We start from the raw sequence: 115343 nt of genomic DNA, 5'->3' as shown, positions 1-115343 counted from the left end.
TGGATGCTGGCGCAGATATCTGGCAGGTTGTTCTGCACGAAATCCGGCTCTGCGGCGGTGTTCTTCTTCACGAAGTTGAGGATAGAGGTTTTGATGCCGCTGAAGGAGAAATCGTAGCCGTCCATGTTCACGATGGGGAAAGCAAACCGGTTTGGGTTTCCGGTGGCGGCCAGTTTGTCCAGCATGGGTCCGCCGGGATACGGCAGGCCCAGGAGTTTGGCCGATTTATCAAAAGCTTCGCCCACGGCGTCATCGGTTGTTTGGCCCAGTACTTCCATGTCCAGGTGGCTGCGCACGAGCACAATCTGGGTGTGGCCGCCGCTCACGGTGAGGCAGAGGAACGGTAAGTGGGGTTGGGGATCATCAATGAAATGGGCCAGAATGTGGGCCTGCATGTGGTTCACTTCAATGAGCGGCAGATTTAGCCCCAACGCGAAGGATTTGGCGAACGAACAGCCTACCAGTAAGGCACCTAAAAGTCCGGGGCCGCGGGTAAAAGCCACCGCATCTAATTGGCTTTTTGCTATATTTGCTCTTTGAAGCGCCTGCGAAACCACCGGAATGATGTTCTGCTGGTGGGCCCGCGAGGCTAACTCTGGCACCACGCCGCCGTATTGCTCATGGATTGCCTGCGTGGCTACAATGTTGGACAACACGCGGCCGTTTTGAATGACAGAAGCCGATGTTTCATCACAAGACGATTCTATTGCTAAAATTGTAGGGTTCATATTCCGTTGGAGACGCACGACCAAGAAGAGACGCAAGAAAAAAAGAAAAACTACCCGCAAGTTATAGCAAAAGCTCTGTTAAAAATAATTCTGGGCGTGCTAATACTGGTGGTTTTGCTGGTGGGTGGCCTCACCCTGGCCCTACGTTTTCCGGCCGTTCAGACCAAAGTAGCCCAAAAAGCCGCGAGCATTCTATCTGAAACCATTCACCACCAGGTCACCATTGGCCGGGTAGACATTGCGTTCTTTAAGAGCGTGGTGCTCACCAACGTGCGGGTGCTGGACCGCCAGAAAAAGACGCTTTTCTACATCGGCGAAGCCGATGCCGATATCAGTTTCTTCCAACTTTTCAAAGCTGACCAGTGGCGTATTCCCTGGTTCGGGGACCGGGAAATTTCTGTTCCTACGGTTAAATTCAAGCCAGACCGGCTGCACATTGCTTCCCTGGCCCTTACGAAACCTGAGGCCAACCTGATCCAGTACAAAGGGGCAGACACCCTGAACATGAGCACGTTCATCAGGGCGCTGTCTAACCTGATCACCAAAGATACCACCAAGGCGAAAACTCCCTTCGATTTTAAAATTGACGAGATTGTTCTCAAAGACGGGCATTTCCGTTACCAGAATTACAACAAGCCGCTGGCGGAGTACGGGTTCGATTACCAGCACATGGACCTGGAACAGATTAACGGCCGTTTTTCGGAAATCAGCTTCAAAGGAGACACCATCCAGACGGTGGTCACCAGCCTCACCACCATTGACAAACGGTCACAGACCTATTTAAAGGACCTGGACACGCGCATGACCTTCGCTCCTACTTTCTGGGAATGGGACAAATTGAACCTGCGCGTGAACGACAGCCATCTGGCCAACTATGTGCGCTTTGATTACCGGGTCTTCTGGAATTTCAAGGAGTTCAATGACAGCATGAACGTGACGGCCAGCTTTGACAGCACCTACGTCACCTCAGATGATATTGCCCTTTTTGCCCCGGTTTTGAAAGACTGGAACGAAAAGGTACTGCTCTCCGGCAAGGTGAAGGGCAAGGTCAACAATTTCAGGGCGCAGGAAATTGACGTACGCTACGGGCAGTACACCCATATTACCGGCGATATTTCGGCCGATGGCCTACCCAATTTCAAGAACACCTTCGCTGATTTGCACCTGGGGCCAAGTAGCATCAACGCCCGGGACATTAAGAAATTTCTGCCGAAGAACGCTTATGACATGGCTGCCCGGGCCGGAACGGTAAAGCTGGAGGGTGAGTTCACCGGCTTCTACAATGACTTTGTAGCCAACGGCGCTTTCCAGAGTGCGCTGGGAAACGTGGTGTCTGACATCAACCTGAAGTTCGATAAAAATAACATTGACCGCTCAGCGTACCGAGGTTACTTGAATACCAGTGGCTTTGACGTGGGTGGCTTGATAGACGACCGAAGTGTCATTAAAAGAGTGGCTATCAACGGAAAAGTGCAGGGCAGCGGCTTCAGCCTGGCTTCGGCCCGCCTGAACGTAGATGCCACCATCAAAGCCATTGACATTAACAACTACAATTACCGTAACATTGTAGTTAACGCAGACCTCAGCCGCCAGACCTTTAACGGTGATCTCAGCATCAATGACCCTCACCTCAAGATGTCGGCGGCGGGGCAGATTAATCTGCAGAACAACCGCCAGGTATTTGACCTGAAAACCAACATACGAACTGCTGACCTGCGGGCCCTAGGGTTTACCAAACAAGGCATTGTCCTTTCCACCACTGCAGATGTAGATTTCACAGGCATTAAACTGGATGAGATTGCCGGGCTCGCGCAATTCAAGAACACCACCCTAGCCTATGACGGCCGAAAAGTAGCCATTGATTCCTTAACAGTAGAGTCGCATTTTCATGACGGCATACGGGAACTGCACGTAGGTTCTGAGGTGCTGGCCTTGCAGGCGGGCGGCAATTTCCTGTATTCCGCCTTCTTCCGGGACCTGCAGACGCTGTATGAAGAGTACCGCCTGAACCTGGAGAACGACCCGATCAAAATTGCAAACTACTACCGCCGTAAATCATCTGCCCCGCCCGCCGATTATGAAGTAGACCTGGATGTGCACCTGCGGGACATTAACCCGGTGCTGCACGCGTTTGCCCCGGCCATTTCCGTCTCCAACTTCTCTACCCTGGAAGGCACTTTTAGAAGCGGGCCCACCACCATGCTCTCCCTCATTAGCCAGATAGACACCCTGCTGTACGGCAAAAACGAGTTCTACCGCAACAACGTTGAGATAACGTCTTCCAAGCTTTGGAACACGCCAGACGTGCTGGCCAACGCCATTATTACTTCTGAGCGTCAGAAATTGGGCAATGCTGGTGACACCGAGCAATTGTACGTGGAAGGCGTCTGGAACGAGCGGCTCATCAGTTTTTCCAGCAACATAGCCCAGACCGGCACCACCAACCGCGCCAACATCAGCGGGAACGTTTCCTTTGAGCAGGACCAGATTCAGGTGGTCTTTAACCGTTCCAACATCAATGTGCTGGATAAAGTCTGGACCATTTCGCCCAACAACACCATTGTGATTGATGGCGGGGCCGTCCGGTTTGAAAACGTCACCTTGTCCTACGGGCCGCAGAGCGTGAACATTTTCGGGGTCCTTTCCAGAAATCCGCAGGATTTGCTCACCGTGAACCTTTCCAACTTCCGGCTAGAGAACCTGAACCCGCTGTTACCAGACAAGATTGACGGCCGCCTGAACGCCGAACTGCAACTGCGCGACCTCTACAATGAGGTGCACCTGTCCTCTACCCTGGCGGTAGACACGTTTATGCTGGGGAATCAGTTAATCGGTAATGTGGCGGGCACCACTAACTGGGATAACCGTTTCCGGCGGATGAACGTGGACCTGGGCATCAGCCGAGACAGCAAAAAAGTATTGTCGCTCACCGGCACGTATAACCCCAGCGGCGGCAAAGAGGAACTGGATTTGCTGGCCGTGCTGGATGATGCCCAACTCAAGATTGTGGAACCGGTGCTGAAAACCATCATGTCTGACCTGGGCGGCACCATGGATGGGCGCGTACGCATTTCGGGCCGTTTATCGGGTCCTATCCTGAAAGGCTCCGTAATGGTCACGGAGGGTTCCTTTGTGTTCAATTACCTTAACACGAGGTACACGTTCTCTGACCGGGTTTTCTTCTCAGAGAATGACATCTCTTTCCAAAATGTGCGCATCCGGGATATTTACAACAACACGGCCATTCTCAACGGCGGTATTTTCCATGATGGGTTCCAGAACATGGTGCTGGATTTACGCGCCCGGTTCAATAAGTTCATGGTCCTGAACACCACCCGCGCCGACAACCCCTTGTACTACGGAACCGCTTTCGCCACCGGCGAAGTAACGGCACTGGGCTCTACCTCCAACCTGCAAGTGAACATTTCGGCTAGAAGCGAGAACAACACCACCATTGCTATCCCGCTGGACAATGCCACCTCGCTGGAACGGCAGAACTTTATTTCTTTCGTAAACAATAACCCCGCCAAGCAAGACAGTGCCCAGACCACTACCCCACTGGTGAAGAAAGGGGTTGACCTCAGCGGCATTCGCCTGAACTTTGACCTGGACGTGAATGAGAACGCCTACATTGAATTGATTTTTGACGAGCGCACTGGCGATATTATCAGAGGAAAAGGCCGAGGAAACATCAGGATGGTGATTGATACGCGGGGCGAATTTGCCATGTACGGGAACTACGAGATTGTGCAGGGACGCTACAATTTCACTATGCTGGGCCTCATCAACAAAGAATTCAACGTGCGCCCCGGCGGCACCATCACCTGGAACGGCGACCCGCTGGAAGGCCTCATGAAAATCACGGCCACGTACACGCAACGGGTTTCATTGGCTCCTATCTTAGCCGATTTAAGTGAACAGCAGCAGCAGTCGGCGGCGGCCCGCTCGCGCTATCCGGTAACGGCGGTGATGGACCTGGACGGGCCGGTCACCACACCTCAAATCAGGCTGAACCTGGAATTCAATGACACGCCCAGTCTGCTGGAAGACCAGATTACCCGCTACCTGAACAACATCCGGAACGATGAACAGGAACTGAACCGCCAGGTCTTCTCCCTGCTCGCGTTCAAACGCTTATCGGCGCAGGACGAGTTACAGGTGGGCTTGGGTGTGGGCGATTTGGGCAGCAGCGTAGGCGAATTGTTCTCCAACCAGCTCAGCTATTGGCTCTCGCAAATTGACACCAACCTGGAAGTGGACATTGGGGTAAGCGGCTACGGAAACCAGGTGCTGGACGATGTGCAGTTGCGCCTAAGCTATACCTTCTTAGAAGGCCGCCTGAAAGTAACCCGCGAAGGCAGCGTGAACAACAACCGCATTGGCAACAACCGCTCCACCGCCGCGGGCGACTGGTCTGTGGAGTATTACCTGACCGCCAGCGGCCAGCTACGGCTACGCGCCACCTATGAAACCACGCCCCGTGACTTTGAAGCCAACGCCACGGCCAGCCGCCAAACCGTAAGTATTCTGCACCAGGCCAACTTTGACACCTTCGGGGAGTTGTTCCGGCGCAGAAGACTAAGCAAACGCGCCCAACGCGCCGCCGAAAGAGAGCGCATGCTCCGGTTAGAAGACGACGCTCCTACACCTATTCAGGAGCTTTAACTTCATTTACCGGCTGTTTTAGCTAAAATAGCTTAGGAACTGTATACTGGAAAGTAGAGGCAATTCAAACGTACCAAAGTAGCCTCCACCTACACTGAAAAGTATTTTCACCATTTGCCGTTCACCAACCACTTCTACGCCGTTCAGTTTCAGGGCAGTTTTGAGAAAAGAGCCTATAAAGGATTGTTGGTGATACGGAGAGAGGGTTAATTTCCCTTGCATGCGTACCTCGTTACAGGGTAACGAGGCTACATTAATGGACTGTAGCGACGTTACCCTGTAACGTCGTACGCATTCCTGCTTAGCCCAGACGGCTATGGCGTTATTACCAACTTAGGACGGTATCTCTGTCCTAGGAAGCCTTGTTTTCCTGAGCCATGATTCAAGTCTGCCACTTTCATCTCATAGGCAGTGAAGTTTACAAAGCAGTTACCCGAAGTCTCAAGACTTGCGGCCTATCTAAAGCGCTTATCTCCAAACAATTCGCTCACAACTTTGAGACCAAATATGTAGAGAGAAACTCAGGCTACTCGTCTAAATTCAATTCTTAAATGGTTCATTTTCAAAGATTTATATTTTATCCAATCAAAAGCAGAAAAATACAACCACTTAAATAACCTTACAAAGGTTGCACATTATTAGAAAGTTTACATTAAAATATTCAAACCCGTTTTAAATACTTCAAAACGTTCAATAACTTTGTCTTTTCAACTTAAGCCGCGAAGGGTTGCTTGCTTAAGTAAATACTATTGACAGAGACTTTTATTTGAGAACACTTTTTACGCTCCTTCTGGGTTTATGGACGTTTACCGCTTCTGCACAAACAGGAATCCAAGTCCCGCAACTGGCGGGTTTTGACGCTACTATTCAGCAATTCATTAAGAAATGGGAAGTCACGGGGGCTTCGGTGGCCGTGAGCAAGGAGGGCAAACTGGTGTATGCCCGCGGTTTCGGCTACGCCGATGTAGCCCGTACCAAGCCCTTACAACCGCACAGCCTGATGCGGGTGGCCAGTGTATCCAAAATTGTGACGGCGGTGGCCATCATGAAACTGGTACAAGACGGTGAACTCAGTCTGTCCCACAAGGTTTTCGGCCCGAACGGGTATCTCCCCAATCCTTATTATTCCGCCGGAACATCAGATCCTCGGCTGAAAGACATTACAATCCAGCACTTGCTGGAGCACACGGCGGGCTGGGACCGCGCCATTGGTTGCGACGGCTATGCCAATTGCGACCCCATTGACTTCCCGGTGCATGTGACCAAAGCCATGAACGCCCGCAACCCCGTGGCCGACTCCACCCTAATCCGTTTTCTGATGGTTAAAGGCCTGGACTTCACCCCGGGTACCCGCTCCGCCTATTCTAACATTGGGTATCTGGTGCTGGGAAAAGTGTTGGAAGCCGTGACAAAGCAACCGTACGAGCGCTGGGTAGAGGAGAATATCCTTCAACCCAGCGGGGTGCTGGAAGCGCATTTAGGCCGAAACTTGCTGGTTAACAAACAGGAACGCGAAAGCGAGTACCTGAGCAACTACCGCATGGCGTCGTGCTACGGCACCAAAGAGCAAGTACCGGCGGCATACGGCGGGTTCAATCTGGAGGCCATGAACGCACACGGCGGCTGGATTTTCTCGGCCCGCGACCTGGTGCGCCTGTTGTTGTCAGTAGACGGCTTCGCCACGCAGCCCGATTTACTGGACCAGAATACCCTGGCTTCCATGGTAGAGCCCTCTGCCACGCACCCCTGGCGGGCGAAAGGTTGGCAGGTGAACCTGAACAACAATTGGTGGCAAAGTGGCTGTCTGGACGGCACCGCCAGTTACCTGGTACGCACCAGCGGAGGCTACACCTGGGCCATCTTGCTGAACACCTACCAGTCAGCCGACCAGTTCTGGAAAGAATTGGACGAACTAGGCTGGAAATGCCTGGACACCGCCGTTAACTGGCCCACGCATGACCTTTTCCCGCCCAGCCAGAATGCCGCGCGCCTCAACGCCGTTCCGTTAGACTCCCTTACCACCCAAATGAAATGGATGAACGGCAACGGAGACCACCGACTGGTTCTGGTAAAAGCCGATGCCCCCATCACTGCCTTTCCGCTGGATGGCATGTCCTACACGGCCAGCGAAACCTACGGAGAAGGCTCTAAACTAGCTGACGGCACCTTTGTAGTCTCCAACGGAACAAACTCGTCTGCTTCGGTTCGTGGCTTAGACCCAGACCGTAAATATTACGTGAGAGTGGTGGAGTACAACCAAAGTGCCGCCACCGCAAATCTGCCCGTGTACACCCTGGAAGGCAACCCCACGCTCCGCTTACACCAAAACAGCCAGGCCCGTGAATTAAGCACCGCCTCAGCGCCGGAATTGGTGCTGTATCCCAATCCCGCCACCACCGAAGTACGGGTGCAGGGCATCCAGAATCCTGTCACCTATGTGCTCCAAAATGTGCAGGGAGCCAACTTACAAACAGGCATGCTCTACCCCAACCAATCCATCTCCACCGCACAACTCCCCCCCGGCCTCTACCTCCTCCGGCTTCGCGACCAAGTACAGGACATTCTACGCCGCTTTGTTAAGCAATAACTCATTAAAAGGCAATCACAAAGTACAAAAAAGCAATCGCACAGCACATTCAACTAAAATATCTACACAGCCAAAGCACCCACCCACACCTACACCAACTCCATTATCGCTTCGCTACTTTTCCCAGTTCCAGTCTTTCCCGAGCGCGCCTCGCTTTTGGCCCTGGAAAAGCAAAATTATGCGCAAAGGACTATGCAGGCCGAAAGGGCAGTGCGCGAGGGAAAGACGGGGCCTCTCGGCCGTGAGCGCTTACCGTCAACGATGAAACAACAAAGCACTTGCACTCACGCACAAAGCCGTCCAGCCAAGGGCACAGCAAACTGCGTGAACCAGAGCTTCTTGCTAGAAGGACAGCCATTTAGGTTGTTAGTGATAACACCAACAACGGCGAAAAACCCAGCATAAGTGCCTCGCATCAACCCGCCACTATGCCAGCAACAGACAAACGGCATGCACCAACCACTCCCATAAAACCAATTCAACACCTAACAAAACTCCAAACAGACAAGACAGCCACAAAGTAACACTCCCCCTCTTCCAACCATCAGGTTTAAAGGCTCTTTTTCAGAAATAAGGTTAAAAACACCTACTCCTCCGTTCTTCTTCTAAATTATTACTATTTTTGCCCGCACACATACCTATGGCTGCTAAACCGCTCAAACATACCCGCAAGAAGAAGCTCGGCAATTACCCGCATACCATGGTGATCTTCAGTATCACGTTGGCTTTGTTTGTAATTGGCTCTTTTGGGCTGCTGCTTATTTTTGCCAGCAAACTCTCCAATCTGGTAAAACAGAACATTGAGGTACAGGTGTACCTTGACCGTGAGCTCTCTCCCCTAGAATTAGACAAGCTGAAAAAGACGCTGGGCCGAAAGGAATACATCGCCTATGAAGAAAGCCAGCCTATGGTCACCTTCATGTCCAAAGAACAGGGCGCAAAGGAATTCATTGACGAAAGCGGCGAAGACTTTCTCACGTTCTTAGGCGAGAACCCGCTCCGCGATGCTTTTATCATACGCGTCAATCCGGAGTTTGCCACCTCTGACCAACTGAAGAAGATTCAGCAAGACCTCCAGAACACCACGGGCGTGTACGAGGTAGATTACGTGGAAAGCCTTATTGACTCCATCAACCACAACCTGCGGAAGGTGAGCATTGTGCTGTTGGGCTTCGCGGCCATTCTGGTGCTGGTGGTGATCATTCTCATCAACAACACCATTAAACTGGCGCTGTACTCCCAGCGGTTCCTGATCAGGAGCATGCAGTTGGTAGGAGCCACTTCCTTTTTCATTCAACGGCCGTTCCTTAACCGGGCTACGTTTCAGGGGTTGGTGAGCGGCGCGTTGGCTTCCCTCCTGCTGTATGGTTTGCTGCAGTACGCTTATCATGAAATGACCGAGCTATATCTGCTCCGTGATGAAAAACTCATGCTTATTCTCATGGCCGCTTTGCTGATCTTAGGTGGGGTATTGGGCTTTTTCAGTTCGTACCGGGCAGTAAAAAAATACCTTCGGGCTTCTCTAGACGATTTATATTAAAGACATCTCCTTCATGGAAAACAAGAATCAGCCGCAATTCTCCTTTGGGCGCCGCAATTACCAGATCATGTTGGTTGGGTTAGTAGTGATGGGCATCGGGTTTATTTTGATGTCCATGGACACCGAGCCATACGGTTACGGTTTCCTGGGGCTTACTTTAGGGCCTATTATATTGGTGATTGGTTTCATCATTCAATTCTTCGCCATTCTGGCAAAACCGCGCAAAAACGTTTAGATGAATATCTGGCAAGCCATCATCCTGGCCATAGTGGAAGGATTGACGGAATTCTTACCGGTTTCTTCTACCGGGCACATGGTCATTGCGTCTAGCCTCATGGGCATCAATGCCTTTGAGTTTACCAAGATGTTCACGGTGACCATTCAGTTTGGGGCCATTCTATCAGTAGTGGTGCTGTACTGGAAGCGGTTCATTAACTCTATTGATTTCTATAAAAAGCTTTTGGTCGCCGTCATTCCGGCTCTGGCTATTGGCTTTGTGCTCAAAGACGTGGTAGATGCCATGCTGGAGCGCGTAGAGGTAGTGGCTATTAGTCTGCTGCTGGGCGGTATTCTGCTTATTTTCGTTGACCGCTGGTTTAAGGATAAGGAAAATCCGGTCACCACACCCAGCTACAAGAATGCCTTTATCATTGGGTTGTTCCAGTGTATTGCCATGATTCCGGGAGTTTCGCGCTCCGCTTCTTCCATCATCGGTGGTCTTACCCAGAACATGACCCGCAAATCTGCCGCGGAGTTTTCCTTTTTCATGGCGGTTCCCACCATGCTGGCCGCTGCTACCTATGCTGTTCTCACCGACTTGCTGCATCTGGAGATTTCAGACGTGGTTAAGTTTAATCTGCCTAAGATTCAGCAGGGCTTTGCGTCCATCACCCCACAGGAGTGGCAGGTGCTGCTCATTGGAAACATAGTGGCGTTTGTGGTAGCCATGGCCGCTATCAAGTTCTTTGTAGGCTTCTTAACCAAATATGGGTTCAAACTGTTTGGCTATTACCGCATAGTGGTGGGATTGATTATTCTCCTGTTAATGGCCATGGGAGTTGAAATACAGCTAATATAATGCAAGAAACTCCTTATGATTTTGAGGCCGGGGCCATTCTCTTAATGGACAAGCCCCTTACCTGGACGTCTTTTGACGTGGTGAAGAAAACCAAGTTTGCCCTCCGCATCAAGAAAATCGGTCATGCCGGTACGTTAGATCCTTTGGCCAGCGGTCTCCTGATTCTGTGTACCGGTAAATTCACCAAACGCATTGAAGAGATTCAGGCGCAGGAAAAAGAGTACACCGGCACGTTTGTATTAGGACATACCACGCCCTCCTTTGATCTGGAGACCGAAATTGACAGCACCTCTCCTACGGAGCATTTGACCGAGGAAATGCTGCGCGAAGCGGCTGACTCTTTCTTAGGGGAGATTGACCAGACCCCGCCCATTTATTCAGCGGTGAAGGTAAACGGGGAAAGGGCCTACGCATTGGCCCGCCGGGGCGAAGACGCCGAAATCAAATCCAAGCGCATCACCATTAAGCAATTTGAGCTCACTTCTATTGCGGGCAACCAAGTAGAGTTCAAGGTAGTATGCTCCAAAGGAACCTATATACGTAGCTTGGCGCGCGATTTCGGGCAGAAGTTGGGCTGTGGCGCGTATCTCTCCAAGTTGGTGCGTATCCGCATTGGGGAATACCGGCTGGAAGACGCCATGAGCTTAGAGCAGTTACAGGAACTCCGCGAAAAACAATTGGCGCACCATGATCGTCATCCGGGAGCTTAGTCTATTTCCTTCTCTTTCGCATGCCGTGGTTACCTCCGGCACGTTTGACGGGGTGCACGTGGGCCACCAGAAAATCCTTTCCAGGTTAATTGAAACCGCCCGTCAGCATAATGGGCAGAGTGTGGTCATTACCTACTGGCCCCACCCGCGCACCGTCCTCAACCCCAATGATGATTCTCTACGCCTGCTTTCCACCATTGAGGAACGTATTGCCGCGCTCAGAGCCTTTGGGGTTGATTATCTGTTGCTGCTTCCGTTTACGAAGGAATTCGCCCAGTTCTCCTCAGAAGAATACATCCAGCAAATCCTTATTCAGACCATTCAGACCAAAAAGCTGGTGATTGGCTACGACCACCGGTTCGGGAAAAACCGCGAGGGTGGCTTTGACTACCTCCAAGAAAATGCCCAACGTTACGGCTTTGCTGTGGAGGAAATTCCCCGTCAGGACATTGACGCCGTGGGGGTGAGTTCCAGCAAGATTAGAACCGCCCTGGAACGCGGCGACGTTTCTACGGCCGCCCGCTACCTGGGCAGACCCTATTCTCTCACCGGAACCGTGGTGAAAGGCAAACAACTGGGCCGTACCATTGGGTACCCCACTGCCAACGTAGAACCCCAGGAGAAACTGAAGTTGGTACCTGCCCAAGGCATTTACGCCGTGACGGTGCAAACGCCTCAGGGGCATTTTAAGGGAATGCTGAGCATCGGCACCAATCCTACCGTGCAGGGCACCCACCAAACCATTGAGGTGAACATTTTTGATTTCGAAGCCGATTTGTACGGGCAGGAAATCACACTCTTCTTTGTCTCCTACCTGCGCCCTGAAGAGAACTTTGATGGCCTGGAGGCCCTTACCCAACAACTGCACCAAGACAAACGCGCCGCCTTACAAGTGTTAGGATAAATCTGGTAAATCCGTAACTTCACCACTGGCTTACACGATAAAGGCAGTAGGGAAGAAAGCTGGTTCTGGTTTATCACTTAACCCACTTGTGCTATGTTCAGAAGCATTCTAGCCGTTCTAGGCGGAGCCGCTATTGGGGTATTTACCATCAGTCTGGTGGAATACATGAGCCTGCAGCTCTACCCTTTGCCCGCGCAATTTAACCTCAACGACAAGGTAGCCGCCACCGCCGCGTTCTCTAACCTACCCACGGCGGCGTTGCTGCTGGTACTGTTTGGTTATGCGCTGGGTTCGTTTTTTGGCGGCATGGTGGCGGCCCGTTTTGCGCTTTCCAGACGGGTGGTCCATGCCTTGGCGGTAGGTCTTTTATTACTGGTGGCGGGTATTGCCAATCTGCTTGCGTATCCGCACCCGCTTTGGTTTGTGGTGGTTTCCCTGGTGCTTTACCTACCCATGGCCTACTTTGGCGGAATGATGTCGGCGCGCCGCATTCCTTGACGCGCCGTTTCAAGCTTCTTTTTCTGAAAACAGCTTATAAACCTGCTACTGCCCTTTTTTACTGATTTTCCTTCCACTATTTCTAACAAGACTATGATCAATAAAGTGGTACAAGATGCCGCCTCGGCGTGCCAGGACATTCCAGATAGCGCCACCCTCATGCTGGGCGGCTTCGGGCTTTGCGGCATTCCCGAGAACTCCATCCAAGAGATTTTGCGCAAAGGCATCAAAAACCTGACCTGCATTTCCAACAACGCCGGGGTAGATGATTTCGGGATTGGGCTCATGCTGCAACAGCGCCAGGTAAAGAAGATGATCTCCAGCTACGTGGGCGAAAACGCCGAGTTTGAGCGCCAACTGCTTTCCGGCGAACTGGAAGTAGAACTGATTCCGCAGGGTACTTTGGCCGAACGAATCCGCGCGGGCGGAGCGGGCATTCCGGCTTTCTTCACGCCAGCCGGCTACGGCACCGAAGTTGGTGAAGGCAAAGAGAGCCGCGAGTTCCACGGCAAGATGTACCTCATGGAAACCTGGCTTAAAGCCGATTTCGCCTTGGTGAAAGCCTGGAAAGGCGATACCGCCGGCAACCTCATCTACAAAGGAACCGCCCGCAACTTCAACCCCATGATGGCCACCGCCGGTAAAATCACCATCGCCGAGGTAGAGGAACTGGTTCCCGAAGGCGAACTGGACCCCAACCAAATCCATACCCCCGGCATCTACGTGCAACGCATCTTCCAAGGCAAAGATTACGAAAAACGCATTGAGCAACGCACTACGCGTTAATGTGCTAATTTTTTAATGTGCTAAGGTGCTATCTTTTTATGTAGAGTAGTACTACTAGCATTTTCGTACTTAGAAAATACTCAATTATGGAAAGAGGCTCCATTGGGAAAGGGAATGCGGTGGTGGCAAAATCATTTGATTTTGCATTATCCATCATTCAGTTTGCTGAAGGTTTGGAAGAAAGCCGCAAATATGTAGTTGCCAAACAACTGCTGAAAAGCGGTACTTCCATTGGAGCCAATATTTGGAAAGCCCAACATGCCGAAAGCAGAGCAGACTTTATTCATAAACTCAAAATTGCCGCCAAAGAAGCAGACGAGACTGAATATTGGCTTTTACTCTGCAAACACAGCGCGCCTTACCCCGACCCGGAAGATAGGCCAGAAAAGCTGTTGGAACTCCAGAAATTACTTTCCAAAATCATTTACTCTTCTAAAAACACTTAGCACATCTGCACTCCTAATTAGTACATCATCCCAATAGCATATTAGCACATTAAAAAATCAGCACATTATGTTAGATAAACACGGCATTGCCAAACGCATAGCGAAAGAATTACAGGAAGGCTATTATGTGAACCTCGGGATTGGGATACCTACCTTGGTAGCCAATTACATACCCGAAGGAATGAACGTGGTCTTGCAGAGCGAAAACGGGCTGCTGGGTATGGGCCCCTTCCCTACCGAGGAAGAAGTAGACCCAGACTTAATCAACGCCGGAAAGCAGACGGTGACCACCTTGCCCGGATCGGCGCTGTTCAGTTCCGCGGAGAGTTTTGCCATGATCAGGGGTGAACACGTGCACCTCACCATTCTGGGCGCCATGGAAGTCTCGGAGCGGGGCGACATTGCCAACTGGAAAATTCCCGGTAAGATGGTGAAAGGCATGGGTGGCGCCATGGACTTGGTTGCTTCGGCCAAGAACATCATTGTGGCCATGCAGCACACCTCCAAAGACGGCCAATCCAAACTGCTTAAAAACTGCAGTCTGCCCATTACCGGTTTGCAGTGCGTGAAAAAGATTGTGACTGATTTAGCCGTGCTGGAGGTAACCGAAGAAGGATTCAGGCTACTGGAACGCGCACCCGGCGTTACGGTAGAACAAATACAAGCGGCCACCGAAGGAAAATTAATAGTAGAAGGTGAAATCCCGGAAATTAATGTGTAACTAATTTTGTTACAGAACGGCTGCGACCCAATGGAACAGAAGCTTAGGGACATTTTTGAACCGTTTTCAGGAAAAGAAGCGCGAAACGCCGTATACCTCTAGCACCCTTGGGCTGGTTAGCCTTGTAAAGCTTTTGTAAATTGAAGAAATGCCCTTCTGATTGGCAGATTAGATTCACCTTCGGCCGAAGGCATTTTTTAACCTGATTTTACCAAACATGAGTGAAAATACCGAGCACAAATTAATTCTTCGTCAGCTTACCACTTCTGATTACAAAGAAGTAAAACAAATCATGGAGCTGGTATACACCACCATTGGAGGTTCCTGGACCCAGCGTGAGTTTGCTTCCCTTTTAAAGCGTTTCCCAGACGGGCAGCTTTGTATTGAGGACAAAGGCCGGGTGGTAGCCGCGGCCCTCAGCATCATTGTCAATTACCCAGAGTACGGCGATAAGCACACTTATGAGCAAATAACCGGCGGTGGTAAATTTGACACCCATGACGATGATGGCGACACGCTCTATGGCGTAGATGTGTTTGTCCACCCAGAATACCGCAACCTGCGCCTGGGCCGTCGTTTGTACGATGCCCGGAAGGAACTTTGCGAGAACCTGAACCTGCGTGGCATCATCTTGGGCGGTCGTATTCCTGGTTACAAGGAGCACTCAGATAAAATGACGCCCGGCAAGTACATAGAGCAAGTCCGGAATAAGGAAATCTATGACCCTATCCTCACGTTTCAGCTCAGTAATGGCTTCCACGTCCGGAAAATTATTAGAGGGTACATGCCGCAGGACAAAGAATCCAAGGCCTATGCGTCTTTGTTAGAATGGATCAACGTCTATTATGAGGAAAAGGAAACGCTGGTAGGCGGTACCAAACGGGTTGTTAGGATTGGGGTTATCCAGTGGCAGATGCGCCAGATGACTTCCCTGGAAGACTTTGAGCAGCAGGTAGAGTTCTTCGTGGATACGGTGAGTTCCTACAAAGCGGACCTGGTTATGTTTCCTGAGTTCTTTAACGCTCCGCTCATGGCTTTGTCCGACGAGAAATCGCCTTCGGCGGCTATCCGGAAACTAGCCGAGTACACTGATGGCATCCGGGAACGCTTGATTCACCTGGCGCTGTCTTACAACATCAACATCATTGCTGGCAGTATGCCAGAATACATTGACAATAAACTGCACAATGTCAGCTATCTCTGCCGCCGCGATGGAACGTATGACAAACAGTACAAATTGCACGTAACGCCAGACGAGTCGCAGTACTGGGGCATGCGCGGCGGTAACAAGCTGAACATCTTTGAAACCGATTTCGGGAAAGTGGGGCTTCTTATCTGCTATGACGTAGAATTCCCAGAACTGGCCCGTATGCTGTCTGACCAGGATATGAAAATCCTGTTCGTACCGTACCAGACCGATACCAAGAACGCCTACCTGCGCGTGCGTCATTGCGCCCAGGCCCGGGCTATTGAGAACGAATGCTACGTGGCTATTACGGGTAGCGTGGGCAACTTGCCACGGGTAGAGAACATGGACATCCAGTACTCTCAATCGGCGGTATTCTCCCCTTCAGACGTGGCTTTCCCGCATGATGCCATCATTGCAGAAGCTACTCCGAACACGGAGATGACGCTTATCGCAGATTTGGATTTGGACCTGTTAAAAGACCTGAATACCACGGGTAGCGTTCGGAACCTAAGAGACCGCCGTAAGGACTTATACAACCTGAGCTGGCTGCATCAGAAAGAAGACGATTTAACTGAGATTTAATTAAAATAGCGTATAAACAGAAAGGCCGGTAAAATACCGGCCTTTCTGTTTATACGCTATTTTCTTCAGCACTAACTCAAAATGCTGAATCGGAACACTCGCTCGCCTCTGGCGAGTGTGAGCTACCTTCGGCCTCTGGCCGATACAGGGAATATTTTTATGTATGCTTAGCGGCGGGACGCCGCAGGTAGCTCACACTCGCCAGAGGCGAGCGAGTGAAATCACAAATTCCTACGCTACTTTCCTTAGTCACAGAGTACGTCTGGTACGGCGGGATTCTAACCTAAGAACCATTATCAAAGCCAGAATAAAACCGAACAGTGCACCAAAAGCAAGATACCACTTCAGTTTTGGCCCGGTAGGGTGAAGTAAAGGCGCAAATCCTACTGCTACCTGCACGGTTTCCAGATTCCTTAGTTCGGCTTCCAGCTCGGCCTGAGTTTCAAATAAGGCGGCACTTTGTTTGTAGAGATTGGTAGGGTCTAGGGGTTCTCCGTAGACAAAACCGTTCGCTGGGCCCCTCAGAGCTATGGCGGTGCGCTTGATGCTGTCAATGGAAGCTATGTCTACTTTCAGTTTGTTTATCATGGCCCGAAGTTGCTCCTTTCTGGCTTGGGTGCTGCGGGTGAAAAAAGGATTACGGGCAAAGTAGCCCGTTAAGGCATCCTGTAAAGGGACAAAGAACTTACTGTCATACAACTCCACCTCCACTTTGAAAGGCGCACCCAACAGAACGCTGTCTGTTTCGGCTACCGTTAGAAACGAATCTATCCCCACATACCGAAGCGATTTCATTTTGGAAGCGTCTTCTACGCTGATATTAAGATCTGCCGCCACCACCTGGCTGTTTCCGTCTTTGACCAGATTAGACAACCGGATGACCTGATGTTCAAAATAATCATTCCTGATTTCACCGGGGGCCAGTGTCATGGTGGATCTGTAAAACGGACGTTTCATATTGAAGGCTAGGTACCCTAACCCAATACCTACCAACGTGAGAAAGAGCACCAAGGGCCACCGGCGCAGGAGCAGTAGGAAGACGTTTTCAACTTTGTTTTGTACCCGACGGTAGATGGAGACCAGTTTCCGGAAAACTACTCTCAGGTCAATTTCATCGGGTATTCTTTCCTCTCTCAGAGATGGTTTGTCCATGGGGCACCTTCGTTGTACTAAAGCCCTCAAAAATAGAAAAACTTTGTAAGATGTAACCGAAAAGCTTGTCTGCTGCGGTGGCTCAGCTAGTTGGCGCTTGTCTTGATTAAAGACTACCTTTGCACGTACCCTTTACCCAAAGCCTGTCCTTTGTTTAAAATCTCCCAAAAAGGCAAAGCGTTGATTGGCAGCAAGATCCTGAAGAATTTAGTCTCCTTAGGTTCTTTGCAGTTACTTAACTTCCTTATTCCGCTGGTGCTCTCGCCTTATCTGGTACGCATCATCGGGCTGGAAAATTTCGGCCGGGTAACTGTGGCGCAGGCTATTATCACCTACTTCAACAACGTCACGGATTATGGTTTCTATTTTACGGCTACCAAAGAAATCTCTCAAAACCGAAGCGACAAGAAGATAATTGGCGCACTGTACAACGAGGTGCTCACAACTAAGTGTTTTCTGCTGGCTCTAAGTTTATTGCTTTTGCTAGGATTCGTAGCTCTTTTCAGCACGCCAGAAACTAACCCGTACCTCTATTTCTTGTCGTTCACGCTGGTGATTGGGCAGACCGCTTTTCCGGTCTGGTTGTTTCATGGTCTGGAAGACATGAAGTATATCAGTATCGTAAATTCCGTCTCAAAAGTGCTTGCGGTGATTCTGATTTTTCTGTTTGTAAGAGAGACAGAAGATTATATTTACATCAACTTCTTTCTGGGTTTGGGGACCATGTTAGCGGCAGCCTATAGCCTGTTCCTCATCAAAAGAAAATACGGTTTGGTTTTCCGGTTCGCTAGGTTCAATAAAGTGCTACATCATCTAAAGGATGGGAAAGACATCTTCATTTCCAACTTAGCCGTTAACCTTTATTCCAATTCTAATATCCTCATCTTAGGGCTTTTTGCTTCCATTGAAATAGTAGGGTTTTACAGTGTGGCCGAGAAGATATTAACCACGGTACGGCAAATGCTAAGCGTTTATTTCCAGGCAATTTACCCTACTATGTGCAACCTGGTTTCTAAAACAAAGAAGGAAATCCTTGCCTTTACCCTGAGTCTCCACTTACCTTTTGCGGGCTGCATTCTTTTGCTGGGTTGCGGGATCTATTACTTTTCAGAAGAACTGACTACCTACTTTTCCGGAACTTCTTCGCCTGAGATCAGTCACCTGATCAGGCTTTTAAGTTTTGTGCCGTTTATCATAGCGTTGAATATTCCTTCTAACCAGTTTCTGCTGGCTTACGGCTTTAAGGAAAGCTATAGAACCACCCTTTTGTTGGGAACTTTCCTTAATTTACTTCTAAATTCTGTGTTGAGCTATTTCCATCTTGCCGAAGGCACTTGTATTGCCATTCTTCTTACCGAAAGCTTTATTACCATTGGGTTGGTGACGGTCTTAGAAAGAAAGAATCCTGTTTATAGCCTGCTATTCTCAAAACAGGTCATAAATTCAAATTAACTAATAGCACTTTAGTGTAGCGCATTGAAACCCATGCATGATCATCCTGTACACCGTCCTTGGGTCAGTATCATTATCTTGAATTACAATGGCTATCAAGACACCATAGAGTGTTTAGAAAGTCTGTTTAATTTAGAATACGAATGTTTTTCCATTGTTGTAGTTGATAACCATTCCCCAGACCACTCTCTTGACTACATTAAAAGTTGGCTACTGGAGAGCGATTTCGCTGGGTTAAATGTAAAGAATAAAGTAGGAAAAGTAGATACCTTTCACCAGCACATAAATTATGAAAAAGGGAAATATTGGACTTCAATTGAATCTAAAAGAGCTTTTATCACCACCATTCAAGTAAACGAAAACCTGGGCTTCGCCGGTGGAAATAACGTGGGAATTGATTTCGCCCGCCATTACTTCTCCCCTGATTTTGTCTGGCTGCTGAACAATGACACCGTAGTGGCCCCCGATAGCCTATTTGAATTGGTGCATAAAGCGCAGGCGCAACTGAGCCAGGGCCACAAGATGGGGATTTGGGGCTCCAAACTCCTGTCTTACCACCAGCCAGACACCATTCAAGCCATAGGAGGAAAACTGAATTTAACTACTTTTACGACCAGTCATATTGCCGAAGGGCTAAAAGACACCCCGGAGAACGAGGTAGAACACCCAGATCTGGATTATGTGGTAGGAGCCTCGCTCTTTGTTAGCAGGAAGTTTTTGGAAGAGGTAGGGCTCCTAAGCGAAGATTATTTTCTGTACTTTGAAGAACTGGATTGGGCCAAAAGAGGGCAAAAAGCCGGGTTCTCGCTGGGGTACGTTTCAACTAGCAAGGTTTACCACAAAGAAGGCAGTTCTATTGGGTCTAGTTCAGAAGGCAAGAAGAAAAGCGATTTGGCAGATTATCACGGCATCAGAAGCAAAATCATTTTCTTCCGGAAGTTTTACCCAGAAAAATCCCTGCAACTGTACACCTTGGTAATGGCCTCTGTCTTATTGCGGATAGGCAGAGGACAATTCAAGAGAGCTTTCAGGGTACTTAGCCTCCTACGCCAAACCAAATGAAGATGACGTTTAACCCCAGGATTTCCCTCTCTTATACGCTGCTGGTATCCTTTATTTTCGTCCTTCTCTTTAGTGGTTTCCTGAAGAATTTTCTTTCTTTTTCTACTTTAAGCCTGGGAGCCGTAGCAGTAGACCTATTGGTGCTTTTGCAGTTGATCTATACGCTCCTGGTGCTGGTGTTTTATTATTCCTCTTCCAGGAAAATAGACAAAGAATACCTGGTATTTGCTGTCTTTTGGCTGGTTCTTTTACTGCTTACCTTGGGAAAGATCTCCTTTGTAGATGCCAATCCATGGCGAGAAAGAGTCCTGGGCCTACGAAACAATCTCTTCTATAGCTTCCCTGTTCTGTATATTCCTTTATTACTTCAAAAGGAAAAATACATTGCCAAAAGCATTCGTGTTCTGTTAACTACCGGACTGACTTTATGCCTTTACGGTATCTTCCAATACATTTTTGCTTCCCAACTTCCCCTTTCTTTTCTGGCGTTAAAAGGCGAAGGCACTTTTAGCTTTTACGAGCAGGAAATTACCCGGCCAACCGCCCTTTTAGGAAATACCATCATCTTCGCCAGCTTTACTCTTTTCTTGTTCAGCCTGTCCTTTATTAAGTACATTACCCAAAGAAAAAAGAGGTATTTACTTTTTTTAGCCATTATTATCACGGTAAATGTGATGACTTTTACCAGGGCTACTTTAGCAGGATTTGTCTTGTCTGGTGGTATTATTCTGACCTTGTATTACGGACGGTTTACCTTACTTTACACCATCAAACTTCTCACGTTAATCATTGCTTTCTTATCAATCATACTGCTGGTAGGCTATCATTACAAAGACACGTTTCTAGTGCGGAGGATGACCGGGCGCGAAATGAGCACCATGTCTTCTGATAAAGGTCATTTCAGTATGATTGACAACTCTATCACTTATCTGAAAGCACACTACTTGGCCGGTTCCGGCATTGGATCCCAAGGACCCAGCGGAGATCCTGAAAAGATAATTATTACCGATGGCTACTGGTTTCAGTTGTTTCTGGAGAATGGCATGCTCTTAGGGCTGCTGTATCTGGCCTTTTATTTTCTCTGTTTCTTCTATGCCCTGCAGGCGTTTCTTAAAACCCACAACCTGTTGCTAAGACAATTATGCCTTACCTTTATAGGAGTAAGTATCTATTATTATGCAGCTTCTTTCATTAATTCGGCGTTTATTGGCCGGGTGAATTTTATCTTGTACTGGATGCTGTTTGGCTTTATCATGGCGCAGCGACTCCTCTTAAAGAAACAAACAGATGCCGTCTCTGGTCATTGATGCCCGCATGATTCAGGCGTCGGGGATTGGGGTTTACCTGCGGCAACTCATCCCTTTTTTAACAGAGCATTTTGCCGTGTCTCTTTTAGGAAAAGCCGAAGAGTTGAAGGAAGCCCAATTGAGTTCTACCATAAAGATTATTCCGGTGAACGCTTCTATTTACTCGATCTCTGAACAGGTAGCGCTTTCCCTTAAGATTCCGGCCTGTGACATTTTCTGGTCACCGCAATACAACATACCGCTTTTACCTATCAGGGCTAGAAAGAGAGTGGTCACCATTCATGACACGTACCATCTGGCCTTTAAGCATACATTATCCTTCGCCCAAAGGGCGTACGCGACCGTTCTTTTGAATGCTGCCGTCAGGCTATCAGATAAAGTGGTGACGGTCTCCCATTTTTCTAAAAAGGAAATCATAACCTACACCAAGTGCCGGGAGAATAAGCTGAACGTCATTTACAATGGGGTGAATTCAAGTCTGTTTCAGCCTTCTTTTTCAGGAAACGAGGCTGAAACGCTGCACCGCGCTCTTCCTGAACTACCGGAGAAATACATTCTGTACGTGGGCAATGTAAAACCCCACAAAAATCTGATGACGTTGCTCAGAGCGTATGTACAGTTACCCCAGCAACTGAGGGCCGCGTACGGGATGGTGATTGTGGGGAAAAAAGAAGGATTTATTACGCCAGATCAGGACGTATTTCATTTCCTGCGGCAGGAGCCTTCCCTCCAAAACCAGGTTCATTTCACGGGGTTTGTGCCCGATCCGCTATTGCCATTCCTCTATAAATGCGCATCTTTGTTCGTGTTTCCATCGCGGTACGAGGGCTTCGGCTTGCCGCCGCTGGAGGCAATGGCATCGGGTTGTCCGGTTCTGGCATCTGCAAAGGCCAGTATTCCTGAGGTTTGCGGAAAGGCGGCGTTGTATTTCAACCCCGAGGAAGCGGCAGAACTGGCGCATCAGATGGAGAAGGTTCTGTCTGCTGGACAGATCAGGAACGAGTTGATTGCGGCGGGACTTGAGCAGAGCAAATTGTTCACGTGGGAGGCTGCCCGGCACCAGCACCTAGAACTGTTCCAGCAACTTATAAAGGGAGTATAATTTGCCGCGGTTCTAAGCTGTTTTCCTAAAAACAGGCATAAAACGCAGGCAAGCAAAATCAGTTAGTAGAGCGCAGTGAGAGTAGCAATTGTACATGAATGGTTTGTAGACTACTCGGGGTCAGAAAAGGTGGTGGAACAGCTCTTGCAGGTTTTTCCCGAAGCCAATCTGTTCGCGGTCATCGAGTTCATGCCAGCACATCTCCGCAAACACATTCTTCACAAACCGGTCACCACTACCTTCATCCAGAAGCTTCCTTTTGCGCAGAAGCATTACCGCAATTACCTGTTTCTGATGCCGTTGGCCATTGAGCAACTGGACGTAAGCGAGTACGATGTGGTCATTACCAGCAGCCACGCCGTGGCGAAAGGAGTTTTAACCCACGCCAACCAACTGCACGTCTGCTACTGCCATTCGCCCGCCCGCTACGCCTGGGATTTGTACCATCAATATTTGAAGGAAAGTGGGCTGAACAAAGGTCTGAAAGGCCTGCTGGCGAAACTGATTCTGCACCGTTTCAGATACTGGGACCTCTCTACCGTGCACCAGGTAGACTTTTTCATCGCCAACTCCCGCTACATTGCAAGGCGCATCAAGAAGAACTACAACCGCGAATCTACGGTCATTTATCCGCCGGTAGACGTGGCGAACTTCAGCCTCTCTACCGCAAAGGAAAGTTTTTACCTCACCGCTTCGCGCCTGGTGCCCTACAAACGGATTGACCTGATTGTGGAAGCGTTCAACGACCTGCCAGACAAACAACTTATTGTGATTGGCGAAGGACCGGACTTTGAGAAGATAAAAGCCGTGGCTGCTCCCAACGTTATGCTGTTAGGTTACCAGCCGTTTGAGGTGCTCAAAGATTACATGCAACGGGCTAAAGCATTTGTTTTTGCCGCGGAAGAAGACTTCGGCATTACGCCCGTAGAAGCCCAAGCCTGCGGAACGCCCGTCATTGCCTTCGGGAAAGGCGGCGCGCTGGAAACCATCACTCCCCAAACCGGCGTCTTCTTTCCCGAGCAAGAAAAAAACGCTCTTTTGGCCGCCGTACAACAGTTTGAAACCAGTGGTCTGCCCTATTCTCCCCAAGCCATTAGAGCGTCTGCGGAAAGATTCAACCAACAGCGGTTCAGGGAAGAAATACGGCAATTTGTTTTAGAGAAATACCATGCGCTTCAGCAAAATTTCTAGCGAAAAGCCTAGCTTTTGGGGCGATGCTTACGGGTCTCTTCTCTGTCTGTACGCTTTTTTACTTCCCCTCAGGTCTAACCTGAAGACCGGTCTTTTCCTTCTTTTGGCGGGTGCGTTTTTGTGGCAAACCGTCCAGAAAAAGAACCTGGATCTTTCCATCTTTAAGCGCAATTCGTATCGGGTAATTACCGCGTACCTGGCGCTCTGCTTGTTTTCCCTGCTTTACTCTTTTAACCAGAATGGCACGCTGCAATTCATTGTTTTACAGGCTACCATTTTCCTGCTTCCGCTTCTGGTTTACCGGCAACTTTCAGAAAAACAGGTCCAAAATACGCTTCTGTTTTTTTGTTTCAGTTGCTTTGTTTTGGCCGTGTACGCGAGCATAATAACCGCTATTCAGTACGTGAAGGTGATTCCGGCGCACTCCCATTCTTTCCAGACACTGGACTGGACTTTTTTCTCGTATTATATTCCGCAGAACATCCATTTCCATGCGCCTTATTTCAGTTTGTATATTGGTACTTGCTTAATCATCCACTCCTATTTTCTGCACCAAGTTTCCATTTCTAAGCAGAAAAAGCTCTTTCTTATTCACGTATTCGGCTGGGTAATTTTCTTTTCTTTTCTGGCGCTTTTATCTTCTAGAACAGCCCTGGTGGCCACGCTGGCTGTACTTGCAATGGGCGTGGTTTACCTGGCTTTAAAAGCTGGAAGATACCTGCTGGTGGTAGCCGTTGTCGCTTTTACGGTAGGCACTGGCTTTCTACTCTTTGAGAAAGTAACCTATTTGAAAACCAAATTCAGTCAAAGTGCGGGCGTTGCGGAACGGAAAATGATGTGGCTTTCTGCGCTGGAGGTTATTAAAGATCACCCGCTGGCAGGTGTTGGCCCCGGCGACACCCGAGAGGTCCTGGTAGAAAGTTACCGCCAGCACAACTTTCCCCAGGGCGTAGAAGCCCGGTTTGACGCGCATAATCAGTTTCTTATGTATGGAGTATCTCTGGGGTTGGCAGGTGTTCTGGTTTTTCTGCTGCTCTTGTTCTTCCTCCTGAAAGAAGCTTACCAGCAGAAAAGCTTCATCCTTTTCGCGTTTGTAGTAGTTTTTGCTATTTGCTGCCTGACAGAATCTTTGCTTCAGCGCCGAGACGGCACCCTGCTGTTTTCGTTTATTGTCTCCCTCCTGCTTTTTGCGCCTAAAACCAACCGGTTTCCAGCCTAATTTCATAAAACAGGGAGTATCCTCTGAGGACTAGCCGTGTGGTAAGCTTCTGTATTCTTTCTTTAAGGAAAGCTCGCTTCGTTTTAGAGGTTTGTTGGCAAAACAAGCTCAAAAAGGGTGGCATATTCTAATTCGCATCCCTCCACTTGGCCTTTCATAAACATCTGCTATCTTGTCCTAAACATACATGTGAGCATTACGGCATGCAAAATTGTACGACGGGGAAAAGAGCATTCTGTTTCCCTTCGTATATAGTGCCGATAAGCGTAGGTGGTACGTTTATATGATAGTTAGCGGTAATGCATAAAAAGAAATACTTACAAATTAATGGGGTTATTTTACAAAGCATCTGACAAAGAACTTCTGACAGTACGGAATCAAATAATTACTGAAAGCGCAATTCCTTTTTTACAGAAGCTTGGATTTAAGAAATCACCTTTTTCAACCGCTTGGTTCGGCAGAAATAACCATGGTGATTTTAATTATGAATTATGTCGGTTAATTAATGGAGAACTACAAATTGTAGATTTGTATGTGGCAAGGGGCGACAAGTATATAAAAGTCCATTTAAATATCTTCAATTTAAGCCCTGAATTAGATTCAATTGACAAGTTAAATGGTTTAGATGGGATTCAGTTTCACATTCCACCTAACAGTATTAGCAATATGCATTGGCGCTTAGATGATATAAAAGGGATTCCTCTTTTTAAACTTAATTATATGTCTGGTCATAAAATAGGAAGCTATTGGACAAAAAGCGGATTAATTAAAGCAAAGGAAAAGCTCAGAAAAACAATCATCCATGATATAGCCAACTTTGAATATTTTCACAAACGCTGGCATGAAAAATTCTCCCCATTAAACACGACTTGGGAAGGGATGAAAATAGAAAATAATAAAAGCACTACCGCTAACATTGGTAGCTGTTGCACAACTCTTGGCTGAAGAATAAGTTTCATACTCCTGTCTGTTTATTTTTCCAGTCCTTTTGGGTTTTAGCCGCTAAACCAGGTCAATAGAAGCAGCTGCCGAAGGTCTGGGCAGGGCCATGACGGCTGATTGGCTGCTTTTCGGTGTAAAGCGCAGCAGTTTCTGCAGGTTGTAGGCCGCAGCGGCCAGCAGCATTCCCTTGTGGGCCTGTTGGATGCCTCTGGTGTTGATTTTCCGCAGGCCCATATAGTTGATGAGCGTGCCCAGCACCGGCTCCACGGTGGCCTGCCTGAGGCTCTTCATCCTTCGCCCATAGCGACTCTTTACCCTGGCAATCACCCGCTCATATTCTTCCCGGTAGTAAGTGATCTCCACCTTCTTTTCGTAGCTTTTGCCAATGCAGCTTTCGTGCATGGGGCAGTTTTTGCAGTCTTTGCGGGTGGTGAAGTAGATCTTCTTTTTGATGCTGTTTTTCGGCTCCACCTTTACTTTTCTGAAGGTAGCTTTCTTGCCCTGCGGGCAGCGCCAGCAGTCCTCTTCTCTGTCATAGGTGAACCCCTCGGGCCCGCCTTTGTAGGTGCCGTGCGGGGGAATGAAAGCGGTGAAGTGCTGCTGTTCGAGCAGCGCATAATTCTCTCCCGATGAGTAGCCCGCATCTGCTAATAGAGTGTTGCAGCTTAAAGCTAAGCTCTCAAGTCTTTGGGTGAGGCCTTGCAGTAACCCGGGCAAACACTGATTGTCTTTTTTATCAGCCAGATCGGCCTGCACGTGCGTGATGGTGTGATGGGCAGCATCCACGGAAAGCTGGGCTAAATAGCAGAGCTTACGTGCTTTCCCTGGCTTGACGGCAATGCGGGCATCGGGGTCCACGGGGGAGTAGTGGGTCTTATTGGAGGTGTACTTGCTGTTTTTGTTGTGGGCGCCCGGCCGCTGGTCCTGCTGCAAACTCCAGGTACGGTTACGGGTCTTTATCCCCTGCAGCTCATCGGAGGAGGCGGTAATCGTCTGCTGCGCTAAAGAAGCTTTGTTTACAGCCGCTTTTCTGTCGGCCCGGCTGATGGCGCGGACCTGCTCCAGGTGGGAATCCAGATCCTGCTGCGGCACTTTTAGCTCTAAAGAATCCATAGAAGCATTGGCTTTGATAAGGGCAGAGTCTACTACCTGGGTGTGGCCGGCTACCATGCCCGCTTCCACGCACAAACAGAGCACGCGGGTAAAGACCTGCTCGAACAGCGCCTGGGGCAAAAGCTGGCGGGTACGCGAGAGGGTGGAGTGCCAGGGCAAGGGCTCATCCAGTTGGTAATCCAAAAAGTAAAGCAAGTCTAGGCGCAGGCCGCAGTGCTCGATCAGCCTGCGGTCAGAGATGATGTTCTCCAGGTAACCCACCAGGCAGAGCTTGAAGAACACCGCCGGGTCGATGGAGTGCTGCCCGCAATGGCCGTAGTAGGGTTCGGTCAGCCCGTAGAGGAACGAGAGGTCCAGCCGGTCCTTGAGCCGCCGGTAGAAGTTGTGCTCCGGCACGTGCGCCGAGAGCGAGAAGCGCAGCTCCTTCTCGTCGGCAAAGTGCTTCCTGCCCTGCATCGGTAAAAAGAGTTGGTGGAACATCCTTTTACGTGTATCTTCAGACAGTTGTGCAACAAGCACATTGTGCATAAGCCATGCCACGGCCTTGCACGTCTTTTACACGAGGCCGTTGGCACACATTTATAATATGAACTCTATTGACATAATTACATATAGTGCATTGGCCTTCTCATTTATAGTGGGAGCAATAACCTTTTCCCTTCAAACCGACTTAGGAAATCCTCTATTCTTCAAGAGGTGCTTAATTGCTTCAATCATTTCTTTTGCAATAGGAATTATACTTGAACTAATAAATACACTTAACTTTGAAGAAGGAACGATAATTATATTAATGTCAATCTCTGTTATCTACCTCGGTTATTTTTATTTGTTTAGAGAGATTTTCAGAGTTTGTATAGGATTCTATCCAGTTATTACCTCACATTTTTCTCACGGGAGACCTATAGACGGTTACTGGATGAAGTACCCAAAGAATAGAAAAATTATGTGGGAAGATTTTCTTTTCAGCTTTGCACAAGGACTTATCCCGATATTTACAATATTAGCATTGCTATTTTTTAATTAATGTTAATAAAATACGCGTGCCAACAACACCTAAACGTCAGCTTCGCCGTCGTTTAGCCCAGTACGTTGGGTGGTTTTATAAATATGAAATCATTATTCAATAAGCTATTCTCCAAATCACGAAACTCAATCCCAAAAGAATGGATGGGAGTATGGATAGACAAAACTGGGAGAACGATTGATTTAGCAGAAGATGAATTTAAGAATTTAACCGTTTCGGTTAAGGATAATGCAGGAAATTACTATTTGATTGAATTGCTTGATAATAGCAAAAAGGAAACAAGAAATCTACAGGGAAGATTTACCACTGATGGAAAAGATAATTCATACCTTGAACTTGAAGCAGGGGAAAATGGACTTGGACCAACTTATCAGCTTAACTTTATTACAGTATCAGGATGCCACCAAACTAGACTTGCCAAAGATACCGACTACATCGACAAATTAAGAATAAGGCCAAATGTAGGATTGGGGCTTTATGCTGATTGGGATGATGATTTGGGTGTTCCTTGGGCTTTTCCGTTAGAGGACTATAAAAAGAAAAATGTCCCCACCTAACGTCTAGTATAAGAATCATGCTACGGCCGACGGCCTTGCACGCCTCATGAACGAGGGCGGTTGCTAAGGTTGTATCCAGTAAAGTCATCCTTAAAAAACGCGTTCTAACATGGCAGCAGAAAGGCTATTGAAACAGATTGACTTCATCAAAGAGATAGACAAGGTCAAGTATATTCAGCGGAAAACAAGGTTGTTCAACAGTGACAGGAACGAGAACGATGCGGAACATAGCTGGCATTTGGCTTTAATGGCCATCGTCTTGGCCGAATATGCCAATGAGCCTATAGATATTTTCAAGGTGGTCAAGATGGTGTTGATCCATGATATTGTTGAGATTGACGCCGGTGACACGTTTCTCTATGACACCGCAAAAAGCCATTCCAATACAGAAGAAGAACGGTTAGCGGCAAACCGAATCTTCGGCATGCTGCCTCTAGAACAGGCCAATGAGTTCATTGCGCTTTGGGAGGAATTTGAGGCAGGCGAGACCAACGAGGCAAAATTCGCTAGAGCCATGGACCGGTTAGAACCTTTGCTTCAGAACACCTCCAACAACGGAGGAACCTGGAACGAATTCGGGGTAGATTACCAGAAAGTGTACGAAAAGAAGCGGGTCATCAAGGATGGGTCCACCACCATATGGAATTACGCCGAGGAACTCATCAATGATAGCGTGGAGAAAGGCATCCTGAAGAAATAACCAAAGCCATGGACACAGCCAAAAACAAGGACAACGCAACGACCCGCCCCGACCTGAATGCCACCCGGTACTACCATGGCACCAAGGCCGACCTGAAGCCCGGAGACTTGATCAGTCCCGGCTTTAGGTCAAACTACGGCAACAGGAAGAAAGCGACCTATGTGTACCTAACCGCCACCCTGGAGGCAGCCACTTGGGGCGCTGAACTTGCCCTTGGCGATGGTCCCGGCAGAATCTACCTGGTGGAACCCACCGGCCCCCTAGAAGACGACCCTAATCTGACCGACAAGAAGTTCCCCGGCAACCCCACCAAATCCTACCGCACCCTACATCCGCTTCGGGTCACGGGCGAAATGCTGGACTGGCAGGGCCATTCCGAAGAGCAACTCAACACCATGAAAGAGCACCTGGCACGTCTCAAACAACTCGGGATTGAGGCGATAGAGGACTAAGCAAGATTTGCACCCCACAAAAAATACCCCATCAGGCCCATGGAAGATAAAAAGGAGCTATCACCCGCGCAACAGGCAGAATTGCTTAGCATGTTACAGGCCCGTTTTGAGAAAAACAGGCACCGTCACCCAGAAGTAGATTGGGAACAGGTACAAGCAAAGCTACAAGCGAACCCCGGAAAACTTTGGTCCTTGCAGGAAATGGAAAGAACCGGCGGCGAGCCCGATGTAGTAGGCCAGGATCCCACCACCGGCGAATTCCTCTTCTATGACTGTTCCACTGAAAGCCCCAAAGGTCGCCGAAGCATCTGTTATGACCTGGAAGGCCTGGAATCCAGAAAAGAGCATAGGCCAGAAAATAACGCCCTGGACATGGCGGCGGCCATGGGCATTGAGCTTTTAACCGAAGAACAATACCGGCACTTGCAGAAACTAGGGAAGTTTGATCTGAAAACATCCAGCTGGCTCCAAACACCGGCGGCTATCAGAAAACTAGGCGGCGCCCTCTTCGGTGATTGCCGGTACAACCATGTTTTCGTGTACCATAACGGGGCGCAATCGTACTATGCCGCCAGAGCGTTCAGAGGAGTTTTAAGGGTCTGACGCAAAAAAGCATAGCCCGCTCTTCACCCTGAGCACCTTCTTCTGAGTTTGGCAAAAGCTGGCAAATGCCGCTTACAAGAATCTCACGCAAGAAGCAGAAAGCTTCCCCAAAACCAATTTGTCCATTTTTAAGGCCAATTTTCTAGAATCAGGCTTAAAACGGACCTGGGAACCTCGGCACAGGGCAGCCTGATTCTTTTCTGAATTTGCTATCTTCGCGGCATGAGCAAAGACAAACCATCCATCCCCAAGGGCACCCGTGATTTCGGGCCGGCCACGGTGGTGAAACGCAACTATATCTTCTCCATCATCAAGCGCACGTTTGAGAAATTCGGGTTTCTGCCGCTGGAAACCCCCGCCATGGAAAACCTGTCGGTCCTGACCGGCAAGTACGGCGACGAAGGAGACCAACTGATTTTCAAAATCCTGAACTCCGGCGATTTCCTAAGCAAGGTTTCTGCCCCAGATTTGGAAAAAGGCCATAAAACGCTTACCCCCAGAATCTCAGAGAAAGCCCTGCGCTATGACCTCACGGTGCCTTTCGCCCGATTTGTGGTCATGAACCGCAACGAGATTGCCTTCCCCTTTAAACGCTACCAAATCCAGCCCGTCTGGCGCGCCGATCGTCCGCAGCGGGGCCGCTACCGCGAGTTCTACCAGTGCGATGCCGACGTGGTAGGCACCAATTCCCTGCTCTGTGAAGCCGAAATCATTCTTATGATAGACGAGGTGCTGAGCACGCTAGGGCTGGACGATTTCACCATCAAGTTCAACCACCGCGGGCTGCTGGCGGGCATTGCCGAAGCCATTGGCGCCAAAGGCCGCGAAGTAGATTTATGCGTGGCCATTGACAAACTAGACAAGATTGGGCAAGACGCGGTCAATGAAGAACTTCGGCAGAAAGGCATTGAAGAAGAGTCTTTGGTGAAACTGCAGCCCATTCTGGGCTTATCGGGTGAAATCTCAGAATTACTACCAAAACTGGATGAACTGTTGCAAGACTCAGAAGAAGGGCAGCGTGGATTAAAGGACATCCGCAGCATGTTGTCTTTCTTAGAAAGCTTTACCGTGCGCAAAGCCAAGGTGCAGCTAGACGTGACCCTCGCGCGCGGACTTTCCTACTACACCGGTTGCATTTTTGAGGTGAAAGTGAACAACGCCCAGATGGGCAGCATCAGCGGCGGTGGCCGGTATGATAACCTGACGGGCATGTTCGGGTTGCCGGGCGTGTCGGGGGTGGGGTTCTCGTTCGGCGTAGACCGCATCTTTGATGTGCTGGAAGAACTCAACCTTTTTCCGCAGGACAGCCAAACCATTACGCAGGTGCTTATCTCCAATTTTGACGAGGCCGCCATGCGCTACTCCCTGCCCGTGCTGCAAACGCTTCGCGAGGCCGGAATCTCCACGGAATTATACCCCGAGGCCGCCAAACTTAAAAAACAGATGGCCTACGCCGACCAGAAAAGTATTCCGTACGTGCTCCTGATTGGTTCTGAGGAAATGGAAAGCGGTTTGCTCAACCTGCGCAACATGCGAACCGGCGTACAGGAACGCCTGACCGTGCAAGACATTCTGGGCGTGTTACAAGCTAACCCAACCCACTAATGGCAGGGCAGCATCTGATTTCCCTGGGCCCGCTCTCCCTCCCGGAGATCAAGAAAATTCTGCAAACCAAAGCTACCCTGGCCCTTTCTGAGGAGGTGGAGCAACGGATTCTGAGAGCGCACGCGTACCTGCACCAGCACCTGCAAGCCGCTCCCGGTCCGGTGTACGGCATCAACACCGGGTTCGGGGCGCTGTGCAACACCACCATCTCCACAGAGAACCTGGAAGCACTTCAGCGCAACCTGGTCATGTCACACGCCTGCGGCACTGGTGAAGAAGTGCCCGCCGAGGTGGTAAAATTGATGCTCTTGCTCAAGGTGCAGTCACTGGGTTACGGATACAGCGGCGTGCAGCTAGCCACGGTGCAACGCCTGCTCGCCTTCTTCAACCGCGAGGTCTACCCCATTGTGTACCAGCAGGGCTCTCTGGGCGCCAGCGGCGATTTAGCTCCCTTGGCGCACCTGTGCCTGCCATTAATAGGTTTGGGCGAGGTGCGGTTTCAGGAATTCAAGCTGAAAGGCCATGAGATACTGGACATCTTCAGTTGGGAACCCATCAAACTACAAGCCAAAGAAGGACTGGCGTTGCTGAACGGTACCCAGATGATGGCGGCCTACGGGACTATTATCTGCTTACGCGCCCGCCAGATTTCGGCGGCGGCCGATGTGCTAGCCGCACTTTCCCTGGAAGCGTTTAACGGACTCAGCACCCCGTTTTTACCTCAGATTCACCAAATCAGGCCACATGCGGGACAGGTGAAAACCGCCGCCCGCATCCTGGCCCTGCTCACCGGCAGCGAACTACAGCAACAGCCCAAAATTCAGGTACAGGACCCCTACTCGTTCCGTTGCGTGCCCCAGGTACACGGGGCCAGCTTAGACGCCTTGGAATACGCGGAGAAGGTCTTTACCACCGAGGTGAATTCAGTGACCGATAACCCCAATATTTTCCCCGAGGAAGAACTGGTGCTTTCGGGCGGTAATTTCCACGGGCAACCCCTGGCGTTGGCGCTGGATTTCCTGAGCATCGGCTTGGCCGAATGGGGCAGCATCTCAGAACGGCGTACGTTCCAACTTCTATCGGGACAGCGGGGTTTGCCGCAGTTCCTGATTCAGGAGCCAGGGCTGAATTCAGGGCTCATGATTCCGCAATACACGGCCGCTTCCATCGTTAGCCAGAATAAGCAACTGTGCACCCCGGCCAGCGTAGATTCCATTGTCTCTTCTAACGGGCAGGAAGACCACGTGAGCATGGGCGCGAACGGAGCCACCAAAGCGTACCAGGTGGTGCAGAACGTGGAGCGGATTTTAGCCATTGAATTGATGGCCGCCGTACAAGCCCTGGAATTCCGCCGTCCGCTGCGCACCTCTCCGGCGCTGGAGAAAGTGGTGGAAGCCTATCGCCGGCAGGTAGCCCCGCTGGAGCAAGACCGCGTGTTGCAACCCGACATTGAAAAAAGCATCAAGTTTATCCAAGAGTTTCCCTTTGACGAGTTGATAGCGTGAGAAAACGGTTGGCATTTCTGCTTTTTTGGCTGGGTATTTCAGTAGGTGCCTGGGCGCAGCAAACCCGCACGAATTGTTTCATTGCCAAAGACCAAGCAACTTCTACCCCGCTGAAATTTGTTTGCGTAGATGTGCCCGTCACCTTTGAAGACACCACTACCAGAAGCAAAGACCCGCTCTTTGCCGTTTTCTATTACCTCAACAATGAGCAAATTACGCTTCCCTACAGGTTTACAGCACCGGGTAAGTATGAGGTACGGCAGTTGGCGTACGGTTTTGAGCAGTGTGTGACTACTTTTATAGTAAGAGCAAAGGCTCCCACTTCCCCCCCGGTACTCCAAAAGCTTACCTTAGTCCCTAATCAGCTCCAGTTACAGGTGAACTCAACGGCTGTGAATGACCTCATAGTGGAACGGTCCACCTCCGGAACCGGAAACTTTATTCCATTAGACACTCTTCGGAATGTTCCGGTAGGCTCCAGCCAGCAAACGCTTACTACCTCTACCACCTCCGGGTGTTATCGTTTGCGCGTTACTAATATCTGCACCGAAAACGAGACTATTGTTTCCAATGTGGTTTGCTCCCAGACCTTGACCGCTTCGGCGGGTGACCGGCAAAACGTCCTTTCCTGGGCACCTAACGCCAGTCTGGGCGGTGTGGTCAGTTACCAGGTATTCAGAGGCGGGCAGTTGTATCAGACGCTTACGGGCAACCAGACGTCCTTCACAGACGCGCAGGTGGCCTGCGGCCGAAGATATACTTACCAGTTGGTGGCGGTCTTGCCCAACGGGCCCCAGAGTGTTTCCTTGCCCGCTGAAGTCACCACTACCGGCACTACTCCTCCGGCGGCTCCCTTGCTGGTGGTTGGCTTTGATTTGCGGAACCGGGTCACGCTGGAAACCATAGTGCCCGCCCAGGAAACGTTTCTGGAGCAAGCCGTTTTCCGAAGCCAGAACGGTTCTGCTTTCAGCCAGATTCTACAAAAACAGCCCAAAAATGCGGTAGATGCCACTTCCATTAACCTGACCGTTCCGCTATGTTACCAGGTGGCCTACACCGATTCCTGCCAACTGGTTTCTCCCCGAAGTGCTTCGGTGTGCCCTACCCGTTTATCGGCTGCCTTGCAACCCGAAGGCGGGGTGCAACTCACCTGGACTACGTACGAAGGATTTCCCTCAGGCATAGGCACCCAAACGCTGCAACTGCTGGACGAGCAGGGCACGGTTTATTGGAGCATTCCGGTTACTGGCCAAAACTACCTTGATGCGCAGCCGCAAGAGAAATACCAGCGTTTGACCTACCGTTTAGTGACCTCGGCGCTGAACGCCCCATACCAGAGTGCTTCCAATACCACCACCATAGACCAAGCGTTCCAGTTCCAGTTTCCCACCGCCTTCACCCCCAACAATGATGGCCTGAACGATGTCTTTCGGCCCGTAGGCGCTCCGTTTTCTTCTTCTTACATTTTGCAAGTCCTGAACCGCTGGGGCCAGATAATCTTTGAAAGCAAAGACCCTAAAATCGGTTGGGACGGAACGCACGGCGGCAAACCAGCGCCCCCTGAAACCTACATCTTCCGCTTTGAGGCCATTGACGTGAACGGGAAACATATCACCCAGAAAGGTACGATTACGTTGCTGCGGTAAGTGTTTTCAGGCTAATTTTCCAGCAATAGGTTAAAACAGAGTGGCAGGACCAGAAGGAGAATTTTTGATTCTTTGAATGCCGTTCATCTGAAGCAAACCCTCATGCAGCCCACCTCCCGATTAGAATTCCTGGATTTTTTAAGGTTTACAGCGGCCTTTGCCGTCATGCTTCAGCATACGCTGGAAAGTAAATCAGCGACTTTCGCGCAATTCAGCACGCAGTATTTTCAGTTTGGGGTGTTTGGCGTCACGCTCTTTTTCCTGACGAGTGGTTTTATCATTCCGGTTTCACTGGAGAAAGCCCCTTCCTTCAGGGCTTTCTGGATGAACCGGGTTTTCCGGCTGTTTCCGTTATATCTCACCAGTATGTTAGTGACGCTGGTGCTGGTGTGGCTAGGGTGGATAGAAGGAACCCTACCCTCAGTGACTAGCCTGGTGGCGAATGTGCTCATGTTAGCCAAGTTTCTGGGGCAACCTCTGGTGCAGGGGCTTTACTGGACGCTTAACCTGGAGATGGTTTTCTACCTGCTGGTTTCTGGCTTGTTTCTACTAAAATGGCTGAAAAGAAGTACGCTGCTAGCTTTTTTAGCGCTTGCCTCGGCTTTTCTGGTGGGAGTGATTGGCACACAGGTGCTGCATCTGTTTGAGAATGGGTGGGGTTTGTGTTTTCAATTGGCTACCATGTTTGTTGGCACCATCTATTATAGGTACATGAACGGCCAAGTCTCGGGCAAAATGTGGGCTTCGGTGCTTCTGACGGCGTTGCTGGTATTAGTGAGTATCACGTACTTCAATCTGTACCACCGAAGTTCACCCGAAGGACTAGGCACCAGAAGTTTCTGGCCGGTGACCAATGCGTTTTTAGGAGCTTACGTGCTATTTACTTTCTGTTTCTTCTTGCGCCATCGCTCCTACCCCAAGCCGTTTGTTTTTCTGGGTTTAATCAGCTACTCGCTTTACTTGGTGCAGGCGACGGTGTTGGCTTTGCTTCTGCCACTGGTCACTAACCCGTTTATTGCCTGCTTCTCAGGAATTGGCCTTACCGTAGCTGTTTCCTACGTCACGTACCGGTTCATTGAAAAGCCTGCGGTGCAGTTTGGACGCACGTGGCAGCGGAAACCTGCGGCGAACATGCCTTCTTAAGGTCTTTCTACCGTTCTAAAATAGGGAGTTCTAAAGGTGCTTCCTCCAAAAGGGAATGGCTTGGTTATCCTGTTCAAGAAAATGTCTATTTTAGGCTTCGGATTACGGGCTAGGCCTCAGAGTATCTTCTGTTGTTATTTATCCGTTTACCCTCTGCTAAACTTAAAAAAAGAAGAAGACTATGTTTGACATGTTCGGGATGATGAATAAGCTGATAGAAATGACTTACCACAAAATGTCCAACCTAAAGTATGGTGAAAAATAACAGCCCATTCCATACTCCCCTTAAATACAACACATAATCTAATCTAAATCATTTTCTTGTGTTCCATTATCCGTTAACTTGGTAAAATTGAATACGTTAGGAAGAAATGGAATACATAAGGAAGATTGTATTTTACCAGAACCACTTTAGCGAGTTCTTTGAGCAGCAGACGGAGAAAGTCAAAAACAAGATAGACTAGGTTCTCTTCCTTATAACAATAAGTTGAAAGAGTGCCTAAGAAGTTCTTACAGCACATGGAAGGAACTGACGGGCTCTATGAAATACGGGTAGAGCTTGGAAGCAATATTTATAGAATTTTATGTTGCTTTGATGAAGGGAAACTTGTGGTACTTTTCAACGGATTCCAGAAAAAGACCCAGAAAACACCAAAGGTGGAAATCGAAAAGGCAAAGAAGCTTAAGGGTGAATATTTCAGCCAGAAAAGCAGAAAGTAAGTCTCAATAATCCAACTTAGCGGCGCAGTTTGTAAAACTCTGCAAAAAGACTTTGGACACAAAGAACAAAGAAATCACAACATTTGAGGAGCACCTAGATAAACGCTATGGCGCACCTGGTTCTCTGCAAAGAACCGAGTTTGAAATAAAGGCTAAGGCATTTGCTATTGGAGAAGTGATTAAGGAGGAAAAAAGGTAAGCAAAAATGACCCAAGAGCAACTGGCAGAGAAGACAGGTACAAAAAAAGCTTCATATCCAGAATTAAGAACGGACACAGTGATATCCAGCTTTCAACCCTCTACCGAATTCTAGAAATCGGCCTTGGCCGGAAGATTACTTTGTCAATTGAATAGAAAGGCAAAGGCGTAACAGCATATGGACACTAATCGTGTCAAACTTGAGTGCTTCCTTTGTTGCTTTCTAGTGCGGCTAATTCTGATTCGAACAATACTTTCTCACCGTCGCTTACACAAGTCTGCTAGTGATATCATCTAAATGAAGAAAACCCTTATTTACGTCTTTGCTTTCATTGGTCTATTCAGTTCTATTAGGCTAATTTTCAATTTATGGCAAATGCAGTCTGACGCTTTTGGGTATCTGGAAAATTGTCAAAAAGTTGCACCTGGAATGACCTTGGAAGAAGCGAAAGTAGTAATGGGGGATTTTGACTATTATACCCGGAAAAACAGAAGTGAAATTTGGACTTTCTTCAACAAAGATTCTGTAAAGACTTACTACCTGGCCTACCCTGCCCCTTTTGCTGCGTCAACTGGCACCCAAATATATTTTGATCCAGCGACGCAGAAAGTAACTAGAGTAGTTTGTGGTGAATAAAACTCCCGTGATTCACTAAGTGAATAGCCCTGCACTGCTCTACAATTTCAGCGTAGCTGATAAAACTTTTTCCTGACTACTTAAAAAGAAACCTATCTCAATTCATGAGTTTTACACCAAAAGCAATCCGTCCTTTCATTGGGGCAAGCAATTACAAAACATCAAGAGAATTTTACCGCGCCCTGGGCTTTGAAGAAGTTGTCATTAGCGATAAAATGTGTCTCTTTAAAGTAAATGAGCACGTAAGTTTTTATTTGCAAGACTACTATGTTAAGGAGTGGGTGGATAACACCATGGTCTCTTTGGAAGTAGACGACCTTGAGAAATGCGCAGAAGCGTTGTTAAGCAAAAAATTACCGGAAGATTACCCCAAAGTGAAATTCACCCAGATTAAGCAGCATGACTGGGGAAAGGAATTGTTCCTGACTGATCCATCTGGCGTTTTGTGGCACTTTTGTGAATTCTCAGCATAAAGTAACCAGTTGCATTTTCCAAAAGAGAAGGACCCAGACAATCCTGTTAAAGTAAAATGTCTATTTTTGGCTTCGGTTTACGGGCCAGGCAGTGAAGTATCTTCTGCCTTGTTTATCCGTTTACCCTCTGTAGAACTTAAAAACGAAGAAGACTATGTTTGACATGTTCGGGATGATGAATAAGGTGAAGGAGATGCAGGCCAAAATGAAAGAGGCCCAGGATAACCTTCGGCACATACAGGTTTCAGCGGAGGCCGGGGGCGGCATGGTTAAAGCCACGGCCAGCGGCGACCGCCGGTTGCTAAAGGTGGAGTTTGACGAGACGCTTATGAATCCCGAGGACAAGGAAATGCTGGCTGATTTGGTGGTGGCCGCCGTGAACAAAGCCATGGACGAAGCCGGGGAGCGCGGCAAAGAAGAAATTAAGAAGCAAACCGAAGGCATGCTGCCCAACATTCCGGGTTTAGATCTGAGCAACTTTGGTTTATAATTCCTTTTCGGTGGCGGTGGTGATTCTTAACTGGAATGGCCGCCGCTGGTTAGAGCAGTTTTTGCCCTCGGTTCTCCAAAACAGCCCCGAAGCGGAAGTAGTAGTAGCCGACAATGCCTCTACGGATGATTCCGTTACTTTTTTGCGGAAGAACTATCCAAAGGTGCGGCTCATACAACTGGAGGAGAATTTCGGGTTTTGTGAAGGCTACAACCAGGCGCTGAAGCAGGTAGATGCCACGTACTACGTGCTCCTCAACTCAGACGTGGAAGTGACGCCTGACTGGTTGTTGCCCATGGCAGATTTGCTGGAAAAGAACCCGCAGATTGCCGCCTGTCAGCCTAAAATCAAATCCTTTCACCAGCGCAGTTATTTTGAGTATGCCGGAGCCGCCGGTGGCTTTCTGGATGCGTACGGCTACCCCTTCTGCCGGGGCCGCCTGTTTGATACCTTGGAAGAAGACCTGGGGCAGTATGATGACGTACGGCCGATCTTCTGGGCCACCGGGGCCTGCCTATTCATCAGGGCCAAGGCTTATTGGGAAGCGGGCGGACTGGAGCAGAAGTTCTTCGCCCACATGGAAGAGATAGACCTGTGCTGGCGGTTGCAGAATCTGGGGTACCAAATTTATTATCAAGGCTTCAGCACGGTGTACCACGTAGGCGGCGGCACTTTGCCCAAGGCAAACCCCAGAAAAACGTTTCTCAATTTCAGGAACGGCGCGGCTCTTCTTTATAAAAACCTGCACCACCAAGAACTTTCCAAAATTCTGTACACCAGACTGGTGTTAGATGGCGTGGCCGCAGCGCAGTATTTCCTGAAGGGCGAATGGCAAGAGGTAAAAGCCATTTACCAGGCGCACCGGGCGTTTTTCGCTGATAAAAGCTTCTGGACTGAAAAACGAAAAGAGACGGGAAACCAAAAGAAAACGGCGGAACTGACCGGTTGGAGTCCGCAGAGCGTGGTGTGGCAGTATTTTGTGAAAGGGAAAAAGAAATTCAGCGACTTAGATATCCCAAACGGTGCTACGCTCCCGGCGTAGACTTTTCCGGATGTTCAGCCAGAAAGCCATGACCAGATACACCAAGACCGGCGACCCAAACGTTAAAAATGAAAGGTAGATAAACGAAAACCGGATACTGCTGGTAGCAATCCCTAACCTTTCACCAAGCTTGGTACATACCCCAAAGGCTTGGCTTTCCAGGAAATACTGAATATTCTTCATGGTTTGAAAAGTTAAACACCTAAGTTAAAAAAATTTGTAAAATCTACCGTAACTTTCCACTAGAAAAGGATTCAAATTTGAGTCCAATAACGTTTTTATACGTTTATTTTTGCCATTAAGATATGCCATTCGCTTTCTCCCGTACCTTTTCTCTTTTCAGCTTATTTCTTACCCTTCTCTTTTTTAACGGCTGTACCCTGTCCAGAATGGCTAGAAAGGCGGAGAAAGGCCAAACTATCACCGTACAGCCCGAAGTATTGATGGTGCGCGGAAACCAGGTACCCGTAGAAGTGCAAGCCCAACTGCCTAAAAACCTACTTAGGGACGGGTACCGCTATGGCATCCGGGTGTTTTATCAGGCCCAGAAAGGCGTGGAAGACCACGTAGGTTCTCTGGGCTTTGATTTCGGGAACTACAACTTCGTAGACGGCAAACCCACCATGGGCAGTTCCTTTTCGTTTCCGTACGCCCCTTCTAAAATACGCGGTCAACTCATGGCGCAAGGCGTGGTGAGCGATGCCAAAGGCCGGAAGAAATTCACCAAAACCAAGGTGCTGGCGCCCGGTATCATCACAACGCCGCAACTCATCCAGACCATGCACGCCCCAGCTTACGTGGAAGAAGATTTCAAGAACGAGGCCAAAGGTCCATTGCATTTCCCTATCTATTTCGACCAAGGCCTGGCTACGCTGCGCCAGGGCTACGGCACCAACCTACAGTTACTGGATGACTTTATCAAGTCTAACCAGAAAACGAGCAAGATTGAGATTCTGGCCACGCATTCCCCAGACCAGACCGAAACCACCACCCGTAACCTGGCCGCCCGAAGAGCCGTGGCCGTGGAGCGGTTCATCAAACAGAAGATAGAAACCGAAGTCTACAACAACACCGTTTCCAGCATTGATTTCAACATTGAGACCTTGCAAAAAAACTGGCAGGCGTTTCTGGGCCGCGTCCAGAACTCGGCTTTGCCCGAGGAGCAAATTCAGCAGATTCTGGACATTGTAAACGGCCCCGGTTCTTTCACAGAGAAGGAAGAGAAATTGCAGGCCCTTCCCTCCTATGACTACCTGGAAATGTACGTGTACCCCGTGTTGCGCTACGCCCAGGTCACCATTGACTACCAGCCCAACCTGCGCCGCGACTACGAGATTTACCTCATGGCCAAGCGCATTGTAGAGAACCGGGCTAACGCCGATGCTCTCACCGCCGAGGAAATGCAGTACGCCGCCACCCTTACGCCGCTACTCGCTGAGAAAAAACGCATCTACGAGTCTGCCGTGGAGACCTACATGAGTTGGCAAGCCCTTAATAACCTAGGCATGGTTTTCTTTGAACAGGCACAGAAAGAACTTCGGCCCAAGGTGAAACAGACATTGTTGGCAAGCGCCATTCTAAACCTACGCTACGCCGCCCACCGTCACCCTCAGGCCCAGCAGTTCTACAACCTGGCGGTAGCCCATCACCAGCACGGCGACGCGCTGGAAGCCCTGCAAAGCTATGATTACGCCATTCGGCAAGGCGGTCCCCTACCGGTACTGCAACAGGTTTTCTCAGACAAAGCCGCCCTGGAATTGAGCGTAGGTCAGTACGATGATGCCGTCCGCAGCCTGGCTTACGCCGGAAAAGGCTACGCCGCCCAATTCAATTTAACCCTGCTCTACTTCCTGAAAGAAAACTACGAAGGAGCCGCCGAGTTAGGAGAAAAATTACTGGCCGAACATCCACAAGATGCCAACACGCACTATTTAATGGCCGTCATTGCCGCCCGTAGCCAGAAAGAAGACATGATGTCTCAGCACTTAAAACGCGCCATCAAAATCAAACCCACGCTGGCAGGCAAAGCCATAGATGACCTGGAATTCAGAAAGTACCATAAATCTGCCTCCTTTGCGAGCGCACTCAAGCCGTAAGGAAAAGTTTTAGGCTTGGGTCAATTTTACATTCGCACGCATTTCATCCCATTTGAAGGGGGTAAGGGGATGACAAAGGCGGAAAAAGAGGCAAAGCAGTTACTTAACTGAATACAAAAAGACTCTAAGAAGATAATACTATGGCGCGCCATAGACGGATAAAAAATGATTCTCAGAATGCTGTCATCAGCAGGAGTAATCATTCCCCTACCCCCTTCAAAGGGGAACGGTATGCGTGTAAATAGGTAGGACAGAATAGTGTAGCCTTGATTTTAGGCCTGTTTTCAGAAAAATGCGCCGGAAAGAGAATCCTAATAGGTAACTTGCCCCACAAGACAGAACCGTTTTTTTATTTGTGGCGCATGTCTTAATTTTACCCTTTAGATAGACGTTGATAAATCTTACTATGCGAACCATACAATTCAGAGAGGCATTGCGTGAGGCAATGAGCGAAGAAATGCGCCGCGACCCAAAGGTGTTCCTGATGGGCGAGGAAGTTGCCGAGTACAATGGTGCTTACAAAGTGAGCCAGGGCATGCTGGACGAGTTTGGGCCAGAGCGCGTGATTGACACGCCTATTGCCGAGCTGGGTTTTGCCGGTATTGGCGTAGGTGCCGCCATGAACGGCCTCAAGCCTATCATTGAGTTCATGACCTTCAACTTCTCTTTAGTTGCCATTGACCAGGTCATCAACTCTGCCGCCAAAATCATGTCTATGTCCGGCGGGCAGTACTCTGCGCCTATGGTGTTCAGAGGCCCAACCGGTAACGCCGGTATGCTGTCTTCGCAGCACTCCCAGAACTTTGAAAACTGGTACGCCAACACTCCTGGTTTGAAAGTAGTGGTTCCTTCTAACCCCTATGATGCTAAAGGTCTGTTGAAGTCCGCCATCCGTGACAATGACCCGGTAATCTTCATGGAATCTGAGTTGATGTACGGCGACAAAGGCGAAGTGCCAGAGGAAGAATACCTCATTCCTATCGGCGTAGCCGATATCAAACGCCCGGGCAAAGACGTGACCATTGTTTCCTTCGGGAAGATGGTGAAACTGGTGCTGCAGGCGGCTGAGGAACTGGCCAAAGACGGCGTAGACGCCGAGGTGATTGACCTACGTTCGGTGCGTCCTATTGACTACAAAGCCATCATTGAATCCGTTAAGAAAACCAACCGTCTGGTAGTGGTGGAAGAAGCCTGGCCGCTAGCCTCTATCTCTTCTGAGATTGCTTTCCACGTACAGCACAACGCGTTCGACTACCTGGATGCCCCCGTGAAACGCGTTACCGCCCGCGACGTTCCGTTGCCTTACGCCCCAACCTTGATTGAGGCTTCCCTGCCAAACGTGAAGCGCGTAATTCAAGCCGTAAAAGAAGTAACTTACGCAAAAGCGTAGTCCTTCACACAATAAATCACAGGAGCCGACCTTTATAGAAATGGTCGGCTCTTGCTTTTACAGGTGTTTCAGGCCTGTTTTCGTAAAAAGTGCCTCCAAACAGAATGAATCAGAAATATTTCAGAGCCCTAGGGGCGGCGGCGGTTTTGTTCACCGGAACCCTGGCCGCCTGCAACGAAACCTCAGAATTGCAGGAAGTGGTATTGCCCGTAGCCGTCGAGGAAACCGCCGGTTTCCCCAGAATTCCGGTGAAAATAGATACTACCATCACGCTTAAAGTACTCTACAGACCCACCAACGGCTGCGGCCGATTTTCCCGCGTAGATTCCGTGAAATCTACCTTACAGACAGACATCCAGATTTTCGCTGCCTATCCGGCAGACGACCAGGAAGCCATCTGTTCTGACATTGCCAAACTGGTACCTTTCACCTTCCGGTTCAGAACCACTACCTCAGGCGTTCACAGATTCCGCTTCTGGCAGGCAGACAACACGTTTCTGCTAGACTCCGTAGTGGTTAAGTAAAGAAGATCATTACTAGCGAAAGGCAACGTTTCAAGGCTGTTTTCTGGAAAACAGCCTTGAAACGTTGCCTTTTTTTGCTCGTCCCGTTGGGTTACCTCATTTGTGGCTTGTGCGCCTTTGAAGAGGTTAGTGGGACACTGTTATCATCCTTGCAGAGTTTTAGGTTCATGCCTCACGGATTTGCAAACTTCCGGTCATGGTAGGTCCAAGTCACAGACTTGAACCATGTTTTCTAGTTGGAATGCGTGTGATCTGCGTGTGTAAACATCCCCCTTCCCCCCTTCAAAGGGGGAGTCTCTGCTTTAGAGAGAATATTTTCTCTAAAAAGATGGCAACGCGTACTAGAGACAAGGCAGTGCCTGGTCTCTACGATACCTGATAACGTCTTCTACTACTTTCCCCTTTCCAGTCTTTCCCGAGCGCGCCTCGCTTTTTGCCATAGAAAGGCAAAACTAAGCGCAAAAGGCTTCTCAGGCAGAAAGGGCAGTGCGAGAGGGAAGACGGGGCCTCGCGGCCGTCAGCGCACGGAGGGAAAAGATGCAATAACAAAGCATAAGGACACCGCATCAACCACCCGCCACGCCAGCAACAGGCAAAAGGCGAGCACAAACAACACCACAGAAGAAGCCACTGCCCAGCAGAGATAGATCAAGCTAAAGTAAGGCGGGCAATATAATGATCATCTTCTTCCTTCAAGAGCAATTCAGCATCAAATCCAGCTTCTTCAGCGTACTGCTGGAGCAGATCAAAATCAATGAAAAGCCACGGAAACGGTTCGCTTCTTTCCTGTTCAAACTCCATCATGTAGGTAAGTTCGCCGTAGTAGGCGCCGTTCAAATCCAGCAACACAGAACCGTCTTCTTCCTCATAGAGGTACAAAATATCTGAAGATTCCAGCAGGATCTGTCCGCCGGGGGCGAGCCAGTTTTTGCAGGTGGCCAGGAACTGGGGCAATCCGTCTAAGGTTCCGGCCAACCCGATGCCGTTCATGAGCAGCAACAGCGTATCATGCTGTGAAGGCGGAAGGGTGAAGAAATCGCCGGATAATGTGCTTTTGACGCCTCGGGCTTTCTGCACGTCAACGGCTCTGGGCGATATTTCCAGTGCCGTCACTTCCAGGCCTTTTTCCTGCAAAGCCAGCGCATGGGAACCGGCTCCAGCACCAACGTCCAGAATCCGGCCACGGGCGGCAGAGAGGGCAAACTGCTCCCGTTCCGGCATTTCTGAGAAAGTCCTGAACAAGTAGGCGGCCGGTAATTCATCGGCTTCCATCTGGTCTGAATACACCGTGATGGTGGCTTCTTTGTTTCCTTCCCAATAGGCTATAATGGCACCTCCCATGGGATCTGGTTTCTCTACTAGCATACGGTGGTTTATAAAAAGACAAAAATACGAATTCTGGGGCAGCCTAGCCTAACAATTGCACTTCCAGCTTATAGGCACTGCACATAAGCTCCTATTTCCTGAATTATTTGGGCAGCGGTTGTAAATCTTCATAAAGAGACCTGAAATAGAAATAATCCAACGCAAAATTTTTCTTACTTTTGAGAGGAAGTAGTACTTAATCGGCTTTCAGCAATATACATGTATTGGTTAATGTTACTTTCAAGTGACCAGATACGCGTAAACAGAAGTGTCTAATGAACGCAGATACGCCAAAAACCCTTATCTTTAAGCCTTACGTTATCTCCCTTGTCCTCTTCATGCAGAGGAAAAATCCATGAAACTAATCTCTACCATTTATACCGTTATTGGGTTGATCCTGGCCATGTTCTGCATTGTCACTATGGGATATATCCAACAAACCCGAAAGGTTAAGAAAAGTATTGAAGATGTCTTGTACACTTCCAGCATTATCAGGGAGGCCGAACGCGCGCAGAAGTTGCTCATAGATCTGGAAACGGGTTTGCGGGGCTATTTACTTACCGGCCAGAAACCCTTCCTGGAACCGTATTTGAAAGGACAGGCCGAATTTGAACGCAGCATCAATCACCTGGATTCTCTGACCCAAACGTACCCGGCACAAAACAAGCACGTACAGCTCCTCCGGAAAGATGCCCGCGAGTGGTTAAGTACGTTTTCCCTACCCTTGCTCAGAAGCAAAGCCAATGTTTACGTTAGCACGCAGGATAAGGCACGGTATGATTCTCTGTTCACCTCTTCCACACAGCAAGGCACGGGTAAAAACATCATGGACAAAGCACGCGAGCGCTTTGCCTTGATTAAGAAAGAGGAGGAACGCATTAAAGAAGACCGGCTGGAAGAGCTAAATGCGTCCCTTCTCAGGACAAATGAAATTGCCGTCGGGCTCACGTTTGTCTCTGTGTTGATAGGAAGCTTTATGGCGTATTTACTGGGTGGCACCATTAAAAGACGGTTCCGGCGCATGAATAACCTGGCGCACAGCATTGCCCAGGGAGATTACAGCGTTACCCTGAAAGACAAGCGGAATGACGAGATCAGCAGCCTCACCAACTCCCTGAACATGATGGCCCGGCAACTGCAAAACAGTTTCAACCATCTTACCAAAACCAATAACGAACTAGACCAATTTGCTTACGTGGTTTCCCATGACCTGAAGGCTCCCCTTCGAGCCATCAACAATCTGGCCGAGTGGATTGCCGAGGATCTGGTCACCGATGATCCAGACATAAAGAAGAACCTGTCTATTTTGCGGAGCCGGGTGCATAGAATGGAAAACCTGATCAACGGAATTTTAGCGTATTCCAAAGTAGGCCGGCAGGTGTTGCCCTCCACCAATTTCTCGGCCCAAGAGGTAGTGAAAGAAGTACTGGAGAATCTGTCGCCGCCTGCCACGTTCCGCATCCAGACTCCGGCTACCTTGCCTACCATCACCGGCGAACGCACCCTTTTCTATCAGATTATGTCAAATCTGCTCAGTAATGCGTTCAAGTACCACCACACCCAAGAGGGTACTATTGAGATAAGGTCTAAAGCTCTGCCAGACTTTTATCAGTTTGAAGTGCAGGATGACGGACCAGGCATCCCGAAGGAATACCAAACCAAAGTATTCGGGATTTTTCAAACCATGGAAGCCCGCGATGTAAAAGAAAGTACCGGCGTGGGGCTTTCTATTGTTAAAAAGATTGTGGAAGAAAAAGGCGGCCAGATCTGGATTGAATCTGAGAGAGGGCTAGGCACCACGTTTGTCTTTACCTGGCCCAAAGTTCCGGTGACAAGTCTTTCCCTCAACTCCCCTCAACCATGATGCACCCTAAGCAGAACTGTGAACAGCAACTGGACGCCCTCAAAAAGGAATTTGAGGAATTCGCCTACATTGTATCGCATGATTTGAAAGCCCCGTTGCGGGCCATCAGTAATCTTTCAAGCTGGATTGAGGAAGACCTGGGCGAAAACCTGGACCCCGACGTTCAGAACAACCTGCAATTGCTCCAGAACCGGACACAGCGCATGGAAGGTAAGATCAATGGGCTGCTGGAATATTCCAGGGTAGCCCGGCAAGACCTGGAGGTACAGGAAGTTCAGGTAGAGGCTATGGTGCGGCGGTTAACGCGGGCTTTGGGGCAAAACCAACCGCTGCAAGTCCATACCTCCAACTTACCTACATTCACTACCTACGCAAAGAAACTGGAGGCCGTGTTTCAACAGTTGCTCCAGAATGCGGTTACCTTCAATGATCAGGAAATCCCCGAAATCTGGATTGAAGCCCAGGAACAGGAAGAGGCATTTTTGTTTAAGGTGAAAGACAACGGAACAGGCATTCCCCCGGAAGTACAGCCCAAGGTGTTCAATATCTTTTTCACCGTACACCCTACGGATCAGAAAGAAACCCTGGGAGTTGGGTTGGCCATAACCCGTAAGATTGTGCAGTACGTGGGCGGTTCCATTACCGTACAATCTACCGTGGGGCAAGGAACTGAATTCCTGTTTTCCTGGCCTAAAACAGTATAGCCCCCCTTACTATTTACACGTACAAGAAGTTCATTTCAACAACATGGAAGAAAGAGAAGTTACTATTCTACTGGTAGAAGACGACGAGGTAGACATCATGAATGTGCAGCGTGCCTTCAAAAAAAACCACATCACCAATCCGCTGCTGATAGCCCATAATGGGTTGGAAGCGCTGGAACTGCTTAGATCCGGCACTATTCCCATGCCGCCCATTATTATTCTGGACATTAACATGCCTAAGATGAACGGCATTGAGTTTTTACAGGAACTCAGGAATGACCCGGCCTTAAGCCGCATCAGCGTGTTTGTGATGACCACTTCCAACGAAGACAGTGACAAGATTAATGCCTATAACCTCAATGTGGCAGGGTATATTTTGAAGCCTTTGTCTTTTGAAAAATTCCTGACCTCTGTAGCTACATTAGATAAATACTGGAAATTGTGCGTCCGGCCCTGATTTAAACCTGAAAATTCCTATTTTTACACCTCCCCTGCTATATACATATATTCTATAAAAACTTAAATCAAATATTAAATTGAAAAATCAGCAAGCCCATATTCTGTTGGTGGAGGATGATCCGCAGGATGTCGCCTCTACCAAACGTGCCTTTCATTCGCAGGGCATAGACAACCCCGTGCATGTGGCCCGTAACGGCAAAGTGGCTTTAGATATGCTGAAAGGGAGGAACATACCGGCGTTAAACCCCATTCCCCGCATCATACTCCTGGACCTGGACTTACCAGAGATGGGCGGACTTGCTTTTCTGGCCGAACTTAGGAAAGATCCCTTGCTGAAAGCCTGTAGTGTGTTCGTGCTTACCGGCCAAGGCACCCAGCGTGACCTGCTGCAGGCCTATGATCTGCATGTGGCGGGCTTTATTGTGAAACCATTTCAGTACTCATCTTTCGTAGATATCATTTCCACCCTTAATACTTTCTGGAATTTAATTGAGCTCCCAAACTAATTTCCCCCTTTCTGGGTCTTCGGTCAGGCTTCTCATTGTGGATGACGATGAAGTAGACCGTATGATCATTCAACGGTCCTTACGAACGGCTCGCTTAAATGCCTCCATTGAAACGGCCGCCCTGGGTACAGACGCGTTGAAGATATTGCAGCAGGAAGTCTTTGACTTCATTTTCATTGACTTCATGCTGCCAGACATGAACGGTCTGGAACTGCTGCAGAAGATAAGGGAAAGGGGCATTACCACTCCGGTGCAGATTGTCACCTCCCAGGGCGATGAACGCATTGCCGTGGAAGCCATTAAAACGGGAGCGTCAGACTACCTGCCCAAAACGCTGCTCACGCCGGAAGGTATCTCCAAAAGTATCAGGTCGGCTATCAGGCTGCACAGAATAGAGCAGGAGCGCTTACAGGCCCAGGAACAGCTGGCCAACACTCAGAAACAACTGGAAACCGTTATCAACGGGGCTCCCATCATTCTCTGGGCCACTGACCAGGACGGCGTCTTCACCATGGCCCGCGGGAAAGGGATTTACCTCATTGGCAAAGAAGAACATGAATCAGTGGGGCTTTCCTTATTTGATGTGTACAGAGACTATCCCGTGGTGCTTAAGTGCGCCCGGCGCACCTTAAAAGGGCATAAATCTACCTGTACCGTCAACATCTGGGGGGTCTGGTTTGATTGCCTGTTTCTTCCTTTAAGAAGCGCCACCCAGGAAATAACCGGCATTATTGGGGTTTGCTACAATATCTCTGAGCGCATCCAGATTGAGGAAGAACTGAAAAGGGCTAAAGACGAAGCCCTGAGCATGGCGCAGGTGAAAGAGCAGTTTCTGGCCAACATGAGCCACGAGATCAGAACGCCCATGAACGGTATTCTGGGTTTAACCGAAGTTTTAGCAAAAACTCCCTTAAACGAAGAACAGAAAGAATACCTGCAAGGCATCCATACCTCGGCCAATAATTTAATGGTGATCATCAATGACCTGCTTGATTTCTCTAAGATTGAGGCCGGTAAGATCACGTTTGAGATCATTCCCTTCAACGTACAGCAGTTAATCAAACAATTGTTGGATGTGCTGGAGATAAGGGCCCGGGAGCGACAAAACACCTTGAAGCTGCTCATGGACCATGACATTCCGTCTTTGGTGGAGGGTGATCCGTTCCGGCTGAGCCAGATTCTGAACAACCTGCTGGGAAATGCCATCAAATTCACCCAGCAAGGCACCGTACGGCTTAACGTGGAGGTGATTGCCCAGGAAGGAAACCGCCTGCAGCTTGAATTCACCGTGCAAGATACCGGCATTGGTATTCCGGAGGAGAAACTGGAAACCATCTTCGAGAAATTCACCCAAGGCAGCAATGACACTACCCGCAAATTTGGGGGTACCGGGCTGGGCCTTTCCATTGCCAAAGAACTGATTGAAGCCCAGGGAGGCCACATCTCCGTGGAAAGCAAAGTGAACAGCGGCAGTACTTTTCGTTTTGTGCTTCCTTTCCAGAAAGTAGAGCAGAAAGAGGAGCAGAACTTTCCCGTTCTTCCGCCCGCCCACCAATCGCATCAAATCCTCCGAAATGCCCGCATCTTGCTGGCCGAAGACAATCTGGTGAACCAGATGCTGGTCTACAAAGTACTGCGTGACCAGGAGGTGGAAGTTACCATGGTCAATGACGGGAAAGAAGCCCTGGACTTGCTTGCCCTGGAAACCTTCGACCTTGTTTTAATGGACATGCAGATGCCCGAGGTAGACGGCTATGAGGCCATGCAGCACATTCGCGAGCACATGCCCGCGCAGAAAGATATTCCTATCATTGCCTTAACGGCGCATGCTTCGCAGGGCGAATTCAATAGATGTCTGGCTTCCGGCGCCAATTCCTACATCTCCAAACCTTTTAAAGAAGAGGAACTGCTTCAGGAAATTGCCACTTTGCTACAAAACCGAGCTCAGGCAGAACTTTCCCCTGCCCCTGCTTCCCAGCCTAGTGAGGTAGAAATAGACCTTTCCTACCTGGAAAGCTTCGCGAACGGGAACACCGAGTTCATGCGCGACATTCTTCGGCTTTTTATTGAACAGACGCCGCGTTTGGTGCAGGAACTGGCCAGGGCAGTATCGTTTTCCAATTGGGCTGAGGCCCGCACCATTGCCCATAAAATTCGGCCTTCCATCGCTTTGGTGGGCATTCAGCAGCTAGAGGACTTAAACAACACCATTGAACACTCTGCCTTGAACCGCACCCAGCTCCATCAGTTACCGGAGTTGGTGGAGCAGTTGGTCACGCTGGTTCACCGTTCCATTGAACAGTTGAAACAAGAACTAGAGAACTTGCAGGGAAAATTGGTATAAGATATCCAAGCCGTGTTTTAAGGTGAATGTTTGGGTTACTGTTCATATATTCAGCTAAAAGCCACCGCCGCTATGAACACGCAACTTCAATCTCTTTCTCAGCAGCTGGAAAAACAGCGGGTCGAATTCAGTTCCTGGGTTAACAACGCCCCTCCCGCTGTGCAGCATCAGCAACCCGGCCCAGCGCAATGGTCGGCAGCCCAGTTGCTGTACCACCTCACGCAGGTAGACAGACAAGTGGTGGAAGCGTTGGAAAAGAAAATGGCCAGCGGGAAAGTGTTGAAGCCGGTTCGTTGGAAAACCCGTTTTAGGTCTGTTTTATTGAATCTGGCCCTCAAACTCCCCATCAAATTCAAAGCGCCGCCCGCCGTACGGGAGGTGCCGGAACAGGTGCAGGTGTCCCAGGTTATTGACCAATGGCAGGACATCAGGATGCGGCTCCAGGCGTTTCTTACCACTTTTCCAGAAGCACAGGTAAACAAAGAAATCTTCTTCCATCCGCGGGCCGGAATGCTCACCTTGCCTCAAACCCTGCGGTTTATGCTGGAGCACCATGAGCACCATAGAAGACAGATGCAGCGGCTTCTTTCTTAACTTCTGTTTCTTATCTTTGCAGCCCTTTTGCCGTTTTCCGGTGCTATTTTGAAATTAAATTCATTTACCCATGGCTGATTCAAACTCCAAAGAAAACTTCATGCGCGAAGCCATCCGGCTTTCCATTGAGAAAATGAAAGAAGGCAAAGGGGGACCCTTTGGCGCCGTGGTGGTGAAGAACGGAGAAATCATTGCCCGGGGCTTCAACAACGTGACTTCCAGCAATGACCCCACGGCCCATGCCGAAGTAGACGCCATCCGGAAAGCTTGCCAGGTTTTAGGCACCTTCCAGCTCACCGGCTGCGAACTCTACACCAGCTGCGAACCCTGCCCCATGTGCCTGGGAGCCATCTACTGGGCCCGCCCCGACAAAGTGTACTATGGCAACACCAAAGCAGACGCCGCCGCCATCGGGTTTGACGACGCCTTCATCTACGAAGAACTGGAACTCCCCCTCCACTCCCGCTCCCTCACCATGGAACAACTCCTCCCACATGAAGCCTTGGAAGGCTTTAAGGAATGGGAAAAACACGAAGGCAAAACGGAGTACTAGTCTTTAGTTGTTAGTTGTTAGTTGTTGGTTAACACTGGCGCAAGTTGTAAACTCGCGCCTATTGATGATGGGTAGTCTCCAGACTACCCTCGTTGCGCCAGCAGCGACATCACGCATTGCTGCTAGTCCCCTCTGAAGGAGCATCCCGAGAAGAGGAATAAAGTTTTAGCAGGAAAATACTTTTCATGGCGCGGAAGTTACTTCCAGGACTTATTGAATCTATATTGAAAGTCACGGAAGTAACTTCCGCGCCATAGTAAATGAGAGTTCTACCATTGTATCACGCTACTTTCTCCTGTTCCAGTCTTCCCCGAGCGCGCCTCGCTTTTGGGCGTGGAAAGGCAAGACTAAGCGCAAAGGACAAGGCAGGCCGAAAGGGCAGTGCGCGAGGGAAAGACGGGGCCTCGCGGCCGTGAGCGCATACCGCCAAAAATGATACAACACAGCACCTGCACTCACGAAAAAAGCAGACAAGCCAAGGGAACAGCAAACTGCATGCACCACGCCATCCCTTTTACCCTATTTCCAAAAAAGAACCACAAAACCAACCCAGCCATAGAAAAACTTCCTCCGTAGTAAAAAGCTCAACCAAAGCCCCACCCTATGGAAAAGAACCTCACTACTTACCTCAGCGTCTTCGCATCCCTCCTGTTTTTCAGCTGCGGCGGCAACAACACAGACTCCAACGTGACCGCCCCCGGTAGCGATAAAACAACGAAAACCAAAGTGCTGGAAGCCGGGGCCGATGTGCTGCAAAAGAAAACCCCGCTTTCCAAAATAGACGCCTACCTCAACGGTTTCCACTTCTACAACGGCAACCTGCAAGGCCAGATGGAAGCCCACCATTACGTGACGCAACTGAACGAAGACCTGCACCAGGCCCTCATGTATGACGGTAACGGTGAGAACGCCAAACTGATGGGCGTGGAATACATCATCTCCGAGAAACTCTTCAAAACGCTACCGCTGGAAGAACGGAAACTCTGGCACAGCCACCACTACGAAGTCAAATCGGGGGAACTGATTGCCCCTGGCATACCGGCCGTGGCCGAGCATGAACTCATGGAGAAACTGGTGAGCACCTACGGCAAAATTTTCCACACCTGGCACACCGACCGGGACCTGGAGCTTCCGCTGGGCAGCCCCATGCTCATGATGGGCTTCACCAAAGACGGCCAACTGAACCAACAGATGCTAGCCGACCGGGACAAACGCTTCAACGTGTCCACGGCAGAAAAACGGAAACAGCGCGAAGACATTCCCATGCCCCAGGTGGTGGAAGGCGCCAACGCCTGGGAGAAAGGCGACGTGCGACAACTACAGTTTACGAATAAGTATGAGGCACCGGAACACCAGCACTAGCGTTTTAAGCTCTTTTAGCAGAAAACAGCCCTTAAACGGAGCACTAACGGGGCGCATAGATTTTGAATTCGCCGCTGCAATGGAGCAGGCTCATGAGGTACAGCAAGCCGCCGTAGTAGCGGTCGCCTACGGTGTGCGGCACCGGCAACTGCCAGAGCGCCTCTACAAATTCTTTGGCGACCGGGTGAGTGGCAGCCAGACTTACCACGGCGTTGGTGGAGACTAAGCCTGGGGCGTGGCTGGCACCTACTTTCTTCCCGTCAAGGCTGTAGATGTTGCCGTAGGTGTTTAGCCCTTCAGATGCGAAGAAGGTCTGGATTTTGTTACTCAGCTCCGGTTCGCGCGGGTCTTTCTGCCACCAGGCCCAGTCTACGCTCCAATTCATAGCCGTGCGCCACGAATCATAGGCAAACAGGTGCGAGTTGGGGTTGAACGGCGTGGTCACGGGTTTGCCGTCAAAATGAGCATAATCAGGGGCTAGGCCAGTGACCGGATGGGTGGTTTTCTGGAAGAAATGGCGGCTGGTGTCGGCGGCGGATTTCCAGAAGGAACGGTCCTGCTCCGGTCCCCACAGAGCCCAAAGTTCATAGAAAGCGGGTAAGTGGTACGATGGGTCGGTGAATTTTCGGGCTTGGTTGGTGGGCACGAAGAGAATCATCTTGTGTTCTTCGTTCACCATAGGGCCACTTACCTGCGGACCGAACTTGGTTTGGCCAGACACCTCAGGGTGGTGGCGCATGGTGGAAAGTATTTTATCGGCCCACTGCCGATAGTGATAGATGCCATTGCCCCAGCGGCCCGAGGCAAAGTACAAGGCCGTTACAAAGTATTCTTCTCCATCTGGGGCAGGGCCTTCTGAGTTGCGCGTGCCGTCTGGCTTGGTAGACCAGGCAAAATATCCTTCAGATGGGTGGCCGGGCGTGTCTACGTACATGTGCGTGATTGCGTAATTCCAGAGGGCGTCAAACTCGGCTTTCTGGTTCATCTGCACGGCAATCATCATCCCGTAAGACATGCCTTCGCTGCGCACATCCTTGTTGTAAACATCATAGATGTAGGCCAGCGGCCCCCGCTCGTTCTTCCCCGAGGCAAAGTAAATCGCCTGCGAAGCTGAGTCGCCGTGAAACAACTGCTGGTACCCTTTCTCCAGTTTCGCCTTAATTTCCTGTGCTGAATGTCCGTTCTCCTGGAACAGGTTCCGGTATTTCTTAGTGGCGAACGCACCCTTGGCGATTCCTTCCCTTTGGCTAGTTGGCATGGAATTGCTTCCTTTTGGAGTACAGGAGAACAATCCTAAGCCCGTACTACACACCGCCGCCAAGGCTAACGAAGTGATAGAGTTTTTCACAGAGGGAAGTAACCAGGAAAATGCGTTCACTTTCATAGGAAGTAAGGAAACAAGTAAGCCTTTGGATAGTGTACAGAAAGATAAGCCATTTTATAGGAATGCGGCATCAGCAGTTCTAAGACGTGTTGTTTCTGAGATTTGTAGAGGCCTGTCTAGTTCGCCCACAAGTTACTTTCGGGATGACAATTTGGAATTGAGAACTTGGAAGTAGAAACCTAGAATAGAAAACTTATAATTGAACCTGTTTAGTTAAGCACAAGACTTGACAACCCAGCTGCCATTGTTGGTGTTCTCACCAACAATCCAGACAGAGGTACCCTTCCGAAGTTGAGTTAGAGAAAGAAACTGATGCTATGCCTTCTACTGCTGGTGGTTCCCGGCGAGTCTGGAGACTCGCTTCATCCTGAGGCACGAGACTGGAGTCTCGCGCCATAAAGTAAGTTTTCGCGTTTGCGGCCGCTTTTCTTGAAACTGCCCCAAAACAAAAGACCCGTACCAAAAGGTGCGGGTCTTTTTATAAGTACTGCCGTTAGAGTATTCTAACAACTGACAATTAAACTACCGGCGTCCCATCATGTTGCCCAGCTTGGCCAGACCGCCCTTGGTACCGGCCATCTTGTTCATACTGCGCATCATCTTACGCATGTCGTTGAACTGCTTCATGAGGTTGTTTACTTGCTGGATGGTGGTGCCTGAACCTTTGGCGATACGGTTCCGGCGGCTGCCGCTGATCATATCGGGGTTCTGGCGCTCTTCTTTGGTCATGGATTTGATGATAGCCTCAATTGGTTTGAAGGCGCTTTCGTCAATCTCCACGTCTTTCAGCATTTTGCTTACGCCCGGGATCATGCCCACCAGGTCTTTGATATCCCCCATCCGCTTGATTTGCTCCAGCTGTGACAGGAAGTCGTCAAAGTTGAACTGGTTCTTGCGGATGTTTTTGTTGATACGCTTGGCTTCCTCCTCGTCAAAGGTTTGCTGGGCGCGCTCTACTAGGGAGATTACGTCACCCATACCCAGAATACGCTGAGCCATCCGATCCGGATAGAACAGGTCCAGGGCTTCCATTTTCTCACCGGTGGAGATAAACTTGATAGGTTTCTCTACCACGGCTCTGATGGAAAGAGCGGCTCCACCTCTAGAGTCACCATCCAATTTGGTCAACACTACGCCATCAAAGTTGATGCGCTCGTTGAAAGTCTTGGCGGTGTTCACGGCATCCTGACCTGTCATGGAGTCTACCACAAACAAGGTCTCAGTTGGCCTGATAGCCTCCTTGATGTTGTAGATCTCTTGCATCATCGCCTCATCCACGGCCAAACGACCAGCGGTGTCAATGATGACTACTTTCTTGCCGGTACGCTTGGCGTGCTCCACGGCATTGCGGGCAATGGAAACCGGGTCTTTGGATTCGCGCTCGGCGTAGAACTCCACCCCTACTTGCTCGGCTAACACGTTCAACTGATCAATAGCGGCGGGACGGTACACGTCACAGGCAGCCACCAGAACGCCTTTTCCTTGTCTTTTCAGGAAATTGGCCAGTTTACCGGTGAAAGTGGTTTTACCGGAACCTTGCAGACCGGCAATCAAAACGATGGCGGGCGAACCGTTGATGTTAATGTCTTTCTTCTCGCCACCCATCAACTCAGTGAGTTCTTCGTGCACGATCTTCACCATTAACTGGCCCGGCGACACGGCAATCAGAACGTCGCGACCCATGGCCTCGTCCTTGATTTTATCGGTCACGGTTTTGGCCACCTTGTAGTTTACGTCAGCGTCTACCAGGGCGCGACGTACTTCTTTGATGGTCTGGGCAACGTTGATTTCGGTGATGCTGCCCTGGCCCTTCAGGGTTTTAAAGGCGCGATCCAGCTTGGTACTTAAATTCTCAAACATGTGTGGTATATGACTGAGTGAATTAAATTTCAGTGAGTGACAAAGACAAAAATAAGCAGAATTTACGGAAGTTCACCATCTTTTAGCCGCAGGTACGTATATTCGGACTTGACTATACACTGGGCGGGCGTTCGCTGTTTTTGCTTTGTTTTAGGTAAAACAACCTAAAATGGGATTACGTTCGTTCATTGAATTCAATTACCTGAAGATAAGAAGCCCTTGAAATCAACTGTCACTCCTACTCCCCAGCCTGCTTTATTGATCACCTACTACTGGCCGCCTTCGGGTGGGGCCGGAGTGCAACGGTGCCTCAAGTTTGTGAAGCATCTGCCCGAGTTTGGCGTGACACCTACCGTGATCACCGTTGATGCGCAGCAAGCCTCCTATCCCGTGCTGGACCCTTCCCTACTGGCCGAGGTGCCTTCTGGCGTACAGGTCATCCGGACGGCGACGAGAGAGCCTTTTGAGTTCTACAAGAAAATCACTGGCAAGAAAGACATTCCTTTTGGGGGCTTTGCCAACACGGGGCAGGAAACCTGGAAGCAGAAGTTGTTCAAGTTTCTGCGCGGCAACCTGTTCATCCCAGACCCGCGCGTAGGCTGGAACCGCTACGCTTTTTCCGCCGCCCAGAAAGTACTGAAGGAGCAGCCAATAAAGGCCATAGTCACTTCCAGTCCGCCGCACTCCACGCAATTGATTGGGCTCAAGCTGAAAAAGCAATACGGTTTGCGGTGGATTGCCGACATGCGCGATCCCTGGACGGACATCTATTATTACGCCGACCTGAACCACACCGCCCTGGCCCAACGGCTAGACGCCAAATACGAACGCGACGTACTGGAACACGCTGATGCCGTGGTGGTGGTTTCAGAAGACATGAAACGGTTGTTTCTCAACAAGTCCACCACTATCAACCCGAAGAAAATCCACGTGATTCCCAACGGGTATGATGAAGCTGATTTTGTGCATCCGTCCACGCCTTCTACCCAAGAGTTTGTCATCACCTATACCGGTACGCTTACTGAGGCCTACAACGTGATTGGTTTCTTTCAGGCCCTCTGTGAAGTCATGACCAAAAACCCACTCATGCGCTACCGCCTTCGGTTTGTGGGCAAAGTTTCGGCAGAAATCAGGAAGCAGATTGAAGAAGCGGGTTTGCCTTTGATCACCGAGTACATTGACTACGTGCCGCACGAGGAATCCATCAAGTACCTCATGGCCAGCACAGTGCTATTCATGGCCATTCCAGACGTGGAGAATAACTTCGGGATTCTGACCGGCAAACTGTTTGAGTACCTGGCCGCCAACAAACCCATCATCTGCATCGGACCTCTGCACGGCGACGTGGATAAGATTCTGGACGAATGCGGCGCGGGCCGCGTGTTCCATTATTCCGGCTATGACCTCATGGTAGATTACCTCATGCAACTAAGCAAAACCTGGAAAATCAACCCTAACCTGGATCTGCCCATCATCAACTACACCCAATACTCCCGCCGCTCCCTCACTGAGCAATTAGCGAAGTTGATTTTGGAATAATTTTGTAAAGTTTAGACGATTGTAGGGGCAATCCCTTATGGTTGCCCTTCACGCATTTTTATTATCATGCACACACAGGGCAACCACAAGGATTGCCCCTACGAATCCTAATGCCTGTGCAAACCCTCTTTGACTACGTGCTCTTCCATTTCAAGCAGGTCTACCAATTGCCGGAGCCGCTGGAAATGAGCTATGGACTAGACGGTCGTAGTCGCGTGCAGGTCACGAAAACAACTTCTAACTTCTTTGCCCAGGAACAGCCACAACCAGAGCAAATCTTCTGGAAAGAGTGGCAAGGAACTTCCATCCCTGTGCTTTTTACTTCTTTTCCAGAAACGAATTGGTTTACCAGAGATGCCCAGGGAAACGTAGTGGTGCAGGAAGATTTGATTGCCGCATCTTTTTTCTTTCTAAGCGGCTGGCAAGAATACCACAGTACCGTACGCGATCAGTTTGGCCGCTATCCGTTTGCGGCTTCCCTCCAAGCCAAACATGGCTCCGTGACGAAGCCGGTGGTGAATAATTTTTTCGAGATTCTGAAAGCAGCGGTGGAACTGGCCTACGGGCAAAAAGTAGAACTAAGAGATTGGAACGGAAAGCCTTTTGCCACGTGCCTTACCCATGACATTGATTATTGCCAGAGCGCCTGGAAAGTAGCCGGAAAACCTGCGTTGCAGAAAGGAAACCTCGGCCGTTTTCTCCAACTGGCTTGGCAGAAGGCGAAAGGCTCAGATGCCTGGTTCAATTTCGCGCAGGTGCAACAGGAACTACAGAAACACAACGCCCCCGCCACCTTCTTCTTCTTGCCGGAACACGCCAAATTTCAGGGGCACCCTAACGCTGATTATGATGTTCTCTCGCCCAGGCTTCAGTCAGAAATCAGGCAATTAAGTGAAAACGGCCACGAAATAGCCATTCACGGAAGTCACGGCAGCGGCATCAACGCCCATCAATTACAATGCGAGAAAGCCAAATTCCTCACGCCCGTACAGGGAAACCGTTTTCACTACCTCCGGTATGATCCGGCCCATTCTCCGGCCCTTCTGGAAAAACTAGAGTTCAAGTATGACAGCAGCCTGGGTTTTCCCGAGCACTTCGGGTTCAGGAACAGCTATTGCCATCCGTTCCGGTTGTTTGACTTCAAGAACAACAGGATGACGCAGACCTGGGAACTACCGTTGAACCTGATGGACATTACTCTGAATCACCCCAACTATCTGCAACTAGCTCCGGCTGAGGTCATGCCTGCCCTTATGCCCATGCTGAACGAGATTATCCGTTTCCGGGGTGTTTTCACGCTTTTGTGGCATAATGAGAATTTCACTCCCTATGGTTTGGCGGGCGGGTTAGAGTTGTTCCGGCAGATTACCCGTTACGTACAGAGCCAGAATACGGCCTTCCTGACGGCGCATCAAACCATTACCGCTCAGGAAGCGCATTAAGGTTCATCTTAACATTCGGTTTTAAACCGGTTTGCAAGCCGTGCCAGAAGCTGTACTTTTGCAGGTGCCGCATGCCGTTTTCCCGCTTTTTTCTGGAGAACTTGCCCAAAACGACGCCTTCCCTTTTCATGAGTGTATTACGCAAGCAGGGTTTTCTGAACACCATCATTTCCTACGCCGGAATGATCATTGGGTACGTGAATACGGTGCTGCTTTTCCCCAACATGCTAGAGCCCGACCAAGTGGGCCTCACGCGGTTTCTGTTGCAGGTGTCGCCCATTTACGCGCAGTTTGCGGCGCTGGGGTTTACCAATATCAGCCTGAAGTATTTCCCGTACTTCCGGGATAAAGACAAAAAACACAACGGCTTCCTGTTTCTCATGCTGCTCATTCCGCTAGCAGGGTTTGTGGTGGTGACGGGACTTTTCCTGCTGCTCCAACCTACCGTGGTGGGGTATTTCGGAAAGCAGTCGCCCATGGCGGTGGAGTATTACTATTACATTATTCCGCTCAGCTTTTTCACGCTGCTATTCATGCTGCTGGATGCCTACTTGCGGTCGCTCTACAAAACGGTGGTGCAGAGCTTCTTGCAGGATTTCATGGTGCGGGTGCTAACCTTGGGGACGGTGTTCGCCTATGCTTGGGGCTGGGTAGATTTTCAGTGGTTCGTAATTATCTTCATTGGGGCCAACTCGTGTACCGCCTTCGTCTCTATAATTTACTTGCTCTGGTTGCGGCAATTTTTCGTGAAACCGGGCAAAAACATGTTCCAGGTGGTGCCCCTCAAAGAAGTGCTGCAGTACGGCCTGTTCGCGTTCATGGGCAACGTCTCCACCACCGTCATCACCTTCACCGACTCGGCCATGATTGCCGCCTACAACGGTCTGGACGATGTGGCTTTTTACACCACCGCCTATTTCATCACATCGGCCATTCTGGTGCCCTCGCGCGGCCTCAACAAGATTGTGTATCCGCAGGTCGCTGATTTGTTCAAAGCCGGAGACATGACCACCCTGGCGAGGCTTTACAAAAACATGACACGCGTGAACATGGTGGTAGGATTTCTGTTATTTCTGGGCATCTGGTGCAATGTGGACAACATTTTCGCGCTTATGCCCAAAGATTACAGCGAAGGCGTTTACGTGATTTTGTTCATGGGCTTCGCCCGATTGTTTGACTTGGCCACTGGCATCAACGGCATGATTCTGCTCACCTCAGACAAGTACCGCTATGATTTGCTTTTCAATATCCTGATGGTCATTCTGGTCATCTACACCAATTACCTGCTCATTCCTCCCTACGGCATCAGTGGCGCTGCCTTCGCCTCCATGATGGTGTATGTGCTGTACAACTTTTTCAGGGTAGCGTTTGTGGCCCGCTTTTTCAAAATGCAGCCCTTTGGCTGGGATTCCCTGCTGATTGTGGTCATCTCCGGTTTGGCCTACGGTGCCTCCTGGCTTTTGCCCCAGTTGCCTCTGCTGCTGGACATCGCCGTTCGGTCTGCCCTCATTTCCGGAGTGTATATGGGATTGATGGTTGGATTTAAAGTATCGCCTGAATTGAACAACGGGATCCGGAAAACGCTGGTAAGGTTTGGCTTGGGAGAAGTGAAATGGCTGTAGTTGTATTTTAACCTTTCACTCGCTCGCCTCTGGCGAGTGTGAGCTACCTGCGGCGTCCCGCCGCTAAAATGTCCGATTAGGTGAAAATAGCGGCCAGAGGCCGAACGTAACTCACACTCGCCAGAGGCGAGCGAGATTCTAAAGCAGGCCATTTTACAAGCTTTTCAGCAGGCTCATCAACTCCCGCTCTCTCCTACTCTCAGGATATTGTTGGGCGATGACAGTGCGGGCTTTACGGCCAAGTTCTACGGTATCTTTGGCGGCTAACGCTTCTTTCAAGACTTGTTCCAATTCTGCCACATTCCGGTGCGGCAACACGAAACCACTGTCTTCTATCAAATTTGGCATGGCTCCTACGTTGCTCACCACTGGCACACACTCACAAAGCATGCTTTCACTCAAGGCATTCGGAAACCCTTCTGACATGGAGAGTTGCAGGTAGAACGTGTGGGCGCTGTAAATGGCCTTCAACTCGGCCAAGGACATTTTAGGAAGCAATACCACGTTGGCGGGTTGGTTCGGGAATCTGAACCCAGTCGGAGCGCCTACAATGGTGAAGGTGGCTTGGGGCAACCTGGCAGCTAGTTCCAAAATCAAATCCACTCCTTTTAGCCGTTGGGTGAAGCGCATGTTCAGACCGGCGCAAACCGTCAGGAAAGAGTTGGATTGCCGTATTACGGTTGAGTCTTTCTGCCAGAACGCAGCATCATACCCATTGTACACCACAGTATGCGGCGTTTTCAATTCGGGGCAATGGAAACGGAAGCCCTGGTGCGGGAAATCATTAGGCTGGTACGTATAGTCCTGCCACACCAGTTTCTCGTGCACGGGCGCGATGTGGGCCGCCAATTGGTACGACCAGCGGGCGAAACGGCCCAGCAGCGGATTGGCGAAAACTCCGTAGCCAATGCTGGGAAAGGCAACGCAATCGGTGCCACCGGCTACAATCAGGCACGGTTTGCGGGCTATTTTCCCGAAAAGGGCTGGAAAAAAGGAATGGTACCCGGCAAACATGCAGACCAGTTTTTCAACTTGCCAGATGTGGCGTAGCAGGAATAATACCTGTCCCAACCAGACCAGCGGCGTCTGCCATTTTTTAGCGGGAAGAAATCCCTGGTGCCGTACCTCATATTCCCGCTCCATCAGCCGCAGGTCTTTTACCACGAAGGAAGACTGGGCGGGGTAGAAATATAGCAGAACAGGTTTACGCGCCGACATGGTTTAGTAAAGAAGAAAAAGGTCTAGAGCCACTTGGACGACAAGTCCTGTAGTTTCAGGTCTACTTTAGATTTTGGTTGCACTGTCTCCGGCACCAGGCGCTGCTTGAGTAAAATCCATTGGTAGTCGTCTACCTGCGAAAAGAGGGAATAGCTTTCCAGTTTGTGCAGGTACAGTCCAGCGGCGTAGGTGTTGCGCAGCAGTTCATCGGTGTGGATGGGTTGGTCAATCACCTGCAACAGCTCGGGCTGGTGCTCGCGTACCCACGTCAAGTATAGAGGGTGCGGAATATTAATGGCTACCACCGAATTCTTGTGTAGGTGCTGCGCCAACACCTGAAACAGCTGCGGGTGCTGCTCCAGCGGAATGTGCTCAATCACATCAGGCAAGACCACAAAGTCATACTTATCTGGCCGCTGGAAATCAGTCATGTCAGATACCAGAAACTCCACATGGTTAAACTGCAGGTTGAACTTACGGGCCATCTCAATGCTCTTCGGGCTGATGTCTACGGCCAGTACTTTCCCCTGCGGCGTCGCCTTGGCAATCAGGTGCGTGACAGTTCCAATACCGCAGCCAATCTCCAGCACTTTTGAATTAGCTTTCAGACCGGCCTCCTTCAGGTTCTTCAGAATCGTCCGGTGCCGGATGTGGATGCCCTTCTGGAATTGTTGCTCGGTGTATTCGTCGTAAAAATCAGAAACAGCCATTTTTGTAAGTAGGAATTGTAATTAAGAATCGGCTGAGAGAGCAGAAACCTCACCCCTCCTAATTTTTGATTGATTTCAATGCGTAAATGCGTTCAATAATCTCCACCACCTTGAGGCCTTCCAGGGCGTTGGTGGTGGCGAAGGTCTTGCCTTTGAGGGTGTCAATCACGTTCTCAAAGATGAAGTGGTGGTTGGCGGCGCTGCCTTTGTAGTGGCCGTAATCATTGGCGGGACTGCTGGGCGGAAGTTGGGGCATTGTGTAATCCTGCACGTGGCAATACTCCACCTCGTTCATGTACTGGCCACCCACTTTGATGCTGCCTTTCTCGCCGATAATAGTGATGCTGCTTTCCAGGTTGGTGTCCCACACGGCGGTGGAATAATTGAGCGTGCCGGCCCCGCCGTTCATGAAATCAAAGTGGATAAGGCCGCTGTCTTCAAAATCAGTCAGATTCTGGTGGTTGAAATCCATGAAGCGCCCGTGAATGTTTTTGATATCCCCAAACAACCAGTACATGATGTCTATGAAGTGGCTGAACTGCGTGAACAAGGTGCCGCCGTCCAGCGCCTGGTTCCCTTTCCAGGTGCCGGGCTTGTAGTAGCGGTTGTCGCGGTTCCAGTAGCAGTTAATCTGTACCAGGAAAATCTCGCCCAGGCGCTTTTCTGAGATCATTTCTTTGAGCCACAAGGACGGCGGACTGTAGCGGTTCTGCATCACGCAGAACACCAGCTTGGACGTTTGCAGCGATTTGTAGATGATGCGTTCGCAGTCGGCTTTGCTCAGGGCCATCGGTTTTTCGCAGACTACGTGGCAGCCGTTCTCCAGCGCCAGCATGGCCTGTTCGGCATGGAAACCGTTAGGTGTGCACACGCAAATTACATCGGCCTTGGGGCCGGAAGCCAGGTACACTTCCATGCTGGGGAAAAACGGAACGCCCAGGGCTTCCACTTCCGCCTGGCGGGCGGGATCAGTGTCTACCATGGCTACCAACTCGCCCTCGGGGTGCCGCTCTACCATGGTGGCATGGCGTTTGCCGATGTGGCCCGCTCCTATTACTGCAAATTTTATCTTCTCTGACATTTAAGTCTCTGGTTCGTTTAATGCCTGTTTTCTGCAAAATAGCCCGAAAACAGAGGTGCTTGAAAGTGCGCGCTTACGCCTTGAAAAATTGGAGCACCGCTTCCGCGATGAAGTTCTGCTGCTCCTCGGTCAATTCGGTGTGCATGGGCAACGAAATCACGGTATGGCAAAGCGCCTCAGAAACGGGGAAATCACCAGCTTTGTAGCCCAAGTATGCGTATGCTTCGTGTAGGTGCAATGGCACCGGGTAATACACCATGCTGGGAATTCCTTTTTCCTGCAAGTACACTTTCAGCGCATCGCGTTGGTCTGCGGGAACTTGCACCGTGTATTGGTGAAATACGTGGCTACTGTACGGGGCTAAAGCCGGAATCCTGATTTGGGGCACTTCCGCGAAAAAGGCATCATAAACGCCCGCCGCTTTCTGGCGGCGAAAAATGAAATCATCCAGTTGGGTGAGTTTCACGTCCAGCAAGGCGGCCTGCAAGGTGTCTAACCGGGAGTTCACGCCTACGCGCGAGTAATGGTACTTCTTGTGCTGCCCGTGGTTAGCAATCTGTTGCATCGTAGCAGCCAAATCTATGTCTTGGGTAAAAATAGCGCCACCGTCGCCCATGCAGCCCAGGTTTTTGGACGGGAAAAATGAGGTGGTACCAATGTGACCGATGGTTCCGGCAAATGTGGTGGTGCCCTCGGCGTCTATGTATTGCGCGCCAATGGCCTGGGCATTATCCTCAATCACGAACAATTCCTGCGCCAGGGCCAGATCCATGATTTCTTCCATGGGCGCGCACTGCCCGAACAAATGCACCGGCATGATGGCCACCGTTTTCTCTGTGATGGCTTCTCTTGCTTTGGCTGGGTCTATGCAGAACGTGTCTGGAAGTACGTCTACAAACACCGGTTTCAGGCCCAGCAAGGCAATGACCTCGGCGGTAGCCACGTAGTTGAAGGCGGGCACAATCACTTCGCCTCCGACAGGTAAGTCCAACGCCATCAAGGCAATCTGCAGGGCATCGGTGCCGTTCCCGCAGGGAATCACGTGGCCCACCTGTAGGTATTGCGCCAGATTTTGGGTAAAGGTTTTAACCTGGGGTCCGTTGATGAAGGCGGTACTGTCTACCACGGCTTGCATGGCGGCATCTATCTCGGGTTTCAGGCGCAGGTACTGACCTTTGAGGTCTACCATCTGGAGCTGGGTCATGGTTGTCATTGAAAAGACAAATATAAGTTTTGTATCGGGAAGATGGCGCAGGAATACACCTTAATTGAAGGGCCGCACCTCTAGGTTATTTTCAATCGCTTTATAAGAAAAAGTCAATAAATCCCTCCTAAACGTAGCCAATTTATTTGTTCTGTAACATTCTTCACCTCTTCCCGTTCAAATACCCAGCTAGTGCGTATTTATACAGAATGAATACGTATTTATTTAACCTGACCTGTAAAACTATGAAAATGTCAACCTTCCTTCAGAAACACACCTTGGTATATGCTGCCACCTTTACGCTGGCTTTCACGCAGTTTGCCTGCAGCAAGACCGAGAATACTGACACCTCTGCTTCTACTTCCTCTTCCACTACCAAAGAACAGGCGTATGATGACTACAAGAACTTTGTGACCACGTTAGAATCTGACGTGGAGCGGGGCTGGGATTCTACCGCCGCTGACGCCGACCAACGCATGACCCAGTGGAAAAACGATTATGAAACCAAACGCTCTGCGGTTGCCCAGTACGAAGGCGACTTTGACGAGGCGCAACGGAAAGAGTACGATGAACTACAGTCGCGTTACAACACCGCCTGGTCTACCCGCGAAGAGCAGTACAACACCTGGCGCATGAACCACCAGGGCACCGGAATGGATGCGGCCGGAACGGTAGACATGTCTTTGTATGACGAAAGCAAAATACCATCCTACACTGCCACAGACATCAGACTTGCCTATGAAGATTTCGTGAAGCACGTGCAGGCGAACAAAGCAGGTTTCAGCAACGAAGACTGGAGAACGGTAGAGAAATACTGGAACCAGCTGGATGACCGCAAAAACGCGATTCAAAGCCAGTTAAGCGACAAAGACAAGTGGGAGATTGCCAAGGCGAAAACCCAATACATTACCATGAAAAACGCCAGCAAAGCCGGGAACACGGCTTCAAACGTTGGATCAGACGTGAAAGAAGTGGGCAAAGACATTTCTAATAGCAAAGTGGGTGAAGCCACCAAAGATGCGGGAAAAGCTGTGGGCAACACCGCCAAGAAAGCCGGCCAGAAAGTGGGCGAAGTTTTCAAAGGCGATAACTAAGCCTTTAACTTTCAAGTGAAAAGCCTCTCCGGTTGGAGGGGCTTTTTTTTATGGCTACCGTTTTCCACCCCCTTTCGGGAAAACAACTCTGAAACGCGTTTACTTGTGCAGGTACTTGTCTAGCAGCAGCAAACGGTACAAATCAAACACGCGCAGGTTGGGGTTTCTGGAGGTGAGGTTCCGTTTTAGCAGCGGGAATAACCACTCACGGTTTTCCCGGAGAAGGGTTCGCATACGCCACTTGTTCAGTGTACGGTAAGCCTTGAACAGTTTGGTGCCTTCGCCTAAATCAAACTGGTGGTGCAGCAAAACCAGGTTATGAAGCGCTTGCTGGGCTTTGAGCAGAAAGACTTCGGCGGGCTCCAGGCCTAAATGCCAGACCGGGTTTTCCAGGTGTAAAACGGGAATTTGGTGCTGCTGTAAGCGCCATGCGAAAAGCGTGTCTTCATGACCGTAGCCGGTAAGTTCTTTCTGCGGAAAATAGACCAGAAAGATGTCTTTAGAGACCAGCAGATTACTGGAGAACACGCGCTGGTACGGTGTTTTTTGCCGAAGGGCGGCAGGAGCCTGCTCCCGCGCTTTGCCGTACTTCCAGCGTAGTTCCAAGCCCGCTGGCGCTTTGCCTTGGTACGCCACACCTCCTACGGCCACGCCGCTCACTGCTACAGAAAGGTACCTATTCAAAAAATCGCTATGCACCGGGAGAACGTCATTGTCCAGGAAAAGTAAAGTTGGGAAGTGGGCGTCCTGCGCCAACAAATACCGGATCTGGGACCTACCTACGTTTTGGGGCAGTTCCTGGTAAATGACGCCGGAAAGGTGTTGTAGTGGTTTGTTCTGGTCTCGCGTGGGTTGGTTAGAGCCATCGTCATACACCCGTATCTCAATGGAGGCTGAAAGCGAAGCGGCTTCCTGGTGCAAAGCTTCCACCAGCGGCAGCACTTGCCGGTTGTAAACGGGAATGAGAATGGAAATCTCAGATACCATCTACCAGGTTAAACTCTTCACGCGCGGAGTCCAGCACCCGGCCTTGCTCACACTTGAGAATACGGCGCGGATACCGTTTCAAGATATTGTGGTTGTGGGTCGCCATAAAAACCGCCGTGCCGCTGTTGTTGATTTCCTGGAACAGGTCCATAATGCCCGAGGTCACGTCTGGGTCCAGGTTACCGGTAGGTTCATCGGCAAACAGGATGAGGGGCTCGTTGAGAAGCGCCCGGGCAATGACCACGCGCTGCTGCTCTCCCCCAGAAAGTTGGTGCGGCATTTTATTAGCCACGGCATCTAACCCCACGCGCATCAGTACTTCTGAAATACGGTTTTTAATGCGGGATTTGTCGGTCCAGCCGGTGGCTTTGAGCACGAATTTCAGGTTATCGGCTACACTGCGGTCAAACAGCAACTGAAAGTCCTGAAACACAATGCCAATCTTGCGGCGCAAGTACGGCACCTGCTGCCAGGTTAACGCATGAATGTTGAAACCCGCCACTTGCGCGGTGCCAATCTTCAGGGGTAAATCGGCGTACAGGGTTTTGAGCAGCGAGCTTTTGCCGCTTCCGGTACGGCCCACCAGGTACACAAACTCCCCTTTGTCAATGGTACAGGTTACATCTGTCAAGATGGTGTTCACATCCTGAAAAATAGAAACTTTGTGCAGCAAAACCACTGGGTTAGACGAGAATTCCATAGCGGGTAAGGGTAAAGGTAAAGCGCTGCCCAAAGGCAACCGGTCATCAAATCTTCCTCGGCCAGCGGCCGAAAACAAAGCAGGCGTTTTGGCCCTGCTTTTCAAAAACAAGCTTAAATCTCCAATTTCTGAAGTTTGCCGAACTCCAGCCCGGCAATGACGGCCGCCAACGCTTCCTCCTTGTTGTCTAAGCCGTAGCGGTCCAGGTTCTTCAGCGGACGGTCGGCCCGGAAATAGGCAATTAGCACGAAGTTCTCATCGCGCAGCTGAATATAATCCGGAATCTTGGCCTTGCCCTTAACTTTGATGATGTACACTTTGTATCAATTAGGAATCTGGAAGTAAGAATGAGCAATGGTTTTGGGCCATTTTCAAATCTTACTTCCTGATTCTAAATTCTTACTTAATTAATTACGCGTTCGCTTTCTTGTGGTCAGCCAGGAACTTCGCCAGACCGCTGTCGGTCAGGGGGTGGTTCAGAAGGCCGGTGATCACGTTCAATGGGCAGGTCACCACATCGGCGCCAATCTCGGCGCATTTCACCAGGTGCATCACGTGACGAACTGATGCCGCCAATACCTCGGTTGGGAAACCGTAGTTCTGGAAGATGTTCACTATTTGGTCAATCAGATCCAGGCCATCGGTCCCGATATCATCTAAACGGCCCACGAACGGCGAAACGTATGTAGCTCCGGCTTTGGCGGCTAACAAGGCCTGACCCGCTGAGAAGATTAGCGTACAGTTGGTTTTGATGCCTTTGTCTGAGAAGTATTTAATGGCTTTAACGCCGTCTTTGGTCATAGGTACTTTCACCACAATGTTAGGGTGCAGCTGAGCCAGCTCCTCTCCTTCTTTCACCATGGTCTCAAAGTCAGTGGCAATCACCTCGGCACTGATGTCACCATCCACAATCTCGCAGATGGCTTTGTAGTGCTTCATCACGTTGTCATAGCCCACAATGCCTTCTTTGGCCATGAGCGACGGGTTGGTGGTTACGCCGTCTAACACGCCTAAATCGTATGCTTCCTGTATTTCGGCTAGATTAGCGGTATCAATGAAAAATTTCATAGTTGAATCTGTTTGGAAACACAAATCTAGTTCAATCTGCTTTAAAACCGAACCGACCTTGGAAGTATTTTACAGGTCGAATCTGATTCAGGAACTCATTCCTGCAGGGAAGAAATTGAGGCGATACCTGAAAGTGGTTCAAGTGTTTAGAAGAAGAATTTCCAAGTGGAAGTATTTTCTAGTGAAAGCGTTTTGAGGCTATTTCACCAAAACAACCTTAAAAGAACAGTTAATCTTGGCTACGCTCCAGTTCAATAAAGAAGGAAGTTCCCTCGTTTTCCTGGCTTTCCATCCAGATTTTCCCGTGGTGTAAATCTACAATCTGCTTTACAATAAAGAGCCCCAGACCAGTGGTTGATTCTCCTTCAGTGCCCCGCCTATTGGCATCTGTAAACTTATCAAATACGGTGGCCTTCAACTTTTCGGGTATCCCAATGCCATTATCCCGCACGAGTAGCAGGGCTTTGTTGCCTTGCTCCGTTAAGGAAATGTTCACTTTGCCACCTGGTTTGGTGAATTTGACCGCGTTAGAAAGCAGGTTTTCCAAGACCCTGGAAAACTTCTCAGTGTTGATGTTGGCATAAAGCGGAGAGTTGGGGTGATGGAGACTTACTTCCACGCCTTTCTTTTTAGCATCAACCCCTAAAGCTGCTAGTTCGGTCTGGAGAAAAGTATTCAGTTCTGTTTTTTCAAATTGAACGTTAGGGTTCATGTCTCCTATAAACAGTAAGTCCTTGATAATGGCGAAAGCTTTTTTGCAGGTTTCTGAGATTAAATCTATAAACGTGAGGCTTTCTTTCTTCTCCTCCACTACCAAGTCTTTAGAATTCTCCAGGTTTTCCTTCAGGTATTCTGTTAACAGGCTTATGTTATTGATAGGATTTTTCAGGTCATGAGCCACCATGTGCAGAATGGTTTCCTGGGCTTCGTACAGTTTATGTAGATTCTGTTCCAACGCTTTGCGTTCTTTGATATTCTCTACAATGGTATAGCCCAGGGTGGCACCATTGTCCCTGAAAATCATAGACGTGACCTGCACCCAAAGGCTTGTACCGTCTTTTTTTATAAGGCAGGTCTCAATTTGGAAAGATGGTATTTTCTTGGTCCATAGGTTGTCCTGCAAATCAACCCAATGGTGGATAAAATCTGGGTGGGCAAAGTCAACCACCTTGGAACCCACCAATTCCTCTTCTGAGTAGCCCAGCATGTTCATCAGAGACTCATTCACCTGAATAATCCTCAGGTCTGGCGCAATGATTTTATTGCCAAGTTTAGACTGACTGAAGATGGTCTCAAAGCGCGATTGGCTTTCCTCGTATCTCTCTTCAATGGCAATCTGTTCTTTCAGCTTGAAAAGCGCATCGGCTATGTCTGTCCGTAATTGCCTGTTCTCTAAGCGCAGAACCCGGTTTTCTTCCTCCAACTGACGTAACTTGTCATTAGAGCTTTCCTCACGTTCGTTCTGGGTAGACATAGGGCTGTTATAAGGTTGTGTTTAGAAGTAAGGGAGTTCCTTGATTCTAATAGATAAATGGGGTAGCTTATTGATGATACCTTTGAAACTTTGTAACACCTAGCCAAAATGAATAGGTGTTCTGCTAGTTCCATTCGCTACAAAGATACTCCAATATAATAAGGATAGCGTTTTCAGAGGTGAATGCGTCTATTGTATTAAATTAATGCCCTCCCCTTCATGTAAAGCTAGCCATGTGCTTTGAATGTGATAAATCAAGCTAAACCTTTGAAGTAACTAAGTGAGCTTTTACAAGTTTTCTGGAAAAGGACTTGCGCGTAGAGACGGAAAAGAAACTGAAGACAGAAACAATTTAAGGCCAATTTCATCAAATGAGCCTTAAAACGGGAATAGAAATAAGTTAAGAAGAGAAAAAGCCGGAAGAAAATCCGTTGGGGTATGGGCAAAAAAAAGCGGCAAACCGAGTATCGCGCCGCTCTACCACCTACCCTTGCTCCCTTCCGGGCCTGGGGGAGTTCAGCAGGAGCTGGCCGTACCGATTTGCCGTTGCAAAGATACGAAGGCTTTCATTAAGCGCAAGTGGTTTCTGGCTTAATTTTGCAGAAATGGGCCAAAAACAAATAACTGCCGGAGCAAAAAAGGAAGAAGCCATTGATCTCTACGTCTTTAGAGATCAATGGCTCCCTCAATAATAAGAAAGAAAATGGTGCAATTATTTTATTCTCTTCATGTTTTTGAAGCTGATGTTCAGATTTCGGCTGGAGCCGCTGTTACGCAACACGTTTCCCTCCCGGTTAGGGAAAGAGTATTCCGGCACGTAATATTCCAGGGGGAGTTTAAGCTGCGAGATGGAGCCGCTAATCACATCAGTGGCTTTGTCGTACTGCAAGGTAACCGAGCCGTATAATACCCGGCTGCAACCCGGGGTGATTGCACCAGAACCATCAGAGAAATTTTGGCCGTTTTCCACACACACAATGTTCGCGTCCTTCGCCGAGAAAGTGGTAGGCAACTGGTTTACGGTTCTATTTTCAAAAGTGAGTGCCACCCAAGGCCGTTCTGTCTCACTAGAGATTTCCTTGAAGTACAGCATCACCGAGTTATTTTCCTCCAGAAAGTAAGCCTCCACCTTGTTCTGCGATTCTACTTTATAGGTTTTACCGTTATTCGCGTAGGCCTCTGAATAGCTGTTCTGGAAGAAGGGATCCACCTTGATGCTGTCTACCAAAGAAAACTTTACTTCCATGGGTCCGGCAACCATCACTGGTTCTTCGTCTTTGTCTGAGGTACAGGATACCAAAGCCAGGGAAAGAGCCAGGCTGCCCAATAAGGATTTTAGTTTCTGGGGGAGTAAAGTATAGTTCATCTATGTATAGCGGTTCTGGTGTTCAAATTAAATCTACAATATGTCTCTTTGCTAATATCTTGCCACAAATTCCGTTGTATTCAAACTATTGGTTAAATAGATTGCCAAACGTACCTCATTAAAACGTGGTATCAGACCTGTTTTTTGCCTGAAGTGGACAAAAGAGCCCCTGAAACTGCAAAGTGTTAATACTTAACTCAGGACAGCAAGATAGTGCTTTACCCCTACTATACACCCTGCTGGCGCGAACTCTTTATTTTTAACTTTCAACTTTTAACTGCGGCGTGTACCTTTGCACATGCCAGAAAAAATTCTCATCCTAGATTTCGGGTCCCAGTACACGCAGCTGATTGCCCGTCGCGTTCGCGAGCTCAACGTTTACTGTGAAATCCACCCGTTCAATAAAATTCCGGAAATCACCCCAGATCTGAAGGGCGTGATCCTCTCGGGCAGCCCGTCTTCGGTGCGGGAGGAAAACTATCCCAATCCAGATATTACCCCATTTTTAGGGAATTTGCCGGTATTGGGTGTGTGCTACGGCGCGCAGTTGATGGCGCAGGAAAACGGCGGCGAGGTCATCGCTTCCACCATCAGAGAATACGGCCGGGCCAAACTCAGCCACGTAGACCAGCACAACCGCCTGTTTAAAGAAATCACCATAGACTCTCAGGTCTGGATGAGTCACGGCGATACCATCAAAAAAGTACCGGAGAACTTTGAAATCATCGCCAGCACAGATTCTGTGGAAGTTGCGGCTTACAAAATAAAAGACCAGGAAACCTACGGCATTCAGTTCCACCCAGAGGTGACGCACTCTTCTGAAGGCAAACGCCTGCTCCGCAACTTTGTGGTGCACATCAGTGGCTGTTCGCAGGACTGGACGCCAGATATCTTCATTGAAAGCACCGTGGCCGAACTGCGCGAGCAGATTGGCGATGACAAAGTGATTCTGGGCCTTTCCGGCGGGGTTGACTCTTCGGTAGCGGCCATGCTCATTCACCAGGCTATCGGCAAAAACCTGTACTGCATTTTTGTGGACAACGGCTTGTTGCGCAAGAACGAGTTTGAAGACGTGCTTCATTCTTACAAAGACATGGGGCTGAACGTGAAAGGCGTAGACGCAAAAGACCAGTTCTACTCCGCCTTAGCAGGTTTAACAGACCCTGAGGCGAAGCGCAAAGCTATTGGCCGGGTCTTCATTGAAGTGTTTGACCAGGAATCGCACCAGGTGGAAGATGCTAAATGGCTGGGCCAGGGCACTATCTACCCAGACGTGATTGAGTCCGTTTCGGTGAAAGGTCCATCGGCTACCATTAAATCCCACCACAACGTGGGCGGACTACCAGATTTCATGAAACTGAAAGTGGTAGAGCCGCTGAAGACGCTGTTCAAAGACGAAGTTCGTTTAGTAGGTAAGACCCTGGGCATTGCGGATACCATCATCGGGCGTCACCCTTTCCCTGGCCCTGGCTTAGCTATCCGTATTCTGGGCGATATTACCCCAGAGAAAGTGGACATCCTGCAGGAAGTAGACCATATCTTCATTTCGTCACTAAAACGCACCGGTTTATATGACCAAGTGTGGCAAGCAGGTGCCATGTTGCTGCCTATCCAGAGCGTGGGCGTCATGGGCGACGAACGTACCTACGAACGCGTAGTGGCCTTACGCGCCGTGACCAGCGTAGACGGCATGACCGCCGACTGGTGCCATTTGCCGTATGAGTTCCTGGCAGACGTGTCCAATGAAATCATTAACAAGGTTAGAGGGGTAAACCGCGTTGTCTATGATATCAGCTCTAAACCACCCGCTACTATTGAGTGGGAATAGGTTTTAGAGCCAGTTTTCTGAAAAAGATGAAAAAACGAATAGTACTTGCCGTTGCGGGGTTTGCGCTGAGTTGGAACGTGCAGGCCCAAACCAATGCTGATTTAAACAACAAGCTGCAAAATGGCCGCTTGTTGATAGACCAGCAGAAGTATGCCTTGGCCATGGCCGAATTGCAGCCGATTTCAAGCACTGCATCCGGTAAAAACTACGCACCTGATGCGGCTTACCTGTACAGTGTAGCGGCTTCCCGTCAGAAGAAATGGGCCGAGGCTGACAAAATGCTCACCCAACTCACCACGGAGCATACCAATTGGGGCGGCCTAGCCGATGCCCACTACCTGCACGGGCAAGTACTGTTTGAAAAGAAAGAATACCTGCGGGCTCTCAAAGCATTGGCTTCTGTGGAGGACAAATCCATGGATGACGAGGTAGCGGCCATGAAGCGGCATTACATGATGCTGCTCACCGATAAAGCCACCTTCCAGTACCTCATGCGCCAGTTTCCGGAAGACGCCACTTTGGCCCGCGCCTACGCCGACAAACTGGTAAGCGGCTGGTTTACCGCCGCAGACCGCACTCAACTGGAAACTCTAGTACGCCAGTTTAACCTGGACCGAAGCTATCTTCAACGTTCTGAGAACATCAAGAAAGCGGCGTACAATGTAGCGGTATTGCTGCCGTTCAATGTGTCTGACCAAAGCATTAAGGTAGACAAGAAGAATTTGTACATCACAGATTTCTACGCCGGTATTCTCTCCGCGAGAGATTCTTTGCAGAAGCAGGGCGTGCAGGTGAACGTGTTCCCGTATGACACCAGCAATGACACGGCCCAGGTGCGCAAAGTGATGGAATTACCGGAAATGGGTACCATGGATTTAGTGGTGGGCCCTATCTACAAAGGCAACAGTGCCTTCGCTGCCAAGATTGCCCAACAGCGGAACCTCAATATGGTGAACCCCTTTTCTGACGATGCCGACATCGCCAAAGGCAACCCATTTCTGTACCTGATGGAAACATCGGTGGCTACCCAGGGCCAACAAGCCGCGGTGTACGCCTACCAAACCTTCCCGAAGAAAACGGCGGTTCTGGTGTATGACAGCGAGAAAAACGACACCACTTTTGCCGGAAATTTCAGACGTACCTACACCGCACTGGGCGGAAAAATCGTCAGTACCCATAAAATAAACTCTAAAACCAACGGGAACGTGGCTAGTGTTTTAGGCACGGTGAACATGAAAGACTTGGGCGTGCTGGTGGTGCAATCTTCGGCGGCGAACGTAGCAACCAGCACCGTGAGTTTGCTGGAACAGAAGGCTTCCAAGGTGCCGGTTTTGGTACCGCAAGCCTGGTTAGAGAATCCGCAGTTAGGTTTTTCTCAGCTAGATTTCCTGGAGATGTATTTCATGGCTCCTAAGTTTATTGACCCAGAGAACCCATCGGTGCAGAGTTTCAAACGCGCTTACACCAGCCGTTACAACCTACCTCCCTCCGCCTTCACGTATACAGGTTTTGAGTTGTTGAACTACTACGGCCGCCAACTACAGGAAAAAGGCTTTTCAGCCCCTCCAAAATTAAGCGAAGTGCAGCCCGGTGTTTTCTACCAAGGCATTGGCTACGAGTCCTCCACCGGAAAACAAGCCCAGGACAACCAGTACCTCCCCATCGTGAAACTGGAAAACGGACGGCTACTGGTGGTAAATCCGGTGCTTTAACTTTATTGAGAGATTGAATGATGGAGAGAATGAGTGAATAGTCAATTCTCATCCTCAAGTTATTTATTCTCTCCATCATTCAATCTCTCAATCTCTCATTCAAAAAAGATGTCACTTACCCATACAACCAGCCAAGAGTTATTTCAACGTGCCCAGCAGTCCATTCCGGGCGGGGTAAATTCGCCGGTGCGGGCGTTCAGGGCCGTGGGCGGTCAGCCGCTGTTCCTGAAATCTGCCAAAGGTGCTTACCTCTATGACGAGGACGGAAACCAGTACCTGGATTTAATTAATTCCTGGGGACCAATGATTTTGGGTCACGCCAATGAAGTCGTGGAGAAAGCGGTGCGTGATGCGTTGCCGGGTTCCTTGTCCTTCGGGGCTCCTACCCGCCGCGAGATTGAAATGGCCGAACTCATCATCAGCATGGTGCCTAGCGTGGAAAAGGTGCGCATGGTGAACTCGGGAACCGAGGCGACTATGTCCGCCATACGAGTGGCGCGCGGTTATACCGGAAGAGACAAAATTATCAAATTTGAAGGCTGCTACCACGGCCACGGCGACTCTTTCCTGATTGCAGCCGGAAGCGGGGCCATCACCCTAGGCGTTCCCGATAGTCCCGGTGTAACCAAAGGAGTAGCCAATGACACGCTCACGGCTCCTTATAATGACTTAGCTGCTGTTCAGACGTTGATTGAGGCGAACCCAGCCCAGATTGCGGCCATTATCTTGGAGCCGGTAGTAGGCAACATGGGCTTAGTGCCTCCCGCCGATGGCTTCTTGCAAGGTCTGCGGGACCTTTGTACCAAAGAAGGCATCGTACTTATTTTTGACGAAGTGATGACCGGTTTCCGCTTAGCCAAAGGCGGTGCACAGGAACTGTTTGGCGTCACCCCAGACATGACCACGCTGGGCAAAATCATTGGCGGCGGCATGCCCGTAGGTGCCTACGGAGGAAGAAAAGACATCATGAATGCCGTTGCCCCGGCCGGACCAGTGTACCAGGCGGGAACCTTATCGGGGAACCCGATTGCCATGTCCGCAGGAATGGCGGCCTTGTCTTACCTGAACGAGCACCCGGAAGTGTACACCCTATTGCAGCACATCACCGATAAACTGGTGAACGGTACCAAACAAAACATGCAACAACTGGGGCTGAATTACACCATCAACCAAGTGGGCTCTATGTTCAGCGTGTTCTTTACGGAACAACCCGTGACAGACTTTGCCTCGGCTAAGACTTCAGACCTGCAAGTTTTTGGCAAGTACTTCCATGAGATGTTACAACGCGGCATCTACCTCGCTCCTTCTCAGTTTGAAACCTTGTTCGTCTCAGCGGCCATCACCGATGAACTAGCTGATGCCTATTTAGCGGCTAACCTAGATGCATTGCAAGCAATAAGCGCTTAAGGAATACCATTTCTTTCGAAAGCAGAAGCGGCACCTGAGTTCATTCAGGTGCCGCTTCTGCTTTATATTTGCCTTTTTCGCTCACGTACCCCTACTTTCCCGTTTACGGCGGAAATAGTTGAACCACATCGTAAACACATCAAATGCGGGAAGTAAAACGAGAATGAGTAACATGATGTTCCTCTTGAAATCGAATGCCTCCCGGAAAAAATCAGTCGTGCCACAAACTATAATAACCAAACTAAATGCCCACGCTGAAGTGACCAACCACAACTGCTTTTTGGTAGGGTGAGTTAAAAAGGATTTCTTGGAAGTTTCCATTAACAAAGAAGGCTATTGATTCTAATTCAAGATAAGAAATTTAAAAGATATACCTAGCTCCTCTCCTCTCTTTGTCATCCTGAAAGGATCTTGTGGGCGAACGGTAATGGCCCTTCTTCAGCGCTTTTCTAGTTCGCCCACAAGATCCTTTCAGGATGACAAAGAGAAGAAAGTGTCCATGTTGTTTTAGAGCTTGTTTTTTAAAAAACAAGCTCTAAAACAGGTGGGCTCCAGTCATCAATAAAATGAATCCCTTCCCTAGATAACGACCAGATAGAACATTCTTTCACTTCTTGGAGAAACATTGCCTATCCTCGTATATTAAATGCTTTCTTACCCATGTCCCTTACTTATGACTTCCTTTTTTGAGCTCAAGAAAAACGGAACCACTGTCCAAACCGAAATCATTGCGGGTATCTCTTCTTTTCTAGCCACCTCCTATATTATTGTGGTGAACCCCAGCATTCTGAGCCAGGCGGGCATGTCTTTTTCAGCGGTATTAACTGCTACGGTGCTGGTGTGTTTCTTCAGTAGTCTCTTAATGGGCATCTATGCCAAGAACCCTATTCTGGTGGCGCCGGGCATGGGTCTCAATGCATTTTTCACGTTCACGGCCGTGTTGGGAATGAAAGTACCCTGGCCGGTAGCGTTGGGAGCAGTGTTCTGGTCGGGCATTGTGTTTCTGGTGCTGTCGGCTTTTAACGTCCGGACGTACATCATCAAGGCCATTCCGCGGCCGTTGCGGTACGCCATTGCGGCGGGTATTGGGCTGTTCATCTCGCTCATTGGGTTTTCCAATGCAAAGTTTGTGGTTTCGAACCCTGCCACCATCATCGGGATTGGAACGTTGACTCCGGCGGTGCTTACCTTTCTAGCCGGCTTACTGGTGACGGCGGTGCTGGTGACCAGACAGGTGAAAGGGGGCATTTTGATGGGAATTCTATTTACCACCCTGGCAGCTTACCCAATTGGGCGCTGGTGGGGAATAGGAGCCGAAACATCTGGTACGTTAATCAACTGGAACGGCATCTTTGCGGCCCCTGATTTCAGCCTTCTTTTCCAATTAGACCTCGTAAACTCACTGCAATGGGCAGTAGTACCCGTGATTTTCGCGTTTGTGTTCACCGATATGTTTGACAGCCTTTCTACTTTGGTAGGCTTGGCCGAAGCCGCTAATCTGCTGGACGAGCGCGGTGAACCCCGAAACGTAAAACGCTCCCTCATGGTAGATGCCATTGCCACTACCATGGCGGGCTTGGTAGGTTCTAGCCCCGGCACAGCTTACATTGAATCTGCGGTGGGCATTGAGGCCGGTGGCCGAACCGGGCTCACGGCATTAGTGGGTGCGCTGCTGTTTCTTCCCTTTCTGTTTCTGGCTCCATTGCTTTCTGTGGTTCCCGCTATAGCCACTGCCCCAGCAGTAGTGCTGGTGGGCGTGTTCATGGTGCGGCCGGTCACTAAAATTAACTGGCAACAACTGGATGAGGCCATTCCGGCGTTTCTAGCCATGGTGCTCATTCCTTTCTCCTACTCCATCACCCAAGGCATTATCTGGGGTTTTCTCTCCTGGACGGCTTTGAAGCTGGTGTCCGGCAAAAAAAAGGATGTCACCTGGCCCCTGCTCATTGTTGACGTTTTCTGCATTGTGGCGATGGTATTGCATTAATCTACTTTTCTTGGCCTATTTTCAGAAAATATATTTCTAACACAGAGGTACTAAGGTTAGGCCCTCTCTAGGAAACGCTATGGGAGAAGAACAAAAAAGCCTAAAAGTCACTTAAACCCGCTGATGGATATTTAAAACCGGCTTTAATATAGAGTCATGGTTTTCTTCTAATTTGAAGACAATATTGTATTTTGCTATATACTTTGTTGTCTTCAATAACTCTATGCCAACCCCTCTGCGCTTAGGCTTTAGCGGAAAGAACTTCCTTTCTGCAGCAGTATTCTCATTTTCTTCGGTTTGTTTCCCTTTGCTCTCAGCAGCACAGCAAACTTCTCCGCCTGCTTCCTCAGACACCATCCAGATAGGTTATGGAACACAGCAGCGGCGGCAAAGTACGGGCGCAATGGAAACAGTATCTTCCAACCAATTCAACCAAGGCTGGGTGGTATCTCCGGAGCAACTCATCACAGGGCAACTTTCAGGGGTACAAATGACGGCGCTGACCGGGGCTCCGGGTGCAAACTATCTCTTACAACTCCAAAGAACAGCTACGTTGGCTGGGGAAACAGCACCTCTCATTGTGCTGGACGGTGTGCTGCTGGAGTTGGAGAGCGCTCCGTTACAGTCTTCTCCCTTAAGTTTGATCAACCCGTATGACATTGTCTCTGTTACCTTCCTGAAAGACGCTGCCGCAACCGGAATCTTCGGCTCCAAAGGTGTGAACGGAGTTTTGCTCATTGAAACTAAAAAAGGCAATGCTAGCAAAAAGCTACAGGTAGATTTTCAGACGCAGGTGGCTATTTCCACCTTACCCAGAAAAGTTGCGGTTCTATCTGCCGATGAATTCAGGCAGGTGGTAAACCAGCGAGGTGCGCAGGAACAAAAAAATGCCTTGGGTTCTGCCAGCACAGACTGGCAGGAGGAAATCTATGAAAATTCGGTAAGCCAAAACCAAAACCTAAGTTTGGGCGGCACCCTTGGTTTTCTGCCCTATCGGGTTTCCTTAGGGTACCTGCACCAGAACGGTATTCTCACCAACACAGATTTTAAACGTAAATCAGGCGCGATCATGCTGAATCCGTCTTTGTTTAAAGATCATTTGAAGATTCAGCTTAGTGTGAAGAGTGCTTCAGGCGAGGCTCGTTCTGTTGACCCAAACCTTGTTAACGCAACCCTTCGGATGGACCCAACACAACCCGTGTACGCTGCCAACGGCCAGCTCTTTGAGTACAGAAACCCCGAAGGAGCTCCGGTAAGTTATGCTCCGCTTAACCCCGTGGGATTGCTGGAACGGTCCGTGGGTACGCATGACACCGAAATAAACTTCGGAAATGCCCATATTGCTTACCAGTTTCATTTCTTCCCGGCGCTAACGGCTCATATCAACTTGGGCTATGACCGCTCTAAAGGGAACAGAACAAATTACCCCACGCTACATGCAGTACCCAGAGGGGCTAATGAGTTGGTAACTACCTCTGGCCAAACCAGAAAAACCAGATTGAACGAATACTATCTCTCCTATTCAGAAAATTTGGAGCGTTTAGATAGTCAGTTGGAAGTTCTGGCGGGTTATTCTGCCCAGACATTAAAGGAAGAAGGTTCCAATAATACCTCTGCCCGTGCACAAGGAGACGTGGTAAGTTACTTTAGGTATGGGCTGGAAAATACCTCTAAAGCTTACTTCGGCCGCTTGCAGTATGGGGTCAAAGAATGTTACTTTCTTTCTGCCTCCTTCCGGCGAGATGAAAGTCTAGCCTTTGCGGAGGAGAACAGGGCATTTACCTCAAAAGCCATTGGTCTGAGTTGGCTCCTTTCAAGAGAAGCTTTTCTGCAAAACCAAAGCCTCTTTTCTGATCTAAAACTTAGGGTCAGTTACGGGGTTCAAGGAAACACACCTGCTTTCACAAGCATTACCATTGATAATTTTGGCAACTACTTCATTCCCAATCCCAGCCTAACCTGGGAAAGCACCAAGAACTTCAACCTGGGTGTAGACTTTGGCATAGCTGGCAACCGCTTAACCGGAGGGTTGGACTTCTTTCATCGTACCACCCAAGATCTTCTAGTAAATAAATCAACTTTCTACAATGGGCAATCATCTGTGCTTGTGAATGATGGAGAGGTACAAACAAAAGGAGCAGAAATTTCTTTACATTTTAAGGCATTAGAAATGGAGAAAGCAGATTGGTTTATTGGCCTGAACGCCTCCTACTCTATCAATGAAATCAAGGCTATTTCCCCCGGTACTTTTGCGGGAAAGTTGGCACCTAACCCTTTTCGTAATTTGCAGAGCTATACCAATGCACTCGGCAGCGCTGTTCAATCCTATCTGGTTTTTGAGCAGAAATACGCAAATGGAGTACCAACTGAAAACCAGTACGAAGACCTCAACAAAGACGGATACCTTAACACTGCTGATCTGAAACCGTACCATAGTGCCCGTCCCAAAAGCCTTATTGGTTTCACCTCGCAGTTCAGGTACCAGAAATGGAGTCTGGCTTGGTTGGCAAGAGCTGAACTAGGCGCTTATAACTACAACCTGGAAGCGGCTCGGTACGGCTTTTATAACATGATCTACAATTCCTCCCGGCTGGAAAATCTTTCTTCCGATGTGCTGAACACCAACTTCACAGCGTTTCAGGATAAATCTAGCTACTACGTCCAAAACGCCTCTTTCCTCCGGATGGAGTACCTAAGCTTGGGCTATGATTTTGGACAAATTCTGCAAGAGACTATGTCTCTTAAACTAAACGCTACTGTACAGAATGCCTTCGTTCTCACTAGCTATTCTGGCCAAGACCCGGAAGTAGCTTACGGAGTTGACTACGCACAATATCCAAAACCCCGCACTTTCTCCCTTAGTTTAAACGTAGGCTTCTAATGAGATTGGAAAAAGAAAGCAGGCATTATTTCATAAAAATAGCTTAAGACGAATTCCGATCTGCCGTGCACAGTTGTAACTGCACAGAAAATACTGGCTTCACTCAAAACTAATCAGCTACTCATCTTTCAAATATGTCCAACTTTTAGTTTCTTCATATTAGCATTATTCCTATTGCTTTATATTAGCAGTAGCAGGGAAGTTTTCAATTTGTATTTCCGTTATTACTGGAGAGATTTGACAGAACAAAAGAGGAAGGCTTTTAAGGTGCATGACGGAAAATTCTGCGACACAATTTTCTCTGTTTTCGGGTTACTTTTCTGAAAAAGTGCCCTAAACCCGATTCTTCTTTTATCCTTGAATACTTCCATCCTACTTTCCCCACTGTCATGACGCAAGCCCATTTAAGCAAATTCAACATAGACATAAAGGTAACGCAAGATGACATTGATGCGCTGGGTCATGTGAACAATGTGGTGTACCTACGCTGGGTGCAGGACGTTTCTGCTGCGCATTGGGCTCACGTAGCACCGCCTCAGATGCAGGATAAGTACCTGTGGGTAGTGCTTCGGCACGAAATTGACTTTCACAAACCTGCTTTTCAAGAAGACACCATTACCGGCTATACCTGGGTAGGTGAGCACCAGGGCGCTAAGTTTGAGCGCTTCGTGAGTTTATATCGGGCTGGAACTCAGGAGTTACTGGCCGCGGCCAAAACTACCTGGTGTTTGATTGACGCACAAACCATGCGCCCTAAACGGATTGAGCAGGAGATGTTAGATTTGCTGTGAGTAAATTTAAAATGTAACGCAATATTTTAAATCGAATTCCACAAAAGATGACCTAACATGCGAATTATACTTCCGGTTTATTTCCTGCTTTTCCTGACAACAACGTCCTTTGCCCAAAACAAAAAAGTAAAGCAAACGGATAACAGCAAACCTTTTGTGCTAGGGATAATTGATGAAATTCAGTCTAAAGAGTTAGGAGAAAAAAGGATTCTAAACATCTACTTACCGGATGGTTATAATAAAAATGACACTACAAAATACCCGGTAGTTTATTTACTGGACGGCTCCGCTGATGAAGATTTCATCCATGTGGTGGGACTCTTCCAGTTCAATAACTTCCCATGGATTGACCGGGTTCCCAAATCTATTATAGTGGGCATTGCCAACGTTGACCGAAGAAGGGATTTCACGTACCCTACCACCCTTGAAAAAGACCAAAAAAGATACCCTACTAGCGGTCATTCAGATAAATTCATGACCTTCCTTGAGAAGGAACTTCAGCCTTTCATAGAGAGAAAGTATAACACCAGAGATTCCAAAACGATTATCGGGCAATCTTTAGCCGGGCTTTTTGTAACCGAACTCTTATTGAAGAAACCTACTCTTTTCAACAAGTACATCATTATTAGCCCCAGTATTTGGTGGGACAATGGCTCAATCCTGAATCAAACCTCTCCCCTCCTATCTGAAGACTTTCCACAGAAAACAGACATCTACATAGGTGTGGGAAAAGAAGGACTTTCACCCAGTGATATACCCCATGTCATGGAAGTAGACGCCAACCTATTGGTAGAGAAACTTCAAACTAAAAACAAAAATATAACGGTCTATTATGACTATTTGCCGCAAGAAGATCATGCCACGGTAACCCATCAAGCCATCTTTAATGCGCTTCGCCTTTTATACCCAGACAAAAAAGGCAAAAAGTAAGTCTTCTTTTTTCGATATATGAAATGAAAATTATAAAGGAAAAAACAAGGTGGTTACACCATCCATTCTTAGTACAAATAGCTGTTACTATTATCCTAATTGCTGCTCATACTTTAGTATTCGGGCAGGTGCGTTTACCAAAAGTATTCAGTGACAACATGGTCCTGCAAAGAGGATTGGATATTCCCGTATGGGGAACATCTACTCCTGGAAACCAGATAGCAGTTGAATTGGGTGGCAATCGGGTGCAAACCGTTACCGGACATGATAGTACCTGGAGTCTGCACATGCCTCAAATGCAAGCCGGAGGTCCGCACCTCCTGAAGGTGTATGAAGGAAACCAAACTCAGCCGGTCATCACCTTCAAAGAAGTACTGATTGGCGATGTGTGGTTGGCCTCTGGGCAGTCTAACATGGAGTGGCAGGTACAGCAAGCCATGAATGCCGAAACGGAGATAAAAAATGCTAATTATCCGGATATCCGGTATTTCAATGTGCCCCATGACAAGAAAATTAGCCCGCAGAAAGATGTCATTGCAGGCTCCTGGAAAGCGCTGAATTCAGTTACCGTAAAAGAAGCTTCGGCGATTGCCTATTTTTTTGCTAGAGAGTTACAAGCTGACATGAACGTACCCATTGGCATTCTACAGTCAACCTGGGGAGGCACACCGGTGGAGGCCTGGACTAGCCGGGAACAATTGCTTACCTCCCCCATCACGCACAGCAAGGTTCTTCAGAATGATTCCGTGACGGCCAAGCACTTTATCAAAGACAGCCTAGATTTGGTGCGTTTTTGGGAAATCGTGTACAAACCGCATAACAAAATGGATAAGACCATTCCCAACCCCAGGTTTAATGATTCAAAATGGCCGGTACTGACCATGCCTGCCACCCTCAAGGACCTGAATATGCCTAGTTACGAAGGCATGGTTTGGCTGCGGAAATCGATCACCATTCCCTCGAATATGGCGGGCAAGGAGATAATAATCCACCTCGGTCATCCCGAGATGAACTATTCCTTGTACTTCAATGGGAAAGAGATTGCTAAAAACGTCTGGAATGCCAACCCAACGCACCATTTCTCTATTCCGGCTAAATTAGTAAAGCAGGGGAAAAATGTCATTGCGGTAAGAATGGCATTCCTATGGAGTGGCGGCGGCTTTAACCCTCCTGCCGAGGAAATGTATATCACTGATGGCACCTCCAAAATAAGTATAGCGGGCTCATGGAAATACCAGAAAGACCTGGAACCAACCATTCCTACCATCAAGAATTACCACCAATACCCTACTTACCTCTACAATGCCATGCTAAACCCTATCATTCCCTATGGCATAAAGGGAGTGATTTGGTACCAGGGCGAAAACAATGTATCTGCTCCCTATGACTACCGCACCTTGTTTCCCCTGTTAATCAGTGATTGGCGCATCAGGTGGCAGCAGGGCTACTTTCCATTTCTGTTCGTGCAATTGGCCAACTACATGAAAACCCAGCCTGAGCCGTCAGAAAGTGAATGGGCAGCCCTCCGGGAAGCCCAGACCATGACGTTAGCCCAGCCCAACACCGGCATGGCTTCTATCATTGACCTTGGAGAAGCAGAAAATATTCACCCTAAAAACAAGCAAGAGGTAGGCCGAAGATTGGCCTTGGTGGCTAAAAAAGTAGTCTACAACAAGCCAGTGCAGGCTTACGGCCCCATGTACCAGAGTCATCAGATAGAGGGCAGCCAAATAAAGATTCAATTCACTGAAACAGGTACAGGATTAGCCACCAGAGGAAATGCTCCTATAAAAGGTTTTGCCATTGCCGGAAGTGACCAGAAGTACTATTGGGCCAATGCAACGTTGGATGGGAATACCGTGATTGTCAGCTCAGAAAAAGTAAAAAATCCTGTGGCAGTACGATATGCCTGGGCTGATAACCCGGAGTGTAACTTAATAAATAAGGAAGGCTTACCGGCTGTTCCCTTCCGTACCGATAGCTGGAATATAATTGAAAAGAAGTAAAGTGATCATACCACTCACCAAGCCGTGGGCTGTACTAAATTGGTCAAAGAATTGCTAAAGATGTGTTATGCTTTGCCTGCGGTAATTTTCTTTCTTTGAACTTCATCTCATTTACATCTATGTCGCTTAAGAAGATAATTCCTGCCCTGCTTTTAGTGGGAAGCAGTTTAACAGCATCCGCCCAAGCGGTAAAAGAACACGGGGCCTTACGCGTGGAAGGCACGCAACTGGTAGACAAAGCCGGGCAGGCGGTGGTACTCAGGGGCATGAGCTTTGGGTGGCACAACTTCTGGCCGCGTTTCTATACTACTGAAACCGTGAGCTGGCTCAAGAAAGACTGGAAAATAAATGTGGTGCGGGCTGCCATGGGTATTGAAACGAATGGCGGTTACCTGCAAAAGCCCGATTGGTCTAAAGAGAAGGTGAAGGCTGTGGTAGACGGTGCCATCAAGGAAAACATCTACGTGATTATTGATTGGCACAGCCACAGCATCAATCTGCCCGAGGCAAAAGCTTTCTTCACTGAAATGGCCAAAACGTACGGCAAGAACCCGCATGTGATCTACGAAATCTTCAACGAGCCCGATTATGAAACCTGGCCGCAGGTGAAAGCTTACTCTGAAGAGCTCATCTCCACCATCAGGGCCATTGACCCCGACAATCTTATTCTGGTGGGTACTCCTAAATGGGACCAGGACGTGCATCTGGCCGCTGATGATCCTATCAAAGGGGCGAAGAACCTCATGTACACCCTACACTTCTACGCCGCTACCCATAAGCAGGAATTACGCAACCGTGGCGATTACGCTTTAAGCAAAGGCCTTCCGCTCTTCATCTCAGAATCGGCGGGCATGGAAGCTACGGGTGATGGCCCGTTGAACGAAGAAGAATGGAACAAATGGATCAATTGGGCCGAAAAACACAAAATCAGTTGGGTGACCTGGTCAGTTTCAGACAAAAACGAAACCTGTTCAGTACTTCTTCCCTCGGCGGCCTCTACCGGTCAGTGGAAAGACAGCGATTTAAAACCATCAGGTCTTAAGAGCCGTGAGTTAATCAGAAAATTTGCTTCTCAACCCATACAGAAAAGCCAGAAGAAAGGCAAAAAAGCTCAGCCTTAACGAAGCTGTTTAACCTGTATTCTAAAAAATAAACCAAAAACGCACGGTATCCTTCTACAGAAGAGATGCCGTGCGTTTTTGGTTTATTTTGGTTTGAACAAGCTCAAAATCCGGTTCTCCCCATGTCTACCCGTGGCAAGAACCGGAATTTACGCGTACCTTGCATCTTTAAATTTAGCTACCCGTCCGCATGATCCTCACCGACCTTCAGATACTGGAAGAGATAGAAAAAGGCACTATTCTGATTGAACCCTATGATCGTACCTGTCTGGGCACTAACTCTTATGACGTGCATTTGGGTAAGTACCTGGCTTTCTACAAAGACGAGGTGCTGGATGCCCGCAAACACAACCAGATAGAAGTATTTGAGATTCCGGAGGAAGGTTATGTGCTGGAACCAGGGCGTTTGTATTTAGGGGTAACGGAAGAATATACCGAGACGCACGCCCACGTACCTTTTCTGGAAGGGAAGTCCAGCGTTGGCCGGTTAGGCATTGACATTCACGCCACTGCCGGTAAAGGAGATGTAGGCTTCTGTAACCACTGGACACTGGAGATTTCAGTGAGCCAGAAAGTACGGGTGTACCACAACATGCCCATTGGGCAGTTGATTTATTTTGTGGTGAACGGTGGCATTGAGAACTACTACAACCAGAAGAGCAACGCTAAATACAACCAGCGATCCGTCTACCCCGTGGAGTCTATGATGTGGAAAAACAAGTTCTAAACCACTAGTTTAACGCTGATTTAGTGCTTTTTGCATAATACCTACACTGCATTTGGAGTACATCAAGAACTTTCTTCTCAGGCCGTTTTAAGCAGGTTTTAGGGAAACAAACTGATAAGCAGCACGTTCATTTTAGCAAGGAACCAACTTTTTTGCTATCGGTTTTGTTCTAAGATAGATGGCACAGGAATTGTGTAGTAACTCTCAAAACTGAACGACCATGAAAAGATTAGTGTATACCTTAGCCCTTGTTCTCTCTGTTAGCTTTGCTTCTTTCGCGCAAAGCGGAAGCACTGCCGAACAACGCGCCAACCACCTATCTGACAAGATGATCAGAGAACTGCAACTGAACAACTTTCAGTCCCGGAAGATAAGAGAACTTAATCTAGCCAACGCCCAGAAAATGGTTGATTTTGAGGCGAAACACGCCAACAACCCCGCTGAACTGGAGAAATGTATCAATGGTGTTTGTAAAGAGCGTGACGTAGCCCTGGAAGGACTTTTAAGCACCGCCCAGTACTCTCAATATTATGGTGCCCGTAAAACCTTTAACAACTTTGACCAGGAATATGCCCTGCAATTAAGAAAAGAAAACGGCAAAGCGGCTAAAACCCTAATAGCTCAGGATAAAACCGATACCAAACGTACTTTCCCGAAGCCAGAGACTGCCGTTATCAAAGAAGCTTCGCCTAAAAACAAATAGTAGTAATTCTTCTGCAAACAAAAAGAGCCGCTTCATAGCGGCTCTTTTTGTTTGAGGGGGTAGGAAATCTATTGCGGGTTTTGCGCTGCATTGCGCTTCTGCTGCTCCTCTACGTGCTGCATGAGTTCCTGGCACAGGCTGCGCATCTTCTCGGCCATCAGTTTGTCATTGGTGGCGGTTTCAATGCTTTGAGCCATAGACCCGATAGTATCAATGTAGAAGTACTTCATCTCATCTACCGGCATATCTTTAGTCCAAAGTGGGAATATCATTGTACCAGCTTCATTGCGGTCCCAAAGCGAGATGTTGATGGCTTTGGCAAAGTGAATGTCGTTGCCCGCATCTGTAGCGGTCCAGCTGATGGCTTCGGGAACGCGCTGATCATCTAAGGCAATGCTGAAGTGTATCTCTGATTTTTTCATTTGTTTCATGGGTTTTGCGCTTCGGCGCAGGTTACTAAACAACAAAGGTAAAATGTTTTTCGCAGTTCTTAGGGTTGGTGGAATGGCTTTTCTTCTAATGTCCTTTCTTGAGGCTCTTTTTAAGAATTGTGCTTTAAGGCATTTTCTACTCTTTGACTTCTAGAGAAAGAATAGTAACGTTGGTTGAATGTTCTTTTTGTGAAGGGTTGGTGCATGCCTTATGCTGTTTCCTTGGCTTGTCCGCTTATTGCGTTGGTTCAGGAGCTGTATTGTTTCATCTTTGGCGATAAGCGCTCACGGCCGCGAGGCCCCGCCTTCCGCCTTCGCGCTGTGATTTCTCCTCACCTGCTTCGCTAACGCTCACAGGTCGTCGAACTCTAGGCGCTCAAGCGAAAGGCTGGTAACGGATATGCGTGTCTTTCTTTACCCGCTGGCGCGAGTCTCTAGACTCGTGCCTACTGATGATGGGTAGTCTCTGACTACCCTCGCTGCAACGCAGCGAAACCTCGCATTGCCTTCTTCACCTGTACATGGTTCAAGTCTGTGACTTGGACCCACTATGACGGAAGTTTGCAACTTCCGTGAGGCGAGAGCCTCAAAAGAATATTTGCTGCTTGCTATGACTTTTTAGAATAATTATTACCAAGCACCTTCCCTACTTACTTCACCTGCCTGGCATAAAAGCAAAAATCCTGTCAGGCGGATTCGCGTGACAGGATTTCTTTAGTTGAAGTGGGCAAACTTACACGTAGTTGTTGAGCATTACTGGCATTACCAACATTAAGATACTTTCATCTTCGTCGTTGGTGGAAGGCATTAGCAAACCGGCACGGTTAGGGGTGGACAGTTCCAGGGAAATTTCGTCTGAGTCAATGTTGCTTAACATTTCAGTCAGGAACTTGGCATTGAAGCCTATTTCCATGTCCTCGCCGTCGTACTGACAAGTGAGGCGCTCGTTTGCTTCATTGGAGAAATCCAGATCCTCGGCAGAAATCTGCAGTTCACTGCCTGTAATGCGTAAGCGCACCTGGTGGGTGGTTTTGTTGGAGTAGATGGAGATCCGTTTCACGGAGCTCAGGAAATCGTAACGGTCAATCACCAGTTTGTTCGGGTTCTGCGCCGGAATCACATTCTCGTAATCTGGGTAGCGCTCATCAATGAGGCGGCAGATCATTCTGATGTTGTCAAAGCTGAAGAACGCGTTAGAAGTATTGAACTCTACTCTCACGGCAGTGGCCTCGTTGGGCAACGTAGATTTAAGCAGGTTGAAGGCTTTCTTAGGGATGATGATGGAAGCGGCGTTTTCGCTGCTCACATCTTGGCGGCGGTAACGCAGCAAACGGTGTCCGTCTGTGGCGACAAACGTGATGTTACCGCTGCTCAGTTGCACAAAAATACCGGTCATTGCAGGGCGCAACTCATCATTGCTCACCGCGAAGATGGTCTTGTTGATAGCCCGGCTCAATACGTTTGACGGTATTTCAATGGCATTGCCTCCGCGCACCACGGGTACCTTAGGGAAATCAGTGGCGTTTTCACCAGAGAGTTTGTAACGGCCGTTAGAGGAGCTGATCTCAATGGTGTAGGTTTCCTCGTCAATGGTGAAGGTTACGGGCTGGTCTGGCAGGTTTTTCAGGGTATCAATCAAGATACGGGCTGGTGCTGCAATACGGCCGTTTTCGCGGGCCTCTACGTGTATCTCCGTGATCATGGAGGTTTCCAGGTCACTTGCCGTGATGGTCAGAACACCGTCGTGGATCTCGAACAAGAAGTTCTCCAGAATCGGCACCACCGGATTGTTGGCCACCACCCCGTTGATGCTAGTAAGCTGCTTGAGCAGCGCTGTAGAAGATACAATGAATTTCATCCGTTATAGTAGGTTTGGAAAGGTCTTAAATACCGGGCAAAGTTAACCAAAAAAGGATTTTATCCTATCTTAAAGGCGCTTTTGTTTGCGCTACTCTCCTATTTGAAGCCTGTTTTCCAAAAAAGAGGGCAAAAGGAAGCCGCCTGCTTTTACCCGCCATAAAACATACCCATTTTGCCTAAGAACTACGGCTAATTTGAATACGTTTATTTAGTCATTTTCCTTCTATTCGGTTCACCTCCAACCTTCCCCAAAGCCACTTTGTAACGAAACAGCCCAAGTCATATTTCTATGATTTGGGCTGTTTCGTAGACCTGAAAGGATACAGTCAGTTACTTTCTATCTGCCTTCACTTTCTTAAATGCTTTGAACGAGCCAAATCCTAACGCAATGGCTGTTTTCTCACTGGCAGACTGGTTTACCAGGTCAGAAGAAGGATAATGGTAGACCACGTTGGGCTCGGCCACGGCAATGGCTGGGTGTATGTTGAAGATGGTGAGAACTTCAAGGATATTCCCGATGGAGTTTTTATCGGCGCTTAGCACGTGGATATTTTCGTCAAAAGACATCACCAGTTTGGTTCTGGTCAACGCCATTACCTGCTTCAGTTGCGCATAGGTGCCTCGGCCTTCAATGGAAACCATGAACTCATTGGTTAAACCTTGCCACATAACCTCCGGGTTAGTAGGGTCCTCCCCGAAGAACGGATGCGCGAAAGAAACGGTAGGCTCCTTCTTTAACCTGCCCAACAGCTTCTCTATGTCTGCACAGGATGAACCCGAACGCAGCTTTATTCTGGTGATTACCCCAGAATCCATGGCGATTTCACCATCTATGGAGCTGAACTGCGGGAATTTACCTAACGCCTTCTGACGGGCTTTCAAAGACATGCCTTCCTGAAAGCCGATCAACAGCATTTCGCTTCTTGCTTGACCGAATTGTACCAGGCCAGATTGTTTATTGAAGTAAGAGAAGTTTGAACAGTTAGAAGCGCGGCTGTCTAAGTACAATTCTTCGCTGATTGTTGGTTCTACTATTTCTTTCTCGCAGGAAAAAAGAAACAAGGCAGCAAACGAAAAGAAAGAGAGGGAGAAAAGGTTTTTCATTGTCAAAGCGGGGGATTAGTAACTGAATATCCCTCTTTATACGCTCTTTCGCCAGAAAAGAAACATTCTAGCCCTTCAATTCCTAATTATTTCCATCTAACGTTTTCAAAGTCAACCCAATACAATAATCAATAAATTATAAATATCTTCCTATTCAGGTTAAACAAGCTGCTTGAGCCTAAGCGTAAGCCTATTAGTGTTAGAATGATTGGCTTCCAAAAAAGAGAGGGAAGGCAAAAAGCTTTATATGCAGCCTTGCAAATGATTAGCAAAACAAAGTTATGATGGAACATACCTCTGATAATATATAATTATTATCCTAATTTGATATCAATCACTTAGCAACTACTTAATTAGTGTAACTATCCCGCTATATTCGTTACCCAGAGAGCAAAACACTTTTTATATTTATCAAGCTATATCCTATTCTATCATCAACAATAAAAGTGCTTTAGAGAAGATAACGCAACAGATTTATCAGGTTGAGTCTCTCACCAATTCTTCATCAAACTTCCTTTCTACATGACAAGAAAACTACTTACCCTTTGTGCCTTGGGCTTAACCTTTGGTGCATTCCCTGCTGTCGCTCAAGTGCCAAACATGAGAGCGGTGAACGCTGCCATTGGTCAACATCACATGAACATGCAAATGAACATGCAGAGGCAAATGACCATGATGAATTTAGGCATGGCCCGGCGCAGCACTGAGTTGTATAATCCTAAGTCTAAATACACGGTCTTACTGAAAGACAGCACCAAATTAGAAGTGAAATCTAAGATCTTGTTTGATGAAAACAACGTCAGTTATCTTCTGGCCGAAAACAAGAAATTGAAGAAAGAGGATCTGAAGCGGGTGCAGCGTATTTACCCGGCAGATACTTACTCTATTCGCAAAATAGATGTTGACGGAACCATCTCTACCCCGGGCCTCCCCGCCGATAGTTGCTGGTTGTTTCAGGTGGTGAGAGGCAAAATAAACGGCTACAGCTTTCTACCGGCCACCAATCTGCATTCGGGCTACTTTAAGTTTGTGCAGAAAGGAAACGGCGAAATGCTGAAACCAGACATACAGGTGCTTAGAAGTATGGTAAGCGACAACAAAAAAGCCGTCACTTTGGCCTATTAATCCAAGTTCTACGAGGCCATGTTGGAATACAACAGAGCCAGACCAGCTAAGAACTAAGCATAGCTATTCCATTTCTATTCTATAAAAATCTACCATTTAGGGTCTGTTTTGCAGAAAACAGACCTTTAACTTCGTCTATCTTATATTGAATTTTAAAATGTTTAGACTATTAATCTTGTTGGCTGCTTTCTCATTCCCAGCCTTGTCTTTGGCCCAAACTTCAGAATCTATGAATGCTGCACAGTACCAGGTGCAACAGATGCAAAATTTATGGATGATGCAGAACGCGGCCAATAATTTGAAAAGACAGGTGGCAACTATCAGAATGGGATCTGACATAAGAAAGGTAACTTACATGGTAGAACTGAAAGACAAAACCATGTTAGCCGTGTCCTCCAACATCATGTTTGATGAGCAGGAGAACAGTTTCATCTTAGTGCAGCAAATCCCAAATAAGATAAACCAGACTGACCCCTTACAGCAGGAGATTATTTATCCGGGTAACACCAATTCCATTGTACGACTATCTAAGCGCGGCCGAATTATAGTGGAAGGAGTTCCTTTTCATCAGCAATGGCTTTTCCCGGTTGCAAAGGGCAAAATAACAGGTTACAGTCTCTTACCGGTACTGTTCAATCCAAACGCAGAGCACTACAAATACCTGCAATTAGGCGATGGTCCAATCCAGCCTTTTAGCCAGAACCTCCTGCTGGAGATGGTAGGCAACAATAAAAAAGCCAAAAAGCTTGCCTCTTCTGCCAGAATACATGAAGCTATTATGCACTTTAACAAGTAAAGTCAAATAGTCTTAATCACAACGTTTAGGGCCTGTTTTGCAGAAAACAGGCCCTAAACATTTACAGCAAAGTCATGCCGTGGCGGCGGTCTATTTTGCCCGTGGCAGTCTCCGGTAAACGGGGCAGATAACCGAACTGCTTCGGAATTTCATATTTAGAAAGGCTTTGGGTGAGTTTGCCTTTGAGGTTGGATTCTTCTTCCTGGGTGAAAGGACTGCCTTCCAGCACCGCAATCAGGCGTTCTCCTAGCGTTTCATCTGGCAAAGAGGCGGCAAAATACCGGCGTGAGATGCCTAAGTGCGCCAAAGCCTCTCCCAACGCCGCCTCTACTTTCTCCAACTGCACCTTCACGCCCCCAGAATTGACGGTGTTATCGGCGCGGCCTAACCACCGGAAAGAATTATTTTCCAGCAGTTCTACCAGGTCATTCGTGAACAACGTCTCGCCGCCCGTCACTTCCGCCGAGATGGTGAGACAGCCGCGCTCGTCCTGGCCTAGGGTTACTTCGGCAGGAGCAGTGTAGTAATCGGTTTTATCCGCTCCGTTCAGGCGACGTACGGCAATGTGGGAGATGGTTTCGGTCATGCCGTAGCTTTGGTACACGGGCACTTCCAAGGGCTGCACTGCCTCTTCCAATGTCTTACTTACTGCGGCCCCGCCCAGCAGAATGGCTTTCATCTGGTTCAGTTTAGCCACTTTCTCGGGGGTTTGCTCCAGAATGGTTTGCAGTTGCAGCGGCACCATGGCTATAAAATCGAACTCCGCTTCTGGATCTACGCTGGCCAAGGGGTTGCCAATGGGTTCAATAATAGTCATGTGCAGGTTGCCTACCAAGCCCCGTACCAGCATCATCATGCCGGCAATGTACTCGGTGTTCATGCAGACCAATACCCGGTCTTCTGGCTGCAAGCCGAAGATTCGCAAGGTACGTTTGGCGCTCGCCTCCATGCGGTCTCGGGATAGTTCCAGGAATTTCGGCGTGCCGGTACTGCCCGAGGTCTGCACCGGATATTCCTGCACGCCTTGCAGCCAATTCTTACAGAACTCCAGCGTTTTGGCTTCATACCCGTCAATGGGAATGCTCTCCCTGAAAGAGTAGTGCTGGATTTCGTCAAAAAAGAATTTCTTGCCATTCAGGAGCAGGTGGTCGGGCATTTCTTGAATTGTTGGTTGCTGATGTTGATTGTTATTCGGGTGAGGAGGGATTTTGGTTGTGACCTTCCACACTTCAGTAAGAAATGCCCTCGCTCGCCTCTGGCGAGTGTGAGCTACCTTCGGTCTCTGGCCCAGTGAAGGAAACTTATCACCACAGAATAATAGAACTTAACACGCGGCGGGACGCCGCAGGTAGCTCACACTCGCCAGAGGCGAGCGAGGGAGTTTATAAAAAGGCGTTTCAGAGCTGATTCTTGTAAATCAACCTCAAAACGCCTTTTGTTCGTTCTCAAAAAAATCAAGGAAACTTAGGGTACTTGGAGAAATCTGGCTTGCGTTTTTCCAGGAAGGCGTTCTTGCCTTCTTTGGCTTCGTCAGATAAGTAGTAAAGCAAGGTGGCGTCTCCGGCCAATTGCTGCACGCCAGCCTGACCATCCAACTCGGCGTTGAAAGAGGCTTTGAGCATGCGCAGGGCCAGCGGGCTTTTCTCCAGAATTTTCTGGCACCATTCTACGGTGGTTTCCTCCAGTTGCTCCAACGGTACTACTTTGTTCACCAGACCCATGTCCAGCGCTTCCTGGGCATTGTACTGGTCGCACAGGAACCAGATTTCGCGGGCTTTCTTCTGGCCCACAATACGCGCCAGGTAAGACGCCCCGAAGCCTCCGTCAAAAGAACCTACTTTGGGGCCGGTTTGGCCAAAACGGGCGTTTTCTGCGGCAATAGACAAGTCACAAACCACGTGCAGCACGTGTCCGCCACCAATAGCCCAACCGGCTACCATGGCAATCACGGGCTTGGGAATACGACGAATCTGCATCTGCAAATCCAGCACGTTCAGACGGGGCACCGTGTCTTCGCCAATGTAACCGCCGTGCCCGCGTACGCTTTGGTCACCGCCCGAGCAGAAGGCTTTGCCGCCCTCGCCGGTAAAGATGATAACCCCAATCTCGGGATTATCGCGGCAGATGTTCATGGCATCAATCATCTCGGCCACGGTGCGCGGGGTGAAGGCGTTGTGCACGTGCGGCCGGTTTATGCTGATTTTGGCAATGCCGTTATAAAATTGAAAAAGTATCTCTTGATATTCTTTGAGTGTTGTCCAGTTGAATTTGCTTTGCATGAACCTCAGTTTTGGTTAAACCATTTTGGGCATAAAGGTACTGTGCCCTTACAGGATTATGCAACGGTAGCCCTTAAAATCAGTTCTTCTTTGAGTAACCTTTTTGTTAGTGCGACAGTTTTTTCTCGTTCAGCCGCTTCTCATTCATCTCAAACTTATGGTCTACTGAGTAGTAACCCGAGCCACCCACAAAGTAGAAAATAAGGGCAATGAGCGTGATGAGCGAAAGGGCAAACTGTGGATTAACTGAGAAAAAACCCTGCCCCGGGTTAAAGAAAAAGACCGCTCCAATCAAGATAGGAATCTGAAAGCCAATAGCTACCCGCGTAATAAGCCCCAAGGCAATCAAAATACCGCCCACCAAATGCGCGAAGGCTACATAATGCGCCAATCCCAAAGCCACAAATTGGAATTGGCTGTTTTGGATGATTTCGGCGAGCGCCGAGGTGTCGGCGATAAACGTCAGGCCTTTGTAAAAGATAAATAAACCCAAAAGGATTCTTCCGTAGTCATAGGCCACGGGGTGGTGTTCATGTTGCCACTTGTCAACTTGTTGTACCCAGTTCATTTCAGTAACGCTGAAAAGGCAGCGCCTCCGTTCAAGGTTGTAGGTTCTTATTTAGCGACATACACACAAGATGCGGGAGGTTTACTTAGACCAACACTCGGGCATCTACCGCAGGGCAGAAAGACATGAACTCAGAAGGGTTTTACAGTAAAGGATTAGTGATTCTGTTGGCGAGAAAGTTCTTTTTAATCAGGAATGATGCAGCTCAGGATTGATGATTTGATCTTCATTAGACAGCCGGGCTTTGAGCGACTTAGACTTACTTCTTTTAAGCAGTCGTTTGCGTTCGGTAAGGGCTTTATCATCAAATGAATAGTACCCCGAGCCGCCCACAAAATAGATGGCCAGGAAAAACAAGGTGTAAAGCGCTACCGCGAAGGGCGAATACAGGGAGAACAGATCATGTTCCGGGCTCAGGAACAGGACCGCGCACATTACAATAGGAATCTGGGCCAGACAGGCTAAACGGGTATGCCAGCCCACCATGATCATGGCGCCCCCAATCACGTGAATGACCGCAATGGCATAGGCAACATAGGTAGCCGCCGAATACAGTTTGCTGTCTAACAAGATCTGCTCCAGGGCAGTAATATTGAACAGGAACTGCACGCCTTTGAACAGGAGAAAGCCTCCCAAGGCAATCCGGCCGTAATCATAGAGCACCACCCGGTGTTTATGGTGCCATTTTTCAACTTCATTCGTAAACTCCATGGTTTTCACGCCTTTACAGCAGCGCCTCCAATAGAAATTTACGTCTTATTTAAGCGTAAGTCAATTAAAAGTATGTTAAAGTTCATATAAATTTCTTGGCAGGGTGCTAAAGCCTGATACCCTTTGCTACTTGCTCCCGGTAAGCGGCAAAGACTTCGTAGTTCCTGGTGCTGTTCGTTTCCACTTCAATCAACTGCGGCCCTGCGGCTATGTCAAAAAACGTGGGCAACAAAGCGGCCAGAGCGTCTCCATTAGTTACCTTGTAGTAGGTCAATCCCATGTCTTCGGCGGTTTTCTGGGCAGTTTGCCGTTGTTCGGTCTCAAAGAAGGGTTCCAGTTCCGGTTGACTGCGCGGCCCCTCTATCATCCTGAAAATGCCGCCGCCGTGGTTGTTCAGCACCAAAATGCGCAGGTTCTGGGGCAGGGAATTGTGCCACAAGGCATTTCGGTCATACAGGAACGCCATGTCGCCGGTGAGCAGGGTCACCAATTTATTTGTGCTCAACGCCGAACCTACGGCTGTGCTGGTGCTGCCGTCAATGCCGCTGGTGCCCCGGTTGGCAAATACCTCCACTCCTTCCCTTTCGGCTACGCCGATGAGGTTGGCATAGCGCACGCTCATGCTGTTGGCCAGATGCAAGAGGCTGTTGGCAGGCAAACTCCGTAGCACCTGATGGCAAGCCTTAAATTCTGAAAACGGGCTATTTTCCTGAAAACGCTCCAAAACGGATTTACCTAGCGTTTCCAGCTTTTGCCAGGTCTGGGCGAACCCCAGCGATTTCTGCTCTGTTACGGCACCTTCCGCTACGTTTGAGAAGAAATCTTGCGGAGTAGTTCTGATGATTCTGGTAAGTGCCTGAAAGGTGTCGGCCACCATTCCGGCGGGTTGCACGTGCCAGTGTTGCATTCCCTCCTGCTTGCGGAGGAACATTTTCAGGTTTTTAGAAATCAGTGATTTATGAAACGTAATCAGTAAATCTGGTTTAAGTTCCTGCGTGGTGTGCAGGTGCTTGGCTCCCAGAAAGACATCATGGTAGTTGATGGTCTCTCCGGCGGCCTGTTGGTTACTGATGGTATCTGCAACAAACACGGCTCCAGTGACACGGCAGAACTGCCGAATCTCTGAGTGCAATGCTTCCTCCCGCTTACCCTGACCAGCCACCACCAGCACTCTTTTGAACTGCTGAAACTCCTTTTTAAGGGTATCCCAAGTCTGCGCGGGCAAACCGAAGGCTGATGGAAGTTCCTCAATGATTTTAACACCAGAAGAATACCCGAACGCCTCTCCTTCCTCGGGGTAAAACGGTTCCCGAAGCGGAATATTCACGTGCACCGGTCCCTCGGGAAAAGTCACGGTTTCATTCAAGGCTTCATTGAGCAAGCGCGCGGCATGCCACTGGGAATCAGCATGGTTCGTATCTACCGGAAAATCCAGGCTGCGCTTCACATGCCCGCCGTAGATTTTTGATTGCCGAATGGTCTGCCCATCCAGTTGGTCAATCCATTCGGGGGGTCTGTCAGCAGTGAGTACCAAGAGCGGGATGTTCTGGTAAAAGGCTTCGGCTACGGCCGGAGCGTAGTTGTAGGCGGCGGTGCCAGACGTACACACCAACACCACGGGTCTGCCGGTCTGCTGCGCAATTCCCAGCCCAATGAAAGCGGCACTGCGCTCATCAGACACGGTACGAACCTTCAATTGCGGGTGTCGGGCGAAGGCCAGCGTCAAAGGCGCGCACCGCGAACCCGGCGACAGCACCACCTCCTGCACTCCCTTGCGGGCACAGATTTCGGCAATATCTATAACGGCTTGTAAAATCATGATTCAGACGCTTGAAATAAACGGAGTACGGTTTGCATCTTGAGCTCGGTTTCCACCCACTCTTTGGCGGGGTTTGAATCGGCGGTCATGCCGGCTCCGGCGTAGGCTGTAACCGAGTCCTGGCCCAACTCCACGCACCGCAGGTTCACAAAAAGGTTGGTCTCCTCGCCTAACTGCACCGGTCCCAGAAAGCCGCTGTAATAACGGCGCTCGTGTATTTCCAGTTGGTTTATTTTCTGCAAGGCCGCTGCCTTGGGCATGCCGCCTACGGCCGAGGTGGGGTGCAGCAGTTCCAGCATTTGGGTACCCAATTTAGGGAAACCAACCTCGTCCATGGCTGCGCTGAAATCGGTACGCAGGTGCAGCAGGTTTCCGGCCCTTACCGTACGAGGCCCCATTTCCACGTATTCGCGCAGGCGCAAGTGCCGGAAACAACTCACAATGTAGCGCTGCACCAGGGCTTGTTCCTCAATCTCCTTCTGCCGCCAAATGGCATCGGCGGGCGTAAGTCCATCCGTTATGGGCTGCGTACCGGCCAAGGCCACCGTCCGGAACACTTTGTGCCGGTCTACCTGCACCAGCAATTCGGGCGAAGCCCCCAACCACGTGCCCAGCCCCGGGATTGCCACCAGTGAAACAAACGCCGTGGCATATAATTGGGTTAATTGAGTAAAAGCGCGTACTAAATTAAAGCCTTCAAACAAAGGCAGCGTTTTGGTGCGGGACAAAACCACTTTCTCCAGGCAACCGGCCTGCATGTCTTTCACGGCGGTTGCTACGGTCTGCTCAAACACATCGCGCGGAATGGATTTTACGGGACCGGACGGATGGCTGGGCCACGTTCTTTTGTCAGCGCCTTTTAGACTTGTTTCCTCAAAAGCGGTCCAAAAACGAGCGGGTAATTGTTTTTGGCCAGTTTCTGGCAAAGCAGCTGGTTTTCCGGAGAAGTAAAGGTCGGCGGTCAGAAACACGCCGGGCGCATTTTCATTGGGCTGGAACGGGCAGAAGGCAAATCCTTGTTTTGGGCCTTCCATGGGCGGCAAAATCTGCTCTACCTGCGTGGCTACCACGGCCTGTACTTCGGTGGTGTTGGGTAAGCGCCATAGGGCCACCGGAAATTCAGAGGCCAGGGCTGCCTGAAAGATGTTGAAAGCCGTTTCCTCGGGGGAAGTTCGGTCAGTAAGCGGAGGAATGGCAGAGGTGGTTTCTTGGGACATGTAAATTTATCTATCCAGAATAGCCATGGTGATGCGGCTGATGCAGATTAAATCACCGGCTTCGGAGGTAATACGGATTTCCCACACGTGGGTCTTGCGCCCGATGTGCAGCGCACTGGCTTTACCGTACACGTACCCACTGCGGGCACTCTTGATGTGGTTAGCGTTTATCTCCAGCCCCACGCAGTACTGCCTGCTCAAGTCCAGGAACATGGTAGCGCCAATGCTGCCCAGGGTTTCGGCCAGGGCTACGGAGGCGCCGCCGTGCAAAAGGCCCATGGGCTGGTGCGTGCGGTGGTCTACGGGCATGCGGCCAATCAGGTAATCTTCGCCAATCTCGGTGTACTCCATGCCCAGATGTTCGCCCATGGTGTTTTTATTTAAAGCATTCAACTGTTCCAGGGTAATATCTGCGCGTCTTTTCATCCAGAGTTCTCGTATTTATGGCCTAACTTAGAGCCTGCAAATTAGCGTAAAATTGAGCCTCAAAAAAATCTACCTCGTTCGGCACGGCCAGACAGACCTTAACCTGCAGGGAATTGTGCAGGGAAGCGGCATTGACAGTCCCCTTAATGAAACGGGCCGCTGGCAAGCCGAAAAATTCTTCCAGGCCTACCAAGACATTGCCTTTGACAAAATCTATACCTCGGTGCTGCAACGGAGCGTACAAAGCGTGCAGGGCTTTATTGATTTGGGCATTCCGCATGAGCGGCACGCGGGCCTGAACGAGATAAGCTGGGGCAACCGCGAAGGCACCCGCATCACGCCTGAGGAAGACGCGTATTATTTTGACATGCTCAAGCGTTGGCAGAACGGCGAGACCAGTGTGCCCATTGAAGGCGGCGAAAGCCCCCAAATGGTGGCCGACCGCCAGAAACCCGTCATTGACCTGATCCTCTCCCGGCCCGAGGAAAAGACCATTCTGGTCTGCATGCACGGCCGGGCCATGCGGGTTTTGCTGGCCCAGTTGCTGCGCTACCCGCTGCACCAGATGGATAGGTTTGTGCACCAGAATCTTTGCCTCTATGAGCTCAACTACACCGGCTCCATGTTTTGGGTGTCGCGTTTTGCCGATGTCTCACATTTGACCTAGAAAAAAGAACAAGATTCTTGTTTTTGGCCTTATTTCTTGCAAACAAGCCAAAAACCGAAGCAGAATCTCTTAAAAGCATATTTGTATTACAGCATTTTTGCCTCTATTTTTGAGGCCTTAAACCCGAGCAAAAAACTATGGCCGAAATCATCCGAATGCCCAAGATGAGTGACACTATGACCGATGGGGTCATTGCCTCATGGTTAAAGAAAGTTGGTGACTCTGTGAAATCTGGGGACGTTCTTGCCGAAGTGGAAACCGATAAGGCGACCATGGAATTGGAGTCTTATGAAGATGGGACGTTACTGTACATCGGCCCTAAAAATGGTGAATCTGTTCCCGTAGACGGCGTATTGGCCATCATAGGGAAACAAGGTGAAGATATCTCCGGCCTCATGGCCCAAGTAAACGGCGGAGGCGCAGCCCCGGCCCCTAAACAAGAAGAAGCCCCTAAAGCCGAAGCGCCGAAGGCAGAGCCCAAAGCCGCCCCTGCTCCCTCGGCGCCCGCTGCCAAGGTGAATGCCGAAGTGGTGCGCATGCCCAAGATGAGCGACACCATGCAGGAAGGCACCATTGTAGCCTGGCACAAGAAAGTGGGTGACAAAGTAAAATCCGGCGACCTGCTGGCCGAGGTGGAAACCGACAAAGCCACCATGGAGTTGGAGTCTTACGAAGACGGAACCCTCTTATATATAGGTGTGGAAGCTGGTGCCTCTGTACAGGTAGACGGCGTGCTGGCCATTATTGGTGAAGCCGGTGCCGATTACCAGGCCCTGCTGAACGGCGGCGGTAACGCTGCCGGTGGAAAAGCCGAAGACAAAGGCCCAGACGTTATGACTGGTTCCATTGAAGAAGTTACCCGTGCCGAGAACCATAAATCTGATGCGCAGTCTCAATCTGGCGATGGCGTAAACCAAACCGTTGGCGCTCCGGTACCCGGTCAAGGTACTGAAGCTGGTACAACCGGTTCTTCTACCAATCAGGGCCGTGTGCTGGCTTCTCCGTTAGCCAAGAAAGTTGCCCAGGAAAAAGGCATCAGCCTGGCACAGGTAAAAGGATCTGGTGAGAACGGCCGCATTGTGTTGCGTGACGTGGAGAACTTCACTCCTTCCGCTGCACCAGCTGCCCAACCGCAAGCCGCTCCGGCCGCTATCTCTGCTCCTCAGGTTGCCGCTCCGGCCCAAACCGGCGAAGCCTACAAAGAGGTTCCGGTATCACAGATGCGCAAGGTCATTGCCCGCCGTCTGTCTGAGAGCTTGTTCACCGCGCCGCACTTCTACCTAACCATGGAGATTGACATGGACAAAGCCATGGAAGCCCGTGTGAGCATGAACGAGGTTGCCCCAGTGAAAGTATCTTTCAACGACATGGTGATCAAAGCCGCTGCTGCTGCCCTGCGCAAGCACCCGGCCGTGAACTCTTCCTGGTTAGGCGACAAGATCCGCTACAACAACGTGGTGAATATTGGCGTGGCCGTAGCCGTGGAAGAAGGTCTGTTGGTACCAGTAGTTCGCAACGCTGATCAAAAATCGCTCTCCACCATCTCAGCCGAGGTAAAAGACCTGGGCGGAAAAGCCAAATCCAAGAAACTCCAGCCGTCTGACTGGGAAGGCAGCACCTTCACCATCTCCAACCTGGGTATGTTCGGGATTGAGGAATTCACCGCTATCATTAACCCACCAGATGCCTGTATCATGGCCGTAGGTGGTATCAAACAGACGCCAGTGGTGAAGAACGGACAAATACAGATCGGTAACGTTATGAAAGTAACCCTTTCCTGCGACCACCGTGTGGTAGACGGCGCCGTTGGTTCCGCCTTCCTGCAGACCTTCAAAGGCTTCCTGGAAGATCCGGTTAGAATGTTGGTGTGATTTAGTTAATAGTTGTTCGTTGTTAGAAGACGAACTCCATATAAGAAAGAGCCGATGGACATTTCCATCGGCTCTTTCTGTTTAGCGCCTCTTTTCTGGGAAACAGCCTCTAAACAGAAAATAGGTCTTGTCTTTTTAAATGTAGGGGCAATCCCTTGTGGTTGCCCTTTCCATTAGCTGATGAATGTGTTTTCTGATATCGCAGGACAGGTCGCGACCTGTCCGTACATTCTGTGGTAATGGAAAAGGGCAACCACAAGGGATTGCCCTACCCTAATTAGAAGCCGGTTTCAGAAAAAGAGCCGAAAAGCACTTCTCACATTTAGAAATAGCTATAAAACAAAAGCCGTTTCAGGAAGTACCCGAAGCGGCTTTTGTTTTATTTAAAATAGAGAAGTCTTAAAACTTGAAACGCACAAAGGCTTCCATGGCTTCATAGTCGGCCAGGCCGAGGCGGTCGTAGCGGCGGGCGGTTTCGCGGTTACGTTCCTGGGCGCGTACCCAGAACTCGCGCTCATCGTCGCCGGGGAACACGGGACGGTCCTTCTGGCTTTGGTGCTTGAAGATTGCAATCCGCTTACGTTCTACTTCCTGTGGGGAAAGCGGTACGGCCATTTCAATCTCGTGGGTCTCAAATTCGTGCCAGGCCCCACGGTACATCCAGAGCCAGCAGTCTTTCACCCATTCTTCGGTTTGGCTAAGCCGGCGAAGCGCTTCTACTATAATATTGAAACACACAATGTGAGTACCGTGCGGGTCTTCAAAATCACCGGCGGCGAATACCTGCTGGGGCTTCACGTTTTGTAGTAACTCCATGGTGAGCTCTATGTCGCGGTCGGTTACGGGGTTTTTCTTGGTCTTGCCGCTCTCATAGAAAGGCAGCGCCTGGAAGTGGATGTGGTCATCTGAAAGACCGGCGTAGCGGGCGCCTGCAATGGCCTCGCTCTTCCGGATGAACGCCTTCACGTCCTGAATTTCTTTGGTGTCTACCTGGTTGGGGTGCTTCTGGCCAATGAAGGTCCGCATCTGCTCGTACACCGAGGAAAGCTTCTCCCCGTCCTGTCCAATGCTTCGGCTGAAGTCTATGGCGAATTCCATGTAGCGCAGCACGTCATCGTCCCACACGGCGGTATTACCGGAAGTCTGGTACGCCACGTGCACGTCATGCCCCTGGTCAACCAAACGGATGAACGTACCGCCCATGGAAATCACGTCATCATCGGGGTGCGGAGAGAAGATAAGCACCCGCTTCTGGGCTGGTAAAGCGCGCTCCGGACGCCCGGAATCATCGGCGTTCGGCTTGCCGCCGGGCCAACCGGTAATGGTGCGCTGCAGTTGGTTAAATACGTCAATGTTGATGTTGTACACCGGTCCGCGGTTCACCCCTAGTTGGGCCATGCCGTGGGCGTTGTAGTCTTCTTCGGTTAACTTCAGGACCGGTTTCTTCACGGTGTCTGAGAGCCAGATCACCGCTTTGCGGGTCAGCTGGGTATCCCAAACGCAGTCTTTCACGAGCCACGGCGTTCCGAAACGGGTTAGGTCCATGGCGGCATCCTGGTCCAGCACGAACTCCACGTTGTCTGAAAGCTGCAGGTAGGTGGCGGGCACCTCGCCGGAGATTTCGCCTTCCACCGCTTTGCGCACAATAGAGGCTTTTTTCCCATTCCAAGCCATCAAAACAATTTCCCGCGCCTTGAAGATGGTACCAATCCCCATGGTAATGGCTTTGGTGGGCACATTCTCTTTTCCCCCGAAATCTCGGGAAGCATCACGCCGGGTCAGGTCATCTAAGGTGACCAGGCGGGTACCCGAGTTGGGCGCGGAACCCGGCTCATTGAAACCAATGTGGCCCGTTCTACCAATCCCCAGCACTTGCAGGTCCAGGCCGCCCAGCGCTTCTATTTTGCGTTCGTACTCCAGGCAGAAAGCCGGAATATCTTCCAACGGCAACGTACCATCTGGAATGTTTACGTTCGCTTTGTCAATGTCAATGTGGTTGAACAGGTTCTCATCCATGAAGCGCACGTAGCTTTGTGGGGCCGTGGGTTGCATGGGGTAATATTCGTCCAGGTTGAAGGTGATGACGTTCTTGAAACTTAAACCCTCTTCCCGGTGCAGGCGCGCCAGTTCGGTGTAGACGCCTACGGGTGTGGCTCCGGTGGCTAAACCCAGCACGGTTTTCTCACCTTTCGCCTGCTTTCCTCTTATCAGTTCCGCAATGCGGTGGGCCACCGCCTTTGAGGCTTCTTGCTGGTCTGCATAAACGGTTACGGGCACCTTCTCGTAGCGCGTTTCCTCCAATAGGTTAAGCCTGCTCATAGTCGTATCTTGTTTTAGTGGGTTGTGAACGTGTGGAGTTCGCAAAGGTAAAAAGTCTAACTATTTCACAAAATTTAAGAACATTTAATTTATTTTAAAATTTATTAAATAACTATTCCGTTTGACCTCGCCCCCTTTCCATACTCGCATTAGCCGCCCTGCTCTTGTCTTACTCTATTATTGAATGAAAGATTTAACACTTGGGAAAAGTAATAATTTACTAACCAGAACCCTCGCTCGCGTCCCGCGAGTGTGAGCTACCTTCGGCCTCTGGCCGTTTCTCTGCTCGTTTTGATAGAAATGTATATAAAGCGGCGGGACGCCGCAGGTAGCTCACACTCGCGGGACGCGAGCGAGGGAAATCATTTTTCTAAACATTAGCACCAAGAAGAGGAGCCTTAAACCAAAGAATGGGCAGGTTCGGGTATTCAGAAAGTTTGTCGTACTTTCGCGGGGGTAAACGCGAGGCAACGCCCTCTCATTAAGTTAAGGTACATCATGACGAAAATACGTTCTACCACCGTACTGGGAATTTACCATAACGGGGAAGTGGCCCTAGGGGCCGATGGCCAGGCCACCATGGATAAATACATTGCCAAAAGCAACGTGAAGAAGATTCGCAAACTGCAGGACGGCAAAATAGTGACGGGCTTTGCCGGTTCCACCGCCGATGCCTTCACCCTGCTGGAGCGCTTTGAGGAGAAACTGAACGCGTACGGCAACAACATGAAGCGGGCGGCCATTGAACTGGCCAAGGATTGGCGCAAAGACCAATACCTGCGCAAGCTGGAGGCCATGATGGTAGTAGCCAACAAAGAAGAACTGCTCATCATCTCGGGTACCGGCGACGTGCTGGAACCAGACCACCAGATTGCCGCCATCGGGTCCGGAAGCACCTACGCGCAGTCAGCCGCGCTGGCGTTGAAGAAACACGCGCCGCACCTCACCGCCGAGGAAATGGTGCGGGAATCATTGAACATTGCCGCTGACATTTGTATTTACACCAATCACAATCTCATTATAGAAAAACCGAACTAACCCCGGTTTTTTCCTGTTTGCCCCTTAGTTTCCCGCTTATTTGGTGAAAACAGGTTAAAAATAAGTAAACCATTCCGTTAAAATAATCAACTAATTGAACAGCATGAAGGTAACGCAGTTCCTGAAAGATCATTACAAGCATTTCAACGCAGCCGCACTCATTGATGCCGCCGAAGGCTATAAAACCCATTTGAACAACGGCGGTAAAATGATGATTACCCTGGCCGGTGCCATGAGTACCGCCGAGTTGGGAATTATATTAGCCGAAATGATCCGTCAGGACAAAGTGCAGGCCATTACCTGTACCGGTGCCAACCTGGAAGAAGACATCTTCAACCTGGTGGCGCATGATTTCTACGAGCGCATTCCTAATTACCGCGACTTAACGCCGCAAGACGAGCAAGACTTACTAGACCGTCACCTGAACCGCGTGACTGACACCTGTATTCCAGAGGAAGAGGCCATGCGCCGTTTAGAGCACACGGTTCTGAAATACTGGCAAAAAGCAGACCAGGCCGGCGAAGCCTACTTCCCGCACCAGTTCTTCTACCAGATCCTGAATTCCGGCGATTTAGAGCAGTATTACCAAATTGACCCAAAAAACAGCTGGATGCTGGAAGCGGCCAAGAAAAACCTGCCCATTTTCGTACCAGGTTGGGAAGATTCTACCTTAGGGAACATCTACACCGGCCACGTAATCTCCGGCGACATCAAGAATGTGCACACCATGAGAACCGGTATCCAGTACATGATGGAATTGGCCGAATGGTACACCAACACTGCTAAAGAAGAGTCAACCATTGGGTTCTTCCAGATTGGCGGCGGAATTGCCGGTGACTTCCCTATCTGCGTGGTTCCTATGCTGCACCAGGACTTACAGCGTACCGGAGTTCCGTTGTGGGGTTATTTCGCGCAGATCTCTGATTCCACTACCTCTTACGGTTCTTACTCTGGTGCCGTGCCAAACGAGAAAATTACCTGGGGTAAACTGGGTATTGATACTCCTAAGTTTGTGATTGAATCTGATGCGACCATTGTGGCACCGCTGGTGTTCGCCATTGTCCTGGATTATTAATCCATCAGAATAAAAGTGTTTTAGCCAGGAGGCGGGATTAAGTCCCGCCTCCTTTTTTTGTGCCCTCCCCTGCGGGTTAACCAGTGCTTTTGATCTCAATTTGCCCGCTAATCTACTCCTGGTGTATTTGGCTAAAGCCTATTTCAGGTAAAGCAACTATTTACATGATTTATGTTGAATATTTTTGCTAATGGATAGAACATTTATTATATTGATATTCTTATAAACTTATACGAATTTACTTAGATGTTTTAAAACCCCTTTCCCATTTTATTTCGTAAGTAGCGGAGCACCAGTTTCTTAAAACTAGAGAGATCAAGCCATGAAAAACACTTACTTCCTATCCAAGATTCTCCTTCTGATAGCGGCCTGCGGCTTGAGTAGCTGCCTGGGCTTCGGACACCGTAAGTTCGGTTCTGATTACAGTTATGCCGGGGCTTTCCACAAATACAAGACGTTTAATTTCATTACCCATGCGTCTGAGGAAGATAGTACCACCCTTAAGAATTACGAGGTACTTAAGAAGTACATCAGGGAACGGTTAGAGATTCAGGGATACGAGTACAGTGACAAGAAGCCTGATCTTTTAGTGAGCTATTACATCTATTACAATGACCTTAACATGAAAGGCTATGAGCAGGAAGAGTTTGACATCTGGCTGGTGAACAACGAAGAGCCTACCAAAGAGCACGAGGCCTACAAACCCATTAAAATGTACATGAGCCAAGGCACGCTGCTGGTAACGCTCCTGGACCATAAGAAGCAGAATGCTGTCTGGCAAGGCTACACCTCTGGCGTGCTCTCAGACCCTACCACCGAGAATACCGCTTACCTCAACAGGGCGGTGAGAACCATTTTTGACCAGTACAGGGTTTTCCGGAAAGGTTATTTAAGAGAGAACTCTTCAGCTAATTGATTGGAAGGAGATAATTGACCTTCATCTTCTGGTTTGGGTTTCAGGGCTGTTTAGAAAAAACGGACCTGAAACCCAATTTTATTTTATAGCTTCATTCCCCAAAACAGCCTAGAAAGGCATTTGCATACTGACAGCCTTTACCTTTCTTCCGCTGTAATCGTTTAAACCCAAGAACTTCACTCATCAATGACTATTTCCCATTTTCCCCTGGAGCCCACGGCACAAGAACGTGCAGTGGTGCAACAGGCCGTAGAAACCTATATCCAATCTTTCCTAACCCAATTACCGTCACTGCCCGCTTTTGTTGACTCCCCAGAGAAAGGAGCCGGGTTGCTGGAGAGTCCCATAGAAGAAAGTCCAATTGCTATTGACGAAGCATTAGGATTGCTCAAAACGGAGGTAGACATACCAGGCATCACCGCGGCTTCTGGCGGACACTTAGGCTATATTCCGGGCGGCGGACTTTACTACGCTGGCTTGGGAGACTATCTGGCAGCGGCCGTCAACAAGTATGCTGGCATCTTTTACGCAGCCCCGGGGGCAGTACGCATGGAAAACATGCTGCTTCGCTGGATGACTACCCTCATAGACTTTCCGGCAGACGCGGCCGGAAACCTCACCTCGGGCGGCAGCATTGCCAGCCTTATTGCCTTGGCTACCGCCCGTGATGCGCAGAAAATCACGTCTCGGGTTATTCCAGATGCCGTGGTCTACACCACTTCCCACGCCCACCACTGCCTGGACAAAGCGCTGCGCATTGCCGGTCTGGGAGAATGCCCTGTGCGGCATATTCCCATGGATGCTCAATACCGCATGCAGCCCGAAGCGCTGGAGAAAGCCATTCAGGAAGACAAAGCCGCCGGATTAACCCCATGGCTGATCATCGCTTCGGCGGGAACGACAGATGTGGGCGCCGTGGATCCCCTCGCCGCCATTGGAGAGATCGCCCATAAGTTCAGTCTCTGGTACCATGTAGATGCCGCCTACGGCGGATTCTTCGCCCTGGCGCCTTCGGGTAAACCGAAGTTGGAGGGCATTTCCCTGGCTGACTCCGTGGTGATGGACCCGCACAAAGGCTTGTTTATTCCCTATGGCTTAGGCGCAGTCCTCATCAAGAACCGGCAGCAAACCGCTGAGACACATCATTACCTGGCCAATTACATGCAGGATACCCTCTCAGCTACCGATGAAGCCTCACCGGCAGACCTTTCTCCTGAGCTGAGCAAACATTTCAGAGGGTTGCGGCTGTGGCTTCCGCTTAAACTTCATGGAGTTGGTGCTTTCCGTGATGCCCTAGAAGAGAAATTGGAACTGGCCCAATACGCGTATCAGCAACTGAAGCAAACCCGGGGCTTTGAGGTACCGGTGGTGCCGGAATTATCGGTGGTGATTTTCCGCTATGTTCCCAAAGCTGCCGAAGAGGCGAATACTTTCAATCAGAAGTTGATCAAAGCAGTGCAGCAAGACGGGCGGGTATTTCTATCCTCCACCCTTTTAGACGGGAACTTCATGCTTCGCCTGGCCATACTTTCCTTTAGAACGCATCAGGACACCATTGATTTAGCCTTGGAGATACTGAAGGAGAAAGCGGCTGAATTAGTACAAGAGGATTAAAGAAAAGTTCTTTGTAAGCACATAACTGAAACAATCTTACTTTTTTGTCCTCCTGAGAGGATCTTGGTAACGAACGGTAGTGGCAGCCCAAGAGTGCCTTCCAAGCTTGCCCACAAGGTCCTTTCAGGAGGAAAATAGGGGTGGTACTATCTAGAGGCAGAGAGTTTAGTGGCATTCTTCGCTCCAGTCTCCATTAAAGGAAAGATGCCGTCTTCTAGAAACAGGTCTCCTTTTTTGGTGAGCAGGGTCAAGTTATCCAACTCAACTTTCCAGCGGAAATTTTGATGATTAAGGAATAGGACGGCCTGCGAAATCACCTCTGGTGTGGTATCGCCGAGGGCAAGCGACAGGTGGGGCATCCAGACATCTGGGTGGTAGTAAGGACTAATCTCCTGGCATACTAAACCCACCGCTTTATGCAATTGGCTGTGAAACTGATTTACGCTTTCGGTACGCACCACGGGAATGTACAGCACAGGCTTCTGGCCCGGGAAAATCCCCAACCCGGTCGTCTCAACGAAGAACCGGCAACAGATTCCGGCCGCATCTCCCAAGGTCTTTTTCAGATTCTGCAGGCTGCCGTCGTTCACCGTGAGCCAGGTAATATGCGGATAAGGGGTTTTCTGTACGTCTTTAAGCCCAAATTCACGCTCTAAGCTATAGATAAGTTGATTTAACTTATCTGAATGTTCGGCATCAAGCAAAGATACAATAGCTACCATGGCACGTAAGTAAGCGTTTTAGGGCTGGTTTTCCAAAACTAGGGTATATACGAGGCATAATCTCAAATGGGAAGCTTCAGCTGTTATATAGTTCTTTTCCAAATAGAAGCAGGGTGTCGTTTACGTGTTTTCCCGTGTGTTACAGCCTAGAAGTTTCCGTCAGAAAATCGCTTGAAAGGCTGAGGTTAATTCTCCTTCGGGTTTAGGCACTGTTGTCCGGAAAACACCCCTAAAACCGCGCTGAAAGGTAACGTTCTGACATTCATGCCTGCTAAGGCACGTTTTTAACCGCTTGTTTGTTAGATAGAAGCTCAACTTCACAAAAACAGCAACCGCAAAAGGCAAACGCCAGATAATTTTCAAAGTGTTACCTTTGCGTTTTCATACGCATCCATTCATGATCTCCATTAATAACCTCAATTTTCATTTCGGGAGCCGCACGCTGTACGAAGACGCCAACCTGCACATCAAACCAAAAGACAAAATTGGGCTGGTGGGACTGAACGGAACCGGAAAATCTACCCTGCTGCGTCTCTTAGTGGGCGAATACAAACCCGACGGCGGTAGCATTCAGATGGCGAAGGAAACTACGCTGGGCTTCCTGAACCAGGATTTGCTTTCCTATGATACCCATGAAAGTATCTTAAATGTAGCCATGCAGGCGTTTGAGGAGGCCATCCAGATTCAGCGCAAAATTGACGAGGTGCTGCATGAAATGGAAACCGATTACCAGGACGAGCACATTGACAAACTGGCCAAACTGCAGGAGCATTTTGAGGCCTTGGACGGCTACAACATACAAGTAAAGGCCGAAGAGATTCTGGAAGGCCTCGGTTTTACCACGCAGGAGCTTCAGCAGCCCTTGAAGACTTTTTCCGGCGGATGGCGCATGCGTGTGATGCTGGCCAAAATCCTGTTGCAGAAACCGTCGCTCCTGCTCCTGGATGAGCCTACCAACCACTTGGACTTACCGTCTATCAAATGGATTGAAAATTACCTCAGCGCGTATGAAGGGGCCCTGGTGATTGTTTCCCACGACCGGGAATTCCTGGACCGGACCACCAACGTGACTGTGGAAGTCTCTGGAGGTAAACTGAACGTATACGCGGGCAATTACAGCTTTTATCTAGAGGAAAAAGAGCTAAGAAACGAGATTCAGAAAGGCGCCTATGAAAACCAGCAGCAGCAAATAAAGCAAGCCGAGCAGTTTATTGCCCGCTTTAAGGCAAAGGCCACCAAAGCGAAGCAGGCCCAAAGCCGTATGAAGGCGCTGGACAAAATGGAGCGCATTGAAGATGTAGCCGGAGATGCGCCCGTGGTTAATTTTAAGTTCCAGTTCACGGTGCAACCGGGCCGCAACATCCTGCGCCTGGAGAACGTGGCCAAGAGCTACGGCGAGAAGCTTATCTTTAAAAACACCAACGTCAACATTGAACGCGGCGACAAAATCGCGTTGATTGGGGCCAACGGAAAAGGAAAGTCCACGCTCATGCGCATCATAGCCGGCGATGAACCCATCAAAGGCGAGCGGCAGTTGGGCCACAACGTAATCATGGCTTTCTACGCCCAGCACCAGTTGGAGAGCCTCACCGTGGAGAATGAGATTTTACAAGAGATGGTGCAGGCAGGCAGCCGCCGTACTGAAATGGAGTTACGCGGCGTTTTGGGTTCTTTCCTCTTCACCGGAGACACGGTCTTCAAGAAAATCAAAGTCCTTTCCGGAGGCGAGAAAAGCCGCGTGGCCTTGGCGAAAACGCTTATCTCCGAAGCCAACTTCCTGCTGCTGGATGAGCCTACCAACCACTTGGACATGCAGTCTGTGAACATCCTCATTCAGGCGCTGGACCAGTACGAAGGTACGTTTGTGGTCATTTCCCACGACCGGTACTTTGTGGAGAACGTGGCCAACAAGATCTGGTACATTGAAGACCATGTATTGAAGGAATATCCCGGCACTTACCATGAGTATGAGTACTGGATGGAGCAACGGGAGAAAGGCCTTAAACGCCCTACTCCGCAGGCTACCCCGGCCAAAGCGCAGGCGAAACCCAAGCCCACCGCCAGCCAGCAACAGGAACTGGAGCAGGAACTGAAACGCATTAACCAGAAGCTGAAGCAAGTGGAAGGTCTGGTGAATGATCTGGAAGGAAAGCTGAAAAGCTGCGAAAGCAAATTGGCCCTGCCCAGCACCTACGCAGACCCCAACGCTTTACATGAGACTACCCAGCAGTTCAATAAGATTAAAACGCAGCTAGACAAAGAGCAGAGCGCCTGGGAACAACTCATGGAACAGGTAGACGAGTTGCAAAGCCAGTTAAAATAAGATTTGAAGAAAACCTCACAGGCATGATTAACCTGTGAGGTTTTCTTTTTAGCCTGTTTTTAGAAAATCACATGAAAATGAGATAAAGGAGCAAGCGTTCCCTCCTTCTATCTCTGAACCTTAAATACTAACTAACGGTACCTAGCGTATTAACAAGAGTTCACCTGATCTTACCGTAATAGACAGGTGAAACTGGGTACCAAAACGATTTGAAAAACACCTCATGATATTAAAAAGAAACTGGAAACACACCTTCTTCGCTTTAGCGCTGGCCGCGACCTCCTTCACCGGTTGTGTGCCGGTAGAATCAACGGGCACTGGCACCGGAACATCGGGCACGGGTTCCCTCCGGTTTGAAGACGCGGTGTACGCGGCAGATGTGTATTCCGTGCAGTTCTACGCCCGCAACCTCAACGTAGGCGATGTGCTGGCTCCTCCTGTGGTTTCCCTTGAGCAGAATAGTCCTTTGGTGCTGGAGTTTGACCGCATGACGGCTCCCCGGGGCCGGGCGGTAGTGCGGTTCCACCATTGCAACGCAGATTGGCAGCCTTCCCAATTGCAGCCGCTCCAGTACGTGCAGGATTACAATGAATTTTTCATCAATGAAGTAGAGCCATCCGGGGGCACCAAAGTACCGTACTGGCATTACAGTTTCCAGTTGCCACGCGTGAAACTCAGCGGGAATTACCTCATGGAAGTGACCGAGGAAGGCGGAAACCGTTTGCTAAGCCGCCGCTTTGTCATCTTTGAGGAGCAGGTACAGGTGGGTCTGGTGCCCGTGGCCACGCCGGGAGCCGGTGAACGCTTTGAGCGCCAGCAGATGGACTTCAATATCTTCTACGCCCAATATCCGTTGGTGAACCCGTCGCAGGAAATCAAGGTCGTGCTCCGCCAGAACCACCGCTGGGACAACGCCAAATACTTCACCCGCCCTACCTTTATTCAGGAAGCGCAGCGCCGGCTGGAATACAAATTGTTTGAGCCCGGGCAGGCTTTCTTAGGACTGAGTGAGTTCCGAGCACTAGATACCCGCAGCGAACGGTTCAGCGGCATTGGCGTTGAACGCCGCGATGTCACCGGCAGCCCGGACCGCGTATTCGCGACGACCGGTAGAAGCCGTGCCCGCGAGGTGTACAGTTCTCAGCCCGACGCCAACGGCAAGTTCCTCTTCGGGAGCCGCGAGTATGGCAACGCCCCCCTCAACGCCGACTACCAGCAAGTCACTTTCCAACTCCAGGCCCCGGAGCCCGCGCCTGGGCCGGTGTATGTCTTTGGTGGCTTGTCTGACTGGCAACTGAAAGAACCCTTCCGGATGACCTATGATCCCGAAAAACAGCTCTACACCGCCACGGCTCTCCTAAAACAAGGCTACTACAACTACTACTTCGCCCTGAAAGGCGCCAACGGCCAAGCCGATGCCCGTTACTTTGAAGGTAGCCACTTCTCCACTGAAAACGTGTATGATGTGCTCGTCTATTATCGTCCGCCTGGGTCCCGGGCAGATTTAATCATCGGCTATTCCACCATCCAGTTCAATCCACAGAAATAAAATCAGAAGGGCCTCTCTTGTACAAGAGAGGCCCTTCTGATTTAAGCCAGATTTCAGGAAAACGCTTGTAAACAAACTCTGTAGCGGCGTTACCCTGTAACGCCGTGGTTTTTTGAAACGAAGACGTCCCTTTATCTGCAACCCTTTCCTAAAAGCGAGAAGTCAAGACAGGTAGTTGATGGTTGGGACGTGGATTGCTGCGTGGTGCCACGGCGTTACGGTGTAACGCCGCTACAATTCAGGTTACCGTACCTATTTATTCCTATGGTGCAAAAACGCTTCCAGTTTCTGCACCATTACCTCATTGATGCGCACATAGGATTCCTGGGTCCAGCCGGCAATGTGCGGGGTGAGTACTACGCGCGGGTGCTCCATTAAATAAGAGAACCGTTCCTGCTGCTCTGGCGTGAGCGTTTTCAGCTTTTCGTTTTCCAGTACGTCCAAGGCGGCACCTCGTACGGTACCGGCTTTCAGGGCTTCAACCAGGGCGGCATGGTTCAGCACTTCGCCGCGGGCGGTGTTCAAAAGCCAAAGCGGGTGT

At 49.4% G+C, this 115343-nt stretch carries 101 protein-coding genes and 1 other RNA gene (2 of these 102 running past the window's edge); 70 read left to right on the top strand and 32 right to left on the bottom strand.

Annotated features, from left to right (window positions below; translation table 11 throughout):
* Positions 1-728: the 5' portion of a tRNA (adenosine(37)-N6)-threonylcarbamoyltransferase complex transferase subunit TsaD gene (gene tsaD, locus ACY0JR_RS07365; protein WP_462633299.1), read on the bottom strand. The gene continues 277 nt to the left of window position 1, outside the view; only the first 728 of its 1005 coding nucleotides appear in the window; it begins with the start codon at positions 726-728; its stop codon lies beyond the left edge, outside the window.
* A 96-nt stretch (positions 729-824) separates the two neighbouring features.
* On the opposite strand from tsaD, the gene ACY0JR_RS07360 reads away from it, so the two are divergent.
* The 12 genes from ACY0JR_RS07360 (at position 825) to ACY0JR_RS07305 (ending at position 16434) form a co-directional block, all read left to right on the top strand.
* On the top strand, positions 825-5393 hold the full coding sequence (locus tag ACY0JR_RS07360; RefSeq protein ID WP_462633298.1) for a translocation/assembly module TamB domain-containing protein: 4569 nt from the start codon (positions 825-827) through the stop codon (positions 5391-5393).
* 766 nt (positions 5394-6159) lie between these two features.
* Positions 6160-7980: a serine hydrolase gene (locus ACY0JR_RS07355; RefSeq protein ID WP_462633297.1), complete on the top strand. Its 1821-nt coding sequence runs from the start codon at positions 6160-6162 to the stop codon at positions 7978-7980.
* A 640-nt stretch (positions 7981-8620) separates the two neighbouring features.
* A complete protein-coding gene (locus ACY0JR_RS07350) occupies positions 8621-9520 on the top strand; it encodes a cell division protein FtsX (protein ID WP_462633296.1) in 900 nt (299 codons plus the stop codon).
* A 13-nt stretch (positions 9521-9533) separates the two neighbouring features.
* Complete coding sequence (locus ACY0JR_RS07345) at positions 9534-9755, top strand: DUF3098 domain-containing protein (RefSeq protein ID WP_462633295.1); 222 nt, start codon at positions 9534-9536, stop codon at positions 9753-9755.
* Entirely contained in the window at positions 9756-10598 is an 843-nt protein-coding gene (locus ACY0JR_RS07340) for an undecaprenyl-diphosphate phosphatase (RefSeq protein WP_462633294.1), read from the top strand.
* Positions 10598-11308, top strand: a complete 711-nt coding sequence (truB, locus tag ACY0JR_RS07335) for a tRNA pseudouridine(55) synthase TruB (RefSeq protein ID WP_462633293.1) — start codon at positions 10598-10600, stop codon at positions 11306-11308. The genes ACY0JR_RS07340 and truB overlap by 1 nt, the downstream gene beginning before the upstream one ends.
* Complete coding sequence (locus tag ACY0JR_RS07330) at positions 11286-12212, top strand: bifunctional riboflavin kinase/FAD synthetase (protein WP_462633292.1); 927 nt, start codon at positions 11286-11288, stop codon at positions 12210-12212. Before truB ends, ACY0JR_RS07330 begins: the two co-directional genes overlap by 23 nt.
* Positions 12213-12305: 93 nt before the next feature.
* Complete coding sequence (locus ACY0JR_RS07325) at positions 12306-12710, top strand: hypothetical protein (protein WP_462633291.1); 405 nt, start codon at positions 12306-12308, stop codon at positions 12708-12710.
* A 93-nt stretch (positions 12711-12803) separates the two neighbouring features.
* Positions 12804-13496, top strand: a complete 693-nt coding sequence (locus tag ACY0JR_RS07320; RefSeq protein ID WP_462633290.1) for a CoA transferase subunit A — start codon at positions 12804-12806, stop codon at positions 13494-13496.
* 86 nt (positions 13497-13582) lie between these two features.
* On the top strand, positions 13583-13942 hold the full coding sequence (locus ACY0JR_RS07315) for a four helix bundle protein (protein ID WP_462633289.1): 360 nt from the start codon (positions 13583-13585) through the stop codon (positions 13940-13942).
* Positions 13943-14009: 67 nt separating this feature from the next.
* Positions 14010-14663, top strand: a complete 654-nt coding sequence (locus ACY0JR_RS07310; RefSeq protein ID WP_462633288.1) for a CoA transferase subunit B — start codon at positions 14010-14012, stop codon at positions 14661-14663.
* Positions 14664-14880: 217 nt separating this feature from the next.
* A complete protein-coding gene (locus ACY0JR_RS07305; RefSeq protein ID WP_462633287.1) occupies positions 14881-16434 on the top strand; it encodes a GNAT family N-acetyltransferase in 1554 nt (517 codons plus the stop codon).
* Positions 16435-16683: 249 nt separating this feature from the next.
* Here ACY0JR_RS07305 and ACY0JR_RS07300 read toward each other — a convergent pair whose 3' ends face one another.
* Entirely contained in the window at positions 16684-17586 is a 903-nt protein-coding gene (locus ACY0JR_RS07300) for a hypothetical protein (protein ID WP_462633286.1), read from the bottom strand.
* Positions 17587-17736: 150 nt separating this feature from the next.
* On the opposite strand from ACY0JR_RS07300, the gene ACY0JR_RS07295 reads away from it, so the two are divergent.
* The 7 genes from ACY0JR_RS07295 (at position 17737) to ACY0JR_RS07265 (ending at position 25864) form a co-directional block, all read left to right on the top strand.
* Positions 17737-19038, top strand: coding sequence for an oligosaccharide flippase family protein (locus ACY0JR_RS07295; RefSeq protein WP_462633285.1), 1302 nt, complete (start codon positions 17737-17739; stop codon positions 19036-19038).
* A 33-nt stretch (positions 19039-19071) separates the two neighbouring features.
* A complete protein-coding gene (locus ACY0JR_RS07290) occupies positions 19072-20100 on the top strand; it encodes a glycosyltransferase family 2 protein (protein WP_462633284.1) in 1029 nt (342 codons plus the stop codon).
* A complete protein-coding gene (locus ACY0JR_RS07285) occupies positions 20097-21407 on the top strand; it encodes an O-antigen ligase family protein (RefSeq protein ID WP_462633283.1) in 1311 nt (436 codons plus the stop codon). Before ACY0JR_RS07290 ends, ACY0JR_RS07285 begins: the two co-directional genes overlap by 4 nt.
* A complete protein-coding gene (locus ACY0JR_RS07280; protein ID WP_462633282.1) occupies positions 21388-22509 on the top strand; it encodes a glycosyltransferase family 4 protein in 1122 nt (373 codons plus the stop codon). Before ACY0JR_RS07285 ends, ACY0JR_RS07280 begins: the two co-directional genes overlap by 20 nt.
* A 75-nt stretch (positions 22510-22584) precedes the next feature.
* On the top strand, positions 22585-23700 hold the full coding sequence (locus ACY0JR_RS07275; RefSeq protein WP_462633281.1) for a glycosyltransferase family 4 protein: 1116 nt from the start codon (positions 22585-22587) through the stop codon (positions 23698-23700).
* Complete coding sequence (locus ACY0JR_RS07270) at positions 23678-24919, top strand: O-antigen ligase family protein (RefSeq protein ID WP_462633280.1); 1242 nt, start codon at positions 23678-23680, stop codon at positions 24917-24919. The genes ACY0JR_RS07275 and ACY0JR_RS07270 overlap by 23 nt, the downstream gene beginning before the upstream one ends.
* A gap of 327 nt (positions 24920-25246) precedes the next feature.
* Positions 25247-25864 (top strand): hypothetical protein, encoded by a 618-nt coding sequence (locus ACY0JR_RS07265; RefSeq protein WP_462633279.1) that lies wholly within the window; start codon positions 25247-25249, stop codon positions 25862-25864.
* Positions 25865-25921: 57 nt separating this feature from the next.
* Here the strand turns inward: ACY0JR_RS07265 and ACY0JR_RS07260 are convergent, their stop codons facing one another.
* Entirely contained in the window at positions 25922-27454 is a 1533-nt protein-coding gene (locus ACY0JR_RS07260) for an IS1182 family transposase (RefSeq protein ID WP_462633278.1), read from the bottom strand.
* Positions 27455-27560: 106 nt separating this feature from the next.
* On the opposite strand from ACY0JR_RS07260, the gene ACY0JR_RS07255 reads away from it, so the two are divergent.
* The 15 genes from ACY0JR_RS07255 (at position 27561) to ACY0JR_RS07185 (ending at position 39769) form a co-directional block, all read left to right on the top strand.
* The gene (locus ACY0JR_RS07255; RefSeq protein WP_462633277.1) at positions 27561-27998 is read left to right on the top strand and encodes a hypothetical protein; all 438 of its coding nucleotides are present in this window, start codon (positions 27561-27563) and stop codon (positions 27996-27998) included.
* A gap of 83 nt (positions 27999-28081) precedes the next feature.
* On the top strand, positions 28082-28555 hold the full coding sequence (locus ACY0JR_RS07250) for a hypothetical protein (protein WP_462633276.1): 474 nt from the start codon (positions 28082-28084) through the stop codon (positions 28553-28555).
* 109 nt (positions 28556-28664) lie between these two features.
* Positions 28665-29255, top strand: a complete 591-nt coding sequence (locus ACY0JR_RS07245) for an HD domain-containing protein (RefSeq protein ID WP_462633275.1) — start codon at positions 28665-28667, stop codon at positions 29253-29255.
* Positions 29256-29263: 8 nt separating this feature from the next.
* Positions 29264-29707, top strand: coding sequence for an NAD(+)--rifampin ADP-ribosyltransferase (gene arr, locus ACY0JR_RS07240; protein ID WP_462633274.1), 444 nt, complete (start codon positions 29264-29266; stop codon positions 29705-29707).
* A gap of 39 nt (positions 29708-29746) precedes the next feature.
* A complete protein-coding gene (locus ACY0JR_RS07235; RefSeq protein WP_462633273.1) occupies positions 29747-30310 on the top strand; it encodes a DUF4256 domain-containing protein in 564 nt (187 codons plus the stop codon).
* Between the two features lie 222 nt (positions 30311-30532).
* Positions 30533-31915, top strand: a complete 1383-nt coding sequence (gene hisS / locus ACY0JR_RS07230) for a histidine--tRNA ligase (protein WP_462633272.1) — start codon at positions 30533-30535, stop codon at positions 31913-31915.
* Positions 31915-33420, top strand: a complete 1506-nt coding sequence (gene hutH / locus ACY0JR_RS07225) for a histidine ammonia-lyase (protein ID WP_462633271.1) — start codon at positions 31915-31917, stop codon at positions 33418-33420. The genes hisS and hutH overlap by 1 nt, the downstream gene beginning before the upstream one ends.
* An 8-nt stretch (positions 33421-33428) precedes the next feature.
* Entirely contained in the window at positions 33429-35066 is a 1638-nt protein-coding gene (locus ACY0JR_RS07220; protein WP_462633270.1) for a T9SS type B sorting domain-containing protein, read from the top strand.
* Positions 35067-35168: 102 nt separating this feature from the next.
* Positions 35169-36209 carry an acyltransferase family protein gene (locus ACY0JR_RS07215; protein ID WP_462633269.1) on the top strand — a complete coding sequence of 347 codons (1041 nt, stop codon included), beginning with the start codon at positions 35169-35171 and terminating at the stop codon, positions 36207-36209.
* Positions 36210-36728: 519 nt separating this feature from the next.
* Positions 36729-36929, top strand: coding sequence for a type II toxin-antitoxin system RelE/ParE family toxin (locus ACY0JR_RS07210; RefSeq protein WP_462633268.1), 201 nt, complete (start codon positions 36729-36731; stop codon positions 36927-36929).
* Between the two features lie 52 nt (positions 36930-36981).
* On the top strand, positions 36982-37128 hold the full coding sequence (locus ACY0JR_RS07205; protein WP_462633267.1) for a hypothetical protein: 147 nt from the start codon (positions 36982-36984) through the stop codon (positions 37126-37128).
* 297 nt (positions 37129-37425) lie between these two features.
* On the top strand, positions 37426-37764 hold the full coding sequence (locus tag ACY0JR_RS07200) for a hypothetical protein (RefSeq protein WP_462633266.1): 339 nt from the start codon (positions 37426-37428) through the stop codon (positions 37762-37764).
* Between the two features lie 104 nt (positions 37765-37868).
* Positions 37869-38237 carry a VOC family protein gene (locus tag ACY0JR_RS07195; RefSeq protein ID WP_462633265.1) on the top strand — a complete coding sequence of 123 codons (369 nt, stop codon included), beginning with the start codon at positions 37869-37871 and terminating at the stop codon, positions 38235-38237.
* A gap of 154 nt (positions 38238-38391) precedes the next feature.
* The gene (locus tag ACY0JR_RS07190) at positions 38392-38727 is read left to right on the top strand and encodes a YbaB/EbfC family nucleoid-associated protein (protein WP_462633264.1); all 336 of its coding nucleotides are present in this window, start codon (positions 38392-38394) and stop codon (positions 38725-38727) included.
* On the top strand, positions 38717-39769 hold the full coding sequence (locus ACY0JR_RS07185) for a glycosyltransferase family 2 protein (protein ID WP_462633263.1): 1053 nt from the start codon (positions 38717-38719) through the stop codon (positions 39767-39769). Before ACY0JR_RS07190 ends, ACY0JR_RS07185 begins: the two co-directional genes overlap by 11 nt.
* Here ACY0JR_RS07185 and ACY0JR_RS07180 read toward each other — a convergent pair.
* Positions 39734-39952, bottom strand: coding sequence for a PspC domain-containing protein (locus ACY0JR_RS07180; RefSeq protein WP_462633262.1), 219 nt, complete (start codon positions 39950-39952; stop codon positions 39734-39736). The two genes, ACY0JR_RS07185 and ACY0JR_RS07180, sit on opposite strands and share 36 nt — an antisense overlap.
* A gap of 206 nt (positions 39953-40158) precedes the next feature.
* Here ACY0JR_RS07180 and ACY0JR_RS07175 point away from each other — a divergent pair, with 206 nt between their 5' ends.
* The 3 genes from ACY0JR_RS07175 (at position 40159) to ACY0JR_RS07165 (ending at position 43779) form a co-directional block, all read left to right on the top strand.
* A complete protein-coding gene (locus ACY0JR_RS07175) occupies positions 40159-41865 on the top strand; it encodes a tetratricopeptide repeat protein (RefSeq protein WP_462633261.1) in 1707 nt (568 codons plus the stop codon).
* A gap of 406 nt (positions 41866-42271) precedes the next feature.
* Positions 42272-43255 (top strand): pyruvate dehydrogenase complex E1 component subunit beta, encoded by a 984-nt coding sequence (locus ACY0JR_RS07170; RefSeq protein ID WP_462633260.1) that lies wholly within the window; start codon positions 42272-42274, stop codon positions 43253-43255.
* Positions 43256-43359: 104 nt separating this feature from the next.
* Entirely contained in the window at positions 43360-43779 is a 420-nt protein-coding gene (locus ACY0JR_RS07165) for a hypothetical protein (protein ID WP_462633259.1), read from the top strand.
* A 648-nt stretch (positions 43780-44427) separates the two neighbouring features.
* Here ACY0JR_RS07165 and ACY0JR_RS07160 read toward each other — a convergent pair.
* Positions 44428-45144, bottom strand: coding sequence for a class I SAM-dependent methyltransferase (locus tag ACY0JR_RS07160; protein WP_462633258.1), 717 nt, complete (start codon positions 45142-45144; stop codon positions 44428-44430).
* A 355-nt stretch (positions 45145-45499) separates the two neighbouring features.
* Here ACY0JR_RS07160 and ACY0JR_RS07155 point away from each other — a divergent pair, with 355 nt between their 5' ends.
* The 8 genes from ACY0JR_RS07155 (at position 45500) to ACY0JR_RS07120 (ending at position 53530) form a co-directional block, all read left to right on the top strand.
* On the top strand, positions 45500-47008 hold the full coding sequence (locus ACY0JR_RS07155) for an ATP-binding protein (RefSeq protein WP_462633257.1): 1509 nt from the start codon (positions 45500-45502) through the stop codon (positions 47006-47008).
* Positions 47005-47712, top strand: coding sequence for a sensor histidine kinase (locus ACY0JR_RS07150; protein WP_462633256.1), 708 nt, complete (start codon positions 47005-47007; stop codon positions 47710-47712). Before ACY0JR_RS07155 ends, ACY0JR_RS07150 begins: the two co-directional genes overlap by 4 nt.
* A gap of 43 nt (positions 47713-47755) precedes the next feature.
* Positions 47756-48169, top strand: a complete 414-nt coding sequence (locus ACY0JR_RS07145; protein WP_462633255.1) for a response regulator — start codon at positions 47756-47758, stop codon at positions 48167-48169.
* A gap of 79 nt (positions 48170-48248) precedes the next feature.
* Positions 48249-48677, top strand: a complete 429-nt coding sequence (locus tag ACY0JR_RS07140; protein WP_462633254.1) for a response regulator — start codon at positions 48249-48251, stop codon at positions 48675-48677.
* Positions 48661-51021: a response regulator gene (locus tag ACY0JR_RS07135; RefSeq protein WP_462633253.1), complete on the top strand. Its 2361-nt coding sequence runs from the start codon at positions 48661-48663 to the stop codon at positions 51019-51021. The genes ACY0JR_RS07140 and ACY0JR_RS07135 overlap by 17 nt, the downstream gene beginning before the upstream one ends.
* A gap of 72 nt (positions 51022-51093) precedes the next feature.
* Complete coding sequence (locus ACY0JR_RS07130; protein WP_462633252.1) at positions 51094-51615, top strand: DinB family protein; 522 nt, start codon at positions 51094-51096, stop codon at positions 51613-51615.
* Between the two features lie 70 nt (positions 51616-51685).
* Positions 51686-52168 (top strand): nucleoside deaminase, encoded by a 483-nt coding sequence (locus ACY0JR_RS07125; RefSeq protein ID WP_462633251.1) that lies wholly within the window; start codon positions 51686-51688, stop codon positions 52166-52168.
* Between the two features lie 603 nt (positions 52169-52771).
* The gene (locus ACY0JR_RS07120; RefSeq protein ID WP_462633250.1) at positions 52772-53530 is read left to right on the top strand and encodes an OBAP family protein; all 759 of its coding nucleotides are present in this window, start codon (positions 52772-52774) and stop codon (positions 53528-53530) included.
* Positions 53531-53573: 43 nt separating this feature from the next.
* Here the strand turns inward: ACY0JR_RS07120 and ACY0JR_RS07115 are convergent, their stop codons facing one another.
* Entirely contained in the window at positions 53574-54788 is a 1215-nt protein-coding gene (locus tag ACY0JR_RS07115; RefSeq protein ID WP_462633249.1) for a glycosyl hydrolase family 8, read from the bottom strand.
* Between the two features lie 648 nt (positions 54789-55436).
* Positions 55437-56774, bottom strand: coding sequence for a signal recognition particle protein (gene ffh, locus ACY0JR_RS07110; RefSeq protein ID WP_462633248.1), 1338 nt, complete (start codon positions 56772-56774; stop codon positions 55437-55439).
* A 219-nt stretch (positions 56775-56993) separates the two neighbouring features.
* Between ffh and ACY0JR_RS07105 the strand changes: the two genes are divergently transcribed.
* From ACY0JR_RS07105 to ACY0JR_RS07095, 3 genes are all read left to right on the top strand, one after another.
* Positions 56994-58313 carry a glycosyltransferase family 4 protein gene (locus ACY0JR_RS07105; protein WP_462633247.1) on the top strand — a complete coding sequence of 440 codons (1320 nt, stop codon included), beginning with the start codon at positions 56994-56996 and terminating at the stop codon, positions 58311-58313.
* A gap of 116 nt (positions 58314-58429) precedes the next feature.
* Positions 58430-59755 carry a polysaccharide deacetylase family protein gene (locus ACY0JR_RS07100; protein WP_462633246.1) on the top strand — a complete coding sequence of 442 codons (1326 nt, stop codon included), beginning with the start codon at positions 58430-58432 and terminating at the stop codon, positions 59753-59755.
* Between the two features lie 128 nt (positions 59756-59883).
* Entirely contained in the window at positions 59884-61377 is a 1494-nt protein-coding gene (locus ACY0JR_RS07095) for a lipopolysaccharide biosynthesis protein (protein ID WP_462633245.1), read from the top strand.
* A gap of 153 nt (positions 61378-61530) precedes the next feature.
* Here ACY0JR_RS07095 and ACY0JR_RS07090 read toward each other — a convergent pair whose 3' ends face one another.
* The 4 genes from ACY0JR_RS07090 to ACY0JR_RS07075 all read right to left on the bottom strand — a co-directional run bounded on the left by ACY0JR_RS07090 (position 61531) and on the right by ACY0JR_RS07075 (position 65590).
* Entirely contained in the window at positions 61531-62595 is a 1065-nt protein-coding gene (locus ACY0JR_RS07090) for a glycosyltransferase family 4 protein (protein WP_462633244.1), read from the bottom strand.
* Positions 62596-62618: 23 nt separating this feature from the next.
* Positions 62619-63305 (bottom strand): class I SAM-dependent methyltransferase, encoded by a 687-nt coding sequence (locus ACY0JR_RS07085; RefSeq protein WP_462633243.1) that lies wholly within the window; start codon positions 63303-63305, stop codon positions 62619-62621.
* Positions 63306-63363: 58 nt separating this feature from the next.
* Complete coding sequence (locus ACY0JR_RS07080; RefSeq protein WP_462633242.1) at positions 63364-64386, bottom strand: Gfo/Idh/MocA family protein; 1023 nt, start codon at positions 64384-64386, stop codon at positions 63364-63366.
* A 73-nt stretch (positions 64387-64459) separates the two neighbouring features.
* Positions 64460-65590, bottom strand: coding sequence for a DegT/DnrJ/EryC1/StrS family aminotransferase (locus ACY0JR_RS07075; RefSeq protein ID WP_462633241.1), 1131 nt, complete (start codon positions 65588-65590; stop codon positions 64460-64462).
* Positions 65591-65841: 251 nt separating this feature from the next.
* Here ACY0JR_RS07075 and ACY0JR_RS07070 point away from each other — a divergent pair, with 251 nt between their 5' ends.
* Positions 65842-66684 (top strand): DUF6565 domain-containing protein, encoded by an 843-nt coding sequence (locus tag ACY0JR_RS07070; protein WP_462633240.1) that lies wholly within the window; start codon positions 65842-65844, stop codon positions 66682-66684.
* Positions 66685-66783: 99 nt separating this feature from the next.
* On the opposite strand, the gene ACY0JR_RS07065 is transcribed toward ACY0JR_RS07070, so the two are convergent.
* The 7 genes from ACY0JR_RS07065 to ACY0JR_RS07035 form a co-directional block, all read right to left on the bottom strand.
* The gene (locus ACY0JR_RS07065; protein WP_462633239.1) at positions 66784-67671 is read right to left on the bottom strand and encodes a glycosyltransferase family 2 protein; all 888 of its coding nucleotides are present in this window, start codon (positions 67669-67671) and stop codon (positions 66784-66786) included.
* Positions 67661-68371: a cell division ATP-binding protein FtsE gene (locus ACY0JR_RS07060; RefSeq protein WP_462633366.1), complete on the bottom strand. Its 711-nt coding sequence runs from the start codon at positions 68369-68371 to the stop codon at positions 67661-67663. The genes ACY0JR_RS07065 and ACY0JR_RS07060 overlap by 11 nt, the downstream gene beginning before the upstream one ends.
* 113 nt (positions 68372-68484) lie before the next feature.
* Positions 68485-68688, bottom strand: coding sequence for a fructose-6-phosphate aldolase (locus ACY0JR_RS07055; RefSeq protein ID WP_462633238.1), 204 nt, complete (start codon positions 68686-68688; stop codon positions 68485-68487).
* Between the two features lie 94 nt (positions 68689-68782).
* Complete coding sequence (gene fsa / locus ACY0JR_RS07050) at positions 68783-69439, bottom strand: fructose-6-phosphate aldolase (protein ID WP_462633237.1); 657 nt, start codon at positions 69437-69439, stop codon at positions 68783-68785.
* Positions 69440-69668: 229 nt separating this feature from the next.
* A complete protein-coding gene (locus ACY0JR_RS07045; protein WP_462633236.1) occupies positions 69669-70913 on the bottom strand; it encodes a PAS domain-containing sensor histidine kinase in 1245 nt (414 codons plus the stop codon).
* A 448-nt stretch (positions 70914-71361) separates the two neighbouring features.
* An RNA gene (gene ffs / locus ACY0JR_RS07040) (signal recognition particle sRNA small type) lies at positions 71362-71461 on the bottom strand.
* Between the two features lie 164 nt (positions 71462-71625).
* On the bottom strand, positions 71626-72279 hold the full coding sequence (locus ACY0JR_RS07035; protein WP_462633235.1) for a hypothetical protein: 654 nt from the start codon (positions 72277-72279) through the stop codon (positions 71626-71628).
* A 298-nt stretch (positions 72280-72577) separates the two neighbouring features.
* On the opposite strand from ACY0JR_RS07035, the gene guaA reads away from it, so the two are divergent.
* The 4 genes from guaA (at position 72578) to ACY0JR_RS07015 (ending at position 79213) form a co-directional block, all read left to right on the top strand.
* Positions 72578-74107 (top strand): glutamine-hydrolyzing GMP synthase, encoded by a 1530-nt coding sequence (guaA, locus tag ACY0JR_RS07030; protein WP_462633234.1) that lies wholly within the window; start codon positions 72578-72580, stop codon positions 74105-74107.
* A 26-nt stretch (positions 74108-74133) separates the two neighbouring features.
* Positions 74134-75819 carry an ABC transporter substrate-binding protein gene (locus ACY0JR_RS07025; RefSeq protein WP_462633233.1) on the top strand — a complete coding sequence of 562 codons (1686 nt, stop codon included), beginning with the start codon at positions 74134-74136 and terminating at the stop codon, positions 75817-75819.
* Between the two features lie 108 nt (positions 75820-75927).
* The gene (hemL, locus tag ACY0JR_RS07020; protein WP_462633232.1) at positions 75928-77226 is read left to right on the top strand and encodes a glutamate-1-semialdehyde 2,1-aminomutase; all 1299 of its coding nucleotides are present in this window, start codon (positions 75928-75930) and stop codon (positions 77224-77226) included.
* Between the two features lie 673 nt (positions 77227-77899).
* Complete coding sequence (locus ACY0JR_RS07015; RefSeq protein ID WP_462633231.1) at positions 77900-79213, top strand: NCS2 family permease; 1314 nt, start codon at positions 77900-77902, stop codon at positions 79211-79213.
* Between the two features lie 111 nt (positions 79214-79324).
* Here the strand turns inward: ACY0JR_RS07015 and ACY0JR_RS07010 are convergent, their stop codons facing one another.
* Positions 79325-79570 (bottom strand): hypothetical protein, encoded by a 246-nt coding sequence (locus ACY0JR_RS07010; protein ID WP_462633368.1) that lies wholly within the window; start codon positions 79568-79570, stop codon positions 79325-79327.
* On the opposite strand from ACY0JR_RS07010, the gene ACY0JR_RS07005 reads away from it, so the two are divergent.
* The 7 genes from ACY0JR_RS07005 (at position 79521) to ACY0JR_RS06975 (ending at position 88372) form a co-directional block, all read left to right on the top strand.
* Positions 79521-82094, top strand: coding sequence for a SusC/RagA family TonB-linked outer membrane protein (locus tag ACY0JR_RS07005; protein WP_462633230.1), 2574 nt, complete (start codon positions 79521-79523; stop codon positions 82092-82094). The genes ACY0JR_RS07010 and ACY0JR_RS07005 overlap by 50 nt on opposite strands.
* A gap of 389 nt (positions 82095-82483) precedes the next feature.
* Entirely contained in the window at positions 82484-82885 is a 402-nt protein-coding gene (locus tag ACY0JR_RS07000) for an acyl-CoA thioesterase (protein WP_462633229.1), read from the top strand.
* 57 nt (positions 82886-82942) lie between these two features.
* A complete protein-coding gene (locus tag ACY0JR_RS06995) occupies positions 82943-83815 on the top strand; it encodes an alpha/beta hydrolase (protein WP_462633228.1) in 873 nt (290 codons plus the stop codon).
* A gap of 158 nt (positions 83816-83973) precedes the next feature.
* On the top strand, positions 83974-85821 hold the full coding sequence (locus tag ACY0JR_RS06990) for a sialate O-acetylesterase (RefSeq protein ID WP_462633227.1): 1848 nt from the start codon (positions 83974-83976) through the stop codon (positions 85819-85821).
* A gap of 119 nt (positions 85822-85940) precedes the next feature.
* Positions 85941-86942, top strand: a complete 1002-nt coding sequence (locus ACY0JR_RS06985; RefSeq protein WP_462633226.1) for a glycoside hydrolase family 5 protein — start codon at positions 85941-85943, stop codon at positions 86940-86942.
* A 190-nt stretch (positions 86943-87132) separates the two neighbouring features.
* Positions 87133-87669: a dCTP deaminase gene (gene dcd / locus ACY0JR_RS06980; protein WP_462633225.1), complete on the top strand. Its 537-nt coding sequence runs from the start codon at positions 87133-87135 to the stop codon at positions 87667-87669.
* A 220-nt stretch (positions 87670-87889) separates the two neighbouring features.
* Positions 87890-88372 (top strand): hypothetical protein, encoded by a 483-nt coding sequence (locus ACY0JR_RS06975; protein WP_462633224.1) that lies wholly within the window; start codon positions 87890-87892, stop codon positions 88370-88372.
* 68 nt (positions 88373-88440) lie between these two features.
* Here the strand turns inward: ACY0JR_RS06975 and gldC are convergent, their stop codons facing one another.
* The 3 genes from gldC to ACY0JR_RS06960 form a co-directional block, all read right to left on the bottom strand.
* A complete protein-coding gene (gldC, locus tag ACY0JR_RS06970) occupies positions 88441-88803 on the bottom strand; it encodes a gliding motility protein GldC (RefSeq protein ID WP_462633223.1) in 363 nt (120 codons plus the stop codon).
* A 733-nt stretch (positions 88804-89536) separates the two neighbouring features.
* On the bottom strand, positions 89537-90661 hold the full coding sequence (gene dnaN / locus ACY0JR_RS06965; protein WP_462633222.1) for a DNA polymerase III subunit beta: 1125 nt from the start codon (positions 90659-90661) through the stop codon (positions 89537-89539).
* Between the two features lie 332 nt (positions 90662-90993).
* Positions 90994-91767, bottom strand: a complete 774-nt coding sequence (locus ACY0JR_RS06960; RefSeq protein ID WP_462633221.1) for a hypothetical protein — start codon at positions 91765-91767, stop codon at positions 90994-90996.
* 522 nt (positions 91768-92289) lie between these two features.
* Between ACY0JR_RS06960 and ACY0JR_RS06955 the strand changes: the two genes are divergently transcribed.
* Complete coding sequence (locus ACY0JR_RS06955) at positions 92290-92892, top strand: hypothetical protein (RefSeq protein WP_462633220.1); 603 nt, start codon at positions 92290-92292, stop codon at positions 92890-92892.
* Between the two features lie 157 nt (positions 92893-93049).
* Positions 93050-93688 carry a hypothetical protein gene (locus tag ACY0JR_RS06950; protein ID WP_462633219.1) on the top strand — a complete coding sequence of 213 codons (639 nt, stop codon included), beginning with the start codon at positions 93050-93052 and terminating at the stop codon, positions 93686-93688.
* Positions 93689-93749: 61 nt separating this feature from the next.
* Here ACY0JR_RS06950 and ACY0JR_RS06945 read toward each other — a convergent pair whose 3' ends face one another.
* The 7 genes from ACY0JR_RS06945 to ACY0JR_RS06915 form a co-directional block, all read right to left on the bottom strand.
* The gene (locus ACY0JR_RS06945; RefSeq protein ID WP_462633218.1) at positions 93750-94844 is read right to left on the bottom strand and encodes an AMP-binding protein; all 1095 of its coding nucleotides are present in this window, start codon (positions 94842-94844) and stop codon (positions 93750-93752) included.
* Between the two features lie 298 nt (positions 94845-95142).
* Entirely contained in the window at positions 95143-95967 is an 825-nt protein-coding gene (gene menB, locus ACY0JR_RS06940) for a 1,4-dihydroxy-2-naphthoyl-CoA synthase (protein ID WP_462633217.1), read from the bottom strand.
* 106 nt (positions 95968-96073) lie between these two features.
* On the bottom strand, positions 96074-96535 hold the full coding sequence (locus tag ACY0JR_RS06935) for a DoxX family protein (RefSeq protein WP_462633216.1): 462 nt from the start codon (positions 96533-96535) through the stop codon (positions 96074-96076).
* Positions 96536-96724: 189 nt separating this feature from the next.
* A complete protein-coding gene (locus tag ACY0JR_RS06930; protein WP_462633215.1) occupies positions 96725-97246 on the bottom strand; it encodes a DoxX family protein in 522 nt (173 codons plus the stop codon).
* Positions 97247-97352: 106 nt separating this feature from the next.
* Complete coding sequence (menD, locus tag ACY0JR_RS06925; protein ID WP_462633214.1) at positions 97353-99065, bottom strand: 2-succinyl-5-enolpyruvyl-6-hydroxy-3-cyclohexene-1-carboxylic-acid synthase; 1713 nt, start codon at positions 99063-99065, stop codon at positions 97353-97355.
* Complete coding sequence (locus ACY0JR_RS06920; RefSeq protein WP_462633213.1) at positions 99062-100282, bottom strand: chorismate-binding protein; 1221 nt, start codon at positions 100280-100282, stop codon at positions 99062-99064. Before ACY0JR_RS06920 ends, menD begins: the two co-directional genes overlap by 4 nt.
* A gap of 6 nt (positions 100283-100288) precedes the next feature.
* Positions 100289-100708, bottom strand: coding sequence for a hotdog fold thioesterase (locus tag ACY0JR_RS06915; protein WP_462633212.1), 420 nt, complete (start codon positions 100706-100708; stop codon positions 100289-100291).
* A 52-nt stretch (positions 100709-100760) separates the two neighbouring features.
* Here ACY0JR_RS06915 and ACY0JR_RS06910 point away from each other — a divergent pair, with 52 nt between their 5' ends.
* Together ACY0JR_RS06910 and ACY0JR_RS06905 are read left to right on the top strand one after the other, a co-directional pair.
* The gene (locus ACY0JR_RS06910; RefSeq protein ID WP_462633211.1) at positions 100761-101375 is read left to right on the top strand and encodes a histidine phosphatase family protein; all 615 of its coding nucleotides are present in this window, start codon (positions 100761-100763) and stop codon (positions 101373-101375) included.
* Between the two features lie 137 nt (positions 101376-101512).
* Positions 101513-103246 (top strand): pyruvate dehydrogenase complex dihydrolipoamide acetyltransferase, encoded by a 1734-nt coding sequence (locus ACY0JR_RS06905; protein WP_462633210.1) that lies wholly within the window; start codon positions 101513-101515, stop codon positions 103244-103246.
* Between the two features lie 399 nt (positions 103247-103645).
* Here ACY0JR_RS06905 and nagB read toward each other — a convergent pair whose 3' ends face one another.
* A complete protein-coding gene (nagB, locus tag ACY0JR_RS06900; RefSeq protein ID WP_462633209.1) occupies positions 103646-105565 on the bottom strand; it encodes a glucosamine-6-phosphate deaminase in 1920 nt (639 codons plus the stop codon).
* Between the two features lie 498 nt (positions 105566-106063).
* On the opposite strand from nagB, the gene hslV reads away from it, so the two are divergent.
* From hslV to ACY0JR_RS06880, 4 genes are all read left to right on the top strand, one after another.
* Positions 106064-106603, top strand: a complete 540-nt coding sequence (hslV, locus tag ACY0JR_RS06895) for an ATP-dependent protease subunit HslV (RefSeq protein WP_181308901.1) — start codon at positions 106064-106066, stop codon at positions 106601-106603.
* 103 nt (positions 106604-106706) lie between these two features.
* Positions 106707-107678, top strand: a complete 972-nt coding sequence (locus ACY0JR_RS06890) for a deoxyhypusine synthase family protein (protein ID WP_462633208.1) — start codon at positions 106707-106709, stop codon at positions 107676-107678.
* Positions 107679-108000: 322 nt separating this feature from the next.
* Entirely contained in the window at positions 108001-108594 is a 594-nt protein-coding gene (locus ACY0JR_RS06885; protein WP_462633207.1) for a DUF4136 domain-containing protein, read from the top strand.
* A gap of 186 nt (positions 108595-108780) precedes the next feature.
* Positions 108781-110208 (top strand): pyridoxal phosphate-dependent decarboxylase family protein, encoded by a 1428-nt coding sequence (locus ACY0JR_RS06880; protein ID WP_462633206.1) that lies wholly within the window; start codon positions 108781-108783, stop codon positions 110206-110208.
* A gap of 146 nt (positions 110209-110354) precedes the next feature.
* Here the strand turns inward: ACY0JR_RS06880 and ACY0JR_RS06875 are convergent, their stop codons facing one another.
* Complete coding sequence (locus ACY0JR_RS06875; RefSeq protein ID WP_462633205.1) at positions 110355-110930, bottom strand: 2'-5' RNA ligase family protein; 576 nt, start codon at positions 110928-110930, stop codon at positions 110355-110357.
* A 397-nt stretch (positions 110931-111327) separates the two neighbouring features.
* Here ACY0JR_RS06875 and ACY0JR_RS06870 point away from each other — a divergent pair, with 397 nt between their 5' ends.
* Both ACY0JR_RS06870 and ACY0JR_RS06865 read left to right on the top strand, forming a co-directional pair.
* Positions 111328-113253: an ABC-F family ATP-binding cassette domain-containing protein gene (locus tag ACY0JR_RS06870; protein ID WP_462633204.1), complete on the top strand. Its 1926-nt coding sequence runs from the start codon at positions 111328-111330 to the stop codon at positions 113251-113253.
* 223 nt (positions 113254-113476) lie between these two features.
* Entirely contained in the window at positions 113477-114802 is a 1326-nt protein-coding gene (locus ACY0JR_RS06865) for a type IX secretion system plug protein (protein ID WP_462633203.1), read from the top strand.
* A 252-nt stretch (positions 114803-115054) separates the two neighbouring features.
* Here the strand turns inward: ACY0JR_RS06865 and ACY0JR_RS06860 are convergent, their stop codons facing one another.
* On the bottom strand, positions 115055-115343 hold the 3' end of the coding sequence (locus ACY0JR_RS06860; protein WP_462633202.1) for an NAD(P)-dependent oxidoreductase. It continues 677 nt past the right edge of the window; only the last 289 of its 966 coding nucleotides appear in the window; its start codon lies beyond the right edge, outside the window — the gene reads right to left on this strand; it ends in the stop codon at positions 115055-115057.

The organism is Rufibacter sp. JT3400010 (genome assembly GCF_054956755.1).
The sequence above is the reverse complement of the archived record's forward strand: the minus strand, read 5'-3'. Positions and strand labels throughout refer to the sequence as shown.

What these genes read in the sequence shown, in the direction of transcription:
- ACY0JR_RS06955 (WP_462633220.1), top strand. Translation starts at nt 92,290, where the DNA reads ATGACAAGAAAACTACTTACCCTTTGTGCCTTGGGCTTAACCTTTGGT.
- ACY0JR_RS07120 (WP_462633250.1), top strand. Translation starts at nt 52,772, where the DNA reads ATGGAAAAGAACCTCACTACTTACCTCAGCGTCTTCGCATCCCTCCTG.
- ACY0JR_RS07015 (WP_462633231.1), top strand. Translation starts at nt 77,900, where the DNA reads ATGACTTCCTTTTTTGAGCTCAAGAAAAACGGAACCACTGTCCAAACC.
- ACY0JR_RS06960 (WP_462633221.1), bottom strand. Translation starts at nt 91,767, where the DNA reads ATGAAAAACCTTTTCTCCCTCTCTTTCTTTTCGTTTGCTGCCTTGTTT.
- ACY0JR_RS06875 (WP_462633205.1), bottom strand. Translation starts at nt 110,930, where the DNA reads ATGGTAGCTATTGTATCTTTGCTTGATGCCGAACATTCAGATAAGTTA.
- ACY0JR_RS06880 (WP_462633206.1), top strand. Translation starts at nt 108,781, where the DNA reads ATGACTATTTCCCATTTTCCCCTGGAGCCCACGGCACAAGAACGTGCA.
- menD (WP_462633214.1), bottom strand. Translation starts at nt 99,065, where the DNA reads ATGATTTTACAAGCCGTTATAGATATTGCCGAAATCTGTGCCCGCAAG.
- ACY0JR_RS07290 (WP_462633284.1), top strand. Translation starts at nt 19,072, where the DNA reads ATGCATGATCATCCTGTACACCGTCCTTGGGTCAGTATCATTATCTTG.
- ACY0JR_RS07200 (WP_462633266.1), top strand. Translation starts at nt 37,426, where the DNA reads ATGAAGAAAACCCTTATTTACGTCTTTGCTTTCATTGGTCTATTCAGT.
- ACY0JR_RS07210 (WP_462633268.1), top strand. Translation starts at nt 36,729, where the DNA reads ATGGAAGGAACTGACGGGCTCTATGAAATACGGGTAGAGCTTGGAAGC.
- guaA (WP_462633234.1), top strand. Translation starts at nt 72,578, where the DNA reads ATGCCAGAAAAAATTCTCATCCTAGATTTCGGGTCCCAGTACACGCAG.
- ACY0JR_RS07165 (WP_462633259.1), top strand. Translation starts at nt 43,360, where the DNA reads ATGAATCAGAAATATTTCAGAGCCCTAGGGGCGGCGGCGGTTTTGTTC.
- ACY0JR_RS07320 (WP_462633290.1), top strand. Translation starts at nt 12,804, where the DNA reads ATGATCAATAAAGTGGTACAAGATGCCGCCTCGGCGTGCCAGGACATT.
- ACY0JR_RS07035 (WP_462633235.1), bottom strand. Translation starts at nt 72,279, where the DNA reads ATGAACTATACTTTACTCCCCCAGAAACTAAAATCCTTATTGGGCAGC.
- ACY0JR_RS06950 (WP_462633219.1), top strand. Translation starts at nt 93,050, where the DNA reads ATGTTTAGACTATTAATCTTGTTGGCTGCTTTCTCATTCCCAGCCTTG.
- ACY0JR_RS07170 (WP_462633260.1), top strand. Translation starts at nt 42,272, where the DNA reads ATGCGAACCATACAATTCAGAGAGGCATTGCGTGAGGCAATGAGCGAA.
- ACY0JR_RS07155 (WP_462633257.1), top strand. Translation starts at nt 45,500, where the DNA reads ATGAAACTAATCTCTACCATTTATACCGTTATTGGGTTGATCCTGGCC.
- ACY0JR_RS07080 (WP_462633242.1), bottom strand. Translation starts at nt 64,386, where the DNA reads ATGTCAGAGAAGATAAAATTTGCAGTAATAGGAGCGGGCCACATCGGC.
- ACY0JR_RS07285 (WP_462633283.1), top strand. Translation starts at nt 20,097, where the DNA reads ATGAAGATGACGTTTAACCCCAGGATTTCCCTCTCTTATACGCTGCTG.
- ACY0JR_RS07310 (WP_462633288.1), top strand. Translation starts at nt 14,010, where the DNA reads ATGTTAGATAAACACGGCATTGCCAAACGCATAGCGAAAGAATTACAG.
- ACY0JR_RS07330 (WP_462633292.1), top strand. Translation starts at nt 11,286, where the DNA reads ATGATCGTCATCCGGGAGCTTAGTCTATTTCCTTCTCTTTCGCATGCC.
- ACY0JR_RS07280 (WP_462633282.1), top strand. Translation starts at nt 21,388, where the DNA reads ATGCCGTCTCTGGTCATTGATGCCCGCATGATTCAGGCGTCGGGGATT.
- ACY0JR_RS06890 (WP_462633208.1), top strand. Translation starts at nt 106,707, where the DNA reads ATGAAGGTAACGCAGTTCCTGAAAGATCATTACAAGCATTTCAACGCA.
- ACY0JR_RS07025 (WP_462633233.1), top strand. Translation starts at nt 74,134, where the DNA reads ATGAAAAAACGAATAGTACTTGCCGTTGCGGGGTTTGCGCTGAGTTGG.
- ACY0JR_RS07350 (WP_462633296.1), top strand. Translation starts at nt 8,621, where the DNA reads ATGGCTGCTAAACCGCTCAAACATACCCGCAAGAAGAAGCTCGGCAAT.
- ACY0JR_RS07300 (WP_462633286.1), bottom strand. Translation starts at nt 17,586, where the DNA reads ATGGACAAACCATCTCTGAGAGAGGAAAGAATACCCGATGAAATTGAC.
- ACY0JR_RS07115 (WP_462633249.1), bottom strand. Translation starts at nt 54,788, where the DNA reads ATGCCAACTAGCCAAAGGGAAGGAATCGCCAAGGGTGCGTTCGCCACT.
- ACY0JR_RS07060 (WP_462633366.1), bottom strand. Translation starts at nt 68,371, where the DNA reads ATGGAATTCTCGTCTAACCCAGTGGTTTTGCTGCACAAAGTTTCTATT.
- ACY0JR_RS07340 (WP_462633294.1), top strand. Translation starts at nt 9,756, where the DNA reads ATGAATATCTGGCAAGCCATCATCCTGGCCATAGTGGAAGGATTGACG.
- ACY0JR_RS06930 (WP_462633215.1), bottom strand. Translation starts at nt 97,246, where the DNA reads ATGGAGTTTACGAATGAAGTTGAAAAATGGCACCATAAACACCGGGTG.
- ACY0JR_RS07125 (WP_462633251.1), top strand. Translation starts at nt 51,686, where the DNA reads ATGGCTGATTCAAACTCCAAAGAAAACTTCATGCGCGAAGCCATCCGG.
- ACY0JR_RS06865 (WP_462633203.1), top strand. Translation starts at nt 113,477, where the DNA reads ATGATATTAAAAAGAAACTGGAAACACACCTTCTTCGCTTTAGCGCTG.
- hemL (WP_462633232.1), top strand. Translation starts at nt 75,928, where the DNA reads ATGTCACTTACCCATACAACCAGCCAAGAGTTATTTCAACGTGCCCAG.
- ACY0JR_RS07145 (WP_462633255.1), top strand. Translation starts at nt 47,756, where the DNA reads ATGGAAGAAAGAGAAGTTACTATTCTACTGGTAGAAGACGACGAGGTA.
- ACY0JR_RS07345 (WP_462633295.1), top strand. Translation starts at nt 9,534, where the DNA reads ATGGAAAACAAGAATCAGCCGCAATTCTCCTTTGGGCGCCGCAATTAC.
- ACY0JR_RS07255 (WP_462633277.1), top strand. Translation starts at nt 27,561, where the DNA reads ATGAACTCTATTGACATAATTACATATAGTGCATTGGCCTTCTCATTT.
- ACY0JR_RS06990 (WP_462633227.1), top strand. Translation starts at nt 83,974, where the DNA reads ATGGTCCTGCAAAGAGGATTGGATATTCCCGTATGGGGAACATCTACT.
- ACY0JR_RS07000 (WP_462633229.1), top strand. Translation starts at nt 82,484, where the DNA reads ATGACGCAAGCCCATTTAAGCAAATTCAACATAGACATAAAGGTAACG.
- hslV (WP_181308901.1), top strand. Translation starts at nt 106,064, where the DNA reads ATGACGAAAATACGTTCTACCACCGTACTGGGAATTTACCATAACGGG.
- ACY0JR_RS06920 (WP_462633213.1), bottom strand. Translation starts at nt 100,282, where the DNA reads ATGTCCCAAGAAACCACCTCTGCCATTCCTCCGCTTACTGACCGAACT.
- ACY0JR_RS06885 (WP_462633207.1), top strand. Translation starts at nt 108,001, where the DNA reads ATGAAAAACACTTACTTCCTATCCAAGATTCTCCTTCTGATAGCGGCC.
- dcd (WP_462633225.1), top strand. Translation starts at nt 87,133, where the DNA reads ATGATCCTCACCGACCTTCAGATACTGGAAGAGATAGAAAAAGGCACT.
- ACY0JR_RS07175 (WP_462633261.1), top strand. Translation starts at nt 40,159, where the DNA reads ATGGCTAGAAAGGCGGAGAAAGGCCAAACTATCACCGTACAGCCCGAA.
- ACY0JR_RS07160 (WP_462633258.1), bottom strand. Translation starts at nt 45,144, where the DNA reads ATGCTAGTAGAGAAACCAGATCCCATGGGAGGTGCCATTATAGCCTAT.
- ACY0JR_RS07070 (WP_462633240.1), top strand. Translation starts at nt 65,842, where the DNA reads ATGTCAACCTTCCTTCAGAAACACACCTTGGTATATGCTGCCACCTTT.
- ACY0JR_RS07045 (WP_462633236.1), bottom strand. Translation starts at nt 70,913, where the DNA reads ATGTCTACCCAGAACGAACGTGAGGAAAGCTCTAATGACAAGTTACGT.
- ACY0JR_RS07065 (WP_462633239.1), bottom strand. Translation starts at nt 67,671, where the DNA reads ATGGTATCTGAGATTTCCATTCTCATTCCCGTTTACAACCGGCAAGTG.
- ACY0JR_RS07315 (WP_462633289.1), top strand. Translation starts at nt 13,583, where the DNA reads ATGGAAAGAGGCTCCATTGGGAAAGGGAATGCGGTGGTGGCAAAATCA.
- dnaN (WP_462633222.1), bottom strand. Translation starts at nt 90,661, where the DNA reads ATGAAATTCATTGTATCTTCTACAGCGCTGCTCAAGCAGCTTACTAGC.
- fsa (WP_462633237.1), bottom strand. Translation starts at nt 69,439, where the DNA reads ATGAAATTTTTCATTGATACCGCTAATCTAGCCGAAATACAGGAAGCA.
- hutH (WP_462633271.1), top strand. Translation starts at nt 31,915, where the DNA reads ATGGCAGGGCAGCATCTGATTTCCCTGGGCCCGCTCTCCCTCCCGGAG.
- ACY0JR_RS07075 (WP_462633241.1), bottom strand. Translation starts at nt 65,590, where the DNA reads ATGACCCAGCTCCAGATGGTAGACCTCAAAGGTCAGTACCTGCGCCTG.
- ACY0JR_RS07245 (WP_462633275.1), top strand. Translation starts at nt 28,665, where the DNA reads ATGGCAGCAGAAAGGCTATTGAAACAGATTGACTTCATCAAAGAGATA.
- truB (WP_462633293.1), top strand. Translation starts at nt 10,598, where the DNA reads ATGCAAGAAACTCCTTATGATTTTGAGGCCGGGGCCATTCTCTTAATG.
- ACY0JR_RS07150 (WP_462633256.1), top strand. Translation starts at nt 47,005, where the DNA reads ATGATGCACCCTAAGCAGAACTGTGAACAGCAACTGGACGCCCTCAAA.
- ACY0JR_RS06915 (WP_462633212.1), bottom strand. Translation starts at nt 100,708, where the DNA reads ATGAAAAGACGCGCAGATATTACCCTGGAACAGTTGAATGCTTTAAAT.
- ACY0JR_RS07195 (WP_462633265.1), top strand. Translation starts at nt 37,869, where the DNA reads ATGAGTTTTACACCAAAAGCAATCCGTCCTTTCATTGGGGCAAGCAAT.
- ACY0JR_RS07305 (WP_462633287.1), top strand. Translation starts at nt 14,881, where the DNA reads ATGAGTGAAAATACCGAGCACAAATTAATTCTTCGTCAGCTTACCACT.
- ACY0JR_RS07095 (WP_462633245.1), top strand. Translation starts at nt 59,884, where the DNA reads ATGAGTGTATTACGCAAGCAGGGTTTTCTGAACACCATCATTTCCTAC.
- ACY0JR_RS07085 (WP_462633243.1), bottom strand. Translation starts at nt 63,305, where the DNA reads ATGGCTGTTTCTGATTTTTACGACGAATACACCGAGCAACAATTCCAG.
- ACY0JR_RS07190 (WP_462633264.1), top strand. Translation starts at nt 38,392, where the DNA reads ATGTTTGACATGTTCGGGATGATGAATAAGGTGAAGGAGATGCAGGCC.
- ACY0JR_RS07010 (WP_462633368.1), bottom strand. Translation starts at nt 79,570, where the DNA reads ATGGTGTCTGAGGAAGCAGGCGGAGAAGTTTGCTGTGCTGCTGAGAGC.
- ACY0JR_RS06905 (WP_462633210.1), top strand. Translation starts at nt 101,513, where the DNA reads ATGGCCGAAATCATCCGAATGCCCAAGATGAGTGACACTATGACCGAT.
- ACY0JR_RS07265 (WP_462633279.1), top strand. Translation starts at nt 25,247, where the DNA reads ATGGGGTTATTTTACAAAGCATCTGACAAAGAACTTCTGACAGTACGG.
- ACY0JR_RS07180 (WP_462633262.1), bottom strand. Translation starts at nt 39,952, where the DNA reads ATGAAGAATATTCAGTATTTCCTGGAAAGCCAAGCCTTTGGGGTATGT.
- ACY0JR_RS06985 (WP_462633226.1), top strand. Translation starts at nt 85,941, where the DNA reads ATGTCGCTTAAGAAGATAATTCCTGCCCTGCTTTTAGTGGGAAGCAGT.
- ACY0JR_RS06870 (WP_462633204.1), top strand. Translation starts at nt 111,328, where the DNA reads ATGATCTCCATTAATAACCTCAATTTTCATTTCGGGAGCCGCACGCTG.
- ACY0JR_RS07090 (WP_462633244.1), bottom strand. Translation starts at nt 62,595, where the DNA reads ATGTCGGCGCGTAAACCTGTTCTGCTATATTTCTACCCCGCCCAGTCT.
- nagB (WP_462633209.1), bottom strand. Translation starts at nt 105,565, where the DNA reads ATGAGCAGGCTTAACCTATTGGAGGAAACGCGCTACGAGAAGGTGCCC.
- ACY0JR_RS07130 (WP_462633252.1), top strand. Translation starts at nt 51,094, where the DNA reads ATGAACACGCAACTTCAATCTCTTTCTCAGCAGCTGGAAAAACAGCGG.
- arr (WP_462633274.1), top strand. Translation starts at nt 29,264, where the DNA reads ATGGACACAGCCAAAAACAAGGACAACGCAACGACCCGCCCCGACCTG.
- ACY0JR_RS07250 (WP_462633276.1), top strand. Translation starts at nt 28,082, where the DNA reads ATGAAATCATTATTCAATAAGCTATTCTCCAAATCACGAAACTCAATC.
- ACY0JR_RS06995 (WP_462633228.1), top strand. Translation starts at nt 82,943, where the DNA reads ATGCGAATTATACTTCCGGTTTATTTCCTGCTTTTCCTGACAACAACG.
- ffh (WP_462633248.1), bottom strand. Translation starts at nt 56,774, where the DNA reads ATGTTTGAGAATTTAAGTACCAAGCTGGATCGCGCCTTTAAAACCCTG.
- gldC (WP_462633223.1), bottom strand. Translation starts at nt 88,803, where the DNA reads ATGAAACAAATGAAAAAATCAGAGATACACTTCAGCATTGCCTTAGAT.
- ACY0JR_RS07260 (WP_462633278.1), bottom strand. Translation starts at nt 27,454, where the DNA reads ATGTTCCACCAACTCTTTTTACCGATGCAGGGCAGGAAGCACTTTGCC.
- ACY0JR_RS07215 (WP_462633269.1), top strand. Translation starts at nt 35,169, where the DNA reads ATGCAGCCCACCTCCCGATTAGAATTCCTGGATTTTTTAAGGTTTACA.
- ACY0JR_RS07270 (WP_462633280.1), top strand. Translation starts at nt 23,678, where the DNA reads ATGCGCTTCAGCAAAATTTCTAGCGAAAAGCCTAGCTTTTGGGGCGAT.
- ACY0JR_RS06935 (WP_462633216.1), bottom strand. Translation starts at nt 96,535, where the DNA reads ATGAACTGGGTACAACAAGTTGACAAGTGGCAACATGAACACCACCCC.
- ACY0JR_RS06945 (WP_462633218.1), bottom strand. Translation starts at nt 94,844, where the DNA reads ATGCCCGACCACCTGCTCCTGAATGGCAAGAAATTCTTTTTTGACGAA.
- ACY0JR_RS07325 (WP_462633291.1), top strand. Translation starts at nt 12,306, where the DNA reads ATGTTCAGAAGCATTCTAGCCGTTCTAGGCGGAGCCGCTATTGGGGTA.
- ACY0JR_RS06975 (WP_462633224.1), top strand. Translation starts at nt 87,890, where the DNA reads ATGAAAAGATTAGTGTATACCTTAGCCCTTGTTCTCTCTGTTAGCTTT.
- menB (WP_462633217.1), bottom strand. Translation starts at nt 95,967, where the DNA reads ATGCAAAGCAAATTCAACTGGACAACACTCAAAGAATATCAAGAGATA.
- hisS (WP_462633272.1), top strand. Translation starts at nt 30,533, where the DNA reads ATGAGCAAAGACAAACCATCCATCCCCAAGGGCACCCGTGATTTCGGG.
- ACY0JR_RS07235 (WP_462633273.1), top strand. Translation starts at nt 29,747, where the DNA reads ATGGAAGATAAAAAGGAGCTATCACCCGCGCAACAGGCAGAATTGCTT.